General features: G+C 66.1%; 114 protein-coding genes and 1 tRNA gene (1 of these 115 running past the window's edge). 44 read left to right on the forward strand and 71 right to left on the reverse strand.

Annotated elements, in window-relative coordinates; translation table 11 throughout:
- The 7 genes from ACTIFP_RS13635 to ACTIFP_RS13665 form a co-directional block, all read right to left on the reverse strand.
- A protein-coding gene (locus tag ACTIFP_RS13635; protein ID WP_439569259.1) for a glutathione S-transferase N-terminal domain-containing protein crosses the window boundary here: on the reverse strand, window positions 1-219 show its 5' end (the start). The gene continues 462 nt to the left of window position 1, outside the view; only the first 219 of its 681 coding nucleotides appear in the window; its start codon is at window positions 217-219; its stop codon lies off the left edge, out of view.
- A complete protein-coding gene (locus tag ACTIFP_RS13640) occupies window positions 207-1,184 on the reverse strand; it encodes an NAD-dependent epimerase/dehydratase family protein (RefSeq protein WP_439569260.1) in 978 nt (325 codons plus the stop codon). Before ACTIFP_RS13640 ends, ACTIFP_RS13635 begins: the two co-directional genes overlap by 13 nt.
- 51 nt (window positions 1,185-1,235) lie before the next feature.
- Window positions 1,236-2,516: a serine hydrolase domain-containing protein gene (locus ACTIFP_RS13645; protein ID WP_439569261.1), complete on the reverse strand. Its 1,281-nt coding sequence runs from the start codon at window positions 2,514-2,516 to the stop codon at window positions 1,236-1,238.
- A 79-nt stretch (window positions 2,517-2,595) separates the two neighbouring features.
- Window positions 2,596-3,045: a hypothetical protein gene (locus tag ACTIFP_RS13650; protein ID WP_439569262.1), complete on the reverse strand. Its 450-nt coding sequence runs from the start codon at window positions 3,043-3,045 to the stop codon at window positions 2,596-2,598.
- 5 nt (window positions 3,046-3,050) lie between these two features.
- On the reverse strand, window positions 3,051-3,686 hold the full coding sequence (locus ACTIFP_RS13655; RefSeq protein WP_439569263.1) for a CoA transferase subunit B: 636 nt from the start codon (window positions 3,684-3,686) through the stop codon (window positions 3,051-3,053).
- A complete protein-coding gene (locus ACTIFP_RS13660; protein WP_439569264.1) occupies window positions 3,686-4,558 on the reverse strand; it encodes an HAD family acid phosphatase in 873 nt (290 codons plus the stop codon). The genes ACTIFP_RS13655 and ACTIFP_RS13660 overlap by 1 nt, the downstream gene beginning before the upstream one ends.
- Entirely contained in the window at window positions 4,558-5,268 is a 711-nt protein-coding gene (locus ACTIFP_RS13665; RefSeq protein ID WP_439569265.1) for a CoA transferase subunit A, read from the reverse strand. Before ACTIFP_RS13665 ends, ACTIFP_RS13660 begins: the two co-directional genes overlap by 1 nt.
- Before the next feature lie 91 nt (window positions 5,269-5,359).
- On the opposite strand from ACTIFP_RS13665, the gene ACTIFP_RS13670 reads away from it, so the two are divergent.
- On the forward strand, window positions 5,360-6,253 hold the full coding sequence (locus ACTIFP_RS13670; protein WP_439569266.1) for a LysR family transcriptional regulator: 894 nt from the start codon (window positions 5,360-5,362) through the stop codon (window positions 6,251-6,253).
- A gap of 219 nt (window positions 6,254-6,472) precedes the next feature.
- Here the strand turns inward: ACTIFP_RS13670 and ACTIFP_RS13675 are convergent, their stop codons facing one another.
- Both ACTIFP_RS13675 and ACTIFP_RS13680 read right to left on the reverse strand, forming a co-directional pair.
- Complete coding sequence (locus ACTIFP_RS13675) at window positions 6,473-7,132, reverse strand: HAD-IA family hydrolase (RefSeq protein WP_439569267.1); 660 nt, start codon at window positions 7,130-7,132, stop codon at window positions 6,473-6,475.
- Window positions 7,129-8,232: a DUF2855 family protein gene (locus tag ACTIFP_RS13680; RefSeq protein ID WP_439569268.1), complete on the reverse strand. Its 1,104-nt coding sequence runs from the start codon at window positions 8,230-8,232 to the stop codon at window positions 7,129-7,131. The genes ACTIFP_RS13675 and ACTIFP_RS13680 overlap by 4 nt, the downstream gene beginning before the upstream one ends.
- Window positions 8,233-8,288: 56 nt before the next feature.
- On the opposite strand from ACTIFP_RS13680, the gene ACTIFP_RS13685 reads away from it, so the two are divergent.
- Entirely contained in the window at window positions 8,289-8,672 is a 384-nt protein-coding gene (locus ACTIFP_RS13685) for a DUF488 domain-containing protein (protein ID WP_439569269.1), read from the forward strand.
- Here ACTIFP_RS13685 and ACTIFP_RS13690 read toward each other — a convergent pair.
- Genes ACTIFP_RS13690 through ACTIFP_RS13700 form a run of 3 tightly spaced genes read right to left on the reverse strand, consistent with a single transcriptional unit; the run spans window position 8,669 to window position 10,806 of the window.
- The gene (locus ACTIFP_RS13690; RefSeq protein ID WP_439569270.1) at window positions 8,669-9,358 is read right to left on the reverse strand and encodes a VIT1/CCC1 transporter family protein; all 690 of its coding nucleotides are present in this window, start codon (window positions 9,356-9,358) and stop codon (window positions 8,669-8,671) included. The genes ACTIFP_RS13685 and ACTIFP_RS13690 overlap by 4 nt on opposite strands.
- A 34-nt stretch (window positions 9,359-9,392) precedes the next feature.
- Window positions 9,393-9,857 (reverse strand): GlcG/HbpS family heme-binding protein, encoded by a 465-nt coding sequence (locus tag ACTIFP_RS13695; protein WP_439569271.1) that lies wholly within the window; start codon window positions 9,855-9,857, stop codon window positions 9,393-9,395.
- Window positions 9,858-9,885: 28 nt separating this feature from the next.
- Window positions 9,886-10,806, reverse strand: coding sequence for an SMP-30/gluconolactonase/LRE family protein (locus ACTIFP_RS13700; RefSeq protein ID WP_439569272.1), 921 nt, complete (start codon window positions 10,804-10,806; stop codon window positions 9,886-9,888).
- A 46-nt stretch (window positions 10,807-10,852) separates the two neighbouring features.
- Between ACTIFP_RS13700 and ACTIFP_RS13705 the strand changes: the two genes are divergently transcribed.
- Window positions 10,853-11,452 carry a TIGR02466 family protein gene (locus ACTIFP_RS13705; protein ID WP_439569273.1) on the forward strand — a complete coding sequence of 200 codons (600 nt, stop codon included), beginning with the start codon at window positions 10,853-10,855 and terminating at the stop codon, window positions 11,450-11,452.
- 124 nt (window positions 11,453-11,576) lie between these two features.
- Complete coding sequence (locus ACTIFP_RS13710; protein ID WP_439569274.1) at window positions 11,577-13,010, forward strand: NAD-dependent succinate-semialdehyde dehydrogenase; 1,434 nt, start codon at window positions 11,577-11,579, stop codon at window positions 13,008-13,010.
- 166 nt (window positions 13,011-13,176) lie between these two features.
- On the opposite strand, the gene ACTIFP_RS13715 is transcribed toward ACTIFP_RS13710, so the two are convergent.
- Both ACTIFP_RS13715 and ACTIFP_RS13720 read right to left on the reverse strand, forming a co-directional pair.
- On the reverse strand, window positions 13,177-13,938 hold the full coding sequence (locus tag ACTIFP_RS13715) for an SDR family oxidoreductase (RefSeq protein ID WP_439569275.1): 762 nt from the start codon (window positions 13,936-13,938) through the stop codon (window positions 13,177-13,179).
- Window positions 13,935-14,306 (reverse strand): dihydroneopterin aldolase, encoded by a 372-nt coding sequence (locus ACTIFP_RS13720; RefSeq protein ID WP_439569276.1) that lies wholly within the window; start codon window positions 14,304-14,306, stop codon window positions 13,935-13,937. Before ACTIFP_RS13720 ends, ACTIFP_RS13715 begins: the two co-directional genes overlap by 4 nt.
- Before the next feature lie 89 nt (window positions 14,307-14,395).
- Between ACTIFP_RS13720 and ACTIFP_RS13725 the strand changes: the two genes are divergently transcribed.
- The 4 genes from ACTIFP_RS13725 to ACTIFP_RS13740 all read left to right on the forward strand — a co-directional run bounded on the left by ACTIFP_RS13725 (window position 14,396) and on the right by ACTIFP_RS13740 (window position 17,429).
- Window positions 14,396-14,899: a GNAT family N-acetyltransferase gene (locus ACTIFP_RS13725; protein ID WP_439569277.1), complete on the forward strand. Its 504-nt coding sequence runs from the start codon at window positions 14,396-14,398 to the stop codon at window positions 14,897-14,899.
- 144 nt (window positions 14,900-15,043) lie between these two features.
- On the forward strand, window positions 15,044-15,628 hold the full coding sequence (locus tag ACTIFP_RS13730; protein ID WP_439569278.1) for a DUF1285 domain-containing protein: 585 nt from the start codon (window positions 15,044-15,046) through the stop codon (window positions 15,626-15,628).
- Complete coding sequence (locus ACTIFP_RS13735) at window positions 15,628-16,212, forward strand: CoA pyrophosphatase (protein ID WP_439569279.1); 585 nt, start codon at window positions 15,628-15,630, stop codon at window positions 16,210-16,212. Before ACTIFP_RS13730 ends, ACTIFP_RS13735 begins: the two co-directional genes overlap by 1 nt.
- Complete coding sequence (locus ACTIFP_RS13740; protein WP_439569280.1) at window positions 16,209-17,429, forward strand: CCA tRNA nucleotidyltransferase; 1,221 nt, start codon at window positions 16,209-16,211, stop codon at window positions 17,427-17,429. The genes ACTIFP_RS13735 and ACTIFP_RS13740 overlap by 4 nt, the downstream gene beginning before the upstream one ends.
- Here ACTIFP_RS13740 and ACTIFP_RS13745 read toward each other — a convergent pair.
- Window positions 17,402-19,084, reverse strand: coding sequence for a putative bifunctional diguanylate cyclase/phosphodiesterase (locus ACTIFP_RS13745; RefSeq protein ID WP_439569281.1), 1,683 nt, complete (start codon window positions 19,082-19,084; stop codon window positions 17,402-17,404). The genes ACTIFP_RS13740 and ACTIFP_RS13745 overlap by 28 nt on opposite strands.
- 89 nt (window positions 19,085-19,173) lie before the next feature.
- Complete coding sequence (parC, locus tag ACTIFP_RS13750) at window positions 19,174-21,474, reverse strand: DNA topoisomerase IV subunit A (protein ID WP_439569282.1); 2,301 nt, start codon at window positions 21,472-21,474, stop codon at window positions 19,174-19,176.
- Window positions 21,475-21,768: 294 nt separating this feature from the next.
- On the opposite strand from parC, the gene ACTIFP_RS13755 reads away from it, so the two are divergent.
- The 3 genes from ACTIFP_RS13755 to ACTIFP_RS13765 are packed head-to-tail and all read left to right on the forward strand — an operon-like array spanning window position 21,769 to window position 23,596.
- On the forward strand, window positions 21,769-22,401 hold the full coding sequence (locus ACTIFP_RS13755; protein ID WP_439569283.1) for a lysophospholipid acyltransferase family protein: 633 nt from the start codon (window positions 21,769-21,771) through the stop codon (window positions 22,399-22,401).
- Window positions 22,398-23,216 carry a DUF1295 domain-containing protein gene (locus tag ACTIFP_RS13760; RefSeq protein WP_439569284.1) on the forward strand — a complete coding sequence of 273 codons (819 nt, stop codon included), beginning with the start codon at window positions 22,398-22,400 and terminating at the stop codon, window positions 23,214-23,216. Before ACTIFP_RS13755 ends, ACTIFP_RS13760 begins: the two co-directional genes overlap by 4 nt.
- Window positions 23,192-23,596, forward strand: coding sequence for a ribose-phosphate pyrophosphokinase (locus ACTIFP_RS13765; RefSeq protein ID WP_439569285.1), 405 nt, complete (start codon window positions 23,192-23,194; stop codon window positions 23,594-23,596). Before ACTIFP_RS13760 ends, ACTIFP_RS13765 begins: the two co-directional genes overlap by 25 nt.
- 139 nt (window positions 23,597-23,735) lie before the next feature.
- On the opposite strand, the gene ACTIFP_RS13770 is transcribed toward ACTIFP_RS13765, so the two are convergent.
- On the reverse strand, window positions 23,736-24,665 hold the full coding sequence (locus ACTIFP_RS13770; RefSeq protein ID WP_439569286.1) for an isopenicillin N synthase family dioxygenase: 930 nt from the start codon (window positions 24,663-24,665) through the stop codon (window positions 23,736-23,738).
- Between the two features lie 123 nt (window positions 24,666-24,788).
- Here ACTIFP_RS13770 and ACTIFP_RS13775 point away from each other — a divergent pair, with 123 nt between their 5' ends.
- A complete protein-coding gene (locus tag ACTIFP_RS13775) occupies window positions 24,789-25,214 on the forward strand; it encodes an EVE domain-containing protein (RefSeq protein WP_439569287.1) in 426 nt (141 codons plus the stop codon).
- Window positions 25,215-25,230: 16 nt separating this feature from the next.
- Here the strand turns inward: ACTIFP_RS13775 and ACTIFP_RS13780 are convergent, their stop codons facing one another.
- The 7 genes from ACTIFP_RS13780 to ACTIFP_RS13810 form a co-directional block, all read right to left on the reverse strand.
- The gene (locus ACTIFP_RS13780; protein ID WP_439569288.1) at window positions 25,231-25,554 is read right to left on the reverse strand and encodes a PilZ domain-containing protein; all 324 of its coding nucleotides are present in this window, start codon (window positions 25,552-25,554) and stop codon (window positions 25,231-25,233) included.
- 88 nt (window positions 25,555-25,642) lie between these two features.
- Window positions 25,643-26,233 carry an SOS response-associated peptidase family protein gene (locus ACTIFP_RS13785; protein ID WP_439569289.1) on the reverse strand — a complete coding sequence of 197 codons (591 nt, stop codon included), beginning with the start codon at window positions 26,231-26,233 and terminating at the stop codon, window positions 25,643-25,645.
- Window positions 26,234-26,243: 10 nt separating this feature from the next.
- Window positions 26,244-26,645 (reverse strand): alternative ribosome rescue aminoacyl-tRNA hydrolase ArfB, encoded by a 402-nt coding sequence (gene arfB, locus ACTIFP_RS13790; protein WP_439569290.1) that lies wholly within the window; start codon window positions 26,643-26,645, stop codon window positions 26,244-26,246.
- On the reverse strand, window positions 26,638-27,321 hold the full coding sequence (locus tag ACTIFP_RS13795; protein WP_439569291.1) for an RluA family pseudouridine synthase: 684 nt from the start codon (window positions 27,319-27,321) through the stop codon (window positions 26,638-26,640). Before ACTIFP_RS13795 ends, arfB begins: the two co-directional genes overlap by 8 nt.
- A 24-nt stretch (window positions 27,322-27,345) precedes the next feature.
- Window positions 27,346-28,146 carry a DODA-type extradiol aromatic ring-opening family dioxygenase gene (locus ACTIFP_RS13800; RefSeq protein WP_439569292.1) on the reverse strand — a complete coding sequence of 267 codons (801 nt, stop codon included), beginning with the start codon at window positions 28,144-28,146 and terminating at the stop codon, window positions 27,346-27,348.
- A 4-nt stretch (window positions 28,147-28,150) separates the two neighbouring features.
- Window positions 28,151-28,747 (reverse strand): FMN-dependent NADH-azoreductase, encoded by a 597-nt coding sequence (locus ACTIFP_RS13805; RefSeq protein ID WP_439569293.1) that lies wholly within the window; start codon window positions 28,745-28,747, stop codon window positions 28,151-28,153.
- A 125-nt stretch (window positions 28,748-28,872) separates the two neighbouring features.
- Window positions 28,873-29,571, reverse strand: a complete 699-nt coding sequence (locus tag ACTIFP_RS13810) for a pirin family protein (protein WP_439569294.1) — start codon at window positions 29,569-29,571, stop codon at window positions 28,873-28,875.
- A gap of 259 nt (window positions 29,572-29,830) precedes the next feature.
- Between ACTIFP_RS13810 and ACTIFP_RS13815 the strand changes: the two genes are divergently transcribed.
- The gene (locus ACTIFP_RS13815) at window positions 29,831-30,766 is read left to right on the forward strand and encodes a LysR family transcriptional regulator (RefSeq protein WP_439569295.1); all 936 of its coding nucleotides are present in this window, start codon (window positions 29,831-29,833) and stop codon (window positions 30,764-30,766) included.
- Window positions 30,767-30,962: 196 nt separating this feature from the next.
- Window positions 30,963-31,670 (forward strand): response regulator transcription factor CtrA, encoded by a 708-nt coding sequence (ctrA, locus tag ACTIFP_RS13820; protein WP_058804653.1) that lies wholly within the window; start codon window positions 30,963-30,965, stop codon window positions 31,668-31,670.
- A gap of 173 nt (window positions 31,671-31,843) precedes the next feature.
- On the opposite strand, the gene ACTIFP_RS13825 is transcribed toward ctrA, so the two are convergent.
- From ACTIFP_RS13825 to ACTIFP_RS13855, 7 genes are all read right to left on the reverse strand, one after another.
- Window positions 31,844-32,293 carry a PilZ domain-containing protein gene (locus ACTIFP_RS13825; RefSeq protein ID WP_439569296.1) on the reverse strand — a complete coding sequence of 150 codons (450 nt, stop codon included), beginning with the start codon at window positions 32,291-32,293 and terminating at the stop codon, window positions 31,844-31,846.
- Window positions 32,294-32,397: 104 nt separating this feature from the next.
- Entirely contained in the window at window positions 32,398-33,723 is a 1,326-nt protein-coding gene (locus tag ACTIFP_RS13830; RefSeq protein ID WP_439569297.1) for a M28 family peptidase, read from the reverse strand.
- 65 nt (window positions 33,724-33,788) lie between these two features.
- Window positions 33,789-34,334, reverse strand: a complete 546-nt coding sequence (locus ACTIFP_RS13835; protein ID WP_439569298.1) for a hypothetical protein — start codon at window positions 34,332-34,334, stop codon at window positions 33,789-33,791.
- 199 nt (window positions 34,335-34,533) lie between these two features.
- Window positions 34,534-35,079: a hypothetical protein gene (locus tag ACTIFP_RS13840; RefSeq protein WP_439569299.1), complete on the reverse strand. Its 546-nt coding sequence runs from the start codon at window positions 35,077-35,079 to the stop codon at window positions 34,534-34,536.
- A gap of 193 nt (window positions 35,080-35,272) precedes the next feature.
- The gene (locus ACTIFP_RS13845; protein WP_439569300.1) at window positions 35,273-36,124 is read right to left on the reverse strand and encodes a glycine zipper 2TM domain-containing protein; all 852 of its coding nucleotides are present in this window, start codon (window positions 36,122-36,124) and stop codon (window positions 35,273-35,275) included.
- 125 nt (window positions 36,125-36,249) lie between these two features.
- On the reverse strand, window positions 36,250-36,735 hold the full coding sequence (locus ACTIFP_RS13850; RefSeq protein ID WP_439569301.1) for a GAF domain-containing protein: 486 nt from the start codon (window positions 36,733-36,735) through the stop codon (window positions 36,250-36,252).
- The gene (locus ACTIFP_RS13855) at window positions 36,735-38,897 is read right to left on the reverse strand and encodes a prolyl oligopeptidase family serine peptidase (protein WP_439569302.1); all 2,163 of its coding nucleotides are present in this window, start codon (window positions 38,895-38,897) and stop codon (window positions 36,735-36,737) included. The genes ACTIFP_RS13850 and ACTIFP_RS13855 overlap by 1 nt, the downstream gene beginning before the upstream one ends.
- A gap of 312 nt (window positions 38,898-39,209) precedes the next feature.
- On the opposite strand from ACTIFP_RS13855, the gene ACTIFP_RS13860 reads away from it, so the two are divergent.
- Together ACTIFP_RS13860 and ACTIFP_RS13865 are read left to right on the forward strand one after the other, a co-directional pair.
- Window positions 39,210-39,518, forward strand: coding sequence for a hypothetical protein (locus ACTIFP_RS13860; protein ID WP_439569303.1), 309 nt, complete (start codon window positions 39,210-39,212; stop codon window positions 39,516-39,518).
- Between the two features lie 3 nt (window positions 39,519-39,521).
- A complete protein-coding gene (locus ACTIFP_RS13865) occupies window positions 39,522-40,535 on the forward strand; it encodes a radical SAM/SPASM domain-containing protein (RefSeq protein WP_439569304.1) in 1,014 nt (337 codons plus the stop codon).
- On the opposite strand, the gene ACTIFP_RS13870 is transcribed toward ACTIFP_RS13865, so the two are convergent.
- The 11 genes from ACTIFP_RS13870 to ACTIFP_RS13920 all read right to left on the reverse strand — a co-directional run bounded on the left by ACTIFP_RS13870 (window position 40,518) and on the right by ACTIFP_RS13920 (window position 48,856).
- The gene (locus ACTIFP_RS13870) at window positions 40,518-41,642 is read right to left on the reverse strand and encodes a saccharopine dehydrogenase family protein (protein ID WP_439569305.1); all 1,125 of its coding nucleotides are present in this window, start codon (window positions 41,640-41,642) and stop codon (window positions 40,518-40,520) included. The two genes, ACTIFP_RS13865 and ACTIFP_RS13870, sit on opposite strands and share 18 nt — an antisense overlap.
- Window positions 41,635-42,210, reverse strand: coding sequence for a DUF4166 domain-containing protein (locus tag ACTIFP_RS13875; RefSeq protein WP_439569306.1), 576 nt, complete (start codon window positions 42,208-42,210; stop codon window positions 41,635-41,637). Before ACTIFP_RS13875 ends, ACTIFP_RS13870 begins: the two co-directional genes overlap by 8 nt.
- A gap of 121 nt (window positions 42,211-42,331) precedes the next feature.
- Window positions 42,332-42,919 (reverse strand): GbsR/MarR family transcriptional regulator, encoded by a 588-nt coding sequence (locus ACTIFP_RS13880; RefSeq protein ID WP_439569307.1) that lies wholly within the window; start codon window positions 42,917-42,919, stop codon window positions 42,332-42,334.
- A 124-nt stretch (window positions 42,920-43,043) separates the two neighbouring features.
- Window positions 43,044-43,238, reverse strand: coding sequence for a hypothetical protein (locus ACTIFP_RS13885; RefSeq protein WP_439569308.1), 195 nt, complete (start codon window positions 43,236-43,238; stop codon window positions 43,044-43,046).
- Window positions 43,239-43,576: 338 nt separating this feature from the next.
- The gene (rplQ, locus tag ACTIFP_RS13890) at window positions 43,577-43,999 is read right to left on the reverse strand and encodes a 50S ribosomal protein L17 (RefSeq protein ID WP_439569309.1); all 423 of its coding nucleotides are present in this window, start codon (window positions 43,997-43,999) and stop codon (window positions 43,577-43,579) included.
- A gap of 113 nt (window positions 44,000-44,112) precedes the next feature.
- Complete coding sequence (locus ACTIFP_RS13895) at window positions 44,113-45,171, reverse strand: DNA-directed RNA polymerase subunit alpha (RefSeq protein WP_039576660.1); 1,059 nt, start codon at window positions 45,169-45,171, stop codon at window positions 44,113-44,115.
- A 107-nt stretch (window positions 45,172-45,278) separates the two neighbouring features.
- Complete coding sequence (gene rpsK / locus ACTIFP_RS13900) at window positions 45,279-45,668, reverse strand: 30S ribosomal protein S11 (RefSeq protein ID WP_003040416.1); 390 nt, start codon at window positions 45,666-45,668, stop codon at window positions 45,279-45,281.
- Between the two features lie 102 nt (window positions 45,669-45,770).
- Complete coding sequence (gene rpsM, locus ACTIFP_RS13905) at window positions 45,771-46,139, reverse strand: 30S ribosomal protein S13 (protein ID WP_439569310.1); 369 nt, start codon at window positions 46,137-46,139, stop codon at window positions 45,771-45,773.
- A gap of 198 nt (window positions 46,140-46,337) precedes the next feature.
- Window positions 46,338-47,129: an inositol monophosphatase family protein gene (locus ACTIFP_RS13910; protein ID WP_439569311.1), complete on the reverse strand. Its 792-nt coding sequence runs from the start codon at window positions 47,127-47,129 to the stop codon at window positions 46,338-46,340.
- Window positions 47,130-47,139: 10 nt separating this feature from the next.
- On the reverse strand, window positions 47,140-48,483 hold the full coding sequence (locus tag ACTIFP_RS13915; protein ID WP_439569312.1) for a TldD/PmbA family protein: 1,344 nt from the start codon (window positions 48,481-48,483) through the stop codon (window positions 47,140-47,142).
- Between the two features lie 52 nt (window positions 48,484-48,535).
- Window positions 48,536-48,856: a hypothetical protein gene (locus tag ACTIFP_RS13920; protein WP_439569313.1), complete on the reverse strand. Its 321-nt coding sequence runs from the start codon at window positions 48,854-48,856 to the stop codon at window positions 48,536-48,538.
- 393 nt (window positions 48,857-49,249) lie between these two features.
- On the opposite strand from ACTIFP_RS13920, the gene ACTIFP_RS13925 reads away from it, so the two are divergent.
- Window positions 49,250-51,187, forward strand: coding sequence for a prolyl oligopeptidase family serine peptidase (locus tag ACTIFP_RS13925; protein ID WP_439569314.1), 1,938 nt, complete (start codon window positions 49,250-49,252; stop codon window positions 51,185-51,187).
- A 59-nt stretch (window positions 51,188-51,246) separates the two neighbouring features.
- On the opposite strand, the gene ACTIFP_RS13930 is transcribed toward ACTIFP_RS13925, so the two are convergent.
- From ACTIFP_RS13930 to ACTIFP_RS13980, 11 genes are all read right to left on the reverse strand, one after another.
- A complete protein-coding gene (locus tag ACTIFP_RS13930; protein WP_439569315.1) occupies window positions 51,247-51,852 on the reverse strand; it encodes a hypothetical protein in 606 nt (201 codons plus the stop codon).
- Window positions 51,853-51,934: 82 nt separating this feature from the next.
- The gene (locus tag ACTIFP_RS13935) at window positions 51,935-52,450 is read right to left on the reverse strand and encodes a demethoxyubiquinone hydroxylase family protein (protein ID WP_439569316.1); all 516 of its coding nucleotides are present in this window, start codon (window positions 52,448-52,450) and stop codon (window positions 51,935-51,937) included.
- Window positions 52,447-52,929: a disulfide bond formation protein B gene (locus ACTIFP_RS13940; RefSeq protein ID WP_439569317.1), complete on the reverse strand. Its 483-nt coding sequence runs from the start codon at window positions 52,927-52,929 to the stop codon at window positions 52,447-52,449. The genes ACTIFP_RS13935 and ACTIFP_RS13940 overlap by 4 nt, the downstream gene beginning before the upstream one ends.
- A 12-nt stretch (window positions 52,930-52,941) precedes the next feature.
- Window positions 52,942-54,342: a S41 family peptidase gene (locus ACTIFP_RS13945; RefSeq protein ID WP_439569318.1), complete on the reverse strand. Its 1,401-nt coding sequence runs from the start codon at window positions 54,340-54,342 to the stop codon at window positions 52,942-52,944.
- Window positions 54,343-54,490: 148 nt separating this feature from the next.
- Window positions 54,491-55,705: a murein hydrolase activator EnvC family protein gene (locus tag ACTIFP_RS13950; RefSeq protein ID WP_439569319.1), complete on the reverse strand. Its 1,215-nt coding sequence runs from the start codon at window positions 55,703-55,705 to the stop codon at window positions 54,491-54,493.
- Window positions 55,702-56,130 carry a 23S rRNA (pseudouridine(1915)-N(3))-methyltransferase RlmH gene (locus ACTIFP_RS13955; protein WP_439569320.1) on the reverse strand — a complete coding sequence of 143 codons (429 nt, stop codon included), beginning with the start codon at window positions 56,128-56,130 and terminating at the stop codon, window positions 55,702-55,704. Before ACTIFP_RS13955 ends, ACTIFP_RS13950 begins: the two co-directional genes overlap by 4 nt.
- A gap of 33 nt (window positions 56,131-56,163) precedes the next feature.
- Window positions 56,164-56,562, reverse strand: coding sequence for a ribosome silencing factor (gene rsfS / locus ACTIFP_RS13960; RefSeq protein WP_439569321.1), 399 nt, complete (start codon window positions 56,560-56,562; stop codon window positions 56,164-56,166).
- Window positions 56,559-57,212 (reverse strand): nicotinate-nucleotide adenylyltransferase, encoded by a 654-nt coding sequence (locus tag ACTIFP_RS13965; RefSeq protein ID WP_439569322.1) that lies wholly within the window; start codon window positions 57,210-57,212, stop codon window positions 56,559-56,561. The genes rsfS and ACTIFP_RS13965 overlap by 4 nt, the downstream gene beginning before the upstream one ends.
- Window positions 57,209-57,496, reverse strand: a complete 288-nt coding sequence (locus ACTIFP_RS13970; RefSeq protein WP_439569323.1) for a type II toxin-antitoxin system RelE/ParE family toxin — start codon at window positions 57,494-57,496, stop codon at window positions 57,209-57,211. Before ACTIFP_RS13970 ends, ACTIFP_RS13965 begins: the two co-directional genes overlap by 4 nt.
- Window positions 57,484-57,747, reverse strand: a complete 264-nt coding sequence (locus tag ACTIFP_RS13975) for a CopG family ribbon-helix-helix protein (protein ID WP_439569324.1) — start codon at window positions 57,745-57,747, stop codon at window positions 57,484-57,486. The genes ACTIFP_RS13970 and ACTIFP_RS13975 overlap by 13 nt, the downstream gene beginning before the upstream one ends.
- Before the next feature lie 31 nt (window positions 57,748-57,778).
- On the reverse strand, window positions 57,779-59,065 hold the full coding sequence (locus tag ACTIFP_RS13980) for a glutamate-5-semialdehyde dehydrogenase (protein ID WP_439569325.1): 1,287 nt from the start codon (window positions 59,063-59,065) through the stop codon (window positions 57,779-57,781).
- A 77-nt stretch (window positions 59,066-59,142) separates the two neighbouring features.
- Here ACTIFP_RS13980 and ACTIFP_RS13985 point away from each other — a divergent pair, with 77 nt between their 5' ends.
- Both ACTIFP_RS13985 and ACTIFP_RS13990 read left to right on the forward strand, forming a co-directional pair.
- Window positions 59,143-60,279, forward strand: coding sequence for a DUF3667 domain-containing protein (locus ACTIFP_RS13985; protein ID WP_439569326.1), 1,137 nt, complete (start codon window positions 59,143-59,145; stop codon window positions 60,277-60,279).
- Window positions 60,280-60,351: 72 nt separating this feature from the next.
- Window positions 60,352-61,983, forward strand: coding sequence for an alkaline phosphatase D family protein (locus tag ACTIFP_RS13990; RefSeq protein ID WP_439569327.1), 1,632 nt, complete (start codon window positions 60,352-60,354; stop codon window positions 61,981-61,983).
- On the opposite strand, the gene ACTIFP_RS13995 is transcribed toward ACTIFP_RS13990, so the two are convergent.
- Complete coding sequence (locus ACTIFP_RS13995; RefSeq protein ID WP_439569328.1) at window positions 61,984-62,904, reverse strand: crotonase/enoyl-CoA hydratase family protein; 921 nt, start codon at window positions 62,902-62,904, stop codon at window positions 61,984-61,986.
- Between the two features lie 208 nt (window positions 62,905-63,112).
- On the opposite strand from ACTIFP_RS13995, the gene purC reads away from it, so the two are divergent.
- Window positions 63,113-63,892 carry a phosphoribosylaminoimidazolesuccinocarboxamide synthase gene (gene purC, locus ACTIFP_RS14000; RefSeq protein ID WP_037513919.1) on the forward strand — a complete coding sequence of 260 codons (780 nt, stop codon included), beginning with the start codon at window positions 63,113-63,115 and terminating at the stop codon, window positions 63,890-63,892.
- A gap of 103 nt (window positions 63,893-63,995) precedes the next feature.
- Here purC and ACTIFP_RS14005 read toward each other — a convergent pair whose 3' ends face one another.
- Window positions 63,996-65,984 carry a lipoxygenase family protein gene (locus ACTIFP_RS14005; RefSeq protein ID WP_439569329.1) on the reverse strand — a complete coding sequence of 663 codons (1,989 nt, stop codon included), beginning with the start codon at window positions 65,982-65,984 and terminating at the stop codon, window positions 63,996-63,998.
- A gap of 180 nt (window positions 65,985-66,164) precedes the next feature.
- Between ACTIFP_RS14005 and ACTIFP_RS14010 the strand changes: the two genes are divergently transcribed.
- Window positions 66,165-67,289, forward strand: a complete 1,125-nt coding sequence (locus ACTIFP_RS14010; RefSeq protein ID WP_439569330.1) for a diguanylate cyclase domain-containing protein — start codon at window positions 66,165-66,167, stop codon at window positions 67,287-67,289.
- A 42-nt stretch (window positions 67,290-67,331) separates the two neighbouring features.
- The gene (locus ACTIFP_RS14015) at window positions 67,332-70,229 is read left to right on the forward strand and encodes a M16 family metallopeptidase (protein ID WP_439569331.1); all 2,898 of its coding nucleotides are present in this window, start codon (window positions 67,332-67,334) and stop codon (window positions 70,227-70,229) included.
- Window positions 70,230-70,481: 252 nt separating this feature from the next.
- Here the strand turns inward: ACTIFP_RS14015 and ACTIFP_RS14020 are convergent, their stop codons facing one another.
- The gene (locus ACTIFP_RS14020) at window positions 70,482-70,901 is read right to left on the reverse strand and encodes an addiction module antidote protein (RefSeq protein WP_439569332.1); all 420 of its coding nucleotides are present in this window, start codon (window positions 70,899-70,901) and stop codon (window positions 70,482-70,484) included.
- Window positions 70,902-71,173: 272 nt separating this feature from the next.
- On the opposite strand from ACTIFP_RS14020, the gene ACTIFP_RS14025 reads away from it, so the two are divergent.
- Window positions 71,174-71,722 carry a hypothetical protein gene (locus ACTIFP_RS14025; protein WP_439569333.1) on the forward strand — a complete coding sequence of 183 codons (549 nt, stop codon included), beginning with the start codon at window positions 71,174-71,176 and terminating at the stop codon, window positions 71,720-71,722.
- A 64-nt stretch (window positions 71,723-71,786) separates the two neighbouring features.
- Here ACTIFP_RS14025 and bfr read toward each other — a convergent pair whose 3' ends face one another.
- Window positions 71,787-72,269, reverse strand: a complete 483-nt coding sequence (gene bfr / locus ACTIFP_RS14030) for a bacterioferritin (protein ID WP_327477919.1) — start codon at window positions 72,267-72,269, stop codon at window positions 71,787-71,789.
- Between the two features lie 101 nt (window positions 72,270-72,370).
- Window positions 72,371-72,544: a (2Fe-2S)-binding protein gene (locus tag ACTIFP_RS14035; protein ID WP_037513974.1), complete on the reverse strand. Its 174-nt coding sequence runs from the start codon at window positions 72,542-72,544 to the stop codon at window positions 72,371-72,373.
- Window positions 72,545-72,736: 192 nt separating this feature from the next.
- On the opposite strand from ACTIFP_RS14035, the gene purS reads away from it, so the two are divergent.
- Both purS and purQ read left to right on the forward strand, forming a co-directional pair.
- The gene (gene purS, locus ACTIFP_RS14040; protein ID WP_439569334.1) at window positions 72,737-72,967 is read left to right on the forward strand and encodes a phosphoribosylformylglycinamidine synthase subunit PurS; all 231 of its coding nucleotides are present in this window, start codon (window positions 72,737-72,739) and stop codon (window positions 72,965-72,967) included.
- 14 nt (window positions 72,968-72,981) lie between these two features.
- Complete coding sequence (gene purQ / locus ACTIFP_RS14045) at window positions 72,982-73,647, forward strand: phosphoribosylformylglycinamidine synthase subunit PurQ (RefSeq protein WP_439569335.1); 666 nt, start codon at window positions 72,982-72,984, stop codon at window positions 73,645-73,647.
- Here the strand turns inward: purQ and ACTIFP_RS14050 are convergent.
- Entirely contained in the window at window positions 73,609-74,004 is a 396-nt protein-coding gene (locus ACTIFP_RS14050; protein ID WP_439569336.1) for a hypothetical protein, read from the reverse strand. The two genes, purQ and ACTIFP_RS14050, sit on opposite strands and share 39 nt — an antisense overlap.
- Before the next feature lie 3 nt (window positions 74,005-74,007).
- Window positions 74,008-74,781, reverse strand: coding sequence for a queuosine precursor transporter (locus tag ACTIFP_RS14055; protein WP_439569391.1), 774 nt, complete (start codon window positions 74,779-74,781; stop codon window positions 74,008-74,010).
- Between the two features lie 87 nt (window positions 74,782-74,868).
- Between ACTIFP_RS14055 and ACTIFP_RS14060 the strand changes: the two genes are divergently transcribed.
- Window positions 74,869-74,945, forward strand: a tRNA-Arg gene (locus ACTIFP_RS14060).
- Window positions 74,946-75,047: 102 nt separating this feature from the next.
- On the opposite strand, the gene ACTIFP_RS14065 is transcribed toward ACTIFP_RS14060, so the two are convergent.
- The 6 genes from ACTIFP_RS14065 to ACTIFP_RS14090 are packed head-to-tail and all read right to left on the reverse strand — an operon-like array spanning window position 75,048 to window position 79,928.
- Entirely contained in the window at window positions 75,048-76,847 is a 1,800-nt protein-coding gene (locus tag ACTIFP_RS14065) for an amidohydrolase (RefSeq protein ID WP_439569337.1), read from the reverse strand.
- Between the two features lie 41 nt (window positions 76,848-76,888).
- Window positions 76,889-77,284 (reverse strand): cupin domain-containing protein, encoded by a 396-nt coding sequence (locus ACTIFP_RS14070; protein ID WP_439569338.1) that lies wholly within the window; start codon window positions 77,282-77,284, stop codon window positions 76,889-76,891.
- A gap of 12 nt (window positions 77,285-77,296) precedes the next feature.
- Complete coding sequence (locus tag ACTIFP_RS14075) at window positions 77,297-77,833, reverse strand: DinB family protein (protein ID WP_439569339.1); 537 nt, start codon at window positions 77,831-77,833, stop codon at window positions 77,297-77,299.
- 44 nt (window positions 77,834-77,877) lie between these two features.
- Window positions 77,878-78,600, reverse strand: coding sequence for a helix-turn-helix domain-containing protein (locus tag ACTIFP_RS14080; RefSeq protein ID WP_439569340.1), 723 nt, complete (start codon window positions 78,598-78,600; stop codon window positions 77,878-77,880).
- Window positions 78,597-79,262, reverse strand: a complete 666-nt coding sequence (locus ACTIFP_RS14085; RefSeq protein WP_439569341.1) for a class I SAM-dependent methyltransferase — start codon at window positions 79,260-79,262, stop codon at window positions 78,597-78,599. The genes ACTIFP_RS14080 and ACTIFP_RS14085 overlap by 4 nt, the downstream gene beginning before the upstream one ends.
- A 60-nt stretch (window positions 79,263-79,322) precedes the next feature.
- A complete protein-coding gene (locus tag ACTIFP_RS14090) occupies window positions 79,323-79,928 on the reverse strand; it encodes a TetR/AcrR family transcriptional regulator (protein ID WP_439569342.1) in 606 nt (201 codons plus the stop codon).
- A 234-nt stretch (window positions 79,929-80,162) separates the two neighbouring features.
- Between ACTIFP_RS14090 and ACTIFP_RS14095 the strand changes: the two genes are divergently transcribed.
- On the forward strand, window positions 80,163-81,641 hold the full coding sequence (locus tag ACTIFP_RS14095; RefSeq protein WP_439569343.1) for a flavin monoamine oxidase family protein: 1,479 nt from the start codon (window positions 80,163-80,165) through the stop codon (window positions 81,639-81,641).
- Window positions 81,642-81,773: 132 nt separating this feature from the next.
- On the opposite strand, the gene ACTIFP_RS14100 is transcribed toward ACTIFP_RS14095, so the two are convergent.
- Window positions 81,774-82,832, reverse strand: a complete 1,059-nt coding sequence (locus tag ACTIFP_RS14100; RefSeq protein ID WP_439569344.1) for a type 1 glutamine amidotransferase domain-containing protein — start codon at window positions 82,830-82,832, stop codon at window positions 81,774-81,776.
- Window positions 82,833-82,976: 144 nt separating this feature from the next.
- On the opposite strand from ACTIFP_RS14100, the gene ACTIFP_RS14105 reads away from it, so the two are divergent.
- The 3 genes from ACTIFP_RS14105 to ACTIFP_RS14115 are packed head-to-tail and all read left to right on the forward strand — an operon-like array spanning window position 82,977 to window position 87,262.
- Entirely contained in the window at window positions 82,977-83,663 is a 687-nt protein-coding gene (locus tag ACTIFP_RS14105; protein WP_439569345.1) for a response regulator transcription factor, read from the forward strand.
- Window positions 83,660-84,952: a sensor histidine kinase gene (locus ACTIFP_RS14110; RefSeq protein WP_439569346.1), complete on the forward strand. Its 1,293-nt coding sequence runs from the start codon at window positions 83,660-83,662 to the stop codon at window positions 84,950-84,952. The genes ACTIFP_RS14105 and ACTIFP_RS14110 overlap by 4 nt, the downstream gene beginning before the upstream one ends.
- Window positions 84,953-84,985: 33 nt before the next feature.
- Window positions 84,986-87,262 (forward strand): FdhF/YdeP family oxidoreductase, encoded by a 2,277-nt coding sequence (locus ACTIFP_RS14115; protein ID WP_439569347.1) that lies wholly within the window; start codon window positions 84,986-84,988, stop codon window positions 87,260-87,262.
- On the opposite strand, the gene mobA is transcribed toward ACTIFP_RS14115, so the two are convergent.
- Window positions 87,259-87,777 (reverse strand): molybdenum cofactor guanylyltransferase, encoded by a 519-nt coding sequence (mobA, locus tag ACTIFP_RS14120; RefSeq protein WP_439569348.1) that lies wholly within the window; start codon window positions 87,775-87,777, stop codon window positions 87,259-87,261. The genes ACTIFP_RS14115 and mobA overlap by 4 nt on opposite strands.
- Window positions 87,774-88,577, reverse strand: coding sequence for a formate dehydrogenase accessory sulfurtransferase FdhD (fdhD, locus tag ACTIFP_RS14125; protein WP_439569349.1), 804 nt, complete (start codon window positions 88,575-88,577; stop codon window positions 87,774-87,776). Before fdhD ends, mobA begins: the two co-directional genes overlap by 4 nt.
- Before the next feature lie 82 nt (window positions 88,578-88,659).
- Here fdhD and ACTIFP_RS14130 point away from each other — a divergent pair, with 82 nt between their 5' ends.
- Window positions 88,660-89,322 carry an MOSC domain-containing protein gene (locus ACTIFP_RS14130; protein ID WP_439569350.1) on the forward strand — a complete coding sequence of 221 codons (663 nt, stop codon included), beginning with the start codon at window positions 88,660-88,662 and terminating at the stop codon, window positions 89,320-89,322.
- Here the strand turns inward: ACTIFP_RS14130 and ACTIFP_RS14135 are convergent.
- Window positions 89,319-90,215, reverse strand: coding sequence for an AraC family transcriptional regulator (locus ACTIFP_RS14135; RefSeq protein WP_439569351.1), 897 nt, complete (start codon window positions 90,213-90,215; stop codon window positions 89,319-89,321). The genes ACTIFP_RS14130 and ACTIFP_RS14135 overlap by 4 nt on opposite strands.
- Window positions 90,216-90,315: 100 nt before the next feature.
- Here ACTIFP_RS14135 and ACTIFP_RS14140 point away from each other — a divergent pair, with 100 nt between their 5' ends.
- The gene (locus ACTIFP_RS14140; RefSeq protein WP_439569352.1) at window positions 90,316-91,059 is read left to right on the forward strand and encodes an SDR family oxidoreductase; all 744 of its coding nucleotides are present in this window, start codon (window positions 90,316-90,318) and stop codon (window positions 91,057-91,059) included.
- Here ACTIFP_RS14140 and glpD read toward each other — a convergent pair.
- Entirely contained in the window at window positions 91,043-92,557 is a 1,515-nt protein-coding gene (glpD, locus tag ACTIFP_RS14145) for a glycerol-3-phosphate dehydrogenase (RefSeq protein ID WP_439569353.1), read from the reverse strand. The genes ACTIFP_RS14140 and glpD overlap by 17 nt on opposite strands.
- Before the next feature lie 137 nt (window positions 92,558-92,694).
- On the opposite strand from glpD, the gene ACTIFP_RS14150 reads away from it, so the two are divergent.
- From ACTIFP_RS14150 to ACTIFP_RS14205, 12 genes are all read left to right on the forward strand, one after another.
- A complete protein-coding gene (locus ACTIFP_RS14150; RefSeq protein WP_439569354.1) occupies window positions 92,695-94,233 on the forward strand; it encodes a M20/M25/M40 family metallo-hydrolase in 1,539 nt (512 codons plus the stop codon).
- A gap of 225 nt (window positions 94,234-94,458) precedes the next feature.
- Window positions 94,459-95,961 carry a glucose-6-phosphate dehydrogenase gene (gene zwf / locus ACTIFP_RS14155; RefSeq protein WP_439569355.1) on the forward strand — a complete coding sequence of 501 codons (1,503 nt, stop codon included), beginning with the start codon at window positions 94,459-94,461 and terminating at the stop codon, window positions 95,959-95,961.
- 107 nt (window positions 95,962-96,068) lie between these two features.
- Entirely contained in the window at window positions 96,069-97,910 is a 1,842-nt protein-coding gene (gene edd, locus ACTIFP_RS14160) for a phosphogluconate dehydratase (RefSeq protein WP_439569356.1), read from the forward strand.
- A 91-nt stretch (window positions 97,911-98,001) separates the two neighbouring features.
- Complete coding sequence (gene eda, locus ACTIFP_RS14165; protein WP_439569357.1) at window positions 98,002-98,622, forward strand: bifunctional 4-hydroxy-2-oxoglutarate aldolase/2-dehydro-3-deoxy-phosphogluconate aldolase; 621 nt, start codon at window positions 98,002-98,004, stop codon at window positions 98,620-98,622.
- A 105-nt stretch (window positions 98,623-98,727) separates the two neighbouring features.
- Window positions 98,728-100,338 carry an HAD-IB family hydrolase gene (locus ACTIFP_RS14170; protein WP_439569358.1) on the forward strand — a complete coding sequence of 537 codons (1,611 nt, stop codon included), beginning with the start codon at window positions 98,728-98,730 and terminating at the stop codon, window positions 100,336-100,338.
- 163 nt (window positions 100,339-100,501) lie between these two features.
- Window positions 100,502-102,841, forward strand: a complete 2,340-nt coding sequence (locus tag ACTIFP_RS14175) for a glycerol-3-phosphate 1-O-acyltransferase (RefSeq protein ID WP_439569359.1) — start codon at window positions 100,502-100,504, stop codon at window positions 102,839-102,841.
- A gap of 123 nt (window positions 102,842-102,964) precedes the next feature.
- Window positions 102,965-104,518, forward strand: coding sequence for a WS/DGAT/MGAT family O-acyltransferase (locus tag ACTIFP_RS14180; RefSeq protein ID WP_439569360.1), 1,554 nt, complete (start codon window positions 102,965-102,967; stop codon window positions 104,516-104,518).
- 23 nt (window positions 104,519-104,541) lie between these two features.
- The gene (locus ACTIFP_RS14185; protein ID WP_439569361.1) at window positions 104,542-105,993 is read left to right on the forward strand and encodes a DUF3336 domain-containing protein; all 1,452 of its coding nucleotides are present in this window, start codon (window positions 104,542-104,544) and stop codon (window positions 105,991-105,993) included.
- Between the two features lie 134 nt (window positions 105,994-106,127).
- Entirely contained in the window at window positions 106,128-106,979 is an 852-nt protein-coding gene (locus ACTIFP_RS14190) for an alpha/beta hydrolase (protein ID WP_439569362.1), read from the forward strand.
- 152 nt (window positions 106,980-107,131) lie between these two features.
- Window positions 107,132-108,064, forward strand: coding sequence for an alpha/beta fold hydrolase (locus tag ACTIFP_RS14195; RefSeq protein ID WP_439569363.1), 933 nt, complete (start codon window positions 107,132-107,134; stop codon window positions 108,062-108,064).
- A 39-nt stretch (window positions 108,065-108,103) separates the two neighbouring features.
- A complete protein-coding gene (locus tag ACTIFP_RS14200; RefSeq protein ID WP_439569364.1) occupies window positions 108,104-109,105 on the forward strand; it encodes an NAD(P)H-dependent glycerol-3-phosphate dehydrogenase in 1,002 nt (333 codons plus the stop codon).
- Window positions 109,106-109,229: 124 nt separating this feature from the next.
- Window positions 109,230-109,565, forward strand: a complete 336-nt coding sequence (locus ACTIFP_RS14205; protein WP_439569365.1) for a hypothetical protein — start codon at window positions 109,230-109,232, stop codon at window positions 109,563-109,565.
- Window positions 109,566-109,629 lie beyond the last annotated feature (64 nt).

Here is a 109,629-nt window from a genome sequence, read left to right on the forward strand (position 1 = left end):
ATAGAGGGTGATGCCGAGCGAATCGTAAATGGTACGCCCCTCGTGGAGCAGCGCGGGCACCTGTCCGGTCGGCGAGAAGCTGCGGAAATCGTCATAATTGGCGGGCTTGGTGAAGGGTTCGATGCGGTCGCGGAACGACAGGCCCAGCCCGGTCATCAGCACCCACGGGCGGAGCGACCAGCTCGAATAATTGCGGTTGGCGGTGATCAGCTCGTACATGCTTCGCGCTCCTGTGCGACGATGGGGGAGGTGTAGGCGGGGTCGTGCGCAAAGGGCAGCGCGCTCCCCTCGCGCAGCGCCACGAGCACGCTGGCGAAGTCGCTGCGGGCGCGCCAGCCAAAGCGGCGTTCGGCGCGCGATGGGTCGTAAACGCGGTCGATCGTTTCGGGCAGCACCCAGCCCGCCGCTGCGTACAGTTCGGCGGCATCGGGGTGCGCGCGCGCGATGACGGCGCGCGCGTCGCGCGCGAGTTCGGCGGCGTCTTCGCGCGCGAAGGGCGGCGGGGCAGAGAGGATGAAGGTGTCGCAGCCGATCGCGGGTGCGGCTTCCAGCGCGGCGAGATGCGCCGCGGCGGCATCCTCGACCGTCAGGCGGCGGTTCAGCAGCTCGTTCGCCTTGAGGTTCGGGCCGCTGGGCACCGCATGGGTGTCGTCATCCTCGGGAAAGAAGCGCCCGGTGCGCAGGATCGCGACCGAAATACCATGCTCGCGGTGGACGAGGCGGCACGCCTGTTCGGCCGCGAGCTTGGTGATGCCATAGATGTTGCGCGGCTCGAGCGGGCCGAAATCCTCGTCCATCCACCACGCTCCCGCTTCGCCCGCGCCGTCGCGGACATCGGCGCGCACCATCAGCGAGGTGGTCGAGGTGAACAGGAAGCGGTCGTTGCCCGCCGCGACCGCGGCTTCGATCAGGTTCAGCGTGCCGCTGACATTGACGTCGATGAACGCCTGCCGCGGATAGCGGACGATGTCGGGTTTGTGCAGCGCGCCGCCGTGGATCACCGCTTCGATGCCATGCTCGCCCATCGCCCGGTCGACCAGCGCGCGATCGGCGACGGTGCCGATGACCTGTGTATGCGCGCCGGGGACAACATCGAAGCCGGTCACGTCATGGCCGTTTTGGCTCAGCAGCGGAGCCAGATAGCGCCCGAGCCAGCCCGACGATCCGGTCAGCAACACGCGCATCGATGATTCTCCTCCAGACCCCGAACGCGGGCCTGATACACAGGCCGCCGATCAGGGAGCAAGCGTCTCGCGCGCGACCGGGGCGGAGTCCGTCCGGCCGCTGGCAGGCGGCAGTTCGCTGAGGTCGAGCCAGCCTGCGTCGTCGCGTCGGTGGTAGCTGTCGATCACCGTGAAGGGGATGCGGAAGGGAAATCCCCAGTCGCTGTTCCACATCGCGACGACGCCGGTCCGCGTCGCTGGTTCGAAAATCATCGTCGCGCGGTAACCCGACACCGCGCCCGAATGGCCCGCGAGCTGATGGCCGGCATAGGAGAAGCTTCGCCAGCCGAGGCCATAGGCCGCATCGCCCGTCGCCTGGCGCAACGTGCCGCCGTAGAGCCGCGCGGTGCCGACGCGCGGACGGTGGGCCAGCGCCAGCACCGGCCGCGGCAGCACATCGGGACGCGACGCCATCATCGCCTTCATCCAGGTGGCGAAATCGACGATGTCGCTTTCGACGCCCGCGGCGGCTGGGACGCGCCAATAGGCTTCCTTGACCGGGCGAACGTCGTGCCCGCGATGCGGCCGCGCCCAATCCTTGGCGCCGGTCAGTCGCGCCATCCCATACCCCGCGCTGACCATGCCGAGCGGGCGGAAAAACCGGTCCTCGACCGCATCGGCGAAGGGCTCGTTCGCGGCCCGGGCCAGGATCTCGCTGGCGGTGTCGAAGGCGATATTCTGATAGGTGTGACAGGTGCCGGGGTCGCATTGCAGCGGCGCGTTGGCGAGGCTGGTGCGCAGCGATGCGGCGCTCTGTCCTTCCTCCAGCTTCTCGTCATAGGCGTTTTTGGTGAGGCCGGTGCGCTGGGCGAGCACATCCTCCAGCGTCACCTGCGCCTCGGCGCCGCCGGGCAGGCGCAGCGACGTGCGCCAGTCGGCGACCGGGCGGTCCAGATCGATCGCACCGTCGCTGGCCAGCGCGGCCGCCAGCGCACCGGTCGCGGTCTTGGACACCGAGGCCCAGCGGAACAGCGTCTGCGGGGTGACCCGCGCACCGGTCGATGTGTCGGCGAAGCCATAGGTTCGCACGAAGCGGAGTTCGCCGTCTTCGACCACCGCCACCGCCAGCCCCGCCATTTCGGGCCGCAACGACAGGTCGGTCAATTGCCGGTCGAGCGCCTGATAGTCGATCCGGCCGCGCCACTCGGCGGCGGTGTCGGGCAGATTTTCAGGCGCCTTGATCGGGATCGGAACGCTGGCCAGCGGCTGCCCTCCGCCAAAGGCGTGCAGACCAAACCAGCCGGAAAAGCCCAGCGCGGCTATCGCGATCAGAAAAAGTAAAAAGCGCTGCATCGACCCGTGAATATACTGCGACCTTATCGTTGATCGCTGTCTTAGCCGCGACTGCCGCCGCCGTCACCCCCGGCGCGGTTCAGGGTGCAAGATAGCGCCAGGCCTTGATCGTGCCGACGGCGTAAACCGTCCCATAGACGAAGACGATCAGCGACGACCAGATTGCGAAACTGTCGCTATGTTGCGGCCGCCACAGATGGAGCGGCACAAAGATCAGCCCGCGGAGCAGGTAGATGGCGGTGATCGTCACCAGCCCGGTGCGCAGCAGCGGCAGGCGCGGCAGCGTGCCCGCGCCCGCAAAGGCGTAAGCGGCCCAGATCAGCAGGATCGCGGTGATGAACAGCGTGATGATCGTCGGTTGCCAGTCGCCGCGCGCCGCCGCGCGCGCCATGCCCTCACCCGCGCCAAAGAAGCGGTACCAGTCGGGGCCGCCAAAGATGCACGCAATATGGAGCAGCGCCGCCGCAACCGACAGCCCGCCGCCGATCAGCAGCCAGGTCGAACCGGGATTGGCGGCAACGACAGGCACCGGCGTCAGGCGATGTAATGCGCGGTGGTCTTTTCGGCGACTTCGTCGGCGGTCACCCCCGGCGCCAGCTCGATCAACCGGAACGGGCTGGCATGATCGTCGCGCTTGAACACCGCAAGGTCGGTGATGATCATGTCGACGACATTCTTGCCGGTCAGGGGCAGCGTGCATTCGGGGATGAATTTCGGACTGCCGTCCTTGGCGTTGTGCTCCATCACAACGATGATCTTTTTGACCCCGGCGACCAGGTCCATCGCGCCGCCCATGCCCTTGATCATCTTGCCCGGGATCATCCAGTTGGCGATGTCGCCATTTTCGGCAATCTCCATCGCCCCCAGCACGGTGAGGTCGATATGGCCGCCGCGGATCATCGCGAAACTGTCCGAGGAGCTGAAATAGGCCGACTGCGGCAGCTCGCTGATTGTCTGCTTGCCGGCGTTGATCAGGTCGGCGTCCTCCTCGCCCTCAAGCGGGAACGGGCCGATGCCGAGCATGCCGTTTTCCGACTGGAGCGTCACCGTCATCCCGGCGGGGATATGGTTCGCAACCAGCGTCGGGATGCCGATGCCCAGATTGACGTAATAGCCGTCCTGCAGTTCCTTTGCGGCGCGCGCCGCCATATCGTCGCGGGTCCAGGGCATTATTTCGGCTCCCAATTGGTGTCGGAGGGGAAAGTTTCGTCCCAGCCCAGCTTGTCCCACGGGCCATAGACGGGGTTGGGGAACAGGAACCAGCCCTTGTCCCACAGCGCCGCGGCGGCGGGGCCGGTGGCGAGCGCCATGCGGGTTGCGGCGGGCAGATCGCGGGCGTTGAACTGCTGGCTGAAATCGCCCAGCTGGTCGCCCGCGAGGATGATGACACAATATTTCGCCGCGATCGTGGCGCGGCGCCCATCCTTGCTCGACCCGCCGGCGTCGTCGCCCATCAGGAACAAGGTCTCGCCATGTTTGAACTCGCCAAGCCCCGCGGCGCGCAGCGTGTCTTCGCTGCCCTTGGCATTGGCGGCGCTGCGGTTGGTGTTGGCGATGACGGTGATGCCCGCGGCGCGGAGCTTGCCGACCATCTCCGCGCTGCCGGGCATCGCCATCGCCTTGCCCGCGCCGGTCTTTTCCCACTGGTCCCAGATCTTGGGGTCATAGGCGGAGCCCTTTTCGGCGAAATAGCGCATCGGGCCGAGGTTCCAGATCAACGTCTCGTCGGCGTCGAACACCGCGGCGAAGGGCTTGTTGCCGCACGGCTCAAAGCGCGGCGCGTCCATCGTGGCGGCGGGGGCCAGAACGACGCTGTCCTGCGGCCGCTGCCTGATCCGGGCGATGGCATAGTCGGCGATGCGCGCGTTGGCCGCGCGCACCGCGGCCGCGGCCTCGGCCGACCCGTAGAGATATTGCAGCTGCACCGGGGGCTTGACCGCTTCGGCAGGAGCGGGGGGCGCGGTCGGGGCCATCGTCACCGCCACCGGCGCGCTCGCGCAGCCCGCCAACAGCAAGGCCGCCATGATCGGGAACGCGCGCATTATGCGGCCTCGCGCGGGCGTACCGTCCGGAACTCGATCTTCTTGTCGTACGGCGCGCCGACGATCATGCGTTTCACATAGATGCCGGGCAGATGGATGCTGTCGGGATCGAGGCTGCCGACGGGAACGATTTCTTCGACCTCGGCGACGCAGATTTTTGCCGCAGTCGCCATCGGCTGATTGAAATTGCGCGCGGTCTTGCGGAAAATGAGGTTGCCGCTCTCGTCGGCTTTCCAGCCCTTGATGATTGCGAGGTCGGCAAAGATACCGCGTTCGAGGATATAATCCTGCCCGTCGAAAGTCTTGATCTCCTTGCCCTCGGCGACCGCGGTGCCGACCCCGGTCTTGGTGTAGAAGCCGGGGATGCCCGCGCCGCCGGCGCGGCAGCGTTCGGCGAGCGTGCCCTGCGGACAGAATTCGACCTCGAGCTCGCCGGCCAGATATTGGCGCTCGAATTCCTTGTTCTCACCGACGTAGGAGGAGATCATTTTCTTGACCTGGCGGGTGCGGAGCAGCTTGCCGAGTCCTTCGCCGTCGATCCCGGCGTTGTTGCTGGCGATGGTCAGGTCTTTCGTCCCGGCATCGCGGATCGCGTCGATCAGCCGTTCGGGAATACCGCACAGGCCAAAGCCCCCGGCACAAAGCTGCATACCGTCAAAGAGCAGCCCTTCCAGCGCGGCGGCGGCGGTGGGATATTGCTTCTTCCCCATGGGACGGCTCTCCTGACTGTGACGACGCGCGGACCTTGGCGCAATTAATTCATCAATTCTAATTGTTCTAATTTGTGATTATACATAAGCAATGTCTATCAATCGCGTCGCGCTTTATCACCTCGAAACCTTGCTCTGGATCGACCGGCTCGGCACGTTTTCGGCCGCCGCCGAGCGGCTGAATACCACCCAGCCGACGGTGTCAGCGCGGATGCGCGAGCTGGAGCAGCGGCTGGGGACGGCGCTGTTCCGGCGCGACGGTCGCACGATGTCGCTGACCGCAGCGGGGCGCAAGCTGGTGCGCGATTGCGACCCCTTGCTGCGCGATATGCAATATGCGCTGCTCGGCAGCGGCGGTTATGGCGAGGCGAGCGGGGTGGTGCGGATCGGCGCGGGCGAGATCGCGGCGGCAAGCTGCCTGCCCGCCTTTGTCGCGGGGTTGAAATCCGACATGCCCCATGTCGGGCTTGAGATCGAAATCGACCTCACTGCAAACCTGATCCAGCAGCTGCTGACCGGGCGCACCGACATTGCCTTTGCCGCGGGCCCGATCGCGCACCCCGCGCTCAAGACCTGCCCGATCGGCGAGGTCGGCCTGATCTGGCTCGCCAGCCCCGCGGTCGCGGCGGCTTTTGCCGGAGGCGACATACGCTTGCCTGTCTGGTCGCTTGCCAGCCATTCGCCGATCCACGGCCGCATGCGCGAGGCGATCCAGGCGTCGCGGATTGCGCAGAAATCATTGAACCTGTGCAACAACGCGCGGACGATGATCGACATCGCGAAGGCGGGCGGGGGCATCGGCATTTTCCCGCTACCGATGGTGCGCGCAGAGATCGCGAGCGGCACCCTCGCCCGGATCGGCGGCATGCCCGCGCTCGCCCCGGTCGAGTTTCAGGTCGCGATGCGCGTTGCCGACACCGAACCGGTGCTGACGCAGATTTTTGCGCGCGCTGCGAAGCTGAACCTTGCGGAGACGGCGGTGTGAGCCGAACGGCGGCTAACGACCGGAAGCGGTCGGTAAGCCCCTCCCCTTCAGGGGAGGGGTTGGGGTGGGGGCCAGCGGCCTTGTGCAAGGCCGCTGGCCCCCACCCGCTGCGACTAACGAACAAGTTCGCAAGTCTCGCTGCCCTCCCCTGAAGGGGAGGGCGCGATTGTTTCGCTACGTCCGCTTCCCACCCCAAAGCGGTCATCTACTGCGTGATCGTCAGGGCAGCGGCACTCCCAGCACCGCCGACAGGTCGGCGAGCGCCTGCTCGCCGCTCGTCACCTTGATAGCGTGCATGCCGAGCTGCGCGGCGGGTTTGCAGTTGATGCCGAGGTCGTCGAGATAGATACATTCGCCGGGTTCGACCCCCAGCTTTTCGCACATCATCAGATAGATGCGCGGGTCGGGCTTGCGCACGCCTGCCTTGCTCGATTCGATGACATGCGCGAAGCGCGCCATGATGTCGGCGACCTCGATCGCGGCATCCTCGCTCCGCGTCATCCCGGCGCCGCGGATGCCCATCTTGCCGCCGGGAACATTGTTCGTGATGCAGGCGATGGTGAAGCCGCGATCCGTCAGCGTGTCGAGCGCCGCGACCATCGCCGGGCGCACCGCCCCCGCGATCACCGCGAGCACGGCCTCACCCTCGAGCGTATGCCCTAGTGCGCGCGCCTCTTCGGCGAACAAGCTGTCGAAGGCTGCGGCATCGATCTCGGCGCGCTCGAACTTTGCCCAGGCGTTGCTGTCGGGATCGGCGGCGTTGACGCGGCGGACGAAATCGTGCGGCAGCCCGCGCTCCTGCTCCAGCCGGTTAAAGGCCTCGAAAGGCGATGCCGTGATGACGCCGCCGAAGTCGAAAATGACGGTCGTGAAGCTCATGGCAAAACGACGATCCCCGCTTTGGGATCGGCGGCGCCCGACAGCATTTCGCGATAGGCGGCGAGCGCCGCGTCGCTGCCGTGGCGCTTGTCGATGCTGGCGAGCCGCGGGGCAATATCCATGAACGCCAGCCACGCCGCGGCGATCTTTTGCCCGAACACTGCGCCGCCCCAATCGGCGATGCGTTTCTGGCTGCGCCCGGGGGCAAAGAAACCCTGCCGGTCGGGGCCTGGCAGCCCCTCGGCGTCGGCCTGCGCGTCCCAATGCGACTTGCCGACGACGATCGAGGCCTTGAGATTGTTGCCGAAATGGCTGTGGACGCTGCGCGTCACCGCGCCGTTGCCCGCCATGTCGACCAGCGCGGCGGCGGTCGATGCGTTGAGCGTCATGATCTGGTCATAGCTGATGACGCGGTCGTAGATCCCCTGCGCGGCGAGCGCATCGACGTTGGCGGCGCTGGTCAGCCCGATCGTTTCGGGACGGTCGGCGCGCTGCCCCAGCGCAAATCCGAGGCCGATCGCGGTCTTGCTCGACGCGCTGGCGATCAGGATCTGCTGGACGCCATAATCGCCCTCATCCTCGAACTGGTCGGCGATCAGCCAGCCGGTGAGGAACAGCGGGCGGAACACCGGCCAAAAATCATGGTCGGCGGCGCGATAGTCGGCCAGCGCCTCGATGCGCTGATAGTTATTGTAGATCGGCGGCAGGGTGGTGCGGCGCGGGGTGATGTCGGTGAAACCGCCCGGCCCGGCCTTGCCGACGGTCAGCACCGCATCGCTGGCCATCGGATAATAGCCGTAGAAACGATCGCCGACCGATACGCCCTCGGCGGTGCTTTCGGTGACGGTGGCGAAGCCCCAAACGGGCAGGCGACCGGGATTGCCGCGCTCGGCGAAGAAATCCCAATAGCCCTGATCGTTGCCGAACAGGCCCGCGGGTTTGCCGAACACGGCGTAGGTGATGTTGTTCGCGGTCATCGCATAGCTGTCGACATGCACGCGCACCTGTCCCGGTGCCAGCGGCGCGGCGGGATCGGTCACCAATTCAGCGCGCGCAATATCGTCGCGATCGATGTCGATCGCCCATCCGGTTTCACTCATCTGCGGACCCCTCCGGCTGCTTGCCCGCGGACGCGGGTTCGGCGATAGTCATACAGATGGCGGCGCCCCTGACAATCGCGGTCAAACGCGTTCACGAACCGGTCGGTCCCGGCGACGGCGCTCGTTTCCTGGTCGACCGGCTGTGGCCGCGGGGGGGTTCGAAGGAAAATGCGGCGCTGGCGGCGTGGCTGAAGCCGCTGGCGCCGAGCGGTGCCCTACGCAAACGCTATCACGGCGAGACCGCCGCTTCGGACGAAGCATGGGATGCGTTCCGCCTCGACTATTTCTCCGAACTCGACGCAGGCGACGAGGAAATGAAGGCGGCGCTGTTTACGCTCGATGCGGCGCTGGTCGCGGGGCCAGTGACGTTGCTTTACGCGGCGAAGGGTACGGAACGGAACAACGCGGTCGCGCTTCGCGAGTGGCTGGCGCGGCGTTAGCCCACCGTTGTGCCGAGCAGCGATCCGATCGCGATCGTCACCGCCATCGCCATAGCACCCCAGAAGGTCACACGTGCGACCGGGCGCAGCATTGGGGCGTTGCCCGCCCAAGCGCCGAGTGCGCCAAGGATCGCCAGGAAGGCGATCGAAGCCGCCGAAACCGTGAAGGGTAACGAGCCGCCCTGATCGAGCAGCACCGTCGCGAGCGGCAAGGCTGCGCCGATCGCAAAACTCGCCGCGGAAGCCGTCGCTGCCTGCACCGGCCGTGCCACCATCGCGTCGGTCAATCCCAGCTCGTCGCGCAAATGCGTGTCGAGCGCGTCATGGTTGGTCAGCTGCACCGCGACCTGCTCGGCGAGCGCGCGGTCGAGCCCGCGCTGCTGATAGATTTGCGTCAGCTCCTCCAGTTCGAACTCGGGGTCGGCCGCGAGATGGCGCTTTTCGAGCTCGACATCGGCTTTTTCCGCATCGCCCTGCGAGCTCACCGACACATATTCGCCCGCCGCCATCGACATCGCACCGGCGACGAGCCCCGCGGTGCCGGTGACCAGGATCGACGATTGCGAGGCGCCTGCCGCGGCGACCCCGGCGATCAGGCTGGCGGTCGACACGATCCCGTCATTGGCGCCGAGGATCGCGGCGCGCAGCCAGCCGATCCGTGTGACGGCATGGGTTTCCTCGTGCATCGCAGCCTCCCCGTTGCAGGAGGCGCCATGACCGTTAGCGGGCGCGCTCCGACTTCAGCCCTGCTGCCGCGATCCCGGCGAGGGCGCAAGCGGCATCGTCGGCGGGCGCTTCGCCCGACGCGCCGACCCCGCCGAGCCGCGTGCGCCCGTCGGCGCTGAAGATCGGCATGCCTCCCGCGACGGTGACGACATGCGGCGCATCGGCGAAGCCCGGCGTGCCCTTCGCTGCTTCCTCCATGCCGCTCGTCGGGAAGCCCCATGCGGCAACCGCGCGGGCCTTTTCGAGCGAGAATTCCATCATGCCGAACGCGTTGCCGTCCATTCGCCACATCGCGACGGGGTGACCGCCGAGATCGACGACGGCGATTGCGTGGCTCTGGCTTTTGGCGCGCGCATGCGCGGCGCAGCCCTTGACGATCGCATCGGCCTGTTCGGCGTTCAGCACCTCCGCGCTCGCGGGCGCCGCCATCAGCAGCGCCGCGACCAAGATCATTCTCATCCTTGCCTCCCTTGTCAGAGGCGCGGGGTCAGTACTGCAGTTGCAGCCCCGGCCTGGCCCAACGCGTCTTTACCAGCCGCCCGGTGCCCGACAGGGTTATATAGGCATCCTGCCGGTCCGAGCCGCCGAACGCGATGTTGGTGGTGAAAATATCGTCGGTCGCGACAAATCCGACCAGCGACCCGTCGGGGCCGACGACCGAAATCCCGCACTCGCCGATCGTCGCGACGCAGATATTGCCGTTCGCCTCCATCGCCAGACTGTCGAAGAATTTATAGCCTGCGGGGCGATAGAGCGGGATGCCGGGGCCGCCGGGGCCGGCGTCGGCGGCGACCTTGCCCGGGGCGATAATGTTGAACTTCATCAGGCGGCAGGTGTAGGTTTCGGCGGCGTATAGCGCGCTGCCGTCGGGCGACAGGCCGACGCCATTGGGGTTGTTCGATGGAAAGATGACTTCCTCGATAAAGCTGCCGTCGGCTTTGGCGTAAAGGATGCCAACGATGTCGTGGCAGCGCGCAGCATAATCGACCTTGCCGTGATCGGTGAACCAGAAGCCGCCGTGGGTGTCGAACACGATGTCGTTGGGACCGCGCAGGGAGACGCCATGATCGCCGCTCTGGTAGAGGATTTCGACCGCACCGGTGTCGATGTCGATCCGCTCGATCCGCCCGCCCGAATAATCATCGGCGATGCCGTGCGGGGCGAGATAGCCGTTCGCTTCGACATAGTTGAAGCCGCCGTTGTTGCAGCAATAGAGCTTGCCGTCGGGGCCGATCGCCAGGCCGTTGGGGCCGCCGCCGGGGGTCGCGATGACCTGTTTACGGCCGCCGGGCCAACAGCGCGTGATGCGCCCGGCGGCGATCTCGGTCACGATGACGCTGCCGTCGTCCATTGCCACCGGCGCCTCGGGAAAACGCAATCCGTCGGCGATCAATTCGAACTCGGCCATATCCGTCTCCCTTGCGTGCGCACATTGGCTGTGCTTTGCGGCCATCATGCCCATTCGTTCACTCTTCGCTAGCATTTTCTATGAGGCCGACATCGGCACGCCCGACCTGGTCGCCGAGTTGGAGGACAGCAGCCGCTTGTTTGCCGAGGAGGATGGCGCGGGGCGCGCGTGGAGCCGTGCGCATGGCTATAAGGGCTATACCAGCTACGCCAGCCTCGGCGACCTGCCCGAGCGCGATCCGGCATTTCACGACCTGAAACGTCTGCTCGACAAGGAGGTCAAGTCGTTCGTCAAGGCGGCGCATTTCGACCTCGCCAAGCCGCTGAAACTCGACAGCCTGTGGGTCAATGTCCTGAAACCCGGCGGCACGCATAGCGGCCACATCCACCCGCACAGCATCGTGTCGGGAACCTTCTATGTCGCGGTGCCGCCGGGATCGGGGGCGCTGAAGCTCGAAGACCCGCGCCTCGCGATGCTGATGGCGGCGCCGGGGCGCACCGACGATGCGCCCGAACATCTGCTGCCTTTCGTCTATGCCGAGCCCGCGGCGGGGCGGGTGTTCCTGTGGGAAAGCTGGCTGCGCCACGAAGTGATGCCCCATAGCGGCAAGGGCGAACGGATCAGCATCAGCTTTAACTATCGCTGAGCCGCCTTATATCACCCTCGTCATTGCGAGCGAAGCGAAGCAATCCAGGGCGGGTTACGCCGCGCTGGATTGCCGCGTCGCTTCGCTCCTCGCAATGACGAAGCTCTAGAACCAAGGACATCCAATGACCGCGACCTACGACGCCGACCTCCAGCTCTTCATCGATGGCGCCTGGCGGAGCGGTGAGGGGCGTGAGGAGCGGCTGGTGTATAACCCCGCGACGGCGGGCGCGATCGCGGAGTTGCCGGTCGCCACCATCGCCGATCTTGATGAGGCGTTGGCGGCGGCGGAGCGCGGCTGGCCGGTGTGGCGCGCCAAGAGCTTCGACGAGCGCGCCGCGTTGATGCACAAGGCCGCGGGCATCATCCGCGAACGGGTCGAGCATATTGCGACGCTGCTGACGCTGGAGCAGGGCAAACCGATCGCCGAGGCGCGCGGCGAAGTGCTGTCGGCGGCGGGGCTGTTCGACTATTTTGCCGAGCAGGGCAAACGCATCGAAGGCCGCGTGCTCCAGCGGCCTGCGGGCCAGCGCACAATGGTGCTGCGCCAGCCGGTCGGCCCGGTCGCGGGGTTCAGCCCCTGGAACTTCCCGGTCAATCTGATGGTCAAGAAGATCGCCCCGGCGCTCGCCGCGGGCTGCGTCGTGATCGCCAAGTCGCCCGAGGAAACCCCGGGCTGCACCAGCGCGATCATGCGCTGCATCGCCGATGCCGGCATTCCGGGCGACGTCGTGCAGCTGGTCTATGGCGACCCCGACATGATCAGCCGCCACCTGCTGGCCAGCCCGGTGATCCGCAAGGTCAGTTTCACCGGGTCGACCGCGGTCGGCAAACATCTGATGAAACTCGCTGCCGACCGCGTCCAGCGGATTACGATGGAGCTCGGCGGCCACGCCCCGGTGCTGATCTTCGACGATTGCGACCTCGAAGCCACGCTCGACAAGGTGGTGACGCAGAAGTTCCGCAACGCCGGACAGGTGTGCATCTCGCCGACGCGCTTCTATGTCCAGCAGGGTATCTACGACGCCTTTGTGAAGGGCTTTGCCGAGCGGACTGCCAAGGTGAAGATCGGCAGCGGGTTCGACGCCGACACCCAGATGGGGCCGCTCGCCAACGCGCGCCGTATTCCCGCCCTGGAAGCGCTGGTCGCCGATGCGAAGGCCAAGGGCGCGCGCGTGATCGCGGGCGGCGCGGCGACCGGCAACGGCTATTTCTTCCAGCCGACCGCGATCGCCGACGTTCCGCTCGACGCCGATGCGATGAACCACGAACCCTTTGGCCCGATGGCGCTGATCCGCCCGTTCGGCACCGAGGACGAGGCGCTCGAACAGGCGAACCGGCTACCCTACGGCCTCGCGGCCTTCGCCTTCACCGAGAACGGCCGGCGGATCAACCGCATCGCCGATGGTGTCGAAAGCGGCATGGTCGGGATCAACAGCTTCGTCATCTCGACCCTCGACACCCCGTTCGGCGGGATCAAGGAATCGGGGTTCGGCAGCGAAAGCGGGCCGGAGGGGCTGGACGGCTATCTGGTGACCAAGGCGGTGCATATTTACTAATGATCGTCGCCCCAGCGCAGGCGGGGGCCGCTAGCAAATCTCGCGTAACCTATTTCTCCGTTTGTGCTGAGCTTGTCGAAGCACCGTCCTTCCTTCTTCGACGTCGCAAAGAAAGAACGGCCCTTCGACAAGCTCAGGGCAAACGGGTTTGGGTTAGGCGACGGTGCTAATCCCGCTCCAACGCCACGAAATCGCGCCCCATCGGCGCTAAATGCGCGCCGCCATCGACGAAGATCGTCTGCCCGGTCACTGCCTCGGCGCGGGCGAGATACACCACCGCATCGGCGATCTGCGCCGGGGTGGGTAGCGCGCCCAGCGGCATCCGTCCCGCGAGCCGTTCGACCTGCGCCGCCGAATAATCCTCGGTCGCCAGCGTCAGCCCCGGCGCGACGGCGTTGATCCGCGCGCGGTTTCCGAACGCGACCGCCAGCGTCGCCGTCGCCTGCCACAGCGCCGATTTCGACAGGCTGTAGGCGAGCTGATCGGGCACCGGCTGCGCGACGCGCTGGTCGACAATATTGACGATCGCCGGGCGTGTGGCTTCGCTGGCCATGACGAGCGCTTTGGCGAGCATCACCGGCGCGGACAGGTTAACCTGCATCATTTCGGCCAGCGCCGCCGACGACAGGTCGGTCCACTCACCCTCGGCAAACAGCGCCGCATTGTTGACCAGCAGGTCAGGCGCGCGGCCGAATTTTTCGGTCACCGCCGGGATCAGGGCATCGACCGCCGCGGGATCGGCCAGGTCAGCGGCAAAGCGGTGGCTGATCGCGCCGGTTTCGGCGAGCGCGTCGGCGAGCACCGCGTCGGCATCGCCCGGGCTGCGCTTGTGAATCGCCAGCGCATAGCCTTCGCGCGCCAGCCGCGCCGAAATCGCGGCGCCGACGCGGTGGAGTCCACCGGTGACGAGCGCCAGCTTTTGCGTCATTTGCGGGCGCGCCGCATGGTGATGCCGATCTCTTCGCCACCCTCGGCGATCGCCAGCTTGACGATCTTGACCTCGACCTCTTCGACCTTGTCGTCCTGCAGGAACAGGGTGTCGATGATATGGTCGGCGACGCTTTCGATCAGCACGAAATGGACATCTTTCGGGATGCCCTCGGTCGCGGCGAATTTCAGGTGCATATAGTTTTTCGACGCGCTGAGCGGTGTCGTAGGATCATAATGATCGGCCATCGCCAGCCGCGCGCGCACGCCGATGCGCAGCGGCTGCGGCAGGTGGGTTTCTTCGGAATAAATGCCGGTCAGCACCTGGGCGATCAGCCCGTCCACCTCCAGCCACAATGTATCGGTCACAAGAAATCCTGTCGAACGCGTGCGACATTCGGCTTTGCATCGCCGCGCAGCACCCCTAAAGCGCCGCCGCATTAGCGAAAGGGCGCGCGTTGGTCGAGTTACTTCCATTGTCGGACATTGAACCGCAGGCGGTCGAGGCTTTGCTCGACGCGGCTTTCGGGAGCGACCGTTTTGGACGAACCGCCTATTGCATCCGCGCAGGCGTGGATGCGGTTCCGGCGCTCAGCTTTGCGCTGGTCGAGGGTGGCGTGCTGATCGGCACGATCCAGTGCTGGCCGGTCGCGCATCGCGCGGCCGACGGTACGACGACGCTGCTGGTGATGGTTGGCCCCGTCGCGGTGCGCCCCGACGTCCAGCGCGGCGGACATGGCCGCATATTGATGGCGCATATGCTCGCGGCGGCCGAAACGCAGGCCGATGGGGCGCTGATGATGATCGGCGATCCCGAATATTATGGACGCTTCTTCGGGTTCGATGCCGATGCGACGGGCGCGTGGGATTTGCCGGGGCCGTTTGAAAAGCGGCGTCTGCTGGCGCGCGCGGTGAATGGGCATGGATTGCCGGAGGGCGCGGGGATGATCGGGCCGCGTTAGCTCAACAATCGTCATCCCGGCGAAGGCCGGGATCTCGCCGTCTCTGCCTGGCGCAGCGGCGAGACCCCGGCCTTCGCCGGGGTGACGGCTCGGTTGGTGGGGCAGCGGGGTTGCGCAGCGCGCCCCGCCCCCTATGTCGGATGGATGGTCACCCCCGCGCCTTCGCTTTCCAAGGATTTTGCGCAGCTTTCGCTCACCGAAGCCGCTGAGCTGCTTGCGGCGCGCAAGCTGCCACCCGTCGAAAGCTGGCACCCCGAGCGCACCGGCGACAGCTTCATGGAAATCCGCGCCGACGGCAGCTGGTATCACGAAGGCGGCCGCATCAACCGCCCCACGATGGTCAAGTTGTTCTCGACAATCCTGCGGCGCGAGGCCGACGGCAGTTATGTGCTCGTCACACCCGCCGAGAAATTGAGCATCGTCGTTGAAGACACACCCTTCCGCGCGGTCGAAATGAAGAGCGAAGGCGAGGGGGCAGCGCGGAGGCTCGTGTTCCGCCTCGACACCGACGATCTCGTGATGGCTGGTCCCGACCATATACTCAGCTTTGGCAGCGATGCCGACAATCCCGACCCGCGTCTCCACGTCCGCGGCACGATCGGCAACGGGCTGGAGGCGCGGATCGACCGTGCGCTCTATTACGAGCTCGTCGAAATGGCGCTGGCTGCGGGCGAAGAACCGCCCGCAATCTGGTCGAACGGCGCGCGCTTTCCGTTGGTTGACGCCTGATGCTGTCCGAGAAATTGCGCGTCGCGCTCGATAATCTGCTGCCCGACGCGGGCGAGGACGAGGCGTATCTCGGTACACCGACGCTGCGCGATGCGGCTGTGCTGATTGCCTTTACCGACCGCCCCGATCCCGGCGTCATCCTTACCCAGCGCCCGCAATGGCTGCGCAGCCATGCGGGGCAGGTTGCCTTTCCGGGCGGCAAGATCGACCCCGGCGACCGTGACGCGATCGATGCAGCGCTGCGTGAGGCCGAAGAGGAGATCGGGCTCAACCGCCGCGACGTGATGGTGGCGGGGGTGACCGAACCCTATCGGTCAGGCAGCGGTTACATCATCACCCCGGTGCTTGCGGTGATCCCGCCTGACCTGCCGCTCGATCCCAATCCCGACGAGGTCGAGGAATGGTTCGAAGTGCCGCTCGACACCTTGTTCGACCCCGACAATTATCAACGACAACAGGCGCATTGGCAGGGTCAGGATCGGCATTATTATGACATGGAGTGGCAGGGGCGGCGGATTTGGGGCGTGACGGCGGGGATCATCATCAATCTGGCGCGGCGGATGCCGGCGGGCTGGCACCGGTGACGGTGCTGCCCGACACCGAATGGCGGAAGCGCCCGGGGCTGCACCGCATCGTCGCGGCGCTCGGCGCCGATGGCGGGTCGGTCAAGATCGTCGGCGGGGCGGTGCGCGACACGCTGCTCGGGCTGGCGGTCACCGACGTCGACCTCGCGACGCCTTTGTTGCCGCAGGAGGTGACGCGCCGGCTGGCGGCGGCGGACATCAAGGTCATCCCGACCGGCATCGCGCACGGCACCGTCACCGCGATCGCCAGCGGCGACCATCACGAGATCACGACGCTGCGCCACGATGTCGAAACCGACGGGCGGCGGGCAACAATCGCCTTTGCGGACGATTGGCAGGACGACGCGGCGCGGCGCGATTTTACGATCAACGCACTCTATGCCGATCCCGAAACGGGCGAAATCGACGATTGGTTCGGCGGGCTTGATGACCTGAAAAACGGTCGCGTGCGCTTTATCGGCGATGCGGCGACGCGGATCGCCGAGGATCATCTGCGCATTCTGCGCTTCTATCGTTTCGCGGCGCGCTTCGGGCGCGGCGATCTCGATACGCCCAGCCACGCCGCGGTGGTCGCCGCGCGCCAGTCGCTCAAAAGCCTGTCGCGCGAACGCATCGCCGACGAACTGACCAAGATTTTGGCGCTGCCCGATCCGCGCGCGATCGTCGGGCAGATGGTGGCCGACGGCATTTTTGCGGTGATGCTGCCCGAACTCGATCCGGACTTTGCCGCGACGCTGGGCCGGCTGATCGCCAATGAGCAGGCGGCGGGGGTGCCCGTCGCGTCGCAGCGGCGGCTCGCGGCGCTGCTTCCCGCCGATCCCGCGATCGCCGAACAGGTCGCCAGCCGCCTGCGGCTGTCGACGCGGCAGCGCAAATATCTGGCCGCCGTCGCGGGGCATCGCGGCGACACCGCACGGCCGGTTCGCCAGCTGGCGCACGCGATCGGCATCGATGCGGCGCGCGACGTCCATCTGATCGCGGGCGAAGCCGCGGCGGTAGATGCCTTGGCGGACTGGCAGGTGCCGCTACTGCCGATCAAGGGCGGTGACATCGTTGCGCGCGGGATCGCGGTCGGGCCCGATGTCGCGCGTATCCTGAAAGCGGTCGAGGCGGCGTGGGTGGCGGAGGATTTTCCGGGTCCGGCCAGAGTCGCCGAGCTTGTCGCCGAGCTTGTCGCCGAACTGGTCGATCAGAAGATCGGGCGGATCAGCGACTGACGCCAATAGGCGAGCGCGTCGCCGCCGTGCATCGGCCGCGCGAACAAATAGCCCTGCCCGAAATCACAGCCGAGCGCCGACAACAGCCGCGCCTGGTCGGCGGTTTCCACCCCCTCGGCGGTGGTGCGCATCCCCAGCACTTCGGCGAGGCTCTGGATCGTGCGGACGATCGCCACCTTGTCGCGGTCGTCGACCATATGCTCGACAAAGCTGCGGTCGATCTTGAGCACGTCGAGCGGCAGCCGCTGCAGATAGGCGAGGTTCGAATAGCCGGTGCCGAAATCGTCCATCGCGACGCGCGCGTCGAGCGATTTCAGCTCGCTGAGCACCGACAGCGCGAGGTCGGGGTCGCCGATGATCGCGCTTTCGGTGAGTTCGATCATCAGCCGTTCGCCGCCGATCTTGTGCGTATCGAGCGCCTGGCGCACGACCGCGGCGACATCGTCGCGCAGCAGCTGGATCGCCGAGACATTGACCGAAAAATAGCAGTCGACGATGGTGCCGCCATTCTGCTTGTCCCAGTCGGCGAGCACTGCGGCAGCCTTGCCGATCGCCCATTGGCCGAGCGGGACGATCAGCCCCGAATCCTCGGCGATGGGGATGAACTCGCTGGGCGAGATCGAATGGCCGTTGCGATTGTCCCAGCGCGCGAGCGCTTCGAACCCGGCAACCTTCCCGGTCGACAGTTCGATCAGCGGCTGAAAGGCGAGGTGGAGGCGATCTTCCTCGATTGCGTTGCGCAATTCGGTTTCCAGACCGAAGCGATTGTCCGACAGCATTGCCGATTCGGGTTCATAGATTTCGATGCGGTCGGTCTGTTTGGCGCGTTTCAGCGCGATCTGCGCGTGGCGGATCTGGTCGGCGGTGTCATGATCGCTGGTCGGCTGGATCGCGCAGCCGATCGCGCAATCGACGCTGACCTTCAGCTCGCCGATGCGAAAAGGGTGGTCAAAACAGCCGCGGATTCGCCGCGCCATCTCGCGCACATCGGCGCGCCCGCCCGCGATCCGTGACGAAATGGCGAATTCGTCGCCGCCGGTGCGCGCCAGAATGTCGCCGCTGCGCAGGCTCGATTTCAGCCGCCGCGCGACGGTGATGATCAGCTCGTCGCCCGCCATCGGCCCGATATGTTCGTTGATGCGACTGAACCGCGCGAGGTCGAGCAGCAGGATGGCGTGGTCGCCGCCGACCGCGTCGGTCGCGCCGCGTTGTTCGACCAGTTCTTCGAACCCGGCGCGGTTGGGCAGGCCGGTCAGGCTGTCCGACACCAGCTCGCGGCGCAAATTGCGCTCGGTCATCATTTCCTGGGTGCGGTCGATCAAGGTCAGCAGGAACAGGCTCTCGTCGCCCGATTCGGTGGGCAGCGGCCCGATCGATCCGCGCAGGTCGCGCGCTGCGACGCCGTCGCCCAGCTGGCACGAAAATTCCTGGGTGTCGTCCGGATGTTGCGCGGTGCGTTCGATCGCGCGCAGCAGCGCGATCGGCGCGTCGGCCCCGGCGGGCGACAGGTTCAGCCGGTCGAATGCGGCATTGCTGGCGTGCAGACGAAAATTGCCGCGCGCGAGCGGGCGGATCAGCGCCGCGGGCACGGGAAGGGCGTCGATCCAGCCGACGAACAGCAAGGGCCGGTCTTCGCCGGTTCTATCAATAGGCATAACAGCGGGTTTTGTGCGACCTTTCCCCATTGGTGATGGCCTAATGGGGGGAGAGTAAAGAAGCTATTTACGGCGACCCGGAAATACGCTCAGCCGAAGCGATTGTTCCGTGGAAAACCGGTCGGCGGCATCCGCCCCGCGGCGCCGCGCGCGACGCGCCATGGCACCAGGTCGGTTTCGGTCCGCGTCCGCCCGGTGTCGCCGCCCATTGCCCAGCTCAACCCTTCCGCAAAGGCAAAGCTGACCGCATCGGACAGCCCGCCGTCGCGGTAGCGTTGCAGCATCACGCCCTGACCGCGCGCCATCCCCGGCACCTCGGCGAGCGGAAACACGACGAGCTTGCGGTTGTCGCCGACCACCGCGACGCTGTCGTCGCCCGACCCGACCGGACGGACGACCGCCAGCTGGGCGCCGGTCTTGAGGTTGACGACGTTGCGCCCCTTGCGCGTCTCTGCAACGACCTCGGCCATCTGCGCGATGAAGCCATGCCCGCTGGACGAAGCAAGCAGCAGGCGGCCGTCGGCATGCGCGGGGATCATCGCGACGATCCGCGCCTCGGGATCGATGTCGACCATCAGCCGCAGCGGTTCGCCGAACCCGCGCCCGCCGGGCAGTTTGTCGGCGCCGATGGTGAAGAAACGCCCGTCGCTCGCCGCGATCAGCAGCTTGTCGGTCGTCTGGGCGTGCGCGGCGAACAACAGCTCGTCGCCTTCCTTGAACTTGAATTCGCCCCACTGGTCGGCGGCGACATGGCCGCGCTGGGCGCGGATCCAGCCGCGCTTCGACAGGATCACCGTCACCGGTTCCTTTTCGATCATCGCATCGAGCGGAATGTCGCGCGCCGGGGCGGCCTCGGCGATCGTTGTGCGGCGCGCGCCGAGCAAGGTGTCGAGCCCGTACACCGCGCGCAGCTTTTCCAGATCCTTGCGCAGCCGGGTGCGCTGGCGCGCCGGGCTTTCGACCAGCTTGACCAGTTCCTCGCGCTCGGCGGTGAGGTCAGCTTGCTCGCGCTTCAGCTCCATTTCCTCAAGCTTGCGCAACGACCGCAGCCGCATGTTGAGGATCGCCTCGGCCTGGCGGTCGGTCAGGATGAATTCTTCGATCATCACCGGCTTCGGCTCATCCTCGGTGCGGATAATTTCGATGATCCGGTCGAGGTTCAAAAAGGCGATGATATAGCCTGCGACCAGCTCCAACCGATCGTCGATCTTGGCGATGCGGTGCTGCGCGCGGCGAACGAGCACGACGATCTGGTGCATCAGCCATTCGGTGAGCAGCTGGTGCAGCCCCATCACCTTCGGCGTCCGCGTCGCGTCGAGGACGTTGAGGTTGAGCGCGAAGCGGCTTTCGAGGTCGGTCAGCCGGTACAGGCTTTCCTTCAGGATGTCGGGGTCGACGTTGCGGCTCTTGGGTTCGATGACGATGCGCAAATCCTCGGCGCTTTCGTCGCGGACATCTTCCAGGATCGGCAATTTCTTGTCGGCGATCAGCTGCGCAATCTGTTCGATCAGCTTGCCCTTGGCGACGCCATAGGGAATCTCGCTGATCACCAGTTGCCAGGTGCCGCCGGGCAATTTTTCGATGCCATCGGTTTCCCAGCCGCCGTCCGCCTTGCCGGTCGAAAAGCGCGCGCGGACGCGGAAACCGCCGCGGCCCGTTTCATAGGCTTGTCGGATCGTCTCGGCGCTGTCGACGACGATGCCGCCGGTCGGGAAATCGGGGCCTTTGACATGCTCGAGCAGTTCGGACAGCTCGGCGCGCGGGTTCTCGATCAACACCAAGGTCGCATCGATCACCTCGGCGGCATTGTGCGGCGGGATGTTCGTCGCCATGCCGACCGCAATCCCGCTCGCGCCATTGGCGAGCAGGTTCGGGAACAGCCCTGGCATGATCTCGGGCTCTTCGTCCTCGCCATTATAGGTCGGCTTGAAATCGACCGTGCCCTCGTCGAGCCCCTGCATCAGGTCGACCGCGACGCGGGTCAGCCGCGCTTCGGTATAACGATAGGCGGCGGCGTTATCGCCGTCGATGTTGCCGAAATTGCCCTGGCCGTCGACGAGCGGGTAGCGGAGCGAGAAATCCTGCGCGAGGCGGACCATCGCATCATAGACCGCGACATCGCCGTGCGGGTGGAATTTGCCGATGACGTCGCCGACAACGCGCGCCGATTTCTTGTAACCCTGTGACGGGTCGAGCCGCATCGCGCGCATCGCCCACAGCAGGCGGCGGTGCACCGGCTTCAACCCGTCGCGCAGGTCGGGAAGCGACCGCGCGGTGATCGTCGACAGCGCATAGACCAGATAGCGTTCGGACAGCGCGCTGCCGAACGGCGTGTCGGTCATGCCGGGGACGGGGTCTTGGTTGTCGGGATCGTCGGTGGTGGTCGCCATGGTCGCGGCGCGATAGCAAGGCTAGCGCGTCAAGGCAAAGGCCGCGATGCGCGCCCGGCGATTATCGGTTCAATCGGCATAGGCCTTCACCAGATCGAACATATAGTCGCGCCCGACATAAACGGAGCGCCCTTCCATGCGTTCGTTGAGCCCGTGGGCGCCATCGCGGTCGGGGTCGCCCCACATGCCGGGGGTGAAGGGAGCTGAAAGCGCGTAGGGCCGCAACCCGTAGTCGCGCCCCCTTGCGAAGCCCGGCGCTTTCGCGCAAGCCGTGCGGCGGGTAGAGGAGAGCATGTGACGCGGATCGAGGATCAACCGCCGGGACGCGTGGCGCGCGCGGTGCGCCGCCTGCTGTTGCTGCTGTACCGGATGCGCGGCTGGAAAGCGGTCGGGGTGGTGCCCGAACCGCGGCGCTTCATCCTGATCGCGGCGCCGCACACCAGCAATTGGGACTTCGTCAATTTCCTCGGGCTGACCGCCGATTTGAAAATCCGTCCCTATTTCATGGCGAAACTGTCGCTGTTCCGCTGGCCGCTGGGTGGCTTCATCCGGCAGATGGGCGGGGTGCCGGTCGACCGTCGCGGCGGCGGCAATGTGGTCGAACAGATGACCCGGGAATTTGCCCGCCGCGCCGAATTCATGCTGACCGTCGCGCCCGAAGGGACGCGCGGCAAGACCGCGAAATGGCGCACCGGTTTCTATCAGATCGCGCTGGCGGCGAAGGTGCCGATGGTGGTCGGTATGATGGATTATGGGACGAAAACCGGCGGCCTCGGCCCGCTCATCTGGCCCAGTGGCGATTTTCGCGCCGACATGCTCAAGGTGCTGGAGGTGTATCGCACCTGCATCCCCAAAATCCCCGAGCGCGCGGTGCGCTCGATCGACGATATTGTCGGCGATGGCCCCGAAATGGAGATGCGCGCATGACCGACCTGCTGTTGCTGCTGGGGCTCAATTTCGCCGGATTGCTGGGGGTGATCCTGATCCTGTGGGCGATTTCGGTGGCGATCCGCGACGTGTCGTTCATCGACGCCTTCTGGGCGTTCGGCATGGTGCTGCTCGCGTGGGGCGCGGCGTGGCAGGCGGGGGCGGATGCGCTGCACGCCAAATTGCTGCTCGGCCTCACCAGCCTGTGGGGGCTGCGGCTGGCGATCCACCTGGGGCTGCGCTGGGTCAAACATGGTGAGGATCCGCGCTATGCCAAAATCCTGTCGCGGACGATGGAAACGAAGAAATGGAGCTGGGGTAAGACGGCGCTGCTCACCGTGTTCCTGACCCAGGCGCCCTTGCTGTTTATCACCTGCCTGCCGGCGCAGATCGGCATCTGGGCGAGCGGCGGCGCGGCGGCCAACGGCGTGGGCATCCTCGCCATCATCGGCGTCGTTGCGACGCTGATCGGGATCGCGTTCGAGACGATCGGCGATGCGCAACTCGATGCGTTTCGCAAGAATCCCGCGAACAAGGGGCAGGTGCTCGACACCGGGCTGTGGCGCTACACCCGGCATCCCAATTATTTCGGCGACGCGCTGACCTGGTGGGGATTGTGGCTGATCGCGGCCGACATCGGGCCATGGGTCGCGCTCGCCAGCGTGATCGGGCCGGTCTTCCTGACCTTTACCCTCACCAAATGGTCGGGCAAGGCACTGCTCGAAAAGGGGCTGCACAAGACGCGGCCCGACTATGCCGCTTATGTCGCACGCACCTCAGGGTTCATCCCGTGGCCGCCAAAGACGGGGGTTTAGGCGGTGAGGCGCTGGCCGCCGACGCCAGCGCCCTCGGTGACGCGCCGCGCATCCGCGCGATCCTGACCGCAGCCGCGCGCGAAGGCCGCGCGGTCAGCTATTCCGAACTGCTCGGCGACTTGGGGTTCCGCTTCACCCGGCCCAAGATGCGCGCGGTGTGTAAAACGCTGGCCGAGGTCGACCGGCTGTGCGCGCTGGATGGCGAACCCGATCTGGCGGTGCTGGTGGTGCGCGAAAGCGACCGGCTGCCGGGGCAGGGCTGGTGGGTCGGCGGGACGGCGCTGTTGCTTGGCTACGACGGCCCATGGGAAGGCGCGGCGGCGGCGCGGTTCATTCGCGAGCAGCAGCAGGGGGTGTTCGATTATTGGGCGGGGCGGTAGGGCGCCTGCAAATGAACGGAAGTTCTTGTTCCCCGGCGAAAGCCGGGGTCCAGAGCGCCATAGCGCGAGGCTTGCGCCATAACGCCCTGGGGCCCGGCTTTCGCCGGGGAACAAGACGTCCGCGCGCGGCCTCCTCAGCCTATTTTTTTAGCCCAATCTCGCGCAGCCGCTCCTGCAAATATTCATCGGCGGTAATCGGCGTCGGATACAGGTTCGGGTGCGCATCATCGATGCAGCTTGCCAGCGTCTCGATCGGATAATCCGACCGGAAATGCAGGAAAAACGGCATCGAATAACGCGCCACACTCGCGCGCCCCGCGTCGGGGTTGCGGACGCGGTGGGTGGTCGAGGGCAGCTTGTTGTTGGTCAGACGTTGCAGCATGTCGCCGACGTTGACCGCCATCGCGCCCGGCGGGGGCGAGACGGGGAGCCAGCTGCCGTCCTTGTCGAGGATTTCAAGCCCGGCTTCCTCGGCGCCGAGCAGCAGCGTGATCGTGTTGATATCCTCGTGCGCTTCGGCGCGAATGCCCTTGGCCGGCGCGGCGACGGGCGGATAGTGGAGCAGGCGCATCACGCTGTTGCCGTCGAGCACCGTGTCGTCGAAAAAATCGGGAGCGAGGCCTAGGTAGCGCGCGATGCCCGACAGCAATTGGCCGCCGACGCGGTCGAATTCGGCGAATAATTTGTCATAGACGGCGCGAAAGCCGTCGACCTCGGCGGGCCAGACATTGTTCGGCTGCTGCGCGGCGAGGCGGTGGCCCGCGGGCAGGTCGCGGCCGACGTGCCAGAATTCCTTGAGATCGACTTCCTTGGCGCCCTTGGCGATTTCGGTCCCGAACGGCGTATAGCCGCGCGCGCCGCCGCCGCCGGGGATGTGATAGGCGCGCTTGACCTCCTCGGGCAGCGCGAAGAAATCCTTCGCCTTCGCCCAGGCGTCATCGATCAGCGCGTGGTCGATGCCATGATCGGTGATCATCGCAAAGCCGAAGCGTTCAAACGAAGCGCCGAAATCCTTGGCAAACTGATCGGCGGGAAGCGCCATCGAAATAGTCGGAACAGCGGCGGTCATATCATCATCCATTTTGGGGCGGGGCTCTGCCTCCGCGACTCTGTTCCCGCATGTAGGGGTGTCGGCGGGGCAGGGAAAGAGGCTCGCTCTTTTCAAACGGCCGATGCTTGCTAAGAGAGCCGCATGGCAAAATCATATTGGCTGATGAAATCCGAACCCGACGCCTATCCGTGGGAGCAGTTGGTGCGCGAAGGCACCGGCATCTGGGACGGGGTGCGCAACCACACCGCCAAGCTCAACCTGAAAGCGATGCAGGTCGGCGACGAGGCGCTGTTTTACCACAGCAATATCGGCAAGGAATGTGTCGGGATCATGCAGATCACCGAAACCGCGTTCCCCGATCCGACCGCCGACGAAGGGTCGCCGTGGGTTGTGGTGCGCGTCGCGCCGGTGCGGGCGCTCAAGAATCCGGTGACGCTGGCGGCGATCAAGGCCGATCCCAAACTCGCCGACATGGACCTGATCCGCCAGTCGCGACTGTCGGTCGGGCGCGTGACGCCCGCCGAGTGGCAGCATATTCTGAAGACGTCGGAAAAGCCCGCGGACTGACTGCCGCGACGGCGCGTTAGCGCAGCTTCACCTGCAGATGCGTCGCCACCGACGGGTGGAGCGGGTCGACGAATTCGCAGCCGTAGCTATTGCCGTCGGCGCGGCGGACGACGGCTTCGAGCGGTTGCAGCCCGGGCAGGTTCACCCAGACATGCTTGCCGATCTGCGGCCGGAAAAAGGTGACCATGCGAAACCCGGTCGATGACAGGTCGAACAATTCGACGTCGAACGGGTTGAGCCCCGGTTCGCGATAGCGTGCGCGCGCCTGAACCGGAGCGCGTTCGGCGCGGCGGCCGGTGGTGGCAGGCCGTTTGGCCTCGATAATGCGATTCCCCAACACTGTCTTGGTCCCAGCTATTTTGCCTTCATCGGCGATCTTTTACCGCGCCGCTGGTTACCTCAAAGTGAAGAAACATGATGAATTTCGCTTACATCGGCGGGGCGTCGCTGACCGTCATCAGCTGGCCGGGAAAGGGAACCGCAAGCGCCACCGCGTCGCGCCATTCGCCGCTCAGCCAGGTCGCGTGCTGGTCGGGGTGCAGGATCATCGGCATCGCGTGCGGCTGATACTGGCCGACCAGCTGGTTGGGATCGGTGGCGAGGACCGCAAAACAGGGCCAGTCCTCTCCCTGGCGATGGATGCCGGCAAAGGCGAAGATCGGCTGCGACGGCACCGAAAACCAGTGCTGGCGGCGCGCGCCCTCTGGCCCCGACCACTCGGCAAAGGCGGTAACGGGAATCAGGCAGCGCAGCTCGGCGTGGCGCAATGTGCCGATCCAGAATGGGCTTGCGAGGTTGCGGACGTGCGTCACGGGCCGGTCGCCGCGCGGCGGCGGCGGCACGCCCCATAGCTTCGGGCGCAAGAAACGGCGCGCGCCGCCGCGGCCGTCGCTGACGATCACCGGGGCGGGGCGCCCGGGGGCGACATAGTCGCCGCTCCACGGGTCGCTGCCCGCCTCGGCAGCGAACGCCGCGGCGATCGCTGCGGCAGGGGCATCGAGACGGTAAAGATTTGTCATCGCAGGATTTTCAGTCGGTCCCGCGCACCCGTCCGCGTCCGGCCTTGACGCTGCTGCGGGCTTTCTTGCTGTCGACGCGGCGGGCTTTGGCGGCCTTGCTCGGCTTGGTCTTGATCCGGCGTTCGGGGCGCACCAGCGCGGCGTCGATCATTTCGGACAGGCGCGCGCGGGCGTCGGCGCGGTTGGCTTCTTGCGTCCGATAGCGGCGCGCCAGGATGACCAGCTCGCCCTCGGTCGTCATCCGGCTGCCTGCCAGTGTTTTCAAGCGCTTATACGCATCGGGCGCGAGGCCGAGGGCATAGACGTTGACGCGCAGCTGGCACGCGGTCGCGACCTTGTTGACATTCTGCCCGCCGGGCCCGGTGCCCGCGAGAAATTTTTCCGAAATGGCGCTTTCGGGGATCTCAGCCACGCGTCGGCTCCGCTCCCTCCGGCGCGGTGAAGCCCAACGCGGCGAAGGCGTCGGGGAAGGGCGCCTCGGCAATTACTGACGGCTTGACGTCACGTTTTACGACCAGCCGTTCGGCGTGGAGCAGGGTACGGGTTTTGGTGCCGCCGCGGCCATAAACCGGATCGCCGACGAGCGGAAAGCCCAGCCCTTCGAGCGCGTGGACGCGCAGCTGGTGGGTGCGCCCGGTTTCGGGGCGAAAGCGCAGCAAGCTGCGGCCATCGACCACCGCGAGCTTTTCCCAATGCGAAATCGATGGCTTGCCTTTCGGGTCGCCGACCATCCGCCAGCCCTCCTCGGCGGTCGACACCTTGCTCAGCGGCAGGTTGATCGTGCCGCTGTCCGCCTCGGGCACGCCGTCGACGATCGCCAGATATTGTTTGTCGACCTCGCGATCCTCGAATGCGCGGGTGAAGCGGCCATGCGCCTTGGGGTTGCGCGCCAGCAGCAAACAGCCCGAGGTGTCGCGGTCGAGCCGGTGCACGGGAAGCGGCCAGCGCTTGAAGCCGAACTTCAAGAGGTCGAGATGATTTTCGAGGCTGAGGCTGCCGTCGCGCGGCGCATCGACCGGCAGGCTAGCGGGCTTGTCGATGACGAGAGCCTCGCCATCGAGGAACAGGACACGGTCTGAAAGAAGCATGGCGCGCTATAGGCCGCCCATGGCTCAGTCGAAAGCGTAAACATCCATCGCGAGCAGCCCATAGGTCGTGCTGTGGTGCGCCCGCTCGGCGCGTAATGGCGTCCCGCCGGCACCCATCGCTACGAACAGCGGCAATATATGGTCGGGGGTCGGGTGGTTGTCGGCGCCGTGCGGGGCGCGTTCGACGCTGTGCAGCACGTCATCGACGGCCCCCGCCGCCATGCGCTCGGCGATCCAGTCGGTGAAATCGGTCACCCACGTCGGCGCCGCGGCGTCGATTGGCAGGCGTGCCGAAAACAGCGCGCGGAGATTGTGCGTGATGCTGCCCGACCCGATGATCAGCACGCCGTCATCGCGCAGCGGGGTCAGCGCCTGACCCAGCGCATAGTGCCATTCGGGCGAGGCGTTCGACGCGATCGACAGCTGGACGACCGGAATGTCGGCGGCGGGGTAGATCAGCGACAGCGGCACCCACGCGCCATGGTCGAGTCCGCGGTCGGGATCGGCGGTGACGGCGAGGCCGTGGTCCGCGAGCAGATCGACGACCCGCGCGGCCAGCGCCGGATCGCCCGGCGCGGGGTAGCGCATCGCGAACAGTTCGTCGGGGAAACCGCCGAAGTCGTGGATCGTCGGCGGCGTGGACGAGGCGGTCACCGTCGCGCGGCCGCCCTGATACGCCGCATCATGGTGCGCCGACACGACCAGGATCGTGCGCGGGCGCGGTAACGCGTTGCCCAGCCCGGCGAGGAAATTCCGCGCCGGGCTGGGCTCGAGCGCCATCATCGGCGAGCCATGCGAAAGGAACAAGCTCGGCAGACGGCGCATCGGGTCAGGCCGCCTGCTTCAGTTCTTCGATGGCGGCGGCGGCGCGGCTCACCGCTTCGCCGTCCATCATCTGCTGGCCCGCCTCGATGACGGTGACGTCGGTGATGCCGACGAAGCCGAGGACGTGGCGCAGATAGCCGGTGGCGAAATCATAGTCGCTGCCGACCGGCACGCCGCCCGACGCGACGACCAGATAGGCCTTCTTGCCCTTGAGCAGCCCTTCGGGACCGGTTTCGGTGTAGCGGAAGGTGCGGCGGGCGCGGGCGATCTGGTCAATCCAGGCTTTCAGCGCCGCGGGGATGGCAAAATTGTAAACCGGGACGCCGATGACGATGGTGTCGGCGGCTTCGAGCTCGGCGATCAGCTCGTCCGAATGGGCGAGCACCGCGCGCTGATCGTCGCTGCGATCGGCATCGTCGGTGAAATTGGCGCCGACCCAGCTTTCGGTGAGCAGCGCGGGCGGGGTGACGGCGAGGTCGCGGCGGGTGACCGCGGCGCCATAGCCCTGTTCGACCAGACGGGTGACGAGCTGGTCGGTCAGCTGGCGGGTGGTCGAACCGCTGTGGCGGGCCGAGGCGTCGATGCGAAGAATATGCGACATGTGATTACTCCTTTGGCTTGAATTGGAATGGGAGGGGCAGGGGGTGCCGCGAGCCGGGGAAACTCGCGGCACCGAGGTGGGCCGCCGCCTTCAGGGAGGGGACAAGGCAGCGGCCCAAGGCGTCGTCAAAGGCTGTCGACGAGCACCAGTTCTGCGTCGTCGAGCGCCTCGACGGTGATCGTCCCGACATCGCGCAGCGCGATGCCGTCGCGCGGCTCGGCGTCGGTGCCGTTGACGCGGATGCGGCCCTTGGCGGCGACAAGATAGGCGTGGCGTCCGGCGTCGAGGTCATAGGTAACCTGTTCACCGGCGTTGACCGCGGCTGCAGCGACGCGGGCGTTGGCGCGGATCGGCAGTGCGTCGGTGTCGCCTGCGATGCCGCTCGCCAGCGTCACGAACTGGCCCGAACGATCATTCTGGGGGAACTGCCGCGCGCCCCAGCCGGGGTTGCCGCCGCTCTGATCGGGCATGATCCAGATCTGGAACAGCGTGGTTTCCTCATCCTCCAGGTTGAATTCGCTGTGGGTCACCCCGGTGCCGGCGCTCATCACCTGGACATCGCCCGCCGCGGTACGGCCCTGATTGCCCATGCTGTCGCGATGGGTGATCGCGCCGGTGCGGACATAGGTGATGATTTCCATGTCGCGGTGCGGGTGCGGGGGGAAACCCGACTGCGCCGCGATGGCGTCGTCGTTCCAGACGCGCAGAGCGCCCCAGCCCATCCGCCCTTCGTCATAATAGTTGGCGAAGGAGAAGTGGTGGCGGGCGTCGAGCCAGCCGTGGTCGGCGTGGCCCAGCGTGTCGAATTTGCGAATGTCGATCATGGCCTTGTCCTTTCTGTCGCGCCGCGGCGTGGCACGATGCCCGGCGGCGCTGCTGTGTTGAGGACAAGATAGGCGTTGGGATTGTTTCTGAAATAGCGTAGATGGAAATCTATCGTTTCCAAATTGCATCAATCGTCATTGCGAGGAGCGAAGCGACGCGGCAATCCAGCGTGTGCGTAAACCGCTCTGGATTGCTTCGCTTCGCTCGCAATGACGAGGTGGGTGGAGCGATCACATCGTTAGGAAACGGAGCACCGGAATGTCGCTACCCGATTACGAAGGCTGGGCCTGTTTCGTCGCCGTCGCCGATGGTGGCAGCTTTACCGCCGCGGCGACCGCGCTCGGGATGTCAAAGGCAAGCGTGTCGAAAGCGGTGACCCGGCTCGAAACCGCGCTCGGCATCGCGCTGCTCCATCGCAGTTCGCGCGTCGTCACCGTGTCGACCGCGGGGGCGGGGTTGCTCGGCGAGGCGCAGGCGATGGTGGCGGCGGCGACCGCGGCGACCGAGGCGGCGCGCGGCGACCGCGTCGACCTGGCGGGACCGATCCGGCTGGCCGCGCCGATGAGCTTCGGCATCAAGGTGCTCGGCGCGCCGATCGCCGCCTTTCTCGACCAGCATCCAGCAGTCGAGATCGACGTGATGCTCAGCGATGCGCGCCACGATCTGGTCGCCGAAGGCATCGACCTGGGGCTGCGCATCGCGACGATGGAGGATTCGAGCCTGCTGGCGCGCACCATTTCGCCGGTCGCGGCGTCGGTGCTGGCCAGCCCCGCCTATCTGGACCGCCACGGCACGCCGCGCCATCCGCTCGACCTCGCGGGCCATCGGCTGATCGGCTATGGCCACCGCGAGCGCACGCTGCCGCTGCGGTTCGAGCGCGGCGGCGAGGAAGCGACGGTGATCCCGACCGGGCCGCTGTTCACCAACAATGGCGACATCATGATCCCGCTGCTCACCGCGGGCGGCGGCATCGCGGTGCTGCCCGATTTCATCGCCGCCGATGCGCTGGCGTCGGGGGGGCTCGTCCGCATCCTCGCCGACTGGTCGCTGCCGCAGGCCTATCTGCACCTGTTGTCGCCGCCGTCGCGACTGCGCCCGGCGCGGGTGCGCGCGCTGGCCGACTATCTCGTCGATGTGCTGAAGCGATCGTGCACCGGCGCCCACGCCCAGCATCTGGCGCTGGCGACGGCGTAAAAATTTGGCCGATCCGGCCGTCTCTATCCGCCGCGACTCGCGGAGTTCTGCGGGTTAAATCAAAATTAACCTTTTCCCTTCATTAGTTTCGTGGTTAATGTTCCGGCAGTCTCGCAACGGGGGTCGTCGGTGGCATCGCAAGATGATCATGCGGACGGTCGCGGGATCATCGTGGGAAACAATCGAGGGGTGCCCAATGCGCGTATTGCTGATCGAGGACGAGCCGACGACCGCCAAGGCGATCGACACGATGCTCACGACCGAAGGCTTCAATGTCTATACCACCGATTTGGGTGAGGAAGGCTTGGACCTGGGCAAGCTCTATGATTACGACATCATCCTGCTCGACCTGAACCTGCCCGACATGCACGGCTATGACGTGCTGAAAAAGCTCCGCACCGCGAAAGTGCAGACGCCGGTGCTGATCCTGTCGGGCATTTCCGAAATGGATTCAAAGGTGCGCTCGTTCGGCTTTGGCGCCGACGATTATGTCACCAAGCCGTTCCACCGCGACGAACTGGTGGCCCGGATCCATGCGGTCGTCCGCCGCTCGAAGGGCCACAGCCAGTCGGTCATCAAGACCGGCAAGCTGGCGGTCAATCTGGACACCAAGACGGTCGAGGTCGACACGACCCGCGTCCACCTGACCGGCAAGGAATATCAGATGCTCGAGCTGCTTTCGCTGCGCAAGGGCACGACGCTGACCAAGGAAATGTTCCTGAACCACCTCTATGGCGGGATGGACGAACCCGAACTCAAAATCATCGACGTCTTCATCTGCAAGCTGCGCAAGAAACTGGCGCTGGCGTGCGGCGGCGAAAATTATATCGAGACGGTCTGGGGCCGCGGCTATGTCCTTCGCGACATCGACGATGAAGGCAATGAGGTGCGCCGCGTCGCCTGACGCTTCACGCTTCACGCTTCACGCTTCAGAAGAATTTACCGAGGGAACCCGGCGCGGAGCAATCCGCGCCGGTTTTCTTTTGGGGGTGTGGGAGGTTGGCGGCTGACAAACCGACGACGGCGAAATGACTTCCGCTCCCCTTCCAGGCAGGGCGTAGCTCGAATCTGTCTCTGCTACCGTTTGCCTTGCCACATGTTGCGCCCGAACTGTGCAGACTGCGCGCTACCCAGCACGAGTCCGGGGCGTCGCGCCGGCGCCGTCGGCGGCGGGATGATTTCAAATCCTGCGATAGGTTCGGGAGCCGCCGCCCCGCTGCCGTGCGCGGCGCGCAGGCGGCTGGTTTCGACCGGGCGGTCGGTCTCGATCCCGAAGCGATTGCCCGCGACCCAGCGCACCGTGCCCAGCATCGGTTCATGCCCGGGCAGGAACACCGTGATCCGCTCGCCGATGTTCAGCGCGCCGGGCGCCTGCCCGCCGATTCCGGTTTCGGACACGTTGCGGATGGTGACGTCGAATTGACCGAGTCGCGCGCAGGCAAGCGCCGCCTTGACCAGCCGCGACTGGCGCGGCTGGCGCTTTTCGTTCGGAGGAGGTGAGGCTGGGGGAGCCTCGGGAATTGACATGGCGCGACCCATCGCTGTCGCCCAACCCCCACGTTGGCCGAATTTCTTGGTCCCGGTCTCGCGGTAACAGCGGAAGGTAAATTTTCGTATAGCGTGTTCGGTAATTATTGCGCCGTCGGCAGGCCGCCGAACGTAATGATGCTCTCGCTACCATCGGCGGAAAGTGCTGAAACACCAAAGAAATTGTCGTCGATGACGACGCCGGATAGCGTCCGCCCGAAGGTGGCGGCATCCGCCGGGACGAGCTGGCTGTCGGTCCAGTCGTTGCGGTCGGCGCGGCGCCAGTAAAGGCGATAGGCGGCAGCGTCCTTTACCGGAGTCCACGAGATTTTGGTGTCCGAACTGACCGCGCCGTCGATGCTGACGCTGGCGGGTGCAGGCGGCGCCGCGGCGAGCTCGCTGGCCAGCGCGACGTTGAGCGCGGTGACGCGCGCCAGATAGGCGAAATCCATCTCGTCGACCGTGTCGCCATATTTGCGGCCATTTTCGGTCCGCAGATCCTGATGTTGATGGTCATAATCCTCGATCCCGACGCTAAAGCGGATCGCTGGATAGCCGAGTTCGAGCGCTGGGAGATGGTCGCCGCCGCGGCGAAAACGGTCGGGACGGCGCACCGCCAGCACCTCAAGCCCGATCGCCGGACTCTGCTGCCCGGCGCGGATCGCTGCCTTGGCCAGCGCGCGCGACGGGCCGTCGTCCTCGCCGCCGATCCCGCGCCGCGCGAGTTGTGCCGCAAGATCCTCCGACACGCGGATGCCCTCGCTGAACACCCGCACCCGATTGGCGACGATCGTGCCGTCGGTTCCATGCACGCCGCCGACGATGTCGTTGTTCAGCATCGCCGCGACCGGCCAGCCCTGCGCCTTGGCGTGCCGGGCGAGCAGGCGCCCGCCCCACAATCCCTGCTCCTCGCCCGACAGCAGCGCATAGACGATTGTCGCGCGATGCTTCTGCTTTGACAGCAGCCGTGCCGCCTCGATCACCAGTGCCGTCCCCGACGCATCATCGTTGGCGCCAGGCGCGTCAGCGGTGAAGTTCATCGGGTCGCTGACCCGGCTGTCGATATGTCCCGCGATGATGATGACATGCGCCGGGTTGCCGGTGCCTTTCTGGATCGCGAGGACATTTTCGACAATGACGCCGTCCGGGGCGCGCGGCCCGTCAAACCGGTCGGCGATGCGTTCGATGGCCAGGCAGCCGCCGCAGGCCTTCGAAATCCGTCCGAACTCGGCCGCGCCCCAATTGCGCGCCGCACCGATGCCACGTTTCGGGTCGGTCGCCGACGACAGCGTGTGGCGGGTGCCGAACGACACCAGTTTCTCGACATCGGCCCTCAATCGCGCGGGGTCGGCGGCAGGGGTGGCGTCCTTCGCATGCACCACAAGGGGCGCGGCGAGAAGCAGGGCGGCGAGCAGGCTCTGTTTGATCATGCCGCTTCATGCGGCGTCGCGGGCATAAAGAAAAGCCCCTCCCCGGCTGGGGAGGGGCTTCAAGGTCAGCGCAGGCCCGAGAAACGGATGTCCTGCACACGGCCATAGCGGATGTCGCAGGTGAACTTGCCCTGGTCATAATAACCGCCGCGGCCCCAGCGTCCGCCGTAGCCGTCGCGGACGACAACGCGGCCCTTCACCTTATACCCGTCACGCTTGCGATCGATGCTCGTGACCTGGGTGACGTCGGTGTTGCCATAACGGCGGCTGCCGCGTTCGACCGCGTTCACGCACTGGTTCACCGCGCTGCGGCTGTTGCCATAGCGGCGATAGTCATAGCCGTAGCCGTAACGCGGATCATCATAGTAGCCGCCGCGATAGCGATCGTCGTAACGATAGCGATCGTCGTAACGGTCATAGCGGTCGTTGTCGCCGCTCGACAGGATCGCGGCGAGGCCGCCGAGCACGACGGCACCGGCGATCACTTCGCCCGCGCTGATCCCGTCGCGGTCGTACCGGTCGCGGGCGGCAGCGGGGGCGGCGCTCATCAACATCGCGCCAGCGGTGGCCGCACCAATTGCGGCCTTGGTCAGGTTGGTCTTGATAGCCATGGTTCGGTCTCCTTCAGGCGCAGGCGGCGTCGTCGCAGCCTGTTGGAGACGGTTTAGCGATTCGCGGGTGACGCGGTGCTGAACCCCGCGCTTATCTGGCGTTCAGCCTTGGTTTTTCTGGCGTTCAGCTTCAAAGCGAAGGGCCGCGCTACCCAAAGGTGACGCGGCCCCCGCGCAAAGTCTTGATCAAGGGGCAGGTTCAGCCGAAGCTGACGTCGACGACGCGGCCGTTCCGATAGCTGCACCCGAAACTGCGGACCTCGCCGCCGAGCCGCGACGCGGTGCCGGTGACGTACCAGCCGCCATTGTTCGCCTCGGTGCCGTCGATGCGATCGACGCGCGCGTCGTCGCCCATTTCGGCCTCGACCGCCCAGCTGCATGCATCGGCGGCGCGGCGCTGGACATCGCCATTGTCATAGGGGCGCGCCTCGCCGGTTTCGGGGCGGTCGTCGACCGGCGGCACATAATCGCTGTCGCGCTGGTCGTAACGCTGATTGTCGCGATACGGCGGATCGTAACGATAATCGGGCGCGCGCTCGCGCTTGTCCTTGCTTGCGGCGCTGGCGATTGCGGCGATGGTGCCGATGATCAGCAGGCCGCCGAGCACGTCGCCGGTGCTGATCCGGTCGTGATGGCGATGGCCCCAGCCGCCATGGCGCGACCGCGCTTCGGCGGGAACGGCGCTGAAGCCGACCGAGGTGACGACGACGGCGGCCGCGGCGGCAAGGCTGGTGAATTTACGCATCGAGGGATGCTCCCCAAGAATGGGCAATGGATGGTTTGGCCCGGAATGCCGATGTTCTAGGGCGCCGATGCTTTCTCGCCGCTGAACCGTTGTTCTAGCGCGACGGGGCGAGCGCCGACATTGAAAAGGCCCGCCATCGATACGATGGCGGGCCTTTGGACCAGACATAGGTGACCAGACCTATCCGGGTGGATCAGCAGACGCAGCGCGGCTTCGCCTTGGGTTTCGGTTTCCACTTTTTCTTCGCCGCATAGCGTTTGCGCACCGGCGCATTTTCATAATAGGTGCGCGTCGTCGTCTCGACCGTTTCGGTCACGACCGGCGCGCCGCCAGTGATGATCGTCGTGACCACGACGCCGGGGGTATAATAGCCGTAACCATAGCCATGGCCGCTGTGATAATAGGCCGTGCTGCTGTGATGCGAACCGCGGCTCGACCACCAGGCGTCGCATTTTTTCTTGTCGGCGGCATCGCCGATCGCGGCACCGGCGAGCGCGCCGAGGCCGCCGCCGATCAGCGTGCCGGCGGTGCGATCACCGCGCCCGGCGATGCGGTTGCCGACGACGCCCCCCACGACTCCGCCGACAACCGCGCCGCCCACCGTGCCCCCCCGGCCACAGCGGCGTTCCATTTCTGCGTCGTGCCGCGGGTCGTACCCGCCGCCATAATATCCGTGATGCGGCGGCGGCGGGTAACCCGCGCCATGCCCCTCGACCGTGCCTTCATAGCTGCCGTCGTAACGGCGACCGTCGGGCGCTTCATAGGTGCCGTTCCAGGTGCCGGTCCAGCGGCCCTCGGCGTCGTAACCCGACACGCGGCGATATTCGACTTCGCTCGGTACCCGATCGGCATGGCCGGTATAGACGCGGACGTCGGGGTCGGAAGGCGCGCCATAATCGAGCGCCGGGCGCGGATCATGATTATACAAAGCGCTGCCCGCCACATCGGTGGCGGCGCGCGCGTCGATCATCGGCGCTTCGGCATGGGCACGGCCCGCCAGCAACAACGACCCTGCGGCCACCCCCAACAACACGAACGTACGCATGTCTAACTCCCTGTTCCCTCGGCCCGAACCGATTGGTTAACAGCTTGTTAGCAAAATTGGCGGCTTTTCGCGAATCCGTTAACCCTGAGCTTTGCGTCCCGATTTGGGTCAGATGGGGCGCCGAGCTAGGCCAGCGCCGCGGCAATCCGCGCCACCAGCGCCTCGGCCCCCGTCTGATCGGCGGCCGAAAACCGCCCCGCCAGCGGGCTGTCGAGGTCGAGCACGCCGACCAGCCGGTCGCCCGCGATCACCGGCACCACCAGTTCGCTGCGGCTGTCGGCGTCGCACGCGATATGACCGGGAAAGGCGTGGACATCGTCGACGCGCTGCGTCGCGCGCAGCCGCGCCGCAGCGCCGCACACGCCCTTGTCCAGCGGGATGCGGATGCAGGCGGCCTTGCCCTGGAACGGGCCGAGCACCAATTCCTGCCCATCAAAGCGATAGAAACCCGCCCAATTTAGCTCGGGGATCGCCTGCCAGATCAGCGCCGCGACATTCGCCATATTGGCGATGCCGTCGGGCTCCCCCGCGACCAGCGCCGCGGCGGCGTCGCCCGCCTCGGCCCAGCGTTCGGCGGGGTCGGTGGCGGTAAATGCGAGCGCATAGGACATTATTCGACCGTCAGCCCGGTCCACTTCGCCGCGAACGCATATTTGTCGGCGGCCTCGGCGATGATCTTGTCGGTTGGTTTGCCCGACCCGTGGCCGGCGCGGGTTTCGACGCGGATCAGATGCGGCTTGTCGCCCGCGTTCGCATGCTGGAGCTGCGCGGTATATTTAAAGCTGTGCCCCGGCACGACGCGGTCGTCGGTGTCGGCGGTGGTCACCAGCACCGCGGGATAGGCCGCCCCCGCCTTGATATTATGATAGGGCGAGTAGCCGAGCAGGTTACGGAAATCGGCTTCCTTTGACGGATAGCCATAATCGTCGACCCAGTAGCGCCCGGCGGTGAAACGGTCGAAGCGCAGCATGTCCATCACCCCCACCGCGGGCAGCGCCGCGGCGAACAGGTCGGGGCGCTGGTTGGTGACCGCACCGACGAGCAGGCCGCCGTTCGACCCGCCCTCGATTGCGACCTGGCCTTTGCCGGCAATCCCCTCAGCGATCAGATATTCGCCCGCGCCGATGAAATCGTCGAAGACGTTCTGCTTGTTGGCGAGCCGCCCGGCGTCGTGCCACGCTTTGCCATATTCGCCGCCGCCGCGCAGGTTGGCGATCGCCAGCACCCCGCCCTTGTCGACCCACGCCAGACGGGTGGGCGAGAAAGCGGGGGTCATCGACACGTTGAAGCCGCCATAACCATACAGCAATGTCGGCGATCCCTTGCTGCGGTCGAGGCCCTTTTTCATCACGATGAACATCGGCACCTCGGTGCCGTCCTTTGATTTGTAGAAGCGCTGCTCGACGCTGAAGTCGGCGGGTTTGAAGGTCAGCTTGGGTTCGGCGAAAATCTCGCTTTTGCCGGTCGCGGTGTCGAGCCGATAGATCGTCGTCGGCCGCGCATAGCTGGAGAAGGAATAGAATGTTTCAGGATCGGTCGACTTGCCGCCGAACCCCGACGCCGACCCGATGTCGGCCAGCTTGATCGCCGCGACCTTCTTGCCGTCGAGGCTGACCATCTCGGCCTGCGATTTCGCATCGCCCAGGTAGGACAGGATGATGCGGTCACCGACGCGCGAGGCGCCGACCAGCGTATTCTCGCTCTCGGCGACCAGCTCGGTTAGCTTGCCGGGCTTGCGGATGTCCATCGCCACCAGCCGCTCGCGCGGCGCGCCCTTGTTGGTGACAAAGGTGAACAACGGCCCCTGGTTGGTGACATAGTCCCAGTTGTTCGCGAAATCGTCGACCAGCGTGATCGGCTTGTCCACGCCCTTGGCGCTCACCGGATAGAGCGTCAGCCCCAGCCGCGCGTCGGTGCCTTCGGATCCGAACACCAGAAGATATTGCCCGTCGTCGGTGACGATCGCGCTGTTGTTGAGCTTGGGCCTGGCGGGAGTGGCGTGGATCAGCACGTCGGCGCTCTGCGGGGTGCCGAGTTTGTGGAAATAGACGCTGTGATTTTCGTTGAGCGACTGGAACGCGCCGCCCGCAGCGGGTTCGGGGAAGCGCGAATAATAAAAGCCGCTGCCGTCCTTGGCCCAGTCGAGCGCCGAAAACTTCACCCAGCGCACTTCGTCGGACAGATCCTGGCCGGTCGCGACGTCTTTCACCCGCACGATCCGCCAGTCGGTGCCGCCGTCCTGCACCGAATAGAGCAGATGCTTGCCATCTTCCGACGGGTTCCATTCGGCGAGCGCAGTGGCGCCATCCTTCGCCCACAAATTGGGGTCGATCAGCACCCGGCCTTCGCCCTTCAGTCCCTCGCGGACATACAGCACCGACTGCGGCTGGAGCCCGTCGTTGCGCGTGTAGAAATAGCGCGTCCCCGCCTTGGTCGGCAGGCCGAAACGCTCGTAATTATACAGCTCGGTCATCCGTTTCTTGAACGTGTCGCGGCCGGGCAGGGTGGCGAGATAGGCGTCGGTGACCTTGTTCTGCGCCGCGACCCAGTCGGCGACCTTGGGATTGACGCGCACATCGTCTTCCAGCCAGCGATAGGGATCGGCAACATCGACCCCGAACTGCGGATCGACCGTGTCGCCGCGCGCGGTGTCGGGATAGGCGAGCGTCGGCGCTGGGGTTGCCGCGACCGCGGCTTCGGCCGCGTGGAGCGCCGCCGGGGTCATCGAAAGGGCAACCAGCGCCAGCGGCGCGAACAGGGCTTTACGGGACATGGCAAGGCGATCCTCATGATCCGGGGGAAATTATCGTGCGCCGATATGTAAGGATGGAAAAGCCGGGGGCAAGCGGATTTGTCCCGCGTCGCTCGCCGCCGGGCGCGGCGCCGCCCATTTTCCTATTATGCCCGACTATGTGCCGCGGTGGGTCAGAAATAATAGTGTATCAGTTGTTTAGGTCTAAAGATGAGTTTCAATTACAGTATTGTTGGGTATCCAACTTGTCAGTTATCGCGTGTCGATTTACCTGAGTCGCCGCAGCCACGGGTCGCAATTGTTCGGGCTGCGTAACCTGAAGGGATATTCCCGATGAAAGCGACCCACGACTTAGCGACCAAATTTTCCTCCGCACGTTTCGACAAGGGCCGAATGAAGGCCTTTGCCGAGCATGTCGCAAAGATCGAAGCGAGCGGCGACATCCAGATCATCGACATTCTCGACAACGGCATCCCGCCGTTCGAGGATCTGGCGAGCGTCCATTTCAAGGTGCCGCGCACCAAGATCGGCACGATCCTCGGCGATCTGCTCGGCGCGGGGACGCTCAACCCCAGCGTCATCATCAACGGCATTCCGGCCGAACGGCTGGTCAATGTCCATCTCGCGGTGCGTGGGCACTGACCCTTGGTCGGTGCCATTGCGAGCAAGACGGTTCAGGTTCACCTGAACCGTCGTTGCAACCTCGCCTGCGCGCATTGCTATTCGGCTTCGGGGCCGCGTGAAACCGAAGAATTGCCGGCGGGCGCGCTGATCCGTTTTCTGGAGGAGGCCGCGAACGAAGGTTACGGTGTGGTCGCCTTTTCAGGCGGCGAGCCGTTTCTTTACGAGGATTTTGTCCCAGTGCTGGCGGCGGCGAAGGCGTTGGGACTGCGGCGCCTCGCGGTCACCAACGGCACCGTGCTGACCGGACGGCGCGCGGCGGCGCTGGCGCTGCTCGATCTGGTGGCGGTGAGCGTCGACGGCCGCGAGGCGGTCCATAACCGCATCCGCCGGTCCCCCACCGCCTTCGCGCGGATGCTGAAGGGGCTCGACGTCGTGCGCGGCGCGGGGCTGCCCTTCGGCATCGCGCACACGGTGACCCGCGACAGCCTGGCCGATCTGCCGTGGATGGCCGAGTTCGCGGTGACGCAGGGCGCGCGCATCCTCCAGCTGCATCCCCTCGGCATGGTCGGCGTGGCCCAAGAGGGACTCGCGGGCGGCGGGCTCGACGGCGAAATCCTTGCGCGGACCTGGCTGACGGCGCTGGCGTTGCAGGCCGACCATGGCGAGCGGCTGGCGATCCATGTCGATCTGTTCAACCGCGCAACGCTCGCTGCGCGGCCCGATCTGGTGGTGCCGGGTGAGGGCGACGAAGCGGGCCATTCGCGGCTTTCGGACATCCTCAACCCGCTGGTCGTCATGGCAAATGGCGACCTCAGCCCGATCTGCCACGCGATGGACCCGTCGCTCCGTCTGGGCCGCCTCGGCAGCGAACCGCTGCCCGAAATCGCCCGCCGCTTCCGCCAGACGACGCTCGGCGACCTGCGCGCCTTGTGTCAAAGCCTGTGGCAGGAGGTCGTCGACGACGCCGATGGCTGGCCCTATCTCAACTGGTACGAGCTGCTCGAAACCCGCGCGCAGCTACAGCTGGTGCATTAAGCGGGCGCGATCCTTTGCCTGCCCGCAGGTCGTGATCCCCAGCGCCGCAAAATCCTTCGCCGACTCGGCCAGCGTCAGCATTCCTGCACAGACCCGCGCGCCCGGCTCGGGCGGGCGACCATCCCGAAACCGCCGCAGCATCGCCAACGCCGCGAGCACGGGCACATAGGGTCCGCGATTGCCGTCGGCGCGCAGCGTCCAGCGCGCGTGGGCGGGAACGCCGCGCGCATCCTGCCCGGACACAGTCACGTCCATCGCCCCGACATCGCTGCCGAATGGCAGCAAAAGTTTCGCGATCGCCAGCAACGGCCGCGACGCCGGGCGCAGGCTGCGTACCCACCCCCAGCGCACCGGCCATGCCAGCAGCGCCAGCCCCAGATGAAGCAGGCTCAATTCCATCCCGGCGAAGAACTCGGCGCTGTCCTGCGGGGCGTAGCGCGCGACGAGCAGGTCTTGCTCGGGCGTGTCGCACACGCTTGCCCAGCGGATGCCCACCCCCGGCACCGCCCAGCGCTGCGTCATCCCCCATCCGGGCACATCGGTCCACACGCCGCCGCGCCACACGCGCACCGGATGGCCGACATAGGACAGGATCGCCTGCACCACCGCCAGCCCGCGCGGTGCGCGGTTGCCGGGAAAGATGCCGATGCGGATGTTGTCGATGCCCGTCCACCCGGCGGTCAGCGCGTCGATCACCGCATGGGACAGCGCCGGGATCGAGCTCGCGCCGCAGGTCACGCTGACCCCCGCGGCTTTTGCCGCCGCATCATGATTACCGATCGCCGCAACGAACGCGCGCCCGTCGGCCAGGTCGATATAATGAACCCGCGCCGCGATCGCCGCCACGATCACCGTCGGCGCCGACGCCTGAAACGGCCCTGCGGCATCGACCACGACATCGAACCCGGCGAGGTCAGCGCCGGTCACCCGCTCCCGGTCGAGCACTCGCACTGCCAGCCCGCCCAGCCGCGCCGCCAGCGCATCGAGCTTGCCCCGGTCGCGCGCCGCCAGCGTCAGCGCGATGCCGGGTTCCAGCACCGCGCGCTCGGCCAGCCGGCTCCCGAACACTCCCGTCGCCCCGATCAGCAGGACGCGCAGGTCAGCCATCGCGGAACAGTCCGTGCTGGTTGACCAATTCGCCCAGCCGCGGGTGCGTGACCTTGAGATCGAAGGCGAAGCAGCCGCTACCCAGATGCTGGTGCGTGACGACGGTTTGCCCCGGCATCAGCCAGCCGGGCAGCTGCAGCCGGACGCCGCCGCGCCGCCAGAAATAATGGTCGGAGGTGAAAATCAGCGCATCGCCCTCGGCGCGCACGGTCAGCGCCATGCCGAATCCGCCGCCGATATGCTCTTCCAGCCCCGTCGCGCCCGAAAAGCTCTTGGCGCTGTGGATCACCTGCGGATGCCCGCGCGCCCGGCCGTACAGCCGCGTCCAGCATTGCCCGCCGCTCTGCCGGTCCTCGCTGACCGCCACCGCGGCGGGGGCGGGACCGCTCGCCGCCAGCGGCAGCGGCGCGCCGATCAGGCGGCACAGCTGGGCGAGGAGCCAGCCCGCACGCGACAACCGCGTCCACACGATCTCGCCGCGATAGGTCGCACTCGCCATGCCCGTCAGCCGCTTGGAAAAACGCCGCTGCACATCCGCGGGCAGCGCGTCCCAGGCGGCACGTGGCACAAGGCGGCGAAAGCGGTCGTCGGTGCGGGCTTCGCGGTCCTCTCCGCCCTGTTCGCGCGAACTGGGGGAGGGGGCTTTGATCCTGTGACTATAGCCCAATCGCCGCCCCATCATTCGTCTCCTACCCGGCGTCCCTGCCGCCGTCTTTGCCGCGACCGGGGCGCCAGTTGATCAGCTTCGTCACCCCGGCGCCCAACTTGATCAGCCGCATCAGCGCGGGTTTGGGAACGTTCAGCATCTCGTCGTGCCACCGGCTCATCGTCGTCACAAAATCGAGCATATCAGCGAGCCGCGCCTTGGCCCCGGCGCTCAGCTCGGGATCGCTCGCCGCGCGCGTGACGCACGCTTTCAGCGCCGCTTCGGCGGGATCGATCTCGCGCGCCTTGCGCCCCGCCGCGATCCGGGTCACCATTTCCCAGATGTCGGTTTCGGCGGCGAAATGGTCGCGCCGGTCGCCCAGCACCGGCACCCGCTGGATCAACCGCCAGCCGAGCAGCTCCTTGATCGAGTTCGACACGTTCGACCGCGCTAGCCCCAGCATGTCGGCAATTTCTTCGGCATGCAGCGGGCGGTCGGACACGAACAACAGCGCATGGATTTGCGCCACCGACCGGTTGACCCCCCACTGCCCGCCAAGGTTTCCCCAATGGAGGATGAACTCGGTCGCGGCCGGGGACAGTTTCGACTCATGTTCGATAATTTCTGTCATAACAGAAATATCAGGCATGAAGGATTGAATGTCAATGGCGGCGGTGTGGCAGCTGCCAGTGCGTCGCTGTTCAGATGGAACTATAGCCCTGCGCCTGTCGAAGGGCGCTTCAACCGAATGTGCCCTAAAACTCGATCAAGATTCGGACCTTGTCGGGCGTGGTGCCGACGACGCGGGCGATGTGGGCGCGGCTTTCGGCGAGCATGTCGGGCGAAAATTCGCGGCCGTCGCTGCCCAGCAGCTCGGCGACCGACACCCCGAGCAAGACGCCCAGCGCTTCGACGCGGCCATGGCGCGGCCGGGTGCGGTCCTTTTCCATGCCGAGACCGCGGGCACGCTGACATCGAGCGCCGCCGCGAGCTGCATCTGGCTGAAGCGGCGGGTCACCCGCAGGCGCCGCAGCCGGGCACCAAAGCTTTCGGTCCCCGCAGGGGTCGGTCGCGGTAAGTCCGCTGCTATTCGGTCACCGGGCATCGGGCGGACGTTGCTTTCGCTCGTTATCCGCCCTTGGATACACCAGCGGCATTGCGATGCGCCGTGCTATTATGTGCGAGTACACCGACGAGCGGGCGACGCTCGCGAATGCGCCACCGCAAACGAAAAAGGGCGGCCATCCTTTCGGCGGCCGCCCCTGATCTTGTCCGGTCAGCGCGAAGCTCAGGCTTCGGCCATATCCTCGTCAAACTGCTCGACCGGGCCCGAATCCTGACCCTTGGCATCGACGTCGCGATCGACGAGTTCGATGATCGCCATCGGCGCCGCGTCGCTGGCGCGGATACCGGCCTTGATCACGCGAGCATAGCCGCCGTTGCGGTCCTTGTAGCGCTCGGCGAGGGTGTCGAACAGCTTGACCAGCTGGGTGTCGTCCATCAGGCGGCTCATCGCGAGGCGACGGTTGGCCAGGCCACCGCGCTTCGCCAGCGTGATCAGCTTTTCGATATAGGGACGCAGTTCCTTCGCCTTGGCGACGGTCGTCGTGATCTGCTCATGCTTGATGAGCGAGGCCGACATGTTGCGGAACAGGGCCGTGCGGTGCGCGCTGGTGCGCTGCAGCTTCCGGCCACCCGATTTATGACGCATGATAAATTCCTTCGTTTGTCAGAGGGGCCGTGCGAGGTACCCCAAGCCAGGTCGATTGCGGGCCGACCCATTCCCGTGGCGATGACGCCCCGGCGAACCGGGGCGCTATCTGATTAACCGAGCAGCTCTTGTTCGAGCTTCTTGGCCATTTCTTCGATGTTTTCCGGCGGCCAGCCGGGGATGTCCATGCCCAGACGCAGGCCCATCGACGACAGCACTTCCTTGATTTCGTTCAGCGACTTGCGGCCGAAGTTCGGGGTGCGCAGCATCTCGGCTTCGGTCTTCTGAACCAGGTCACCGATATAGATGATGTTGTCGTTCTTCAGGCAGTTGGCGCTGCGGACCGACAGTTCGAGCTCGTCGACCTTCTTGAGCAGGAAGCGGTTGAGCTGGTTGACATCGCTCTCGTCGGCGGTGGTCGGCGATGCCGCCATGCCGATCATGCCGCTGTCGTTCATCGCTTCTTCGAAGTGGACGAAGACCTGGAGCTGGTCCTGAAGGATGCGCGCGGCATAGGCCACGGCATCTTCCGGGGTGATCGTGCCGTCGGTTTCGACGGTCAGGTTCAGCTTGTCATAGTCCAGTTCCTGACCGATGCGGGCATTGTCGACCTTATAGGCGACCTGGCGCACCGGCGAGTAGAGCGAGTCGACCGGGATCAGGCCGATCGGCGCGTCGATCGGACGGTTGGCGGTCGCGGGGACATAGCCCTTGCCGGTGTCGGCAACGAGTTCCATGTTCAGCGTCGCACCATCGTCGAGGTGGCAGATGACGTGGTTCGGGTTCATCACCTTGATGTCGCCCGACACCATGATGTCGCCAGCCTTGACGGTTGCGGGGCCGGTCGCCGAAAGCTGGAGCCGTTTCGGGCCTTCGCCTTCCATCTTGAGCGCGATCTGCTTCACGTTGAGCACGATGTCGGTGACATCTTCGCGCACGCCGGCCAGGCTCGAGAATTCGTGGAGGACGTTCTCGATCTTGATCGACGTGATCGCCGCACCCTGGAGCGACGAGAGCAGCACGCGGCGCAGCGCGTTGCCAAGCGTCAGGCCAAAGCCGCGCTCGAGCGGTTCGGCGACAAAGGTCGCCTTGCGCTTGCCGTCGCTGCCAGCCTTGATTTCCAGGTTGCTGGGCTTCTTCAATTCCTGCCAGTTCCGGATATTGACAGTCATGGTCTTCCCTTTGCTTTTGGCGGGACGAATTGGGGGTCGACCAATTTGTCCGGCGTTAGGAGTTTGACGGATGCCGCCCCGGAAATGGGGCGCATCCGAAGCAGGCGTCAGACGCGGCGGCGCTTGGCCGGGCGGACACCATTGTGCGGGATCGGGGTCACATCGCGGATCGAGGTGATGTGGAAACCGACGGCCTGCAGCGCGCGGAGCGCCGATTCACGACCGGCGCCCGGGCCCTTCACTTCGACTTCCAGCGTGCGGACGCCATGTTCGGCGGCCTTCTTGCCGGCATCTTCGGCGCAAACCTGCGCCGCATACGGGGTCGACTTGCGGCTTCCCTTGAAGCCCATCATGCCGGCGCTCGACCAGGCAATCGCGTTGCCCTGGGCGTCGGTGATGGTGATCATCGTGTTGTTGAAGGTCGCGTTGACGTGGGCGACGCCCGACGAGATGTTCTTGCGTTCGCGCCGACGAAGGCGCTGCGGTTCACGAGCCATGATATATTCCTAACCTAAATCCTGAATGGCCGGTGGCGGGCGATGCGCCGCTGCCCCGGCAGGGGAAATAAGGAAGCGCGCCCGGATGGACGCGCTCAAACCTTATTTCTTCTTACCGGCGATCGCCTTAGCCTTGCCCTTGCGGGTGCGCGCGTTGGTGTGCGTGCGCTGGCCGCGAACCGGCAGGCCCTTGCGATGACGCAGGCCGCGGTAGCAGGCGAGGTCCATCAACCGCTTGATGTTCATCGCCGTGTTACGGCGAAGATCACCCTCGACGGTCAGGTCGGCGTCGATCGTTTCACGGATCTGCAGCACTTCGGCGTCGGACAGATCCTGGACGCGGCGCGTCTGGTCGATCCCCAGCTTGGTGGCGATGTCGACGGCGGTCTTGCGACCGATGCCGTGGATGTAGGTGAGCGCGATGATCACGCGCTTGTTGGTGGGCAGATTGACGCCCGCGATACGTGCCATTGGGTACTTTCTCCTGCTCCACAGGGCCGTAGGCAATCGGCCCCATCTCAAAGCGTCTGATTTCCAACGCAAAAAACGGACCACGAATGCGCGCGATGCGCTTCGCCGTCCGGTCAGGCTGTCGGAATGGTCGCGCAACTACGGCGAGTCGGGCCGATTGTCAAGCCGACTGCGGTGGTTTGCCCGGCGTTTCGACCGTCAGGATGCGGATGTAAGAGCGACCGCGCGATCGTGCAAGCGATCGACCACCGCGGCGTGGATTCCGGGGGCGCAGGCGATGACGCCAAAGGCCTGCGCGCGCGGGGTGTTGAACTTTAGCGGCGCTCCGAACGCATCGGTGACGGTCGCCCCCGCCTCGGTCGCGATGAGCGCGGCGGCGGCGACGTCCCATTCGAACCCCCAGCGCAGCGTTGCCACCAGATCGGCACGGTCGTCGGCGACCAGCGCCATGCGCAGCGCGATACTATTCGGCTTGGTGACGATCACCAGGTCGCTGTCGACGCGCGGCAACGCATCGGCGGGGACGCGCGATCCGGCGAACTCGGTTCGGCGGCTGGCGTGCAGCGTCTCGCCGTTGAGCTGCGCACCCTGGCCCTTTTGCGCGACCCACAATTCGTCGAGCGCGGGGGCGTAAAGGATGCCGAATTCCGGGGCGCCATCGATCACCAGCGCGACCGACACGCACCAGCCGGGGCGGCCGCGGATGAAGTCGCGGGTGCCGTCGATCGGATCGACGCACCACATCGCTCGGCACGCCAGCCGATCGGAATTGTCGGCGGTTTCTTCGGACAGCCACCCCGCTTCGGGCACCATCGCGCCAAGCACCGCCTTCAGCCGCGCATCGACCGCCAGGTCGACGTCGCTGACCGGATTGTCGTGCGACTTGTTCCAGACATTGACCGCTTGCCCCTCGCCGCGCCAGCGCGCCATCGCCATGTCGCCGACCTCGCGGGTCGCGGCGATCGCGGCTTCGAGGTTGCGGCCGGGCATCCGTCGCTGCTCAGCTCGACGCGACGGTCATGCCGTCGATACGCAGCGTCGGTGCGTTGATGCCATGGCGGAATTCCAGGTCGTTCGCCGGGATCAGCGCCGCAAACATGTCGATCAGATTGCCCGCAATGGTGAATTCGGCGATCGGCCCGGCCATGACGCCATCCTTGATCAGGAAGCCCGACGCGCCGCGGCTGTAATCGCCGGTCACCGGATTGACGCCATGCCCGATCAGCTCGGTGACATAGACGCCGTCGGCGATGCCCGCCATCAGCGCCGCGGGCGTCGCGCTGCCCGCCGCGAGGTGCAGGTTGCTTGCCCCCACCCCCGACGCGCCGCCGCCGCGGCTGGCATGGCCGGTCGGGGTCAGGCCAAGCTGCTTTGCCGACGCGGTGTCGAGCAGCCAGCCGGTGATCTTGCCATCGGCGACGAGATCGCGCGCCGCGGTCGGCAGGCCTTCGCCGTCGAAGGCGCGGCTGCGCAGACCGCGCGGCCGGTGCGGTTCGTCGCGGATGACGATACCGCTGTCGAACAATAGCTGGTCTTCCTTGCCGAGCAGGAAGCTGGTGCCGCGCGCGATCGCGGGACCGGCGATCGCGCCGAGCAGATGGCCGACGATGCCGCCGCTGACGCGCGGATCGAACAGCACCGGCACCTTGCCGTTCGGTGCCTTGCCGGGGTTGAGCCGCGCGACGGCGCGGGTACCGGCGCGCTCGCCGATGTCGGCGGCGCTTTCGAGGTCGGCCAGATGGTGCGCGCTGTGCCAGCCATAGTCGCGCTGCATGCTGGCGCCTTCGCCCGCGATGACGCTCGCCGACAGGCTGTGGCCGCTCGACCCGTAACCCCCGGCAAAGCCATGGCTGGTGGCGAGCGCAAAGCGCGTGCGGCTGTGGCTCGCGCTGCCGCCTTCGCTGTTGGTCACCCCGGCGACCGCGCGCGCCGCTTCTTCGACCGCCAGCGCGGCCGCGCGCAGCGCCGCCGGATCGGCGTCGCTGCCGTCATCGAGGTCGAAATCGGGCACCACGCCCTTGAACAGCAATTCTTCGGGGGCGAGTCCGGCATAGGGATCTTCGGGCGCCTCGCGCGCCATCGCGACACAGCGTTCGACCAGCTTGGTCAGCTCGCCCGCATCCATGTCGGCGGTCGACACGCTGGCGCTGCGCTGGCCGACAAAGACGCGCAGCGAAATATCCTGCCCCTCGGACCGCTCGACATCCTCGAGCGCGCCAAGCCGCATCGAAACCGACGTGGCGGCGTTGCAATAATAGAGCGCATCGGCGGCATCGGCGCCGGCCTTGGTGGCGGCGTCGCACAGCAACTGCGCGCGATCGAGGGCTTCGGAAACGGTCAGCATCGCCGCGCCCTATACGGCGCGCGGCAGGGCGTCAAACTTCGTCGCGGCAGGCTTATTTGACGATCGCGGCAATCGCGTCGGTGGCGGCCATCGCGCCGCTGACCCACAGAAAGGGCAGCGTCAGCGCCGCAACCCACAGCCGGCGGACATCGCGGCGAAAGCGCGCGTGCAGGCCCCAGCTGGCGAGCGCCTGGCGGCTGAGGTGGTACCAGCGCCGCTCGGTCGAGCGTGCGACGGGGACGGCGATGGCGAGCAGCGCGACCAGTGCGACGACGATCAGTGCCGACGAGGCGCCCGCGGCGATCGCGCTCGATACCAGCCATATCTGCAATGCGGCAAAGGCGACCAGCGCGGTCGCGGCGTGCCAGGTCATTCGGCGGCCAAGACTCCGTGCTGCCGGCACACTAGGTGACGTGCGCCGCCACAGGCGCGGTCCGAATGCTGATGCCATTTTTCAGCCCCCTTAGGCTGGCGATTCCCAGAACGCCACGATTTCAGCCCAATATTCCCAAGTCAAGACAGGCTGGCACCGATTCGTTAACAATTCCGCTCAATTCACCCCGGATTCACAACCAAATCGCGCCGGATCGCGAAAAAAGCTGCAAATTTGGTGCGGTGAACCGATCGCCTACGGGCAAGGCGCCCCGGAAACGCGGCGGGCGGTGGTCGAACGCGCGGCGCCGTTCGTCGAAGCCTTGCATCCGAAGCGCCCCCCGGTAGCGTCTAGATCCAGTCTATCTGCTTCATGCAACACGGGGAATATTTCATGCGCTATCTGGCCTTTCTCGCCGCCCTGACCTTGCCGCTCGCCGCCGCCTCGGCCGCCGAGGGCGACAAGCCGGCGGTCGAACCCAAGCCCGCGGCGCTGATCGCCGACGGGGTTCCCGAGGTGCCCGCCGAGCTGTCGGCAGCGACGCGGCCCTATATGGAAAATCGCGGCGCGGGTTTTGTCGGCTGGAACCCGGCCGACAAATCGATGCTGATCGCCACCCGGTTCGGCAACACCGCGCAGCTCCACCGCGTCGCGATGCCGATGGGCGCGCGCAAGCAGCTGACCTTCGAGGCCGAGCCGGTCGGGTCGGGCAGCTGGGCGCCGCAAAAGGCCGATGTGATGCTGGTGCAGAAGGACATCGGCGGCAACGAGTTCTTCCAGATCTATGCGATGAAAAACGGTCGGCTCGACCTGCTCACCGACGGCAAGAGCCGCAACGGGCTCAATGCGTGGAGCAAGGACGGCCAGCTCGTCGCCTTTACCTCGACGCTGCGCAACGGCCGCGACAGCGACATTTACGTCATGGACCCGCGCGATCCCAAGACGCGGCGGATGGTGGCCGAGGTCAAGGGGGGCGGCTGGGGGCTGCTCGATTTCGCCGCCGACAAGAGCTGGGCGCTCGTCGGCAAATTCACCTCGGTGCAAAAGGCCGACCTGTTTCGCCTCGACCTCGCCAGCGGTGCGATGACGCCGATCGGCGACCACAGCAAGACGGTGGCGCTCGGCGGTGCGACGTTTGCCCCCGACGGCACGATCTGGATGACCAGCGACGAAGGCGGCGATTTCCAGCGGCTCGGGACGCTCGACCCGGCGACGGGCAAGTTCACCCCCAAAGGTCCGGCGGAAAAATGGGATGTCGACACGTTCGACATCGCCGACGACGGCAGCTTCATCGCCTATGTCGTCAACGAAGCGGGGACGTCGAAACTGCGGCTGTTCGATCCAAAGTCGGGCGCGGTGCGCACCGTCGACAAATTGCCCGCCGGGATCATCGGCGGGCTTGAAATCGCGCCATGGGGCGAAATCGGCATCACCTTCACCTCGGCGCGCAGCGCCGCCGATGCGTTCAGCGTCGATCCCAAAACGCTGGCGATCACCCGCTGGACCGAAAGCGAAACGGGCGGGCTCGACGTCACGCAGAATGTCGAACCCCAATTGGTGAAGGTGAAAAGCTTCGACGGGCTCGAGGTGTCGGGGTTCCTCTATCGCCCCGATCCCGCCAAATTCCCCGGCAAGCGCCCGCTGATCATGAGCGTCCACGGCGGTCCCGAAGCACAGTCGCGGCCGGGCTTCATGGGGCGAAGCAACTATCTGCTCAACGAAATGGGGATCGCGCTTTTCTATCCCAACGTCCGTGGTTCGACGGGGTACGGCAAGACCTTCGTCAGCCTCGACAACGGGCCGTTCAAGCGCGAGGATAGCGTCAAGGACATGGGCGCCTTCCTCGATGTGCTGGCTAAAGACAAGGGCCTCGACGCGGCGCGCTTCGGGCTGACCGGGGGCAGCTATGGCGGCTATATGTGCTATGCCGCCGCGACCCATTATGCCGCCAAGCTGCGCGCGAACCTGTGCGTCGTGGCGATTTCCAACTTCGTCACCTTCCTGGAGAATACCCAGGATTACCGCCGCGACCTGCGCCGCGTCGAATATGGCGACGAACGCGTGCCCGAACAGCGCGCCAAGCTGACGGAAATCTCGCCGTTGACCCGGGTCGCCGACATCAAGAAGCCGCTGTTCGTCGTCACCGGCGCCAACGACCCGCGCGTTCCCGCCTCAGAGGCCGATCAGATCGTCGCCGCGATCCGCAAGAATGACGGCACCGCCTGGCATCTGGTCGGCACCAACGAAGGTCATGGCTTCGCCAAGAAGGAAAATGCCGACTATAATTTCTGGGCGTCGCTGCTGTTCTGGAAGCAATATCTGCTGAATTGATCGCGCCCGCCAAACACATCGCCATTACGAGCGTAGCGAAGCAATGACGGCGTGCGGAGTCAGCCCTGCGGCGGGACCGGCAACGGCTCGGCGTCGGCCTCGTCGGGCGCCGTCGGCATCGGCGCCTGGCCGCTCGCCTGACGCTCCAGTTCCTCGGCGGCTTTCTGGCGCTCGGCGAGCGCGCGTTCCTCGGCCTGCACCGCGGCCTCGACCTCGTCCGACGCAGCATCGATGCCCGCAAGGCGCTTGGCGCGTTCGTCGGCGATCATCGCCTGCCAGTCGGTCTTGTCTGCCGCCTGCCGTTCGGCCTTGGCCCCCGCGACCAGCGCCTGGGTGCAGCCGGTGAAGCCGCCGAGCCCGGTCGGCGAGCAGCTGTCGGTGCCGAAACGGCCGATGCGTTCGACCGCGACGACCTTGTTCGCCCATGCTTCGTTGCGCACGTCGAGCGGATTGCCGCGCAACATCTCGGGAACGCGGTAACGTTCGCCCTCGGGCAGCTTGGCGCAGACCAGGATTTCGTCGGCGGCGCCCTTCGGGCATTGATCATTGCCATAAACGACGACCTGATTGACCTTTTCGCCATCGACCGTCGCTTCCTGCGCCATGGCGGGCAGGGGGACGGCACTACCGGCCAGGATCAGCGCGAACAGGGGCAGGCGGGTCATCGGATCTTCCTTCGTCTTGTCTGGTGCGGCTTGGCACCGCGACCCTGCATCGGTCATGAACGGACGGGCAGGCCCTTATCTATCAGATACGCTTCGACAGCGCGATGGCTGCACGGCAACCGGCGCGGATCGCGAGGCTCAGCACCGGGTAACCCGGTGCGCTTTCGGCGCCCGCGGCGAGCGCGGCTTGCTTATGCTCCAGTTCCTCGGCGCGGAAATCGGCGACCGCGGCGCTGAGTTCGGGATCGCTGTCGCCAAGCTCGTCAAGCTGGTCGCGGTAGTGGCGGTCGATCTCGGTCTCGACCGCGGCGGTGCACGCCATCGCGGCGCGCGGCGCCATCGCTGCGGTCACCGCGCCGAGCGCAAAACCCGCGACGTTCCAGAACGGCTGGAGCGCGGTCGGGCGCACCCCGCGGCTGGCGACCATGCCGTCGAAAAATTTGCGGTGGCGCTCTTCCTGTTCGGCCATATGCGCGATCTCGCGCGCCATCGGGTGGCGGTCGCCCATTACCGCGAGCTGGCCGGCATAGATGCGCGTCGCGCCATATTCGCCGGCCTGATCGACCCGGATCATCGATGCGGTGCGCTTGCTCGTCATATGGTCGATGTGGTCTTCCGGCGCAGCAAGGTCAAGATAAGTGCCGCCGCGCCGAGCGAAAAGATCGCGTTGAACCCCGCGAGCGAGATACCGGCCAGCGTCCATTGCGCGGTGTCGCAGCGGATCAGCGGGGCGTTCATGATCGCGTCGAGCGACACCGGCCCGCCGCCGCCGGTCGCGCAGGTGGTGATGCCTTCCCAAAAGCCATATTCGACCCCGGCGTGGTAAATCCCGATCGCGCCGGAGACGGCGATGGCGAGCGCGGCGAGCAGCGTCAGGGCGCGCATCGCCCGGTCGTTGGCGCGCAGCAGCAGCGCGAGCAACGCCAGCACGATCGCCGCCTGATGCGGCCACCGCTGCCAGTAACACATCTCGCACGGATGGAGGCCAAAGCCATATTGCGACACGAGCGCGCCGCTATAGAGCAGCAGCGGCGCGGCAAGCGCGACGGCGGGCGCGGTCAGGCGCGATTTGGTCATGTCGGCGAACCCTTAGTTGCGCGCGGTCGGCTTGGCGGTCGGTTTGGCCGCGGGCTTGCTGCTCTGCGCCATGCGCGGCGCGGCCGGGCTGATCCGCCCGATCGTCTGCAAAGCATAGTGGAGCTGGAAGTCCTCGATCCCCTTGGCTTTCAGGTCGGCGGCGGTCGCGGTAAAGCGCGGATCGGCCTTTTCGTCCTTTTCGAGCAACCCGTCGTCGACCTTCTTCTCGTTTATGAGGTGACGGCGGAGGTCGCTTTCGCGGAATTTCGGCCGCGATGCGTAGTCGGGATCGGACAGCTGTGGCACGCGGATGTCGGGATCGATCCCGCCCTCCTGCACGCTGCGCCCCGACGGGGTGTAATAACGCGCGGTGGTCAGCCGCAGCGCGGTGGTGTCGGACAGAGGCAGCACCGTCTGCACCGATCCCTTGCCGAAACTGCGTTCGCCCATCACGACCGCGCGATGCTGGTCCTGCAGCGCGCCAGCGACGATTTCGGAGGCCGAAGCCGACCCCGAATCGATCAGCACGACCACCGGAGCGCCGCCCGCCAGGTCGCCGGGTTCGGCGAAATAGCGTTCGATGTCGCCCTTGCGGCGGCCGCGCTGCGACACGATTTCGCCGCGTTCGAGGAACAGGTCGCTGATCCCGACCGCCTCGTCGAGCAGCCCGCCCGGGTTCGAGCGCAGATCGACGATCCAGCCGCGCGGCTTCTTGCCCAGCGACTTTTCGACCGCCATCATCGCAGCGCGCATGTCGGTGGTCGCGTCGGCCGAGAAGCTGGTGACGGTCAGCACGCCGACATCGCCGCTGACTTCCCATTTTACGGGCTTCAGGTCGATGACTTCGCGCGTCAGCGTCATTTCGATCGGCTTGTCCTGGCCTTCGCGGACGATGGTGACGTCGATCTTGGTGCCTGGACGCCCGCGCATCTGTTCGACCGCTTCGTCGAGCGTCAGACCAAAGATCAGTTCCTTGTTGATGTGGGTGATATAGTCGCCCGACTTGATTCCGGCCTTGTCGGCGGGGGTGTCGGCGGTCGGCGCGATGACCTTCACCACACCATCTTCCATCGTCACCGACAGGCCCAGACCGCCATATTCACCGTCGGTCTGGGTGCGCAGGTTCGAAAAGCCGCGCGCGTCGAGATAGCCCGAATGCGGGTCGAGGCTGGCGAGCATGCCGTTGATCGCGCCTTCGATCAGTTTCGAATCGTCGATCGGTTCGACGTAATTCGATTTCACCTCCAGATAGACGTCCATGAAACGCGAGATTTCTTCTTGCGTCTTGCTGTCTACGCTCGCCATCGCACCGGTCGCGAGCGGGATGAGCGCCAGCGTCGAGAGCGCGGCGGCACCCTGCCACAACGCAAAGCGGCGCTTCGGAGACACGGGCGTTTTGATCGAGTCGGTCATCTGCGTCTTTCAGTCAGGCGGGATTTCCCATCCTATATACCCCGGCACTCCATCCTCCTACGCATTTGCGCGGGCGTCAAGCGGTGCATCCCGATAGGGGACAGCGCCCGAATGGGGGATTAACCGGCCCGAATCCCGGCAAGCGACGTCACCCGATCATCGCGACAATATCGACCGGGCGGCCGCCGCGGCGCAGCTCGACGGTGATGCGGCTGTCGTCGGACCCGGCGCGGCCGATCGGCGCCCCGTGGTCGAGCGTGTCGCCGACCGCGACCGATAGCCCGATCATGCCGGTGAGCAAAGAGATCCAACCGCCGCCATGGTCGATGATGACGATCTTGCCATAGCCCCGATAATCGCCGGCAAAGCTGACCCGGCCAGGGGCGGGGGAAACGACCTGTCCCCCCGGACGCGCCGCGATCGTCACCCCGCGCGACCGCACGCCGCTGTCGTTGACCTCGCCCAGTCCGGCGACGATGCGGCCGACGACGGGCAGGCGGTACGCGCCCTCGCTCAGCGCCGCTTCGGCGGAGGCAGGCGGCGCGGCGCTGGCGATATTGGCGGCCGGGTTGCGCGGGCGCGGCAGTGGTCCTGCGAGCTGCACCAGCTCGGCGCGCACCGCGCCGTCGGCTTCGAGCGAGTCCATCAGTTCGACGATGTCGCGGGCTTTCTCGCCCAGCCCCAGCGCGCGATCGGCCTCAAGCTGCGCGCTGCTCATCAGCTCGCGCGAGCGCAGCCGACCTTCATTCTCCAGCCGCGTCAACGCGCCGCGCCGCTCGGACAGTTGGGCCTTGCTGGCCGACAGTGCCTTCAGCGCGACCGCCTGCTGGCGGCGCGTCGTCTGGAGCAGCGTCAATTCCTGGCGCACCCCCGCGGTGCGGCGCTCGATCACCGGCATCGCCGCATCGATCACCGCGCGCGCGTGGACCATGTCGGTGAGCGATCCCGGCTGCGCCAGCACGCTGACCGGCGGCTGGCGCGAGAGTTGCTGGAGCGAGGCGGCAAGTTCGAGCAAGGGTTGCTGCTGCTGCGCCAGCCGGGCGCGCTGTGCTGCCAAGCGGCGGCTGACCAGCGCGACGCGCGCTTCGCCGGCGCTGATGTCTGCCTCAGCCGACTGGATCCGCGCGGCCAGCGCGGCGCTGCGTTTTTTCAGCCGGTCGGCCTCGCTGCTCGCGGCCGCCGCCTGCGCCTCCAGCCGGGAGCTGCGCGCCATTGCCTCGGCCGATTGCTGCTTGGCGCCCAGCAACTGATTGCGCTCGCGCGCGACGATCGCTTGCGGGTCGAAAATATCGCTCTGCGCCAGCGCCAGCGCGCCGCCGGACAGCAGGGCAATTGCCGCAAGCGCCGCGAAGGCGCGCCTCATTGCCGTCCCTCACGGTGATAGGGGTGGTTCGCGACGATGCTGGTGGCGCGCCACAATTGTTCGGCCAGCATCGCGCGCGCCATCAGATGCGGCCAAGTGGCGCGGCCAAAGGCGATGACCTTGTCGGCGCCCTTGCGTTCCTCGGGGGTGAAGCCATCGGCGGCGCCGAGGCAGAAGCGCGCTTCGCGGACTCCGCCGTCGCGCCAGTTTTCCAGCAATTTGGCAAATTCAATCGACGACAACTGTTCGCCGCCTTCATCGAGCAGGACCGTGCGGCTGTTATCCGCTGCAGCAGGCACACGCCCGCCCGTATCCGGAAGCTCGGAAATCTTCTGCGCCCAGATCACGCGCTTCATATAGCGCTCGACCAGTTCGGCCTCGGGCCCCCGCCCGATGCGCCCGCGCGCGATGATGTGCAGCAACATGACGCCCCGCCTACCCTTGGCAGGGCAGGGACGTCAATTTGCGGCTACAACCGGCGGCGCGTCGCCGAACGACCACATGCGCTCGAGATTGTAGAAGCTACGCACCTCGGGGCGAAACAGATGGACGATGACGTCGCCGGCATCGAGCAGCACCCAATCGGCATTGGGCAGCCCTTCGACGCGGACGCTGCGGCCCGCTTCCTGCTTGATTCGCTGCGCGAGCTTTTCGGCAATCGCCGAGACATGACGCGTCGAACGGCCGCTCGCGATCACCATATGGTCGGCGATGCTGCTTTTGCCGGCAAGCGGGATGGAAATGGTTTCCTGAGCCTGGTCCTCATCCAGCTGGTGGAGGATCAGTGCGTGGAGCGCGTCCACGTTGTCATTTGCGGATGCGGCGCCATTGGCGGCATCCTGGGTGGCGGAGATCAAATGCGTCCTTTCCTAGTCGGGTCCACAAGCCGCGAACGCGTCAGCGGATCGCGCAAAGCGCGACCTTCATAGCGTTCGAACCAGCGGGGGTTGGCCTGCCGTATCGCAGTTGCGGATCGCACATCGGGCGAAAATCGCAGGAACACGAGGGCGGGCGGTCTCCAGTCCGTCCAATGCAATTTCTGGTCCACGGGCCGGACGAAGCGCCGAAGCCAACCCATCGCACGTCTTGCATGGGCGCGGTCATTATAGCCCGGACGCGCGATAACCGCAATCGGCATGAGTCGCGCGATTCCCCGCCAGTCGCGCCATTGGGGCAGCTGGGCCAGATTGTCGGCCCCCATGATCCAGATGAACTGGCGATCGGGGTAGCGGCGGACGAGTTTTTTCAGCGTATCGATCGTGTAGCGCGTGCCCAGCTCGGCCTCGATTCCCGTCGCGCGAATCGGCGAACGCCGCGCCGCGCGCTGCGCCGATCCGAGGCGTAAGGGGAGCGAGGCCATGCCCGCTTTGGGCTTGAGCGGATTGCCCGGCGACACCAGCCACCACAGCTCGCCCAACCCCAGCGCCTCGATCGCGTTCAAACTGATCGCGCGGTGCCCGCCATGCGCGGGGTTGAAGCTTCCGCCGAGGAGGCCGGTGGGGATCACAGAAGGGATTGCCAGTCGCTGCGATTGTGGACGAGCCGAAGGATCATAAGCTGGCCATCGATCATTTCATACAAAAGAACGAAAGGCTGGTCCTTGATCATTAGTTTGCGTGTACCCGCATGAACGGGTGACCCAACGGCCGGGAATTGATCAAGATTTGCGATCTGATTTCTGATCGCCCGAATCGAACCGGCCGCCTCCTGCGGTTGCCGATATTCGGTCAGCCAATCGTTGAGCGCAACCAGATCGGCAACTGCCTTTTCCGACCATGTTATTCGGGGCATCGGGCCTCATGACCGGCGATCATATCATCCATCATCTTCAGGACATCGGCATGATCCACCGTCCGACCAGCGGAAATGTCGTCACGGCCTTCCTGAATGAACGCAGCAAAGCGAGCTTCCTGTTCGGCGGCGTGGCGAACTGCCTGCGCCACGAACCAAGCCCGGCTGCGTCCCTGTTCGGCGACGATCTTGTCTACCAGTTCCAGGGTTTCGGCATCGATACGCGCTGAAATGACGGAATGTTTTGTCATGGGTCAAATGTATCACTTGTATACAAATGATTCAAGGCCGGACCTGTCCCGTGCCGCGCACCAGCCATTTATACGTCGTCAGCCCCTCCAGCGCGACCGGCCCGCGTGCGTGCAGCCGCCCTGTCGCGATGCCGATTTCGGCCCCTAATCCGAATTCGCCGCCGTCGGCGAATTGGGTCGAGGCGTTGTGCATGACGATTGCGCTATCGACGCCCGCCAAAAAGCGCTCGGCGGCGGCAACATCCTCGGTGACGATCGCGTCGGTGTGCTTGCTCGAATGCGCGTCGATATGCGCGAGCGCGCCGGAAAGGCCGTTAACCATGGCGATCGCGACTATCGCATCGAGATATTCGGTGTCCCAGTCGCCCGCCGATGCCGGGTCGACATGCGGGCTCAGTGCCGCGACCGCCTTGTCGCCGCGCACTTCGCAGCCCGCCTTGACCAGTCCATCGATGATGGCGAGGGGCGCGGGATAGGCGCGGTCGATCAGGATCGTCTCGGTCGCGCCGCAGACGCCGGTGCGGCGCATCTTGGCGTTGACGGCGAGCTCGACGGCTTTCGCGGGATCGGCGGCGCCGTCGATATAGAGGTGATTGATCCCGTCGAGATGCGCGAGCACGGGCACGCGTGCCTCGTCCTGCACGCGCGCGACGAGGCCTTTGCCGCCGCGCGGGATGATGATGTCGATCAGCCCTTGCGCGCGCAGCATCGCGCCGACCGCGGCACGGTCCTGCGTCGGGACAAGCTGCGCCGCATCGGCGGGCAGGCCCGCCTCGACGAGCCCCGCCGCGAACGCCGCATGGATCGCGCGGTTCGAATGCACCGCCTCGCTGCCGCCACGCAGGATGACGGCGTTACCCGACATCAGCCCGAGCGCCGCCGCGTCGGCGGTCACATTGGGGCGGCTTTCATAAATGATCCCGACGACGCCGAGCGGCACGCGCACGCGGCTGAGCACCAGCCCGTTGGGACGCGTCACCCGGTCGATCTCGGCGCCTGCCGGATCGGGCAGCGCGGCGATGGCGTCGATCGCGTCCGCAATGTCGGCCAATCGCCCCGCGTCGAGCCGCAGCCGGTCGAGCATCGCGCCCGACAGCCCGTTCGTCCGCCCCGCCGCCATATCCTCTGCATTGGCGGCCAGAATCTCGGCGGCGCCGGCACGAATCGCCGCTGCGGCGGCGACCAGCCCCGCGGCCTTGTCCGCGGTTGCCGCCAGCGCGAGCGTTTTCGCCGCGGCGCGCGCGCGCGCGCCCATATCGGCGATCAGGGCGGCGGCATCGCCGGGCATCGGCGGCGCGGTGAGGGCTTCGGCGGTCATGGCGCCGCCCTATCACGCTTTGCTTGGCCCGCGAAAGTCCCGTTGCGTCGCGCTTCGCCCGCCTTTAGGCAGGCGCGATGAGCGGGGACATCGAAGGCATTGGGGCGGCGGTAACCGCGGGGCTGGCGGGCCGCGCGGTCGAGCCGCGGCATGGCGGACGCACGGGCGGCGGGGGCGAATCATCGCCCGGGCTGCGCTGCCTGAATTGCGGCACCAGCCTGATCGGTTCGCACTGTCATCATTGCGGCCAGCGCGCTGACGTCCACCGCAGCTTCGGTGCGATCGGGCACGATCTGGTCCACGCGATCTTTCATTTCGAAGGCAAGATCTGGAATACGCTGCCGCTGCTCGCGTGGCGGCCCGGCGACCTGACGCGCCGCTATATCCATGGCGAGCGCGCGCGCTTCCTCTCGCCGCTCGCGCTGTTCCTGTTCGCGGTGTTCCTGACCTATGCGGTGCTGGCGATGGTCGGCAGCGGCGGCGGGGTGGGCGAGGATATTGCCAAGGCGGCGGAGGCGCAGACGCGCTCGAACGCCCTCAAGGAGAGTTTCGAGACCGAAGTCGATCGCATCGACGCGCGGCTAGCGGACAAGGCCCTGCCAGCGGCCGAGCGGCGGCAACTCGAGGAGGAGCGCACGACGCTTCAGAAAAGCGCCGGGTACCTCCGCATCGCGCGCCGCCTGACCCAGGCCGAACTCGACAAGGGGCCGCCGGTGCTCGACGATCCGGTCGATCAGGTAATGACCGGCGCCGATTTCCTGTCGCAGACCAAGGTCGATACCGGGGTGCCGTTTATCGATCAGGGGCTGCAAAAGGCGATCGCGAACCCCGCGCTGATGTTCTACAAACTTCAGGCGAACGCGTATAAATTCGCCTGGGCGCTGATCCCGCTGTCGCTGCCTTTTCTATGGCTGCTGTTTCCGTTCAGCCGCCGCTTCCACACCTATGACCATTTCGTCTTCGTCACCTACTCGATCAGCTTCATGCTGCTCCTGTTCGTGGTCGTGCGGCTGTTCAACCTGACGATCTTTGGCGACGTCGCGACCGCCTTTGCGCTGCTATATGTGCCGTTTCATATGTATCGCCAACTGCGCGGCGCTTATCGCTCGTCGAGGTTTGGGGCGCTGGTGCGCACCAGTCTGCTGCTCGTCTTCAGCCTCTATTCGGTAATGATGTTCATGTTCCTGCTGCTCGCGCTCGGGGTGATGGGTTAGCCCAAATCCGGGCGGCGCCGAATCGTAACAAAGCCCGGGCAAAGAACCCGCCGGTCGAGGAGGAGATTTGCGATGCACCACCATTGGGGCGAAATGGATCGGCGCCAGCTGATTGCGCTGGGCACCGCGGGCCTCGCGGCGCTGTCGCTGCCCGGCGCGGCGGCGGCGATGATGGCGCAGGGCTTTACCCATGGCGTCGCGAGCGGCGAGCCGGGGGCGAATTCGGTGCTGCTGTGGACGCGCTACGCCGCGGCGAACGACACGGTGCTGACCGCCGAATTGTCCGAAACCTCGGATTTCGCGAAAGTTTCCGGCGGCGGCAGCGTGACCGCGACCGGTGATCGCGATCATACCGCCAAGCTGGTCGTTTCGGGTCTCGAACCCGGCCGCTGGTATTATTATCGTTTTGTCGCCCCCGACGGGACCAGATCGCTGACCGGCCGCACTCGCACCTTGCCCGCCGGGCCGACCAGCGCCTTCACCCTTGCGCTGTTTTCCTGCTCGAACCTGCCGTTCGGCTGGTTCAACGCCTATGCCCACGCCGCTGCCCGGCAGGACATCGACCTGGTCGTTCATTCGGGTGACTATCTCTACGAATATCCGGTCGGCGACTATCCCTCGCTCAAACAGGCGGTGCCGGGCCGCGACATCCAGCCGGCGCACGAGATGGTGGCGCTCGCCGACTATCGCCTCCGCTACGCCGCCTATCGCAGCGACCCCGATCTGGCGCGGCTGCACGCGCTGTTCCCGATGATCGCCCAGTGGGACGATCATGAAATCACCAACGACAGCTGGAAGGGCGGGGCACAGAATCACAATGAGGGCGAGGGTAGCTGGCCCGACCGCGTCGCCGCCGCCGAGCGTGCCTATCGCGAATGGATGCCCGTCGCCGATACGCGCTGGCGCGATTATCAGGTCGGCGACCTTGCGACAATTTTCCTGCCCGAAACGCGCCTGACCGGTCGCGACAAGCCCTTCGAGGTCGACGAGATCGTGGCGGGCGGCGGCAATACAGCGGCCAGGCTGCGGCAATTCGCCGAAACTGCCTATCGTGATCCCGCGCGCCAGATGATGGGCGCCGAGCAGGAAAAGTGGCTGTTCGACGGCTTCGCCGCCTCGACGAAAACGGGCACGCGCTGGCAGGTGTGCGCGCAGCAGGTGGTGATGGGCAGCCTGTTCACGCCGCCCGAATCAAAGGACTGGTTCGGGGCCACCATGGCCGACAATGTCCGCCGCCGCATCGAAACCGCGCAGCTTGCCGCCCGGGCCAAGCTGCCGTTCAACTTCGACGCATGGGACGGTTATCCGGCGGCGCGCTCGCGGCTGCTCGCCGCGGCGCAGCGCGCCGACGCCGACCTCGTCACCCTGACCGGCGACACGCACAACGCCTGGGCGTTTGACCTCAGCGAGGGGGGCCGCGCTGCAGGGATCGAGATCGCCGGGCAGAGCGTCACCTCGCCGGGCTACGAAGGCTATACGCGCGGCATTTCGGACGACGCGCGGGTGTCGGCGCTGCGCGCCGCCTCGCCGCAGCTCAAATGGGCGAACACCCAGGATCGCGGTTATGTGACGGTGCAGCTGGCGCGCGAGCGCGTGACCGCGAACTGGCACAGTGTCGAAACGATCCGCACCCACACCCCGGTGCTGAAGGCGACGCACAGCATGACCGCAGCGCGCGGGCGGCGGAAATACGACGCCGCCTGATCAATAAGGCGGCGTATCCTCGAACTCGGCGAACCAGGGATAATCATTCGCAACGCTGACGGTGAAATTGGCGGGGCGTTTTTCGAGGAAGCTCGACACGCCCTCGGCGGCATCGGCGCTGCACCCGCGCGCGAAAATGGCGCGGCTGTCCCAGCGGTGGGCGCTCATCGGATGCGGCGCGCCGAGCATCCGCCACAGCATATGGCGGGTCAGCGCGACCGACACCGGGGCGCTATGCTCGGTCAGTTCGCGTGCTTTGGCGATCGCGGCATCGACCAGCGCGCCCGGCGCGTGCACCGACTGGACGAGGCCCTTTTCATGCGCTTCGGCGGCGTCGATCAGGCGGCCCGAATAGCACCAGTCGACGGCGTTCTGGATGCCGACGAGGCGTGGCAGGAACCAGCTTGACGCCGCTTCGGGCACGATGCCGCGCCGCGCAAAGACGAAGCCGTAGCGCGCGGCCTCGCTCGCGAGGCGCGCGTCCATCGACAGTGTCATCGTCGCGCCGATCCCGACCGCGGCGCCATTAATCGCGCCGAGCACCGGTTTTTTGCAATCGAAGATGCGCATCGACACGCGCCCGCCCGAATCGCGGATCAACGGGTGCGACCAGTCGATCGTGCCGTCCTCGGCGACCGGGCTCGCCGCCATGCCATCGGGCAGGATCGCCTGCTTGTCGGTGCGCTTGGCATAGTCAAAAGTCGCGGCGCCCTGACCCAGATCGGCACCGGCGCAATAGGCGCGGTCGCCAGAGCCGGTGAAGATCACCGCGCGCACGCCGTCGTCAGCGTCGCACTCGTCGAGCGCGGCGACGATCTCCAGCATCATTTCGGTGGTAAAGGCATTCATCCGGTCGGGCCGGTGCAGCGTCAGCAGCGCGATGCCTTCGTGCTTATCGAGGCGAATCTGGTCGAAGCTCATCTGTCTCTCCCTTGGTTGCGTGCATCGTTGCAAGCGAGACAGGGGAGTGCAAGCTCTAGTTAACGTAAACGTAAGGAGACCGTCGCGATGCCGGGGATGACGCGCCCGACCTTTGCCGCTATAGGCCGCCCGACCGCCCCGGCGCCGCGCTCGCTCTTGAGTCGCTTTGCCGGGGTCATTCATTTGGTTCCGGCAGAAAGTTTGCACCATGTCCCGTCGCCGCCAGATCTACGAAGGCAAAGCGAAGATCCTGTACGAGGGCCCCGAACCGGGCACGCTGATCCAATATTTCAAGGATGACGCGACCGCGTTCAACGCGCAGAAAAAGGGCACGATCAGCGGCAAGGGCGTGCTCAACAACCGGATTTCGGAGCATGTCTTCACGCTGCTTGGCAATATCGGCGTTCCGCACCATTTCATCCGCCGCCTCAACATGCGCGAGCAGTTGATCCGCCAGGTCGAGATCGTGCCGATCGAAGTGATCGTGCGCAACGTCGCCGCGGGCACGCTGTCGAAGCGGCTCGGCATCGAGGAGGGGACGCAGCTGCCGCGCACCCTGATCGAATATTGCTACAAGGACGACGCGCTCGGCGACCCGCTGGTCGCCGAGGAGCATATCGCCTGCTTCAACTGGTGCAGCCAGGACGAGCTTCACGACATTCAGGACATGGCGATCCGCATCAACGACTTCATGTCGGGCATGTTCGCCGCGGTCGGCATTCGTCTGGTCGACTTCAAGCTTGAATTCGGGCGCCTCTATGAAGGCGACTTCAGCCGCATCATCCTTGCCGACGAGATCAGCCCCGACGGCTGTCGTCTGTGGGACATGACGACGAACGAAAAGCTCGACAAGGACCGCTTTCGCCGCGACCTCGGCGGCGAAGTTGAAGCCTATCAGGAAGTCGCGCGTCGGCTCGGCCTGCTGCCGGAGGGCGGCGAGAATGCCGTGCTCGATCTGGAAAGCCACCGGAAGAAAAAGGGTAGCTGACCAGATCGTCGCCCCCGCGAAGGCGGGGGCCGCAGTCGGTTTACGCGGTGCTGCTGAGCAAAGCCGCCAGCGGCCCCCGCCTTCGCGGGGGCGACGCGCTGGACTAGATATTGATGCTGGTCGGGATCAAACTCGGCTGCAAATAGGGGTAAGGCTGCATCCGCTCCCCGTTGCGCGCTGCAATCTCGGCCTCGACCCCTACCAGCGCCGCCTGGAACCACGCCAGCGGCCCCTCGGCCGCGGTCACGCGCGGGTCCTGGAACCATGCGGGATAGGGGAAGGCGTTGCTGCGATAGTCGCCAAGCGGCCGATAATGCACCGACCCCAGCAGTTCGAGCACATTCAACTGTTCGAGCGCGAGCGCCATCGGCGGCATCATCGCGAGCCAGCCCGCCTTGTCATGGCCGCGCTGCCCATTCGGCGCCGCCTGCCACCCGGCGCCGGTCACCGCGGGCGCGAACGCCATGATGTCCTTTTGCGGAAAGTTCACCGCGGCATGCTGCGCGCTCGCGGTGAACATCACCATCGTGCAGATGTCGGCGAGCTGTCCGCGGCTGGTCACCGGCCCGAAGCCCTTGACCTTTGCTTCGCCCGCGAGGCAGGCCGACCATGCGGCGAGTTCGGTGTCGGCGACGACGTCGGCGTCGCTCGCATAATAAAGGTCGACATATTGCCGTGCCCATTCGTGGATCGCGTTCCACACCAGCAGCGCGTCGTCGCGATAGGGAAAATCGGCGAGGGCGGAATCGACCCCGACGCCGCGCGCCGCCAGATCGGCGGGGAGCATTTTGGCATGAAAATCGAACGCCAGCCGCGCGTCGACCGCGGCCTGTTGGCTCGATGCGATCGTACCCGCGAAAATATGGTCGATCGGGCCATCGGCGGCGATCAGCGAGGTTGCCGCCTGGTCATTGATAAACAATGTCCCCTCGAAATGCGGGACGAGCAGCGCCCAGACCGGGTGCACCTCGGCCAGATGGCGGTGCGTTGCCACGGCGAAGGCTTCGATCACCAGATGCGTGCGCGCCAGATGCGCGAACAATTCGTGATAATTGCCGTCGGCAACCTGCACGACGAGCTTCGCCATTTCCCAGCCCCACAGCCGGTCGGCGGCGGGTGATGGGGTGAAGATCGGCCAGTCGGCCGGATCCTGCCCGCATTGGATCGCCACGGGAACCAGCGACGCGCCACCCGGCGGCACCGCGAACAGCGCCAGCGGCTGCCAGGCATATTTGGCCGCGCCGCCATAGGTGCCGGGGTCGAGCACGTCGAGCGGCTGGTAATCGAGCAGGAACAGGCGGCCGTCGGCGAGCGCCGCCGCCAGCGTGTCGCCGTTCACCACCGCCTGATATTGCGCCTCGGACAGCGGGAATTTGGCGGGCAGCGCGCCGGTGACGGCGGCGATCAGCATCGGGTTCGGCCCCTGCACGCGCAACCGCGCGAACTCGCTGTCATCCTGGAACATATAGCTGACACCGGGCACGGGCAGCGTGGCGAACAACGCGCGATACGCTTCGATGCTGCGCGGCGTCTGGCGGCCAAGGCCCGCGGCTTCATCGACCTTCATCAAATCCTCGAGCCGCTCCTTATAGCCGGTCAGCAGCGCGACATGCGCATCGCGCTCGGCCGCCGCGACAGCATTTTCGACGTCGCCGACGATGCGTTCAAAGATATTGCCGCCGCTGTGGACGCCATGCTCCACCGCGATTTTGGCGGTCGATAGCGCGATCGCGTCGCATTCGGCCAGCGCGGCTTCATATTGGGCGCGCGGGCTGTCAAGCTCGCCCTTGTCGACGCCGCCGAGTTTGACGGTCAGCGCGTTGCGGACGATGTCGAGCCCGACCCCGATCAGGATCGCGAACCAGGCGATCGTTGGTTTATCATTCTTTGGCACGTCGTTGGCGAGCGGCACGCCGGGCAGCGTCGGGACGTCGGTCGTCCACTGATAGACCGCCTGCGTTGCCGCCAGCTGCGCGGCGCGCGCCGCCTGCTCGGCGGGCGTGTCCTGCTGCGGCAGCGACGGGTCGGCGGACGGCATCGGCGCCGCGGGGGCGGGGGTGGCGGGGGTCAGCGGCGGCATCGCATAGGACATGGCTTGGCTCCTGTCGGGCGCTTGAAATGGGCCGCCGCTTGTCGCCGGACATGGTTAATATTTCGCAAGCCATCGACCCGCTCCGTCCCCTTAGGTCCGTGATAAGACGCGGTTTCGATCCTTAACCGATGCTTTACCCCTGCTTGCTATCCGGTGGCGATGACGGGGGTCTTTAACAGATTGATCACGCGGATCTTTCCGCCGGTTCCGGAGGATATTCGGGACGATGTCGCGATTTTGCGCGCCAATCGCGTCGAAACGCTGACCCCGATGCTGTTCCTGATGCTGGCGGCGACGACCCCGACCGCCATCTATGCCGGGGTCGCCACGGTGCATCCGGTGATCCGCATCGGTTTTCCGGCGATCCTGGCGATCGTCGGCGTCCTCGGTTTCCTGTTCCTGATGCACAATCGCGGTCGCCCGATGAGCCCGCGCCGCGCGCGGCGGATGATCCGCGAAACGAGCTGGGTGTCGGGCATCACCGGGCTGATGTGCAGCATCTGGACGGTGACCAACTGGCTCGCCGCGCCCGCCGCGACGCACAGCTATTATGCGATGATCATGGCGATGGGCTCGCTCGCAACCGCCTATTGCCTGTCGTCGATCCGCTTTGCGACCTTTCTCAACCTCGGCGTCGGGCTGGCGCCGATCGCGCTGCTGATGCTGACGTCGGGGAATCCGCCCGAAATCGCCGCGGGGACCAGTCTGGTGATCGCGACCCTGTTCCTGCTCCGCATGGTGATCCAGCAGCATGGCCAGGTGATCGACCTGCTCGAACTCCAGCGTCAGATGCGTGAGCTTGCACACACCGATCCGCTCACCGGCCTTGCCAACCGGCGCGAATTCGACCTCCGGCTCGATCAGGAAATCGCCATGGCGAGCGTTGACAATCCGTTTGCCATCGCGCTGCTCGATCTCAACGGGTTCAAGCCGGTGAACGACCAGCACGGCCATGCGGTCGGCGATCTGCTGCTCTGCGAAATCGCCGAACGGCTGCGCCGCGCCTGCGGCCAGCACGCGGTGGTGGCGCGGCAGGGCGGCGACGAGTTTGCGATCCTCGCCCCCGCCGGCTCGCCGTTGCTTGCGACGTCGCTCGCCGACCATATCCTGTCGGCGCTTGCCGCGCCCTATCGTATCGACGACCGTCCGATCCGCGTCGGCGCCAGCATCGGGACCGCGCGCTGGCCCGAGCATGGCCATAGCGCACGCAAGCTGTTCGAAGTCGCCGACACTGCGCTTTACGCCGCAAAAGCCGCCGATCGCCTCCAGACGTCGTCCGTCGAAAGCGTCGGCAGGGTCGCGTAACCATCGCTTGACCGCTCGCGGGGCGGTGGCCACACCGGTTTCATGACCAAAAGCTTCGTCCGGCGCGCTTCGACCGCCCTGTCGCCCCTCGTCCTTCTCGCCTTCGCCGCTGCGCCGGTCTTCGCCAGAGAAGCGCCGGGCCCCGCCGCCGCGGCAACGGCAGCGACCAACCCGCAGATCGCCGCAGCCAAAGCCTGGAACTTCGCCGCCAGCGATGTGCCGGTCGACCCCAACATCGTCTTTGGCGTGCTGCCCAATGGGATGAAATATGCGCTGCTGCAAAACAGCACGCCCCAGGATAGCGTCGTCCTGCGCATGCGCTTCGACGTCGGCAGCTTTGCCGAGGCCGACGACCAGCGCGGGCTTGCCCATTTCCTCGAACATATGGCGTTCAACGGGTCGAAGGGCGTGCCCGAGGGTGAGATGATCAAGCTGCTCGAGCGCAAGGGGCTGGCTTTCGGCGCCGACACCAACGCCTCGACCGGGTTCGACGAGACGATCTACAAGCTCGACCTGCCCAATGCCTCCGACGACCTGATCGACACCGGGCTGATGCTGATGCGCGAAACGGGCAGCGAGCTGACGATCGATCCCGCCGCGGTCGACCGCGAGCGCGGGATCATCCTGTCCGAACGCCGCGCGCGCGACACCTATCAATTGCGCAGCGTCATCGACCAGCTCGATTTCCAGATGCAGGGGATGAAGGTCGCGAGCCGCATTCCCGTGGGCACCGAGGAGGTGATCCGCACCGCCCCCGCGGCGCGCCTGCGCGACCTCTACGACCGCTACTACCGCCCCGAACGCGCGACGCTGGTGATGGTCGGCGATTTCGACCCGGCGGCGATCGAGGCAAAGATCAAGGCGCGCTTTGCCGACTGGCAGGGGCGCGGCCCGGCGGGCGCCGATCCCGACATCGGCAATGTCGATTATGCGCGCGCCGCCGCGGCCGACGATTTCATCGACCCCGCGATCCAGGATTCGGTAACGCTGACTGCGTTCAAACCCTGGGTCGAAGAGGCCGACACAAGGGCCAAGCGCGCCCGCACGCTGGCCGAAGATGTCGGCGAGGGGATCGTCAGCCGCCGACTGGCCAAGATCGCCTTGAACGAGGATTCGCCGATCCTCGTCGGCTATTTCGCGGAAGCCGGCGGTTGGAAGGTCTTCGATCAGGTCACCGTCGGCGCGGTCGCCAAGGAGGGCGCGTGGAAAGAGGCGCTGGCGCTGATCGAACAGGAACAGCGCCGCGCTCTCGAACATGGCTTCACGCAGGCCGAAGTCGACGAGCAGCTGGCGAATCGCCGCACCGCGTTCAAAAATGCGGTCGCCGGGGTAAGCACGCGGCGCAGCGATGCGCTCGCCGACGCGCTGGTCACCGCGGCAAAGGGCGATTTCGTCTTCGTCCGCCCTGAAACGTCGCAAGCGCTGTTCGAGGCGACCGCACCGTCGCTCAGCGCCGCTGCGGTCACCGCGGCGTTCCGCACGCGGATGACCGGCTTCGGTGCCCCGCTGGCGCGGGTGACCGCAAAGGCGCCGATCGCGGGCGGCCCCGAAGCGATCCTCGGCGCGCTCCGCGCTTCCACCCAGGTCGCGGTGGCGGCACCGACGCAGGCGGCCAATGCCGCCTTCGCCTATGACAATTTCGGCACCCCCGGCACAATCGCCAGCGACGACCGGGTCGAGGATCTGGGCATCCGCCGCATCCGCTTTGCCAATAATGTGATGCTCAACATCAAGAAAACCGATTTCCAGAAGGACACCGTCTATCTGTCGCTGCGCGTCGACGGCGGCAACCTGCTTGCGACGCGCGACGACCCGACCAAGGTCGCGCTGGCGGGGTCGATGGTGCTCGGCGGGCTGGAGGCGCACAGCGTCGACGACCTGCGCTCGATCCTCGCGGGGCGGACGGTCAACCCCAGTTTTGGCAGCGGCACCGACTATTTTGGCGGCACTGCGACCAGCTCGCCGGGCGACTTCGCGCTCCAGGCGAAACTGATGGCGGCGTTCCTGACCCATCCGGGCTATCGCGCCGACGGGCTCGCGTTGATCCGCCGCGTGCTGCCGCAGCAATATGCCGCGAACGACGCGACCCCGGCGGCGGTGCTCGGTCGCGACGCGGGGGGCATCCTCGCCAATGACGATCCGCGCTCGCAGACCCCGCCGCTCGCCAAGCTGATGACCCTCGACTGGGGCCAGCTGAAGCCGGTGGTCGCCGATAGCCTGGCCAAGGGCGCGGTCGAAATCGGCGTTGTCGGCGACATCGACGAAGCGGCGGCGATCGCCGCGATCGCGGCCACCTTCGGCGCGCTGCCCGAACGCCGCGCCGCCTTCGACCCGCGCGCCGAGGCGCGCATCCGCGCCTTTGCGGCCGACCGCAGCGAGCGGACTTTGCTCCATAAGGGACCGGTCGAACAGGCCGAGCTGCGCGTCTATTGGCCGGCACGCGACGACAGCGACCTTGCCGAAGCGATGCGGCTCAACCTGCTGGCGCGGGTGATGCAATTGAAGCTGACCGAGGAGCTGCGCGAAAAGCTCGGCGAAAGCTATAGCCCCGGCGCTGCGGCCAGCCTGTCGGACGAATTTCCGGGCTATGGCCATCTCTTCGCCGCCAGCAATGTCGATCACAAGGATCTGGCCACCACGCGCGCCGCGATCTTCGCGATCGCCAAGGAATTGCGCGATGCGCCGGTCGACGCCGACCTGCTCGACCGCGCGCGGCGGCCGCTGGTCGAAGCGATGACCAAATCGCGCCGCGAAAACGCCTATTGGCTGAACTATGTCGCCGAGGCGGCCAGCCAGGCCGACCGCCTCGACCGCAGCCGCAAGGGCATCGGCGAAGTCGAAGCCGCGACGCCCGCGGAGTTGCAGGCGCTCGCGCGCCGCTATCTGGTCGATGACAAGGCGCTGGTGATCAAGGCGGTGAGCGACAAGGCGGGGAAATAGGGGGCGTCAGCTAACGACTGAAGCGAGCCGATCCTCCCCCGACGGGGGAGGGGGACCACCCGAAGGGTGGTGGAGGGGCACAGGAGGTTTACGCGACGCTAGAGGGGAAAACCCCATTTTCGCGAATTTGGTTGTGGGGGCACGACCTGACCGGCAAGGCAAACCGCCTGTGCCCCTCCACCAGCTTCGCTGGTCCCCCTCCCCGTGCCGGGGAGGATCGACACCGCCCGCTCCCCACCCCAAACGCGCCGCTTAAACCCGCCCCGGCGCCCTCGCCCGGATGAAATTTCCCAGCGCGACGAAGATCATTTCGCGCGCATCGCTACCCAGCATCTCCGCAGTCAACCAGTCGAACTGCGCCCGGTCATGCTCCGCCGCGGCGCTCACCATGCCGGCGAGCAGCGCCTCGTCGAAACTGGCGCGCGGGCAGCAGGGCGGAGCGACGGCAAAGGGATCGGGCCAGCTGTGGCCGATCGCCTCGACCACCAGCCGATACCGCCGCGCCGCCAGGATATTGCCCCAGCGACGCTCTAGCTCGGGCATCGGGTCGCGGTCGCTGCGGCGGCAGATGATGCAATAGCGCAGCGCAAGCACCGCCCGCGCGGCTTCGACCGACAGGTCGCGGATCAGTGGTTGCTGGGTGATCCGGCGGATCAGGGTGCTGCTTTGCATGGCTCTATCGTCTCCCGGCCCGTGCCGTCCATGCTCCCTTCTCGAAAAAGATGCCGGTCGCCGCAGATGCAGCGACCGGCAGGAGGGGACTGCCTGATCTTGCTATTGAGAATTAATCGCAAATACAAGCGAAAATATTCGATGGAGACGCAATTGATCGAGCGGGCTCTGCGCGGTCATTCACCGCGACCTTTCCGCCTTAGTACACCGGCGCGGATTGCGGTCGGCGCGGCGACCGGGTGTGTTTGCTTGGCTATCGAGGAATTAAAGCCATGGGAACTGCGAACCGGTATTTAGCGGCGGCGATTGCCGTCGCCATTGCGGCGTGCTCCATCCCGGTCGCCGCCGAAAACGGCTGCCCCGCGGGGTTCCAGCCTTGGCGTATACCGATGCAAGGGCCGGACGATTGCGTGCCGATTCCCGGCTATTATGACGAGCCGGAACATGAGGCTGGGCCTGCGCCACCCCCATTACCGCCCGAATGGTTCTCGACATCGTCTGCCGTGGCGTTTGGAAGCCGGAAGCGCGACGCGGCGTTCCCGACGGATTTTGTCTATTTCAAAACCTCATTCTCCGACGAGGAGGATGCCAGGCAGTTGGCGATGGCGAAATGCGCCGAAAAAGCCTTGTTCAATTGTGCGCTGGGGGGATCGATCACCAACGGGTTTATCGTCGTTTACAGCGACAAGCAGGGGCAGATCGCCGCGCATGGCGGAGCGAACCGAGACCGGGTCATCCGCGAAATCCATGACAGATGCGCAGCCGCCAACCGGGTCTGCAAAATTCGTAAGGTTATCGATTCGTCGCCGATCTATATGTGATCGGACGGGATGAACCCGTCGCCGCGGGCAGCGACCACGGGTTCATGCTTGTCGGTTAGCGGTTTCAATCCTCGCCCGACGGCTTCGACTGCAGCTGGATATAATTCTCGATCCCCATCCGCTCGATCATCTCGAACTGCTTTTCCAGCTCGTCGACATGATGTTCTTCGCTTTCAAGGATCGATCCGAACAAGTCGCGGCTGACATAATCGCGCACGCTCTCGCTGTGCGCCATCGCGTCCTTGAGCAACGGGATCGCCTCTTCTTCAAGCGCGAGATCGGCTTTCAGGATTTCCTCGACCGTCTCGCCGACGCGCAGCCGTCCCAGCATCTGGAAATTGGGCAGGCCGCCGAGAAAGAGAATGCGGTCGGCCAGCTGGTCGGCGTGCTTCATCTCGTCGATCGATTCTTCGCGCTCGAACTTGGCGAGCCGCGCGACGCCCCAATTGTCGAGCATGCGGTAATGCAGCCAATATTGGTTGATCGCGGTCAGCTCGTTCTTGAGCGCCTCGTTGAGGAAATCGATGACCTTTTCGTCGCCCTTCATGGTGTCTGTCCTGTCATATGTCTTGGGAATGCGATGGGCGGCATTATACCGCCCCGAACCACATCAGGCCAAGGTCAAAAATGGCAGAAAACCAAGAAAAATCAGGCGGTCGCGGCGACGTCGCTGATGATATTGCGAGCGAAAGGCAGGCATTGTCCGCACTTGGGTTTGCGACCCAATTGCGCGTAGGCGGCCTTGGCACAGCGCAATTGGCCATCGCGCGCAACATCGCGCAGCTGGCTTTCCCTTATTGCGTTGCAGACACAGACGACCATGTGCGAATCCTTCTCAACAAGAGTGATGTAGGGATAGTGCGAGCGATTCGCAACAGGAAAGATGCGACTGGTTCGCAATCCGAGCGGCGGCATTTTTCGGCTGCGTCCGCCCTGGCCGCCCCTTGCCCCCAAAGTGATTCGCGGGCATAGGCGCGCCCATCCTCCCGCCTGCCCAAGCAAAGGTCCGCACCGATGAAAGTGAATGTCTATGTGACGCTCAAGCCGGGGGTGCTCGATCCGCAGGGCAAGGCGATCCATCATGCGCTCGAAGGCCTGGGATTTGCCGGGGTCGCCGATGTGCGCGCCGGGCGCTTCATCGAACTGGACGTCGCCGATGATGTCGCCGACGCCGATCTCGACGCGATGTGCGCCAAGCTGCTCGCCAACACGGTGATCGAAAACTACCGCATCGAACGCCCGTAACAGGAGCCAGGCCCATGAAGACCGCCGTCATCGTCTTTCCCGGCTCGAACTGTGACCGCGACATGGCGGTCGCGCTCGAACAGGTTACCGGCCAGGCGCCCGCGATGGTGTGGCACCGCGACACCGACCTGCCCGCGGGCACCGATTTCATCGCGCTGCCCGGCGGTTTCTCCTATGGCGACTATCTGCGTTCGGGCGCAATGGCAGCGCGCTCGCCGATCCTGCGTAGCGTCGCCGACGCTGCGGCGCGCGGCGTCCCGGTGCTGGGCGTCTGCAACGGGTTCCAGGTGCTGACCGAGGCGCAGTTGCTGCCCGGCGCGCTGATGCGCAATGCAGCGCTCAATTTCGTCTGCCGCACGGTGCCGCTGACGGTCGAAAACAGCCAGTCGCTGTTCACCGCCAGCTATGACGCGGGCGAGGAGATCAACATCCCCGTCGCGCACCACGACGGCAATTATTTCGCCGACGCCGCGACGCTCGACCGGATCGAGGGCGAGGGACGCGTCGCCTTTCGTTACGCCGACAGCGTCAACGGATCGGCGCGCGACATCGCCGGCGTGCTCAACGATGCGGGCAATGTGCTCGGCATGATGCCGCACCCCGAACGCGCGATCGACCGCGCGCACGGCGGCACCGACGGGCTACGCCTGTTCGAGGCGGCGCTCGGCGTCCTCGCCTGACATTTCGCTTACCATAACCGCAGCATGTTTTGCTCGCGGTTGCAGCCAGCGCCCGACGAGCAGCAGCACCGTCGGCCAGAAGATCGTGTTCCAGATGTCGTGCCAATGCGCCGCATCGGGCTGCATCGTCGATCGGCCCATCTCGCGCGTCATGTCGAGCCATTCGCCGCCGAACGCCATGGCGACGACCGCCAGCCATGCCACGACCCAGCCGCCGCGCCAGCGCCACATCAGCCGGACGAGCAGGAACAGCGCCAGCCCGAAATAAATATGCAGCGCGTCCTTGCCGAGACCGCTCGCTTCAATAATCGAGAGTTTCCGTTCCTCGAACAACGAGGCAATTTCAATCAGCGTCATCGATCAGACCTTGGCCGCGAACGGCGTAAAATCGGTGCCTTCGTCGAACACATCGACACCTTCGCGGCGCTTCAACGCGCCCACCACCACATAGGTTGCCGGGGTCAGCGCCGCTTCCCACGCGACCTTCATCGCCCAGTTCGTCGTCATCACCAATACCACCTGCTCGGTTTCCCAGATGCCCAGAAAGGCCATGGGGTAAAAGATCAGGCTGTCGATCCCCTGGCCGACGATCGTCGACCCGATCGTGCGCATCCACAGGAACCGCCCGCCCGTCGCGACCTTCATGCGGGCGAGGACATAGGAGTTCACGAATTCGCCGGCCCAGAAAGCGACGATCGAAGCCAGCACGATGCGCCACGCGCTGCCGAACACGCTGTCATAGGTCGCCTGGCATATCGCGCCGGTACCGCCGCTTTCGCCCGATTTCAGCACCAGGCTTTCGGTGCCGCTGCACCACCAATCATGCGCCGGCGGCATCGCCAGCACGATCCAGCTCATCACCGCCATGAAGATCAGCGCGCCGAACCCAGCCCAGATCACCCGCCGCGCGCGGGCATAGCCATAGACTTCGGTCAGCACGTCGCCGATCACATAGCTGATCGGGAAAAACAGGATCCCGGCGCCAAAGGTCAGCCCGCCGACCGTCGACAGCTTTGACGCGCCGATGATGTTCGACAGCAGCAGCACCGCGACAAACGCCGCCATGACCAGATCATAATAGCGAAAATGATGGACCGCGGCGGCGCGGGTGCGCGCGGGCTGGGCGGGAGGCATAGCGGATTCGGTCATCGGCACGCTGCTTAACCCGCTTTGCAGCCTACGCAAACCACGCTATTCGCGCAGGCCACAAGCTTGCCTTGCGCGCCCGTAGCTCAGCTGGATAGAGCACCCGCCTTCTAAGCGGGTGGTCGCAGGTTCGAATCCTGCCGGGCGCGCCAAAATCTTGTGAGACACAAGCCGTCGGCAATGGACCGGCACGGATCCGCGGTTCCGCTGATGCCCCCGCTCGGTGCGATTCGGGGTCTGCCCGCCGCCGGCAACTATCGCTTTTGGTGAACGATACGGCCGCGCAGCAGCGTCTGGACAACCTGCGCCTGATGAATTTGCTCGACCGGGATGGTCATCAGGTTGCGATCGAGGACGATCAGATCGGCGTCCTTGCCCGGCTCGATCGAACCCGTGCGCGCGTCGATGCCAAGCCCGTAGGCGCCATTGATCGTGAGTATCTCGAGCCCGGTGATCCGGTCGATCGCTTCCGACCGCGCCACGAAACCGCGGTCGGGCGCCCAGGGATTTTGGCGGCTGATCATCGCCTGCAACGCCAGCCAGGGATTGGGTTCGGGGATATTGTCCCAGTCGCTGCCGTAAGAAACCGTGTCGCCCGCTTCGATCAGCGAGCGGATCGGCGCGACTTCGCGGACGCGCTTGCGCCCGATCAATTGCACCGCGCCTGCCAACAGGTCATTGGGGAAAAGCGTCACCGGCGGCGACACTTCGAACACCGTGTTCAGGCGCCCGGCGCGGCCACGGTCGGCGGCATCGATGCTGAAACCATGCGCGATGACGTGCCGCGGACCCTTGCCGCCATTGGCGCGCCGGGCGGCCTCGATCGCGTCGAGCGCCATGCGCACCGCAGCGTCGCCCATTGCATGGATCATCACCGACAGTCCCAAGCCGTCCATCCTGAGCACGGCATCGTTGAGCGCGAACGGGTCGATCGCCGCATGGCCGAAGGTCGGCGCCGCGGCATAGGGTTCCAGATAGGGTGAATTGGCGCCGATCGCGATGCCGTCGGCATAGATTTTCGCCCCGTCCGGATCGATCAGTTCGGTAACCGGCCCCCGTTCGGCGCGGGTGTCGAAGCGCGCCAGCATCTCGTCCGGCGACACGGGCGCGAGCGCGGTGTTGAAATCCCATTGGGTGCGCAGGCGTACGGTCAGCTGTCCGGCCGCTTCGAGCGCGCGAAAGGCCGCAACCTCTTCGGCGCTGGCCTGCGCCGTCTGGATGCTGGTCACGCCAAAGGTGTTGAGCTTGCCGAATACCAGCCTTGCTGCCCGTTCAATCATTGCGCTGTCGGGCTTCGGCTTGGCGTTGAACACCAGCCCCATCGCCGATTCCAGCAGGACGCCGGTCAGCTCGCCGGTGGCGGGGTTGCGGAGCAGCTTGCCGCCTGGCGGATCGGCGGTGGTCCGATCGAGCCCCGCCGCCGCGAGCGCCGCCGAATTGACCCAGACGACATGGTTGGTGTTGTCGTGCAGATAGACCGGATTGTCGGGCGCCACCTGGTCGAGCATCGCCTTGTCGAGCGACGGGGCGAGCACCGAATTCCATTCGGCGCCCTCGATCCATTCGCCCGGTCGCTTCGCGCGCGCGCAGGCCCCGACCGCCGCTAGCAGCCGGTCGAGCGGCGCGTCTTCGGCGAATTTGCAGTAGGTCAGCTCGGCAAGGCCGCCGCGAACCGGGTGAACGTGCATGTCGACGATGCCGGGCATCGCCATCCGGCCTTTCAGGTCGTGGACGGCGGTCTCCGGGCCGACGCGGCGGCGGACCTCTTCGTTCGACCCGACCAGATCAAATTTGCCGTCGGTGATCGAAACCGCCTCGACGATGCTGGAAAAACTGTCGCTGGTGAAGATGCGGCCGTTGATCAGGACCATGTCCGCCGGTCGCGCCGCGGCGGCAGTGGGCGTACCCGCGACTGGGTCCGCCTGCGCCTGCGCGGGCACGGCCGCGGCGGTGATCAGCAACAGCGGTAGTCCCGCGCACGTGACGGCTCGGGCCATCCGGCCAGCAAAGGTCTGGCGGGCGCGGGGCGGCGCCGACGCATCGATCATGTGCATCCTGTTTCTCCAAAGCAGCATGGGGCGGGTCGCCCCGGGGGTCAGGTGGGTGGCTGGTACGGCCGCAGCTCGCCGCCGGTGACGGGGGTAAAGGTCAGCAGCCGACCCGGCTCGACCACCTCCAGCCGATGCCAGAGGCCGGCCGGCACGACCGCCGCCTCGCCCGCGGCGATGACGATTGGTTCCGCCGACTGGCCTTCCAGGTCGAGATACAGGCGGAGCCGCCCTTCGATCACCAGCAGCGTCTCGTCGCCGTCGGGGTGGCGCTCCCAATGGTCGGCGTGGACCGACGCATCGTCGTCGATGACCCACAGCGCCAGCAGGCTGCGCGCCGCGCCCAGGTGGCGGTCGCGCGGCGGCCAGTCGACGCGCCGCGCGCGATGGTCGCCGTCATAGACGATTTTGGCCGAAAGCATGGCAAAGGGCGCTTCGTGCATCGCAGCCGCTCCTCAGGCGCCGGTCGGAAGGGGCGCCGTTCGCGCGCCGCTGTCGATCGGCATTGCGGGCGAAATGCCGGGCAGGTCGGTGAACCGGTCGTCGTTCGGCTTCACGCCATTTTTCTGCAGCAGCAGCCCGGCGTTGCCGCGATGATAGGTGCCGTGGAGCGCCACATGCAGCAGGATGTCACCGCGCCGCATCTGAGCCTGAGTGCCACTGGTGAAGCGGAAAGCAATGACCTCGTCGGCCTCCGCTGGCGCGAGCGTTGCGGCATAGCCCGTATACCAGTCGTCCAGTGCGCGCACCTGGGCGGCCAAAGTCTCGAAATCGGGGCGAACCGGCGACCGCGCGCAGCCATAATCATGCGGCTGCGCCAGCAGATGGTGGCGGAAGATGCCATCCACCGCGTGCATATGGTCAAGGATCTGCATCAATATCGCGCGGTCGTCGGCCTGAAGGCGATGAAGACTGTCGGCGACGACCGCATAAAGGCCCGCATTGGCCCATTGCTTATAGTCCATCAGCTGTTCGTATATCGAGGATGTCATGGGTGTCTCTCTGTGGTTTGGCGTCGGCGGACGGTGGGGCGTGATCAGACGGGATCGGGGCGATCGGGCCGGACGGCGCGCCGCGCCGACCGCGGCGTGATGCCGAACATCCGGCGCATCGCGCGGGTCAGATGCGCCTGATCGGCAAAGCCGCCGATCAGTGCCGCGGCGGCCAGGCTTTCATCGTCCTGCAGCGCGCGCGCGGCGCCCTCCAGCTTGCGCCAGATCAGCCAGGTGGAAAGGGGTAGTCCGAGTTCGCAGCGGGTCAGCAGCCGCAGGTGCGATTCGGACAGGCCGCAATGGGCGGCGGCTTCGGCGATGGTCCGACTTCCTGGCTCCTCGGCGAGGAAGAGCAGGGCGGCACGGAGCCGCGTGTCGATGGCACGGTCGCTCCGGCCGGCGATTTCGGCGAGATGGCGGTTCCAGTCGGCAAGATCCTGACCCGCCGTATAGCCGAGCGCCGCCGGGTCGATCGCAGCGATGTCGCCGTCGCCGCAGGCGTCGGCGACGATGAAGGCCAGCGGCGATTGCGGTTCGATGTAGAGCAGGGTGACCGGCCCGGCAGCGCGCACATGATGTTCGACCAGCGGGCGGATCGCAAAGCCCGGCCCCGCGCTGGCGGAAAGGTCCGCCGACAGGATTTCCAGCGTCCCGGCGTCGGCGAAAACGATTTGGATGGCAGCATGGATATGCCCTTCCTGATCGGGCGCGTCACCGCGATAGATCGCCCAGCTGTCGCCGAACCACAGCGCATTTGCCGATCTCACCGGCCCGCCTTTTCGCCGGTCCACAGCGTGATCGATCCGGTCGGGGTCGGCAGCGACCATCGGTCGCGGACAGCAATGAAACCCGCGGCCTCCATGAAACGTGGGATCAGGCCGTCCTTGTTCGCGCGCGTGTTTTCATAACCGTCGAGCGAGCGGACCTGGTTGAACAGGATGCGCATCAGCAGCGTCGACTGCACGCCATAATCGGCGACGTACAGGCGGCCGCCGGGACGGAGCATCGCATAGGCGTTGGCGAGCAGCGCCTGCTTTGCTTCCAGCGTGCATTGGTGGAGGACGAGCGAGGTGACGACCTTGTCCACCGCGCCATAGGGGAGTGCATCGATCCGGTCACCGCCCATTGCGGTCACCAGCGTGATCTTTACCCCGCGGTCCTGCGCCTTCGCGGCAGCAATCACCTGGACATCGGGGTCGGGGTCGACCGCAAAGATGCGGGCGTCGCCGCAGCGCGCCGCGAGCAGGACCGCTTGCGATCCGGTACCGCTGCCAAGGTCGATGATGACGTCGCACGGCGCCGGCGCGATGGCGTCGAGCAGCTTGCCGCGCCAGCGCCGCTCGCGCGTCATCACCGCAACGACCCGGTCATATTCGGCGGTCAGGCCCGCGTGGCCCAGTGCCGGGGTGAAATTTTTGACGTCGGTCATGTCGCGATGATGCGACGTTCCGCGCCCGAACTCTTGAACAAATCGCTTGGCGGGCGTCGGTCAACGGGCAAAGGCGACCAATATGCGGTCGACATAGGCGGCCGGCCGCGACCAGGGAAATTCGCTGACCGTGATGGCCATATGCGCGATCCCTGTGAGCGCGCAGATCAGCGCTTCGGCCTCGACCCGGCAATCGGCATCGGGCGTTCCGCGTGCGGCCGCGATCATCGGTCCAAAGCGCAAATAGGATGCCGGGACGTCGGTTTCGTCGACGAACCAATTGACTTCGCCGTCTTCGCGACGGTCCTCGACCATGAACACCATGCGATAGCGATCGGGATGACGGATCCAGTAATCGACATAGATATGCGCCACCCGGTTCAGCCGTGCGACGGGATCGGCGATTTCATCCTCCGCCTGCCGCATCGCGGCGAACATGGGGGCAAAGGCAAAGGACCATAGCCCGCGGATGATCGCGGTCTTGCTCGGGAAATAGCCATAGAGGGTCATGGTCGGAATCCCGACCCGACTCGCGATCGCGCGCATGCTGATGCCCGCGACACCCTTGTCCTCGAAGAGCGTTCTCGCGACGTCGATGATCCGTTCGCGCATGTCCTCGCGCGAGATTTTATGGCGGGATTCCCGCGCGGTGGTCAGTCCGGTCAAAATCGCTCCTTGACGTATTCGTACGTGTACGAATACGCGTTCGTACACGTACGGACAGGCCTAGCGCAAAAGGCCTCCGGCGTCGATAGCTGGGGAGGTTGTCATGCGTCGAACGCGGCGGGTGCGGTTGAATATGGTCGCGACGCTGCTGTTGAGCAAAGCGCAAAACGGCAGCGACCGGCTCGCAGCAAGGAATCGCCGCGCGCCGCGAAATTCTGAAAAAGGGAGGCAGGGATGAGCAACAAGCAGAACGCGCTTTCGCGCCGCGAAGCGATGGCGATTGCCGCCGGGGGCGTGGCCGTCGCCGCCGCGTCGGCGGAGGCGGTGGCGGCGCCGGAGGGCGAGCGGATCGTCGATGTCATCATCGTCGGCGCGGGTTTCGCGGGCCTGACCGCGGCGCGCGAACTGCGGCTTGCGGGCAAGTCAGTGGTCGTCCTCGAAGCCGACGACCGCGTCGGCGGGCGCACCAAGGCCGCGACGCTGGCGGGCGAGACGATCGACATCGGCGGCCAATGGGTCGGGCCGACGCAGACTCATTTGCTCCGTCTGGCGAAAATTTATGGCGTCGAGACCGTGCCCCAATATGCTGACGGCGAAAACATCATCGACATCGCCGGGCGCATGGCGCGCTACCGCGGCGAGACGCCGGGGCTGGCGGACGAGGATCTGGCGCAATTCGGCGCGGCGGTGGCGGCGCTCGACGCCATGGCGCAGCAGATCGCCATGCCGCGCCCCTGGCTCGCGAAGGCGGCGGCGGGCTGGGATGCACAGACCGTCGAGAGCTGGCTGCTCGCCAATGTCGCCGGCGAAGCGCCGCGGTCGCTGTTCAGGGCGCTCGTGCGCGGGGTTTTCTCGTGCGAAACGGGGGACTTCTCGTTCCTGTATTTCCTCGCCTATCTCGCCTCAGCGGGCGGGCTTGCGCCGCTGATCGCGACACGCGGCGGCGCGCAGGACAGCCTGTTCGTCGGCAGCGTGTGGCAGATCGCGGCAAAGATGGCCGCCGAACTCGGCGCATCGGTCGTCGTCGATGCGCCGGTGACGCGGATCGAGCAGGATGCGACGGGCGCGACCGTGGTCACGGATCGCGGTCGCTGGCGCGCGGCGCGCGTCATCGTCACCGCGCCGCCCGCGCTCGCCGCGCGCATCGCCTATGTCCCGCCGCTTCCTGCGCAGCGCGATGGCCTGACCCAGCGCATGCCGCTCGGCTGCGTGATCAAGGTCGCGCTGGCGTACGACCGGCCGTTCTGGCGCGAGCGGGGGCTGTCTGGGCTCGTGATCTCGGACAAGACCGAATTTGGCCCCTGGTTCGATCGCGGCACGCCGCTGACCAGGGGCGGGGCGCTGGTCGGCTTTTTCGACGGCGCCCCCGCGCAGCGCTGGGCCGATCGCACCGCCGCCGAACGCCGCGCGTGCGTCCTCGACGATCTGGCGCACTATCTGGGCGACGATGCGCGCCGTCCCACCGGATATGTCGAGGAAGTCTGGACGCGTGCGCCCTTTCATCGCGGCGGCTATGTGTCGGTCGCGGGGCCGGGCGTCCTCACCGGCTTCGGCCCGGCGCTCCTCGAACCCGTCGGGCGCATCCATTGGGCAGGCACCGAAACCGCCGATGTCTGGGCCGGCTATATCGACGGCGCCGTGCGATCGGGCGAGCGCGCGGCGCGCGAAGTCGCGGCGACCATGCAATCGGTGAAGCGCGAAGCGGCCGCTTGAAGGCGCGGGCAGCGCCGCCGGGCGCATGCTCCCCGCTTCGCCTGCCCGAAATAGCGCGGGTGGCGGTCGAGTACCGCGCGGCGCCATAGCGCCAGATCGACCATCAATGCCGCCGCCGTGACAGCGACACCATTATTGTCCCGGCGTCAGCTTGCCGCGCGCTTCGGCGATTGCGGTCACCAGTTGCGGTTCGGCGAAATGCGGCTGCGCGATTTCCATTACCGCGACGGCCTTTTCCAGCATCGCGCGGTCGGCGCCCGGCGTCTTGGCGCGGTAAAAGCCCCACATCGCGACCAGCGGGACGTCATATTGCGCCGGGTTTGCCGCCAGCTCTGCTCGCGCCTGCACCGCGTCTCCCGCCAGCACCCGGCCGATCAGCGCGATGCTGCGTTCTTCGGCCAATGTCTCGCGCGGCGCGACCTTGCGCCCCAGCGCGCGCACCACCGCTTCGGCGGTTGCGAATGTCGAATAGGGATTCTGTCCGGTCACGATGCGGCCGTCGGTGACGACATGGTTCAGCATCATCGGCGCTTCGCTGAACCGCGCCCCGGCGCCGCGCAGGCCGTCTTCGAGCAACACGGGGAAGGCGGCAATCCAGCCTTTGCCGAACAGCAATTCTTCCTCGTTCGAAAAGCCGGTGACCGCGCGCCCGGCGATCAGCGACCGGCCGTCCTTCATCGGCACGTTCATCAACGCCGCCGGCCCGTGGCAGACCGCGCTGATCACCCCGCCGGCGTCATAGGTCTGCGCCAGCAAGGCCTTGAGGTCGGTATCGACCGGCAGGTCGAACATCGCGCCCTTGCCGCCGACGACGAACACCGCGGCGTATTTCTGGTCGCGCACGCTGGCCAGCGTCAGCGTGGCCCCCAGCTTGCCGCTGGCAACCGGGTCGGCCGCAAACCGGCTGTTGAACGATTTTTTGGGGTCGAACCTGTCGGCAACGACCACGCCGCCCTTCGGGCTGGCGATGTCGACGGTCAGCCCATTGTCGGCGAACACCGCATAGGCCTGCGACAGCTCGTCCATCTCGAAGCCCGGGCGCGTCTTGCCGCCGTCGACGCCGTGGCCGCTGACGACGAGCAGCACGCGATCCGGCTTCGCGCCGCTATCGGCCTGCGCCTGTGCGGGAAGGGGGGCGATGATCGCCAAGCCCAACGCCCATGCGGCGGCGATGTTCGTTCGATTCTGCATTGTCCGGCTCCAAACCATTTCCTGATGGCGCGGGGTCTGGCACAGCGGGCGTCAGGCGGGCGTCAAAGCCGTTTTGACGTTATTTTGATGTTGCATCGCCAAGGATTTGCGGCGGAACAAGGCGCGCGTGGCAAAGGACATCGTTTGAACAAGGCGTTCGACATCCTGCTGGTCGAGGACAACGCCGATCTGGCGGGCAACGTCATCGACTATCTCGAGGCGCTGGGGCACCGGCTCCATTATGCCGCCGACGGCGAAGCGGGGCTGCGCGAGGCGCTGACGCGTTCGATCGACGTCGTGCTGCTCGATCTAGCGCTGCCGCGCCGCGATGGCCTCAGCGTCTGCGCCGAGATTCGCCGCCGCAGCGATCAGCGCATCCCGATATTGATGCTCACCGCGCGCGATACCCTGGACGACAAGTTGGCGGGCTTTGCCAGCGGCGCCGACGACTATCTGGTCAAACCCTTTTCGCTCGCCGAACTCGCCGCGCGGATCACGGCGCTGGCGCAGCGGCCGCAGCTGGGTCAACCGCACAGCTTCGTCATCGGGCCGCTGACGATCGATCGGCAGCTGCGAAGCGCGACGCGCGCCGGGCAATCGCTCCGGCTGTCGCCGCTGCTCTGGGACATCCTGCTGCTGCTCGCCGAAGCGTCGCCGCAGCCGGTTGCGCGCGCCGAGATTGCGCGCCGATTGTGGGGCGACGAGCCGCCGTCGTCGGATGCGCTGCGCAGCCACATCCACCTGCTGCGCCAGATCGTCGACAAACCGTTCGATCGGGCGATGATCGAAACGGTGCACAGCGTCGGCTTTCGCCTGAGCCCGCCGCCATGACGGCGCGGCGTTACAGTCTGCGCCGCCGCGTTATCGTGGCGCTGGTCGCCACCGTGCTGGCGACCAGCGCCGTGTTCGGCCTGACGACTTTCATTTTCGCCTACACACTCGAGGATCGCCTGTTCAGCACCGCTTTGGACAGCGAAATTGCGCGGCAGCAGCAAGGCTGGCGCCGGGATGGCCAGCTGCAGCCGCCCGAAGTCGCCTACATCAAAATCTATCCAGGCGCGGTCGGCTTGCCCGCCGACCTGGCAAAGCAGGTCGCGGCCAACCCTCAACAGCGCGAATTCTATGGCGCGGCGGGGCGACACTATCATATCGCGCATTTCGCACTCGACCGGCGCCGCGGTGCGCCGTCGGGGGGAACGCCAGCGGTCGCGGTGGCCGAGGTCAGCCGCTATCTGCTCGTTCGCCCGGTGCGCGACGGGATGATCCAGTTTCTCATCGGGCTCACCCTGTTCATCGCGCTGGTGATGGCGCTGCTCGGTTGGTGGCTTGCCAATCGCGCCATGCGCCCGCTCAGCCGGCTTGCCAGGGATGTCGCCAACGGCAGCGACGCGGTGCCCGTCGTGCGGGCCGAGGATTATCCGGCGAATGAAATCGGGGTGCTGGCGGGGGCGTTGGGGCAGGCGTTCCACCGCATCCGCGGCTTCGTCGATCGCGAGCGCAGCTTCACCCGCGACGCCAGCCACGAATTGCGCACCCCGCTGGCGGTCATCAGCGGCGCCGCCGAGGTGATCGCGCTGCGCCGCGACCTGCCCGCGCCGGTTCCCGACGCGCTGCGCCGGATCGAGACCGCGACGCTCGACATGACGCAAACGCTCGACCTGCTGCTCGCACTCGCACGCGAGGGCGATGCGTTGCCCGCGCAGCCGGTTGCCTTGCGGCCCATGGTTGAAAAGGCGATCGCCGCAGCGGCGGTGCGTTTTCCTGCGAGCCGCCTCGCGATTGCGAACGAGATTGCGGACGACGCCCATGTCCTGGCCGAACCGACGTCGCTGCAACTCGTCCTCAACAACCTGATCGGCAATGCGTTTCAGCACGCCGCCGCAGCGCATTTGCGCATCGATTTCAGCGCCGACCGCCTGACGCTCTGCGACGACGGCCCCGGCCTCGGCACCGTATCCGACCCGTTCGCGCCCTTCGTCAAAGGCGCGGCGAGCGGCGGCAGCGGGCTTGGCCTCGATATTGCGCGGCGGCTGTGCGCCGCGACGGGCGTCGCGTTGACCGGCGGGGCGGGCGCCGAAGGTCGGGGCACCTGCTTCACGCTAAAATTCGCCGATCGATAGAAAATCGCGCCGATATGGTCTAATCCGGCGGCCATGGCCGACGCAAAACCACGGTACCGAACTTATACCAGCCCCGCCGGCGGCTGGGGCGCCGCCGCCGCAACCGCCAAGGTGCTGATGGAACAGAGCGTCGTGACCAAGGGATCGCGCGCGCTGCTAGCGATGAACCAGCCGGGCGGGTTCAAATGCCCCAGCTGCGCCTTTCCCGACGCGGCCTGCACCAAGAAGCTGGAATTTTGCGAAAATGGTGCCAAGGCGCTCGCGCATGAAGCGACGAAGTTTCGCGTCACGCGCGAATTCTTTGCGCAGCACAGCGTTTCCGAATTGATGGATCAGTCGGACTATTGGCTCGAGATGCAGGGACGGCTGACCGAGCCGATGCGGTATGATGCTGCGACCGACCATTATGTGCCGGTCAGTTGGGACGATGCTTTCGCGCTGATTGGGCAGCATCTGCGCGCGCTCGACAGCCCGCACGGGGCCGAATTCTACACCTCGGGCCGCACCGCGAACGAGACGGCGTTCCTCTATTCGATCTTTGTTCGCGAATTCGGCACCAACAATTTCCCCGACTGTTCGAACATGTGCCACGAACCGACGAGCCGCGGCCTGCCGCCGTCGATCGGCATCGGCAAGGGCACGGTGGTGCTCGATGATTTCGAGCATGCCGAGGCAATTTTCCTGATCGGGCACAACGCCGGGACCAACGCGCCGCGCATGATGACCCCGCTGGTCGAGGCGCGCAAACGCGGGGTGCCGATCGTCGCGGTCAACCCGATGCCCGAACGCGCGCTGATCAAATTCACCGAACCGCAGGACATCGTCCAGATGGCGACCTTCGGCGCGACCGAGGTCACCAGCGAATTTGTCCATATCCGGATCGGCGGCGACCTGGCGCTGATCAAGGGCATGATGAAGGTGATGTTCGAACGCGACGCGGCGGGCGAGGCGGTGTTCGACCACGACTTCATCGCCGCGCACACCGATGGCTTCGCGGCGCTTCAGGCCGACATCGCGGTGCAGGACTGGGCCGAAATCGCTGTCGCATCGGGGCTCGACGAGGCGCAGATCCGGCGCTGCGCCGACATTTACATCGGCTCGAACGCGACGATCATCTGCTATGGCATGGGGGTGACCCAGCATCAGCAGGGATCGCAGCTGGTGCAACAGATCGCCAATCTGTTGCTGCTCAAGGGCAATTTCGGCAAGCCGGGCGCCGGGATTTCGCCGATCCGCGGCCATTCCAATGTGCAGGGCGACCGTACCGTCGGGATCGATGAAAAGCCGAGCCAGGCCTACCTCGATAAAGTGCGCGAGGTCTTCGGGTTCGAACCGCCGCGCGGGCACGGCCATCACACGGTCGAATCGATCGAGGCGATGCTGGACGGCCGTGCGAAGGTGTTCATCGGCCTTGGCGGCAATTTTGTGCGCGCGGTGCCCGATACCGACCGCGCCTATGCCGCGATGCGCCAGCTCGACCTGACCGTCGGCATCGCGACCAAGCTCAACCGCGGGCATCTGGTCCATGGCAAGGAGGCGCTGATCCTGCCCGTCGTCGCGCGCTCCGAACGCATCGAGACCGCGAGGGGCGAACAGTTCGTCACCATCGAGGATTCGATGTCGAACGTCACCGCCTCGCGCGGGGTACTCGACCCGGCGAGCGAGCATCTGCTCCCCGAGACCGAGATCGTGTGCCGCATGGCGATGGCGACCTTGCCGGGCAGCAACGTCGACTGGGCGCGTTATATCGACGACTACAGCCTGATCCGCGACAAGATCGCCGCCGTCTATCCGGCGATCTACGAAGATTTTTCGGAGCGGATCAAGGCGCCAATGGGCTTCCATCTCGACATCCCGCCGCGGCGCCGCGCATGGGCGACCCCGAACGGCAAGGCCAATTTCCTGATCCTGCCGGGGCTTGCGGTGAACACGCCGGTCGCCGATCCGGCGATGCTGCGGCTCGCCACCGTGCGCTCGCACGACCAGTTCAACACGACGATCTACAGCTACAACGACCGTTATCGCGGCGTGTATAACGACCGCATGGTGCTGTTCATGAACGCCGACGACATCGCCGACCGCGGGCTGGCGGCGGGGGCAAAAGTCGCGCTCGAAACGATCAGCGACGACGGCGCGGTGCGGCGGGTCGAGGGACTGACGATCATTGACTATCCGATGTCGCGCGGCTCGGTCGCGGGCTATTATCCCGAACTCAACCCGCTGCTGCCGCTTGGCCACTACGACAAGACCAGCGGCTGCCCGGCGGCCAAGGCGATCCCGGTGCGGGTCGCCCTGATGGCGGCGGCTTAACCTGGATCCTTCGCCAGCCGCGCCAGATCGTCGGCGCTGTTGATATTGGGCAGCGCAAAATCGATCGCGACGCCGCGCGCGCCCACCCGCCGGGCAAAGGCGCGAACCGCATGGTCGGTCTCGCCGGTCAGCATCGCCTGCAAAGCGTCCAGCGCCGCGATCGACCACAGGCCGACGACGGGCTGGCTCTCGACGAACGCCGATGCCGGTTCCAGCCGGGCGCGCAGGTCCGGCGGCAGCCGCACGCAATCGACGGGCGCGGTGAGCACTTGTCCGAACCCGTCCGCGACGGCGCGGCCCAGCGCGCCTGCGATGGCGCCCAGCGGCCCCATATCGGGGCGCGGCCAGTCGGCGATCCCTTCGGCGCGGCCGACGATCACCACCGCGTCGCAATGCGGACGCAGCGCCGCCAGCGCATGGTCGAGCAAGGTCTGGCCATCGAGCGTCGCCAGCGCCTTGTCCGATCCGAAGCGGCGCGATCGCCCGCCCGCCAGCACCGCGCCCAGCGTCCTCATGCGATCATCCCCCGCGCATCGCCGATGATCAGCGCCGCGTCGGTGCGCGCCAGCGCGACCAGCGTCAGCCCCGCCTGCGCCGCGCGCGTCGCCGCCAGGCTGGTCGGCGCTGAGACGGTGACGAGCATCGGACAGCCCGCGCGCACCGTCTTTTCGACCAGCTCGTAACTGCACCGCGCCGACAGCAGGATAAAGCCGGTGGCGGGGTCGATCCCCGCGCGTGCCAACGCCCCGATCAGCTTGTCGAGCGCATTGTGCCGCCCGACATCCTCGCGCGCGCAGCGGATTGCGCCCGTCGGCGCACAAAAGGCCGCGGCATGGACCGCGCCGGTGGCCTGGCCCAGCGGCTGGTGGTCACGGAGCGCGGCCAGCGCCGCAGCGATCGCGGTGCGATCGGTCGCGATGCGCGCGGTCAGCGGCGGCAGCGGGCGCAAGACCTGTTCGATATTCTCGATCCCGCACAGCCCGCAGCTGCTCTCGCTCACCCGCTGGCGTGCGCGCTCGATCGCGATCGCCTTGCGCTGCGGTGGCACCCAGATGCGCAGCGCCCAGCCGCCCTCGACCGGATGGACATCGACCCGGTCGACCTGATCGGGGGTTTCGACCAGCCCTTCGCTCAGCGCGAAGCCCAGCGCATAATCCTCCAGATCGCTGGGGGTCGCCATCATCACTGCATAGCCGATGCCGCCGACCTCGACCGACACCGGCGCTTCGATCGGCAGACTGCGGATCAGTGCGGCGTCGCCGGGGTCGGCCAAGCCCAGCCGCCGCACGGGAAGGTCGATCATCGCATCGTTCATGGTCGCATCCTAGCGCATCGATCGCCGCTTGTCCCTGCCGGGACGATTGCCATTTTTGGCGCGCGGCCTATCAATCGCGGCCATGCAAACCGAAATCCTCGCCGTCCTGCTGGGCCAGGTCCGTCCCTTCCGCGGCGATGACGAACCGAGCGCGATCGGCAAGCTGCCGGTGGCGCACGCAGTCGCGGTCGGGTCGATGGGCCTCGCGGGCGACGAACAGGCCGATCGCACCGTCCATGGCGGCATCGACAAGGCGATCCACCATTATCCCGCCGATCATTATGCCTGGTGGCGCCAGCATCTGGGCGATGCGCCGCTGCTGGATGCACCCGGCGCGTTCGGCGAGAATATTTCAACGATCGGGCTCGACGAAAGCAATGTCTGTCTCGGCGATCGCTTCCGCCTCGGCACCGCGCTGGTCGAGGTCAGCCAGGCGCGGCAGCCGTGCTGGAAACTCGACCATCGCTTCCAGGCGAAGGGGGTGATGGCGACGGTGGTGAAGACGCGGCGGACCGGCTGGTATTACCGCGTCCTCGAACCCGGACAGGTCCGCGCCGGCGACACGCTCGACCTCATCGATCGCCCGTGGCCCGACTGGCCGCTCGCGTCGCTGTTCGGCTTGCTGATCGGCGGCGAAGCCAAGCACCGCCCGGCCGATCTCCGCGCCCTGCGCGACGTCCCGGTGCTCGCCGAAACATGGAAGGTGCGCCGCGCCAAACTCGCCGCGCAGTTCGGCGTCGATTAGGCGGTCATCGCATAGCGTTTGGGCGGCAGTCCGACATGGCGCGCAAAGGCGGTACTGAATGCGCTCGCCGAGCCATAGCCGACCCGTTCGGCGATGTCGGCCAGTCCGCCGACTTTGCGGCGTAGCAAATCCTTCGCCAGGTTCATTCGCCATCCTTGCAGATATTCCATCGGCGGCACCCCGACGGTGCGGGCAAAGCGATCGAAAAAGGCCGATCGCGACAGCGCGGCTTCCTTCGCCAGGCCGGCAACGGTCCACGGGTGCGCGGGATTGTCGTGGATGCGCCGGATGGCCGCCGCCAGCCGCGGGTCGCGCAGCCCGCGTAGCAGTCCGGGCGGCGCGTCGTCGCCCTCGACCGAACGCAGCGCCTCGACGATCAATATTTCGACAAGGCGCGCCAGGATCAGGTCGCATCCTGGCCGATCGCCGCCCGCTTCCTCGCGCACCAGCCGGACAAGCGTCGAGAGTCGCTCGGCCCCGCGGAGGTGAATGAGCGCGGGAAGCTGCGACACGAGCAGCGCGGCATCGGGCGAATCGAAGATGAAATAGCCGCCGAGCATCCGCACGTCGGGGTCGCCATCCTGTCGGCCGTGGCGGATTTCCTCGGTCAGATCGGGCGCCGCGTGCGGATCGATCAGGACGGGTTCGGCGGGCTCGAACCCCGACATCATGAACCCCGGCGTCGCGGGCAACAGCACGAAATCGCCCGCCGCCAGCGTCACGGCGTCGGCGCCGTCGACCGTCAGACGGCAACGACCCTCGATCACCGTGCAAAAGCCGGGATGCCCGAACTTGGCATAGCGCACCGCCCACGCTTCGGCGCCGCTGATCCCCTTGGCGAACACGGCGCGCGGGCGCAGCAGCGCGATCAGGTCGGACAGCGGGTCGGGCATATATATGGACTATCGATAATGATTATTGGATTTTAGATTATAGATAATCCGAATCTCTTTGGCTAGAGGCTTTCCACCAACTTCGGAAAGGAAACTCCCCATGAAAACCATCCTCATCACCGGCTGCTCGTCGGGCTATGGTCTTGAAACCGCCCGTCATTTTCACGCACAGGGCTGGACCGTCATGGCCACTATGCGCAACCCCGCCGCGGCTCCTTTTGCAACGTCCGAAAAATTGCGCGCCCTTGCGCTCGACGTCACCGATGCCGCCAGCATCGCATTGGCCCTCGAACGCGCCGGGCCGATCGACGTCCTCGTCAACAACGCCGGCATCGGTCTGTTCGGCGCGCTCGAACATTCGCCGATGCAAAAGATCCGCGACGTCGTCGAAACCAATATGATCGGGACTATCGCGATGACCCAGGCGGTGATCCCGCAAATGCGCGAGCGCGGTTCGGGGGTCATCGTCAACGTCACCTCGACGACGACGCTTGCTCCTTTTCCACTTGCGGCCGCCTACACGGCCTCGAAGGCGGCGATCCAGGGGTTCAGCCGATCGCTGGCGCACGAGCTGCTGCCGCTCGGGGTCGCGGTGAAACTGGTCGAGCCGGGCTATGGTCCGACAACCGCCTTCGCTCGGAACACGGACATCCAGCTCACCGACGTGTTGCCCGAACCCTATTGGTCCTACGCCGAACCGATCCTCGCTGCGATGGCCGAACCCGCATTGTTCACGACCGAATCCGATGTCGCACAAGCGGTGTGGGAAGCGGTCCACGACGACACGGGGCGCGCGCATTTCCCCGCGGGCGCCGACGCCCACGCGATCATGCAACAGACCTGACCGCCCTTTCGGCAAGCCACGCCGCCAGCTTCGCCACCTCGTCGGCGCTGAAATGCAGCCCCAGCTTGCTGCGCCGCCACAATATGTCGTCGGTCGTCTGCGCCCATTCCTGGTCGACCAGCCACGCCGCCTCGGCGGCGGAGAGGCCGTGGGCGATTTCGCCGCCCAGCGCGTCCCAGTCGCCCGCATCGCCCAGCCAGCGGCGCGCGTCGGTGCCATAGGCCTTGACGATGCGATCGGCGGTCGCGGTGGACAGGAACGGATGGGCGAGCTTGATTTCGGCCTTGAGCGCCGCGGCGCCGCTGGTCGGGAAATCGCCGCCCGGGAGCGGCGCCTTCGCGGTCCAGCGCGTGCCGGTCAGCGCCGCGACATGCCCCACCAGTTCGTCGACCGCGGCTTCGGCGACATGGCGATAGCTGGTGATCTTGCCGCCATAGATGGTGAGCAGCGGCGCGCCTTCGGCCAGATCAAGGTCGATGCGATAGCCGCGCGTCGCCGCTTCGGGCCGCCCTGATCCGTCCTCGATCAGCGGCCGCACCCCCGAATAGGTCCACACGACATCGGCGGGGGTGATGGCTTCGCGGAAATACAGGCTGGCGCCTTCGCACAGATAGGCGATTTCGTCGGCGCTCGCGCGCGCCTCATGGGCCGGGCCGTCGTGATCGACGTCGGTCGTGCCGATCAGGGTGAAGTCGCGCTCATAGGGGATCGCAAAGAATATCCGCCCGTCGGGGAGCTGGAAGAAATAGGCATAATCGTGCTGGAACAACCGCCGCACGACGATATGCGACCCGCGCACCAGCCGCATCTGATGATCGGGCACCGCGTCGGCGCGCCCCAGCAAATCCAGCACCGCCGGCCCGGCGGCGTTGACGATCGCGCGGCCGGTGAACCGGTAACTATGGCCGTTGTCGCAGCTCGCCTCGACCACCCACAGCCCGTCTTCGCAGCGCAGCGCTTCGGCGCGGGTGCGGGTGCGGACCTTGGCACCATGCGCGGCGGCGTCGCGCGCGTTGAGCGCCACCAGCCGCGCGTCGTCGACCCAGCCGTCCGAATATTCGAAGCCGCGGGCATATTGCGGTTGCAACGGCTCGCCCGCGACATGGCGTTCGAGGTCGATCGAGCGCGTCGCGGGCAGCTTCTTGCGCCCGCCGATATGGTCATACAGGAACAGTCCCAGCCGCAGCAGCCAGCGCGGTCGCAGTCCCGGCCGGTGCGGCAACACAAAGCGCAGTGGCCAGATGATGTGCGGCGCAATGCCCCACAAGGTTTCGCGCTCCTTCAGCGCCTCGCGCACCAGCGCAAATTCATAATGTTCGAGGTAACGGAGCCCGCCATGGATCAGCTTGGTCGACGCCGACGATGTCCCGCGCGCCAGATCGCCCGCCTCGAGCAGCAGCACCCGCGCCCCGCGCCCCGCGGCATCGCGCGCGACCCCGGCGCCGTTGACGCCGCCGCCGATTACAACGATATCATAGGGGATGGGGGGCTCGGTCATTCGAGGGTTCCCTAAGCCAGCCGCCGGCGCTTTGCCAATGGCAAAGCTATGCAAACGTCAGGGGGGTCATCGCGGCGCTGGACAGCGGCGCGCCCCGCCGCGAGGCACCGGCGGAGCAACTGAGGGGGAGCGAGCGGATGCGGCAGTCGTCGGTGGGATGGCGCGGGGCGGTTTCGGTGCTGGCGGCGCTTGCCGCTGCGGTAGTCAGCGCGCCCGCGGCAGCGCAGCGAGCGACGCTCGATGCGGCCACGCTGGAGGAATATATCGCCTTCCTGTCGCTGCCCAACGATGCCGCGAACCCCGCCGACGCGCTCGCCAACGCGCGCTTTGTCCAGGCGATGATGCAGCGGCGCGGCATCGCGTCCGAACTGCTCTACGATACCGATAGAAAAGCGCCGCCCGCGGTGTTCGGCGAGGTGAAGACCCCCGGCGCGACGAAAACGATCGTCTTTTATGCCCATTATGATGGCCAGCCGGTGGTCCCCGAACGCTGGGCGCCGGGGTTGGCGCCGTTTAGCCCGGTCGCGATCTCGCGCCCGATCGAACAGGGCGGCACGGTGCTCGGCCCCTGGTCGCCGGGCGCAAAATTCCCGCCTGGCTGGCGCATCGCGGCGCGTAGCGCCGCCGATGACAAGGCGGGAGTGATGGTCGCGCTCAACGCCTTTCGCGACCCCGCCGGCATCGCCGCGCAGCTCGGGGTGAACGTGAAGTTCTTCTTCGAGGGCGAGGAGGAAAAGGGATCGCCCAACCTCGCCGCAATCCTCCGCGCGCATCGCGGCAAGCTCGGCGGCGACCTGTGGGTGATGGTCGATGGACCCCGGCATACCGCGGGGTATCGCGCGATGGTACTGGGAGTGCGCGGGGTCGTCGACGTCGGCATCACCATCTATGGCGCCAACCGGCCGCTGCACGCGGGCAATTATGGCAATTGGGCGCCCAATCCCGCGCTGCGCCTCGCGGCCTTGCTGGGCAGCCTGAAGGACGCCGACGGGCGCATCCTGATCCCCGGCTTTTACGACGACGCGGTCCCGGCGACCGCCGCCGAACTGGCCGAGATCGCCAAGGCGCCGTCGATGGATACGACGCGGCAGAGCCTGGGGATCGCGCGGACGCAGGGCGGCGGCAAGCTGCACGGCGAACTCGTGCTGCAACCGGGGATCGAGATCACCGGGCTGCGCGCCGGGGCCACCGGGGCGAGCGCCGCGAACGTCATCCCGACCGAGGCCGAGGCACGGCTCGACATGCGGCTGGTCAAGGGCGACCGGATCGACCGCCAGCTTGCCCGGCTGGTGCGCTTTGTCGAAGGGCAGGGTTATCATGTCCTCGACCGCGCGCCGACCGCGGACGAACGGCTGGCGCATCCGTTGATCGCCAAAATCGTTGCAGGCTTCGGTTATGAAGCGCAGCGTACCCCGCTGGGCCAGCCGATGGTGACGCGCGTCAAGCAGCTGCTCGAAAGCGTGTCGCCCGACCGGCTGGTCGTCGTGCCGTCGACCGGGGGCAGCCTGCCGCTGTCGATTTTCGAGCGCGAACTCGGTGCCCCGGTGGTCACCATCCCCGTCGTCAACGCCGACAACAACCAGCATGGCGAGAATGAGAATGTCGATCCGGCCTTTCTCGCCGAAGGCATAACCAACATCCGCGCGATCATGGAGGATGATTTTTCGGAACGGTGAGCCGCATACCGCCAACCTCTACCGTTCGCCCTGAGCTTGTCGAAGGGCTGCTCTTTCTTTGCGGCGTCGAGAGAAAAAACGGTGCTTCGACAAGCTCAGCACGAACGGCGGGTGGGTATCGCGCGACCCCATAGTTGATGCGTTGGGCGCCCGGCCACTGCTTGCCGAATGAAGCGGCTTACGTATGCGCGTTGCAATCGCGCCCCCGCTCCGCCATTTCCGCTGATGGGTATCCGAGGGGATTGGCGTGCCAAGGACATTATCGTGAGCGTGAAAGTCGAGACATTGGTGCTGTTCGGCGCGACGGGCGACCTGGCGCAGCGCATGCTCTTTCCTTCGCTCTACAACCTCCACCTCGACGGGCTGCTCGCCGACGCGCTGACGATCATCGGGTCGGGACGCTCGGCGATGGACCGCGCCGCATTTCACACCCAGGTCCGCGCGGCGCTGGCCGAACATCTGCCCGCCGACCGTATCGATCCGGGCGCGGTCGATGCGTTCGTGGCGCGCATCGATTATTGTGCGATCGATGCCGGGGCGGGAACCGGCTATGACGATCTTGCCGCCCTGCTCGGCGACCGGATGCAGCGCCCGATCGGCGTGTATCTGTCGACCCCGCCGTCGATGTTCGGGCCGATCGCACAGGGGCTGAAGGCCGCGAACATCGCCTGCGCCGAATGCCGCATCGCGATGGAAAAGCCGATCGGGCAGGATCTCGCTTCATCGCGCGATGTGAATGCCCAGGTCGGCGACGCCTTCGCCGAAGACCGGGTGTTCCGCATCGACCATTATCTCGGCAAGGAAACGGTGCAGAACCTGCTTGCGCTGCGCTTTGCCAATATGTTGTTCGAACCGTTGTGGAACGCGCAGGCGATCGATCATGTCCAGATCACCGTCGCCGAAACCGTCGGGCTGGAGGGCCGCGTCTCCTATTATGACGGGGTCGGCGCATTGAAGGATATGGTGCAGAACCATATGCTGCAATTGCTCGCGATCATCGCGATGGAGCCGCCCGCGAGCGTCAGCGCGACTGCGGTGCGCGACGAAAAGGTCAAGCTGCTGCGCTCGTTGCGCAAGATGAGCGCCGCCGATGTGAAGGCGCACAGCGTCAAGGGGCAATATAGCAGCGGCGCGGTGAACGGCGGCGCGGTGACCGGCTACGCCGACGAACTCGGCCAGCCATCGAACACCGAAACCTTTGTCGCATTGAAGGCCTATATCGACAATTGGCGCTGGAAAGGCGTGCCCTTTTACCTGCGCACCGGCAAGCGCATGCCGCAGCGCAAGTCGGAGGTGCTGATCCAGTTCAAGCCGGTGCCGCACAATATCTTCGCGCGCGTCGGCGCCGGCAAGCTCGACGCCAATATGATGATCATCAACCTGCAGCCCGAGGAAAATATCCGGGTGCGGGTAATGGCGAAACAGCCCGGGCTCGATCGCGACGGGGTGAAGCTGAAAGAGGTGACGATGGACGTCTCGCTCTCGCACAGCTTTGCCGGCGAGCGGCGGCGGATCGCTTATGAGCGGCTGCTGCTCGATTTCATCGAGGGCGACCAGACTTTGTTTGTGCGCCGCGACGAGGTCGAGGCGCAGTGGCAGTGGATCGATTCGATCCGCGACGCCTGGGCCGACGTCGACATGGCGCCGCAGAATTACACCGCGGGCAGTTGGGGGCCGTCGAGCGCGATCGCGCTGATCGAACGCGACGGGGCAAGCTGGCATGATTAACTTGAAACGTCGCCCCCGCGAAGGCGGGGGCCGCTATCGACCTTACTCTTCATCGCGGCACAGACCCTCCAGCGGCCCCCGCCTTCGCGGGGGCGACGGGAATAGTCATGACTGATCTCCACCCCACCATCGCTACCGTCACCGACCGCATCATCGCTCGCAGCGCCCCGCGCCGCGCCGCCTACCTTGGACTGATGGACCGCCAGCGCGAGGCGGGCACCAACCGCGGCAACCTGTCGTGCGGCAACTTGGCGCACGGCTTCGCCGCGGCGGGCGACGACAAGGCGGTGATCCGCACCGGCGGCGCGATGAACATCGGCATCGTCACCAGCTACAACGACATGCTCTCGGCGCATCAGCCCTATGGCCGCTACCCCGAACAGATCAAATTGTTCGCGCGCGAAGTCGCCGCGACCGCACAGGTCGCGGGCGGCGTTCCCGCGATGTGCGACGGGGTGACGCAGGGGCAGGCGGGCATGGACCTGTCGTTGTTCAGCCGCGACAATATCGCGCAGGGCACCGTGATCGCATTGAGCCACGCGATGTTCGAGGGCGCGTTGCTGCTCGGCATCTGCGACAAGATCGTCCCCGGCCTCTTGATTGGTGCGCTGCGTTTCGGTCACCTGCCGCAGATATTGATCCCCGCGGGGCCGATGCCCTCGGGCCTCGCGAACAAGGAAAAGCAGCGCATCCGCCAGCTCTATGCCGAGGGCAAGGCGAGCCGCGACGAACTGCTCGAGGCCGAAGCGGCGAGCTATCACGGCGCGGGCACCTGCACCTTTTATGGCACCGCGAACTCGAACCAGATGATGATGGAGCTGATGGGGCTGCACGTCCCCGGCAGCGCCTTCACCAACCCCGGCACGAAATTGCGCCAGGAACTGACCCGCGCCGCGACGCACCGGGTGGCCGAAATCGGCTGGGACGGCAGTGATTATCGCCCGCTGGCGCGCTGCGTCGACGAGAAAGCGATCGTCAACGCCGCGATCGGGCTGCTCGCGACCGGCGGCTCGACCAACCATGCGATCCACCTGCCCGCCATCGCGCGCGCCGCGGGGATCATCATCGACTGGCAGGATTTCGACGAGCTCAGCCATGCGGTGCCGCTGCTCGCGCGCGTCTATCCGAACGGCGCGGGCGATGTGAACAATTTCCACGCCGCGGGCGGCATTGGCTATGTCGTGCGCGAGTTGCTCGATGCCGGGTTGCTGCACGGCGATGTGCTGACCGTCGGCGGAACGATGGCCGATTATGGCAATGAACCGGTGCTGGCCGGTGATGCCCTGCAATGGCAGGCCGCCCCTGCGACCAGCCGCGACGACACGATGCTGCGCCCTGTCGCCGCGCCCTTCTCGCCCGACGGCGGCATGCGCCTGCTCGCGGGCAATCTCGGCCGCGCGATCATCAAGACCAGTGCGGTGGCCGAGGATCGCTGGACGATCGAGGCGCCGTGCCGGATCTTCGACAATCAGGATGCGGTGCTGGCGGCGTTCAAGGCGGGCGAACTCGAACAGGACGTCATCGTCGTCGTGCGGTTCCAGGGGCCGCGTGCCAACGGCATGCCCGAACTCCACAAACTGACCCCCGCGCTCGGCGTCTTGCAGGACCGCGGCTTCCGCGTCGCGCTGCTCACCGACGGCCGCATGTCGGGCGCCAGCGGCAAGGTGCCCGCGGTCATCCATCTGTCGCCCGAAGCCTTGCCGGGCCCTGACGGGGTCAGCGGCCCGCTCGCCTTCCTCGCCGATGGCGACATCGTTCGCGTCTGCGCGCGCCAGGGCGAGGTGCTGGCACTCGTCGATCCCGCGATCTGGGCCGCGCGCTCGCCCGCTGCCGCCCCGCCGCCCGCGCTCGGCGTCGGCCGCGAACTTTTCGCCTTGTTCCGCCACCACGCCGACGAAGCCGAAAAGGGTGGGTCGGCGGTGCTCGCGGCGATGGAAACGGTAATCTAGCTCGTCGCCCCCGCGAAGGCGGGGGCCGCTGGCGACCTTGCGCAACTCTGATAGCGGCCCCCGCCTTCGCGGGGGCGACGAAGGAATAAAAATGACCGACAATAGCATCGACCAGATCATGCGCCTTGCCCCCGTCATCCCGGTGATCGTCATCGACCGGGTCGAACACGCGGTGCCGATGGCCGAGGCGCTCGTCGCGGGTGGGCTGACCGTCCTCGAAGTCACCCTGCGGACCCCCGCCGGGCTCGACGCCATCGCCGCGATGAAAGCGGTCAAGGGCGCGGTCGTCGGCGCGGGCACCGTGCTCGATCCCGCGATGCTGGCCGCCGCGATCCACGCGGGGGCCGAGTTCATCGTCTCGCCGGGCCTCACCGACAATCTCGGCAAAGCCGCCGTCGCCAGCGGCATTCCGTTCCTGCCCGGCACCGCCAACGCCGGTGACATCATGCGCGGCATGGACCTCGGCCTCGACCGCTTCAAATTCTTCCCCGCGGCGACCAGCGGCGGCATCCCGGCGCTCAAGGCGCTCGCCGGACCCTTCGGTCAGGCGCGCTTTTGCCCGACCGGCGGCATCAGCCTCGCGACCGCGCCCGACTGGCTCGCGCTCGAAGCCGTGCTGTGCGTCGGCGGCAGCTGGGTTGTCCCGTCGGGGCCGCTCGACCCGGCGCGGATCGAGACGCTCGCGCGCGAGGCTGCAGCACTGGCGTCCTGACCGTCGCCTCGGCCTGCGCGGGGACGACGAATTGGGCGCATTGATAAACGCCATCTTTACTGCCATCGTGCAGAGAAAGGCGGCAATATAGCCGCCCGTGGGGAGATGCGCGTGCCAAGACCGCAGCCGCATTTGGAAGAAGTGCTCGCGTCCGAACCCGGATCGCATATCGCCGCTTTGTTCGATTTCGACGGCACGATCATCTCGGGCTACTCCGCCACCGCAATGCTGCGTGAGAAATTCCAGCGCCGCGAAATGTCGATGGAGGAAATCGCCGAAACCGCGCAGGTCATCGCGCAGCACAGTCTGGGCACCATCGGCTTTTCGGGGCTGATGTCGGGCGCCGCCAAATTCATGAAGGGCGTCGACGAGGAAAGCTTCATCGAGTTCGGCGAAGAACTCTACAAAAAGCATATCGCGCGCAAAATCTATCCCGAAACCCGCGCGATCATCGAAGCGCATCAGGCGAAGGGCCACCGCGTCGCGATCATCTCGTCGGCAACGATCTATCAGATCGAACCGACCGCGCGCGACCTCGGCATCACCGACATCAAATGCTCGGCCTATGAGATCGAGGATGGGGTGTTCACCGGCGAGATCATCCGCCCGCTGTGCTTCGGCGAGGGCAAGGTGCTCGCCGCCGAGGAACTCGCCGCCGAATATGACCTCGATTTGGGTCAAAGCTTTTTCTATTCGGACAGCGACGACGACATCGAACTGCTCGAACGCGTCGGCAAGCCGCGCCCGCTCAACCCGAATTTGAAACTGAAAGCCATCGCTGAAGAAAATGGCTGGCCGGTCCAGCGTTTCGGCAGCCGCGGCACGCCGTCGTGGGTCGACTACACGCGCACCATCTACGCGACGGGCTCGCTCGTCGGCGCGTTCGCCGCGGGGCTGCCGATCTGGGCGCTGACGCGTTCGCAGCGTGAGGCCGCCAATTTCTCGATCGGGCTGTTCGGCGATTTCGCGACCGCGATCACCGGGGTCGAATTGGAGGTCGAGGACGAGAAGAATCTCTGGTCCTCGCGCCCCTGCGTCTTCATCTTCAACCATCAGAGCAAGGCGGACGTGATGATCCTCGCCAAGCTCATCCGCCGCGACATGGGCGGGGTGGGCAAAAAAGAGATCAAGGACATCCCCATCCTCGGCAAGCTGATGGAATGGGGCGGGACCGTCTTCGTCGACCGCGCCGACGGCAAGAGCGCGATCAAGGCGATGGAGCCGCTGGTCGATGCCATCAAGGTCGAGGGCAAGTCGATCTGCATCTCGCCCGAGGGCACGCGCAGCCTGACGCCCAAGCTGGAGCCGTTCAAGAAGGGCGCCTTCCACCTCGCGATGCAGGCCGGGGTGCCGATCGTCCCGATCGTGATTCACAATGCGACCGACGTCGCGCCGAAGAATGAATTCGTGATGCGCCCGGCGACGGTTCGGGTGACCGTGCTGCCGCCGGTCGACACGTCGGGGTGGACGCCGAAGACAATCAACAATCATGTCCGCGACGTCCGCAACATGTTCCTGCAGACGCTGGGGCAGCCGGAGGAAAGCGCGGCAGAATCGGTGGCCAAGGAACCGGCGCCCGAACAAGCGGCGCCCGTGAAGGCTGAAAAGGCCAAACCGAAAAAGGCGGCGGTGAAGAAACCGGCGGCCAAGAAAAAGGCGCCGACGACAAAAGCGGCTACCAAGAAACCTTCCCCGCGAAAGGGAAGGGCCACCTAAGCCATGACATTTTCCCCCGCTCGCCCTGAGCTTGTCGAAGGGCCGTTCTTCCTTTCAGACGGTGCAAAGGAAAAGAACGGCCCTTCGACAAGCTCAGGGCGAGCGGACATGGGGGCTCGTGAAGGTCGTCATGGATGCGCCCCATTGACGGAGTGGGCGTAGAATGGCCGACGGATCGCCCCGTACCCCCATCGCGACGGAGGACGCGGCTGACCGGCTCTATATCATCGACGCGCGCAACGGGGTGGAGCGTCAGCTGCTGCTCGACTGGGTCCATGCCACGGCTGGTGACGATGACCCCCAATGGGCCAGCCTCGCGATCGAGGACGATGATCATGCGCTGCCGCTCGACATGCTGCGCGCGCGGCTGGGTGGGCTGCCGTCGCGGCAGGTGGTGCCGCTGCGCGTCGCGTGGCGCATTCCGGGGTTCGAGCGCGATCGCGCGCTCAAATTCCGCCACATCCTGTTCGGCGACCCGCGCCATCCCGGCTCGCTGCGCGCGCGGCTGATCCTGCTGCGCGATCGGCGCCGGGCGCAGATATTGGTCGGCGAGGCAGCAACGCTCGACGCATTGCGCGACCGTTTCGCGGCCCAGACCGGCGGCGGCGACGCGGTTGGCGCCGACAGCGCCGAGTTTGCGGGTTTTGTCGCGCGGCAGGCGGGGCTGGCGCTCGACGTCGCCGAACGCGGCATCCGCGGCACCCGCTACAAGGTGCCGCGCTTCGTCGCCGATGGCCTGCGCACCAGCCCCAAATTCCGCGCCGCACTCGCCGAATTGTCCGAGGCGACGGGCCGCCCGGTCGCCGACCTTTTCCGCGAAGCACGGCCGTTGATGAAAGAGGTCATCGCGCGGCCCAGCGCGCTGTTCCTCGACCTGCGCGCCCGGCTCGACCGCATGATGTTCGGTGGCTATGCGCCCGAGATGGAGGTCGACGCCGCCGAGCTGGCAAGGCTGCGCGCGATCCTGCGCGAGCATCCGACCGCGATCCTGTTCACCCACAAGACCTATATCGACGGCGCGACGCCCAGCCGCCTGACCTATGAGAATGACATGCCGATGCTGCACAGCTTCGGCGGCGCCAATCTTGACTTCGCGATCATGGGCGAATTTTTCCGCCGCTCGGGCATGATCTTCATCCGCCGCAGCTTTCAGGACCAGCCGGTCTACAAGCTCGTGCTGCGCCATTATATCGCCTGGCTGCTCGCCAAGCGTTTCCCTTTGAGCTGGGCGTTCGAGGGCACCCGGTCGCGGCTCGGCAAGCTGATGCCGCCCAAATATGGGCTGATGAAATATGTCCTCGACGCGGCGCATGCGACGGGGACGCGCGGGGTGCATTTCGTCCCCTTCGTGACCAGTTTCGACCTGATCCGCGATGTCGAGGAATATGCCGCCGAACAGACCGGGCGCAACAAAAAGCCCGAGAGCCTGTCATGGTTCCTCGGCTATATGAAAAGCCTGAAGGAACCCTCGGGCCGCATCCGGCTCGACATCGGCAATCCCGTCGTGATCGACGAGGCGCCGGGCCCCGACGACAAGCGCGCGCTCGAGCGGATCGCCTTTGCGGTTGCGGTCGAGGCGAACCGCGTCACCCCGCTCACCGTCACCTCGGTGATGTGCCTGACCCTGCTCGGCATGGCGCCGCGCGGGGCGACCGCCGCCGAACTGCTCGGTGCGATCGGCGCGGTGAGCGACTGGGCGCGGGCGCGCGATATCCGGCTCAGCAGCGAACTCGCCAGCGGCGATCGCGCCGCACTTGCGGTGACGGTCGATACGCTGGTCGAAAGCGGGCTGCTGACGCGCTATGAAGCGGGCAGTGAGCGCGTCTATTCGATCGACCCCGCCAAGCATCCGATGGCGAGCTATTATCGCAACATCATCGCGCATCATTTCCTCGACCGTGCGATGATCGAACTGGCGCTGTTCGAACTCCGCGATGCCGACAGCGGCGACGCGACCGCCGCCTTCTGGGCAAAGATCGATCGCCTGCGCGATCTGTTCAAATTCGAATTTTTCTATCCGCCGCGCGACGAGCATCGCGCCGCGATCGAGGCCGAACTCGCACGCATCGATCCGGTGTGGGACCGCCGCCTCGCCAGCGGCGACCGCGGCATCGCGCAGTTGCTGCGCCGCTGCCAGCCGGTCGTCGGGCACGCCATCTTGCTGCCGTTCACCGAGGCGTATTCGGTCGTCGCTGATCTGCTTGCGCGCGCCAAGCCGGGCGACGTTGTCGATGAAAAGGCGCTGGAGAATGCGGCGCTTACCGAGGGCAAACAGGCCTATCTGCTCCGCCGGATCAGCAGCGAGGCGGCGATCGGCAAGCTGTTGTTCGCCAACGGGCTGTCGCTGATGCGCCATATGGGGCTCGCCGAGGAAGCGACGCCAGCGAACCTCGCCGCGCGCCGTGCACTGCTGATGGAACTGCGCGGCCTCGCCAACGTCATGGAAACGATGCGGCTTTCGACGGTGGCACTGGCCGACCGGTTGCCGGGGTCGGGAGAGTGACTTTGGCATTTTTCAACTTCGTCATTGCGAGCGAAGCGAAGCAATCCAGAGCGAGTTTACGCCCACTCTGGATTGCCGCGTCGCCTTCGGCTCCTCGCAATGACGGCCGATTAGGAGGATAGGATGCTCAAACAGCTCAGCGCGCAGGACGCCCAGTTCCTCTATACGCAGACCGCGAACAATCTGACGCATATCATGGGTGTCTATATCTATGACCCCTCGACCGCGCCCGGCGGCTTCGTGCGGTTCAAGGATATCATCCGCCACGTCGAAAGCCGCGTCGACACATCGCCGCTTTTCAAGCGCCGCCTCCACCGCCTGCCGTTCGACATGGACCATCCCTATTGGGTGGAGGACGAGCATTTCGACATCGAGGCGCATATGAGCCACGCGCGGCTGCCCGAACCCGGCGACTGGCGGCAATTCTGCATCGCGGTGGCGCGCTATTTCTCGAAGCCGATGGATATGAACCGTCCGCTGTGGGACATTTATATCATCGAGGGGCTCGACCGGATTCCGGGCATCCCCAAGGGCAGCTTTGCGATGCTGCACCGCGTCCACCACGCAGCGGTCGACGGCGCGTCGGGCGCGCATGCCTTTATCGCGATGAGCGATATCGACGCGCAGGGCACCCCGGCGATCGCCGAACCGCCGCCGATCGAAGCGCTGGGTCAGGCACCCACGAGCAGCGAAACCCTTTCGCGCGCCTGGTCGGCGTCGATGCAGTCGCCGGTCAAGTTCATGAACGCGCTGATGAAGATGTCGCCCGCGATCATCTCGTCGGCGCGCAAGGCGATCGAGGGCGGGATGACCGCTGGGGTCCCCGAAACGCGCTTCAACGTCCCCGTCGGCCCGCACAAGATGTTCGACGGCACGTCGGTCGCGCTCGCCGACGTGGCGGCGGTGCGCAAGAAGGTTCCAGGCGCGACGGTCAACGACGTCGTGCTGACCACGGTTGGCGGCGCGCTGCGCAAATATCTCGCGAAGCACAAGGAATTGCCGAAGGACAGCCTGGTCGCGGTCGCGCCGGTCAATTTGCGCGGCAAAGGGGGCAAGGCGAGCACGCCGGGTAACCAGGTGTCGGCGATGAGCGTGCCGATCCGCACCGACATCGCCGACCCGCTCGCGCGGCTTGCGGCGGTTCGCGATTATACGGTCGAGGCCAAGGAAGCGAAGGCGGGGGTCAGCGCGCGGATCATGACCGACCTGTCGCAGCATATTCCGGGCGCGACGATGGCGGCGGTCGCGCGGCTCGTGACCAGCGAGCGCTTTGCGGTGCGCGGCACCAACCTGTTCATCTCGAACGTGCCGGGCGCGCAGGTGCCGCTCTATCTGGCGGGCGCGCAGCTCGTCACGCAACATGGGATGGCGCCGCTCGCGAACAATATGGGGCTGTTCGTTGCGACCCCCAGCTATAATGGCCGGATCGCCTTTTCGCTGATCTCCGAACGCGCGGTGATGCCCGACATCGCCTTTTTCCGGACCTGTATCGAGGAAAGTTTCGCTGAACTGATGACGGCGGTGCCCAAGCCCGAGAAAGCCAAAGCCGCTACGGCAACGCCGAAAACGGCAGCAAAGCCGAAGCCGAAACCGAAGGCCGTCCCAAAACCTGCCGCCAAGCCCAAGGTGAAACCGGTTGCCAAAAACAACGCAACCGGCAAGACTCGCAAAAAATAAACCATGTCTTGCAGGAAGACTAAATGCTTTTCACCCCGACGCTCAGCGCCGACCGCGATCTCGTGACCGCGACCGATTACATCGCCTGGGCCAAGGCGGCGCGCGAACATGACCGGAAATCGGGCCTCCAGGCGTGGCGCGACGCCGACGAAAGCAGGTATTTCGATTATAAGGCCATTCGGGCAAGGCTCGAAAAGCTGCGCAAGCTGTCGGCGGCGGGCGACGTCAAGGGGCTGCTGTTCGTTCTGAACGAAGGCATCCACGGCAATATCGACGGCATGGGGCACGAGCGGCTGTATCAAAAGGCGCGTTTCGGCACGAAAAAGCTGATCGAGGATTATGTCGCCGAGGTCGTCGCCTCGCTGGACAAGATCGCGGCGTCGCGCGGCATCGGCCGCGAGGAAAAGCGCGATTTCTTCCGCCGCGCCCAGCATTGCTACGGCCGGTCGGCGCTGCTGCTGTCGGGCTCGGGCAGCTTCCTCTTTTTCCATATCGGCGTCGTGAAGGCTTTGTGGGAAGAGGGCGTGTTGCCCGCGATCATGTCGGGTGCCAGCGGCGGGTCGATCGTCGCCGCCGTTGTTTGCACGCGCAAGAACAGCGATATCGGTGCCTTTCTCGCAAGCGATCGTCTGGCAAACCCGGCGCGTGATCCCGAACAGAAAAGATTGGCGCCCGACGAGGTCCGCGACCGGCTGGCCGAGCTGATCCCCGACTTGACGTTTCAGGAGGCCTATGAGGTCAGCGGCCGGCACCTCAACGTCTCGGTCGCGCCTGCCGAAAAGCATCAGAACGGGCGGCTGCTCAATGCGATCACCGCGCCGAACGTGCTGATCCGCGAAGCGGTGCTGGCGTCGTGCGCGGTCCCCGGCGTGTTCCCGCCGGTGATGCTGATGGCGCGCAACGACAAGGGCGACCGGGTGCCGTACCAGCCCGACCGCCGCTGGGTCGATGGATCGGTGACGCACGATATTCCGACCAAGCGCCTCGAACGGCTTTATGGGGTCAACCACCATATCGTCAGCCAGGCGAACCCGATCGCGCTGCCTTTCGCGACCGACACGCGCAAGCAGATGGCGCCGATCGAGGCGATCCAGCATGCGTCGATGGCGACGTTCAAGGCGTGGCTGAACGCCAACATGATCATCTTCCAGAAGCCGCTCGAATGGGTTCCCCCGATCAACAGCCTCGCCAATCTGGCGCGATCGGTGATCAATCAGGAATATACCGGCGACATCAACATCATCCGCCCGCCGAAATTCTGGTCGCCGACCAAGATCCTGAGCGATCTGGGGCAGGAGGATATCGACGAACTGATCGACACCGGCGAGCGCACCGCGTGGCCGAAGGTCGAAATGGTCCGCACCCAGACCGCGATCAGCCGCGCGCTCGAAGGCATTTTGGCGCGGATCGACCGGGCGGGCGACGACGGCCCCGGCCACCGCAGCACTGCGGCGCTGAAAAAGGCGGTGCGATAGCGCCATGCGTAGCAGTCCTGAATTGCCCTCTATCCCGTTCGTGCTGAGCTTGTCGAAGCACCGTTCTTCCTTTGGCGCCGCCCAAAGAAAGTGCGGCCCTTCGACAAGCTCAGGGCGAACGGAGTGGATTTGATATGGCGGCGGGTACGATCCAGCTGCCCGCCGAATCCGCGGGCGCCGGGGCAAAGCTCCAGATCACCCATTGGCTGCCCGCAGGCCTCCCCAAGGCCGTGGTGCTGCTCGCGCACGGCTATGCCGAACATGCGGGGCGCTACGCGCATGTCGCCAAGCGGCTGACCGATGCGGGTTATGCCGTTTACGCGATCGACCATTGGGGTCACGGCCTGTCCGACGGGACAAGCGGTTTTGTCCCGCGCTTCTCGGCCTTCACCGACGGCATGACCGAGTTGCTGACCTTGGTCGAGGTCAACCATGGCGACACTCCGCGCCTGCTGCTCGGCCACAGCATGGGCGGGCTGATTTCAACGCTGTTCCTGATCGAGCGCCAGTCGGCGTTCATCGCCGCGGCGTTGTCGGGCCCCGCGATCGTCCCTGCCGCCCCGCCATCGCGCTTTACCGTGTGGCTCAGCCGCTTCCTGTCGCGCTTCTTTCCGCGGCTCGGCGTGCTGTCGCTCGACGCGAACGGCGTCAGCCGCGATCCCGCGGTGGTCGCCGCCTATCGCGCCGATCCGCTGGTTTACACGGGCAAGATCGGCGCGCGGCTGGGCAAGGAATTCATGGACGCGATGGCCGCCGCGCAGGCGGGCGCCCCCCGGATCACGCTGCCGATCCTGTTCCAGCATGGCGCGGCCGACAGCCTCGCGTCGCCCGAAGGCTCGCAATATCTGTTCGACCATGTCGGGTCGGCGGACAAGACGCTGAAAATCTATCCCGGCCTGTTCCACGAAATTTACAACGAGCCGGAACAGGGTGCCGTGCTGGACGATTTGATCGGCTGGTTCGACGCGCGTGCGGCGCAAACATAACAATCCCCTCCCCTTCAGGGGAGGGGCAGCGAGACTTGGTCCGGCTCTTGCCGGCCCTTTAGTCGAGCGGGGTGGGGGCCATCGCCCTTGCGCCACGCCGACAGCCCCACCCCAACCCCTCCCCTGAAGGGGAGGGGCTAAAGGATTAGAACATGCGTATCGTCCTCATCCTCCTCTTCGCGCCGCTCATCGCCTTGGCGCTGATGTATTTCGTCTTCCCCGGCCGCCTCGTCGCGCTGGGCCGCGCGCTGCTCCGCCAGCGCGGGCGGATCGTGCAGAAAAGCGTCACCGTCGATGGCCGCAACTGGCCCTATCTGGAGGGCGGCGACCCCGCGAAACCCTTGCTGCTACTCGTCCACGGCTTTGCCGGCGACAAGGATAATTGGTCGATGATCGCGCCGCACCTGACGCGCGATTATCATGTCATCGCTCCCGATCTGCCGGGCTTCGGCGAAAATGAGCGCAATCCCGATCTCGCTTATGACCTCGGCGCGCAGACCGCGCGGCTCAAACAATTTGCCGACACCCTCGGCCTCGCGCGGCCGCATGTCGGTGGCAACAGCATGGGCGGCTGGATCGCGCTGCGCTATGCGATCGACTATCCCGAGGCGCTCGCCAGCCTGATCTTGCTCAATAACGCCGGGGTCAACGGCGCCAACGAAAGCGACCTCCAGAAACAGGCGGCGAACGAGGATTATAATCCGCTCGTCCTCGCTGGACTCGAGGACGCCGACCGGCTGGTTGCGATGGTCGTCCACAAACCGCCCCATATCCCGGCGCGCCTCAAACCCGTACTCTACGCCGACGCACTCAAATATCGCGATCAGCTCGACGGCATTTTCTGGACGATCGCCAACGAAGGCCGCGACCATCCGCTCAACGACCGGCTGGGCGAGGTCAAGGCGCCGACGCTGATCATCTGGGGCCGCCACGACCGGCTGCTCGACGTCAGCTGCGTGCCGGTGCTCGAAGCGGGCATCGCGGGCAGCCGGAGCCATATCTTCGAGCATGTCGGCCACGTCCCGATGATCGAGGATCCCAAAGCGACCGCCGCGGTGATGAAGGCGTTTCTTGCCAAGCATTAAAACTGCCGTCAGTCTCACCTGAAAACAGGGGAGAGAGATATGCGGTTGAAGGTCGGCCTGCTCGGTGGGGGCAGCTGGGGGACGACGGTCGCCGCGGTGGTGTCGCGCAACGCGCCGATCACCCTGTGGGCGCGCGATGCCGAGACGGTGGGCGCCATCAACCGCGACAACGAGAACCGCAAATATCTGCCCGGCATCAAATTGCCGACAGTGCTGCGCGCAACCGGCGACATGGCAGAGGTGGTCGCGGGTGCCGATGTCCTCATCATGGGCGTCCCTTCGCACAGCTTTCGCAGCGTTCTGGAGGAAGCGCGCAATCATCTGCGCCCCTGGGTGCCGGTGATCAGCCTGACCAAGGGGCTCGAACTGTCATCAGGCCAACGCATGACCCAGCTGATCGAGGAAGTGCTGCCCGGCCACCCGGTCGGTGTTCTCACCGGCCCCAACCTGGCACGCGAGATCATGACCGGCCAGGCGGCGGCGAGCGTATTGTCGATGGAGGACGAGATCGTCGTCCGCGCGCTTCAGCCGGTGTTCCATTCGGGGCTGTTCCGCGTTTACACCAACACCGACCTGCTCGGCTGCGAACTCGGCGGGGTGCTCAAGAATATCATCGCGATCGCAGTCGGCATGGGCGACGGACTGGGCGCAGGCGACAACACCCGCTCGGCGCTGATGACGCGCGGGCTCGCCGAAATCACCCGGCTGGGCGTCGCGATGGGCGGGCGCCCCGAAACCTTTGCCGGGCTGACCGGCATGGGCGACCTGATTGCGACCTGCACCAGCCCCCTCAGCCGCAACCGCCATGTCGGGGTGGAGCTCGGCAAGGGCCGCCCGATCGACGAGATCATCGCGGGCATGAACATGGTCGCCGAGGGGGTGAAGAGCGCCCCGACCGTCATCGCACTCGCCGAAAAGCACGGGCTCGACATGCCGATCGCGCGCGACGTGTATGACGTGACGCAGGGCAAACGCAGCGCGCAGGACGTGTTTCGCGGGCTGCTGCGCTCGGCGGTGGGCGATGAGGCGCACCCCGGCTGACCCATCGGCGATAATTCCACCGCCAGCCGTGCCGAATCTCCGTTCAGCCGGGAAGAAAATCGCCTCCTGCTTCGTTGACTCCTCTGACCGGCCCGCACGCGGGCAGGCAATCAGGAGATGGACGATGAAAAAATGGACCGTTTTCGCCGTGGCCCTGGCGCTTCCCGCCAGCGTGGCCGCCGCCGTGCCCTATGGTTCGATGCCGCCGGGTTTCGAAGCGCCGCACATCCGCACCTCGCCGATCGCGGGCGTCGTCAACCAGCAATGGTACAACTACAAAGCCGATATTATGGAGGCCGAGAAGGAACTGACCAGCGACCTTCGCCATTCCACCGACCGCGAGGATCGCTGGGACGCGTGGGATGAATGGCAGACCGAGGTGGTCGACGCCGACAAGGATTATGTGAAGGAAATGCGCAAGAAAGGCTATCGCAGCGGCCGCGTGACGGTCGGCGGCTAAGCTTCCCCGGAGCTTGCTCTGGGTCGCAAGGGAAGGGCGGGCGTCATGGGGCGCCCGCCCTTTT

This window comes from Sphingopyxis sp. (assembly GCF_051861155.1).
Lineage (GTDB): Bacteria > Pseudomonadota > Alphaproteobacteria > Sphingomonadales > Sphingomonadaceae > Sphingopyxis.

What these genes read in the sequence shown, in the direction of transcription:
- ACTIFP_RS13935 (WP_439569316.1), bottom strand. Translation starts at nt 52,450, where the DNA reads ATGACGAGCAAGCGCACCGCATCGATGATCCGGGTCGATCAGGCCGGC.
- ACTIFP_RS14015 (WP_439569331.1), top strand. Translation starts at nt 67,332, where the DNA reads ATGACCAAAAGCTTCGTCCGGCGCGCTTCGACCGCCCTGTCGCCCCTC.
- ACTIFP_RS13835 (WP_439569298.1), bottom strand. Translation starts at nt 34,334, where the DNA reads ATGGCTATCAAGACCAACCTGACCAAGGCCGCAATTGGTGCGGCCACC.
- ACTIFP_RS13910 (WP_439569311.1), bottom strand. Translation starts at nt 47,129, where the DNA reads ATGCCCGGCCGCAACCTCGAAGCCGCGATCGCCGCGACCCGCGAGGTC.
- ACTIFP_RS13855 (WP_439569302.1), bottom strand. Translation starts at nt 38,897, where the DNA reads ATGTCCCGTAAAGCCCTGTTCGCGCCGCTGGCGCTGGTTGCCCTTTCG.
- ACTIFP_RS13975 (WP_439569324.1), bottom strand. Translation starts at nt 57,747, where the DNA reads ATGACAAAACATTCCGTCATTTCAGCGCGTATCGATGCCGAAACCCTG.
- ACTIFP_RS14150 (WP_439569354.1), top strand. Translation starts at nt 92,695, where the DNA reads ATGCGGCAGTCGTCGGTGGGATGGCGCGGGGCGGTTTCGGTGCTGGCG.
- ACTIFP_RS14050 (WP_439569336.1), bottom strand. Translation starts at nt 74,004, where the DNA reads ATGACGCTGATTGAAATTGCCTCGTTGTTCGAGGAACGGAAACTCTCG.
- zwf (WP_439569355.1), top strand. Translation starts at nt 94,459, where the DNA reads ATGGGTATCCGAGGGGATTGGCGTGCCAAGGACATTATCGTGAGCGTG.
- ACTIFP_RS14135 (WP_439569351.1), bottom strand. Translation starts at nt 90,215, where the DNA reads ATGCCCGACCCGCTGTCCGACCTGATCGCGCTGCTGCGCCCGCGCGCC.
- ACTIFP_RS13665 (WP_439569265.1), bottom strand. Translation starts at nt 5,268, where the DNA reads ATGGGGAAGAAGCAATATCCCACCGCCGCCGCCGCGCTGGAAGGGCTG.
- purQ (WP_439569335.1), top strand. Translation starts at nt 72,982, where the DNA reads ATGAAGACCGCCGTCATCGTCTTTCCCGGCTCGAACTGTGACCGCGAC.
- ACTIFP_RS13710 (WP_439569274.1), top strand. Translation starts at nt 11,577, where the DNA reads ATGACCGCGACCTACGACGCCGACCTCCAGCTCTTCATCGATGGCGCC.
- ACTIFP_RS14065 (WP_439569337.1), bottom strand. Translation starts at nt 76,847, where the DNA reads ATGCACATGATCGATGCGTCGGCGCCGCCCCGCGCCCGCCAGACCTTT.
- ACTIFP_RS13930 (WP_439569315.1), bottom strand. Translation starts at nt 51,852, where the DNA reads ATGACCCGCCTGCCCCTGTTCGCGCTGATCCTGGCCGGTAGTGCCGTC.
- ACTIFP_RS13770 (WP_439569286.1), bottom strand. Translation starts at nt 24,665, where the DNA reads ATGACCGCCGCTGTTCCGACTATTTCGATGGCGCTTCCCGCCGATCAG.
- ACTIFP_RS14095 (WP_439569343.1), top strand. Translation starts at nt 80,163, where the DNA reads ATGAGCAACAAGCAGAACGCGCTTTCGCGCCGCGAAGCGATGGCGATT.
- ACTIFP_RS13715 (WP_439569275.1), bottom strand. Translation starts at nt 13,938, where the DNA reads ATGACGCAAAAGCTGGCGCTCGTCACCGGTGGACTCCACCGCGTCGGC.
- ACTIFP_RS13810 (WP_439569294.1), bottom strand. Translation starts at nt 29,571, where the DNA reads ATGATCGACATTCGCAAATTCGACACGCTGGGCCACGCCGACCACGGC.
- ACTIFP_RS13800 (WP_439569292.1), bottom strand. Translation starts at nt 28,146, where the DNA reads ATGCGCCGTCTGCCGAGCTTGTTCCTTTCGCATGGCTCGCCGATGATG.
- ACTIFP_RS13915 (WP_439569312.1), bottom strand. Translation starts at nt 48,483, where the DNA reads ATGCTGACCGTTTCCGAAGCCCTCGATCGCGCGCAGTTGCTGTGCGAC.
- ACTIFP_RS13880 (WP_439569307.1), bottom strand. Translation starts at nt 42,919, where the DNA reads ATGACAGAAATTATCGAACATGAGTCGAAACTGTCCCCGGCCGCGACC.
- ACTIFP_RS14170 (WP_439569358.1), top strand. Translation starts at nt 98,728, where the DNA reads ATGCGCGTGCCAAGACCGCAGCCGCATTTGGAAGAAGTGCTCGCGTCC.
- ACTIFP_RS13995 (WP_439569328.1), bottom strand. Translation starts at nt 62,904, where the DNA reads ATGAGCTTCGACCAGATTCGCCTCGATAAGCACGAAGGCATCGCGCTG.
- parC (WP_439569282.1), bottom strand. Translation starts at nt 21,474, where the DNA reads ATGGCGACCACCACCGACGATCCCGACAACCAAGACCCCGTCCCCGGC.
- ACTIFP_RS13920 (WP_439569313.1), bottom strand. Translation starts at nt 48,856, where the DNA reads ATGACCTGGCACGCCGCGACCGCGCTGGTCGCCTTTGCCGCATTGCAG.
- ACTIFP_RS13850 (WP_439569301.1), bottom strand. Translation starts at nt 36,735, where the DNA reads ATGTCCTATGCGCTCGCATTTACCGCCACCGACCCCGCCGAACGCTGG.
- ACTIFP_RS14175 (WP_439569359.1), top strand. Translation starts at nt 100,502, where the DNA reads ATGGCCGACGGATCGCCCCGTACCCCCATCGCGACGGAGGACGCGGCT.
- ACTIFP_RS13805 (WP_439569293.1), bottom strand. Translation starts at nt 28,747, where the DNA reads ATGTCGCATATTCTTCGCATCGACGCCTCGGCCCGCCACAGCGGTTCG.
- ACTIFP_RS13655 (WP_439569263.1), bottom strand. Translation starts at nt 3,686, where the DNA reads ATGCCCTGGACCCGCGACGATATGGCGGCGCGCGCCGCAAAGGAACTG.
- ACTIFP_RS13845 (WP_439569300.1), bottom strand. Translation starts at nt 36,124, where the DNA reads ATGCGTACGTTCGTGTTGTTGGGGGTGGCCGCAGGGTCGTTGTTGCTG.
- ACTIFP_RS14115 (WP_439569347.1), top strand. Translation starts at nt 84,986, where the DNA reads ATGGCCGACGCAAAACCACGGTACCGAACTTATACCAGCCCCGCCGGC.
- ACTIFP_RS13700 (WP_439569272.1), bottom strand. Translation starts at nt 10,806, where the DNA reads ATGGCCGAGTTCGAATTGATCGCCGACGGATTGCGTTTTCCCGAGGCG.
- ACTIFP_RS13990 (WP_439569327.1), top strand. Translation starts at nt 60,352, where the DNA reads ATGCACCACCATTGGGGCGAAATGGATCGGCGCCAGCTGATTGCGCTG.
- ACTIFP_RS13840 (WP_439569299.1), bottom strand. Translation starts at nt 35,079, where the DNA reads ATGCGTAAATTCACCAGCCTTGCCGCCGCGGCCGCCGTCGTCGTCACC.
- ACTIFP_RS13955 (WP_439569320.1), bottom strand. Translation starts at nt 56,130, where the DNA reads ATGTTGCTGCACATCATCGCGCGCGGGCGCATCGGGCGGGGGCCCGAG.
- ACTIFP_RS13895 (WP_039576660.1), bottom strand. Translation starts at nt 45,171, where the DNA reads ATGACTGTCAATATCCGGAACTGGCAGGAATTGAAGAAGCCCAGCAAC.
- ACTIFP_RS13950 (WP_439569319.1), bottom strand. Translation starts at nt 55,705, where the DNA reads ATGAGGCGCGCCTTCGCGGCGCTTGCGGCAATTGCCCTGCTGTCCGGC.
- ACTIFP_RS14130 (WP_439569350.1), top strand. Translation starts at nt 88,660, where the DNA reads ATGCAAACCGAAATCCTCGCCGTCCTGCTGGGCCAGGTCCGTCCCTTC.
- mobA (WP_439569348.1), bottom strand. Translation starts at nt 87,777, where the DNA reads ATGAGGACGCTGGGCGCGGTGCTGGCGGGCGGGCGATCGCGCCGCTTC.
- ACTIFP_RS13670 (WP_439569266.1), top strand. Translation starts at nt 5,360, where the DNA reads ATGTCTATCAATCGCGTCGCGCTTTATCACCTCGAAACCTTGCTCTGG.
- ACTIFP_RS13785 (WP_439569289.1), bottom strand. Translation starts at nt 26,233, where the DNA reads ATGACAAATCTTTACCGTCTCGATGCCCCTGCCGCAGCGATCGCCGCG.
- edd (WP_439569356.1), top strand. Translation starts at nt 96,069, where the DNA reads ATGACTGATCTCCACCCCACCATCGCTACCGTCACCGACCGCATCATC.
- ACTIFP_RS13940 (WP_439569317.1), bottom strand. Translation starts at nt 52,929, where the DNA reads ATGACCAAATCGCGCCTGACCGCGCCCGCCGTCGCGCTTGCCGCGCCG.
- ACTIFP_RS13675 (WP_439569267.1), bottom strand. Translation starts at nt 7,132, where the DNA reads ATGAGCTTCACGACCGTCATTTTCGACTTCGGCGGCGTCATCACGGCA.
- ACTIFP_RS14180 (WP_439569360.1), top strand. Translation starts at nt 102,965, where the DNA reads ATGCTCAAACAGCTCAGCGCGCAGGACGCCCAGTTCCTCTATACGCAG.
- ACTIFP_RS13980 (WP_439569325.1), bottom strand. Translation starts at nt 59,065, where the DNA reads ATGACCGCCGAAGCCCTCACCGCGCCGCCGATGCCCGGCGATGCCGCC.
- ACTIFP_RS13945 (WP_439569318.1), bottom strand. Translation starts at nt 54,342, where the DNA reads ATGACCGACTCGATCAAAACGCCCGTGTCTCCGAAGCGCCGCTTTGCG.
- ACTIFP_RS14140 (WP_439569352.1), top strand. Translation starts at nt 90,316, where the DNA reads ATGAAAACCATCCTCATCACCGGCTGCTCGTCGGGCTATGGTCTTGAA.
- ACTIFP_RS14110 (WP_439569346.1), top strand. Translation starts at nt 83,660, where the DNA reads ATGACGGCGCGGCGTTACAGTCTGCGCCGCCGCGTTATCGTGGCGCTG.
- ACTIFP_RS13775 (WP_439569287.1), top strand. Translation starts at nt 24,789, where the DNA reads ATGGCAAAATCATATTGGCTGATGAAATCCGAACCCGACGCCTATCCG.
- ACTIFP_RS13690 (WP_439569270.1), bottom strand. Translation starts at nt 9,358, where the DNA reads ATGCACGAGGAAACCCATGCCGTCACACGGATCGGCTGGCTGCGCGCC.
- ACTIFP_RS13970 (WP_439569323.1), bottom strand. Translation starts at nt 57,496, where the DNA reads ATGCCCCGAATAACATGGTCGGAAAAGGCAGTTGCCGATCTGGTTGCG.
- glpD (WP_439569353.1), bottom strand. Translation starts at nt 92,557, where the DNA reads ATGACCGAGCCCCCCATCCCCTATGATATCGTTGTAATCGGCGGCGGC.
- ACTIFP_RS14035 (WP_037513974.1), bottom strand. Translation starts at nt 72,544, where the DNA reads ATGGTCGTCTGTGTCTGCAACGCAATAAGGGAAAGCCAGCTGCGCGAT.
- ACTIFP_RS13695 (WP_439569271.1), bottom strand. Translation starts at nt 9,857, where the DNA reads ATGAGAATGATCTTGGTCGCGGCGCTGCTGATGGCGGCGCCCGCGAGC.
- ACTIFP_RS13795 (WP_439569291.1), bottom strand. Translation starts at nt 27,321, where the DNA reads ATGCTTCTTTCAGACCGTGTCCTGTTCCTCGATGGCGAGGCTCTCGTC.
- eda (WP_439569357.1), top strand. Translation starts at nt 98,002, where the DNA reads ATGACCGACAATAGCATCGACCAGATCATGCGCCTTGCCCCCGTCATC.
- ACTIFP_RS14055 (WP_439569391.1), bottom strand. Translation starts at nt 74,781, where the DNA reads ATGCCTCCCGCCCAGCCCGCGCGCACCCGCGCCGCCGCGGTCCATCAT.
- ACTIFP_RS13870 (WP_439569305.1), bottom strand. Translation starts at nt 41,642, where the DNA reads ATGGCTGACCTGCGCGTCCTGCTGATCGGGGCGACGGGAGTGTTCGGG.
- purS (WP_439569334.1), top strand. Translation starts at nt 72,737, where the DNA reads ATGAAAGTGAATGTCTATGTGACGCTCAAGCCGGGGGTGCTCGATCCG.
- ACTIFP_RS13680 (WP_439569268.1), bottom strand. Translation starts at nt 8,232, where the DNA reads ATGAGTGAAACCGGATGGGCGATCGACATCGATCGCGACGATATTGCG.
- ACTIFP_RS13735 (WP_439569279.1), top strand. Translation starts at nt 15,628, where the DNA reads ATGCTGTCCGAGAAATTGCGCGTCGCGCTCGATAATCTGCTGCCCGAC.
- ACTIFP_RS14185 (WP_439569361.1), top strand. Translation starts at nt 104,542, where the DNA reads ATGCTTTTCACCCCGACGCTCAGCGCCGACCGCGATCTCGTGACCGCG.
- ACTIFP_RS14075 (WP_439569339.1), bottom strand. Translation starts at nt 77,833, where the DNA reads ATGACATCCTCGATATACGAACAGCTGATGGACTATAAGCAATGGGCC.
- rpsM (WP_439569310.1), bottom strand. Translation starts at nt 46,139, where the DNA reads ATGGCACGTATCGCGGGCGTCAATCTGCCCACCAACAAGCGCGTGATC.
- ACTIFP_RS13640 (WP_439569260.1), bottom strand. Translation starts at nt 1,184, where the DNA reads ATGCGCGTGTTGCTGACCGGATCGTCGGGCTGGCTCGGGCGCTATCTG.
- ACTIFP_RS14025 (WP_439569333.1), top strand. Translation starts at nt 71,174, where the DNA reads ATGGGAACTGCGAACCGGTATTTAGCGGCGGCGATTGCCGTCGCCATT.
- ACTIFP_RS13825 (WP_439569296.1), bottom strand. Translation starts at nt 32,293, where the DNA reads ATGTCAATTCCCGAGGCTCCCCCAGCCTCACCTCCTCCGAACGAAAAG.
- fdhD (WP_439569349.1), bottom strand. Translation starts at nt 88,577, where the DNA reads ATGAACGATGCGATGATCGACCTTCCCGTGCGGCGGCTGGGCTTGGCC.
- ACTIFP_RS14085 (WP_439569341.1), bottom strand. Translation starts at nt 79,262, where the DNA reads ATGACCGACGTCAAAAATTTCACCCCGGCACTGGGCCACGCGGGCCTG.
- bfr (WP_327477919.1), bottom strand. Translation starts at nt 72,269, where the DNA reads ATGAAGGGCGACGAAAAGGTCATCGATTTCCTCAACGAGGCGCTCAAG.
- ACTIFP_RS14190 (WP_439569362.1), top strand. Translation starts at nt 106,128, where the DNA reads ATGGCGGCGGGTACGATCCAGCTGCCCGCCGAATCCGCGGGCGCCGGG.
- ACTIFP_RS13745 (WP_439569281.1), bottom strand. Translation starts at nt 19,084, where the DNA reads ATGCCTATTGATAGAACCGGCGAAGACCGGCCCTTGCTGTTCGTCGGC.
- ACTIFP_RS14070 (WP_439569338.1), bottom strand. Translation starts at nt 77,284, where the DNA reads ATGCACGAAGCGCCCTTTGCCATGCTTTCGGCCAAAATCGTCTATGAC.
- ACTIFP_RS13660 (WP_439569264.1), bottom strand. Translation starts at nt 4,558, where the DNA reads ATGCGCGCGTTCCCGATCATGGCGGCCTTGCTGTTGGCGGGCTGCGCG.
- ACTIFP_RS13860 (WP_439569303.1), top strand. Translation starts at nt 39,210, where the DNA reads ATGAAAGCGACCCACGACTTAGCGACCAAATTTTCCTCCGCACGTTTC.
- ACTIFP_RS13705 (WP_439569273.1), top strand. Translation starts at nt 10,853, where the DNA reads ATGCCCATTCGTTCACTCTTCGCTAGCATTTTCTATGAGGCCGACATC.
- purC (WP_037513919.1), top strand. Translation starts at nt 63,113, where the DNA reads ATGTCCCGTCGCCGCCAGATCTACGAAGGCAAAGCGAAGATCCTGTAC.
- ACTIFP_RS13925 (WP_439569314.1), top strand. Translation starts at nt 49,250, where the DNA reads ATGCGCTATCTGGCCTTTCTCGCCGCCCTGACCTTGCCGCTCGCCGCC.
- ACTIFP_RS14005 (WP_439569329.1), bottom strand. Translation starts at nt 65,984, where the DNA reads ATGTCCTATGCGATGCCGCCGCTGACCCCCGCCACCCCCGCCCCCGCG.
- ACTIFP_RS13730 (WP_439569278.1), top strand. Translation starts at nt 15,044, where the DNA reads ATGGTCACCCCCGCGCCTTCGCTTTCCAAGGATTTTGCGCAGCTTTCG.
- ACTIFP_RS14100 (WP_439569344.1), bottom strand. Translation starts at nt 82,832, where the DNA reads ATGCAGAATCGAACGAACATCGCCGCCGCATGGGCGTTGGGCTTGGCG.
- ACTIFP_RS14200 (WP_439569364.1), top strand. Translation starts at nt 108,104, where the DNA reads ATGCGGTTGAAGGTCGGCCTGCTCGGTGGGGGCAGCTGGGGGACGACG.
- rpsK (WP_003040416.1), bottom strand. Translation starts at nt 45,668, where the DNA reads ATGGCTCGTGAACCGCAGCGCCTTCGTCGGCGCGAACGCAAGAACATC.
- ctrA (WP_058804653.1), top strand. Translation starts at nt 30,963, where the DNA reads ATGCGCGTATTGCTGATCGAGGACGAGCCGACGACCGCCAAGGCGATC.
- rplQ (WP_439569309.1), bottom strand. Translation starts at nt 43,999, where the DNA reads ATGCGTCATAAATCGGGTGGCCGGAAGCTGCAGCGCACCAGCGCGCAC.
- ACTIFP_RS13815 (WP_439569295.1), top strand. Translation starts at nt 29,831, where the DNA reads ATGTCGCTACCCGATTACGAAGGCTGGGCCTGTTTCGTCGCCGTCGCC.
- ACTIFP_RS13885 (WP_439569308.1), bottom strand. Translation starts at nt 43,238, where the DNA reads ATGGAAAAGGACCGCACCCGGCCGCGCCATGGCCGCGTCGAAGCGCTG.
- ACTIFP_RS13830 (WP_439569297.1), bottom strand. Translation starts at nt 33,723, where the DNA reads ATGATCAAACAGAGCCTGCTCGCCGCCCTGCTTCTCGCCGCGCCCCTT.
- ACTIFP_RS14020 (WP_439569332.1), bottom strand. Translation starts at nt 70,901, where the DNA reads ATGCAAAGCAGCACCCTGATCCGCCGGATCACCCAGCAACCACTGATC.
- ACTIFP_RS13985 (WP_439569326.1), top strand. Translation starts at nt 59,143, where the DNA reads ATGAGCGGGGACATCGAAGGCATTGGGGCGGCGGTAACCGCGGGGCTG.
- ACTIFP_RS14205 (WP_439569365.1), top strand. Translation starts at nt 109,230, where the DNA reads ATGAAAAAATGGACCGTTTTCGCCGTGGCCCTGGCGCTTCCCGCCAGC.
- ACTIFP_RS14195 (WP_439569363.1), top strand. Translation starts at nt 107,132, where the DNA reads ATGCGTATCGTCCTCATCCTCCTCTTCGCGCCGCTCATCGCCTTGGCG.
- ACTIFP_RS13685 (WP_439569269.1), top strand. Translation starts at nt 8,289, where the DNA reads ATGGCGGCGCCCCTGACAATCGCGGTCAAACGCGTTCACGAACCGGTC.
- ACTIFP_RS13760 (WP_439569284.1), top strand. Translation starts at nt 22,398, where the DNA reads ATGACCGACCTGCTGTTGCTGCTGGGGCTCAATTTCGCCGGATTGCTG.
- ACTIFP_RS13645 (WP_439569261.1), bottom strand. Translation starts at nt 2,516, where the DNA reads ATGCAGCGCTTTTTACTTTTTCTGATCGCGATAGCCGCGCTGGGCTTT.